This window comes from Roseateles agri, from assembly GCF_034043675.1.
GTDB lineage: Bacteria > Pseudomonadota > Gammaproteobacteria > Burkholderiales > Burkholderiaceae_C > KK5.
The window spans coordinates 393349-507228 of record NZ_JAXCLA010000002.1; the positions used below are offsets into that span (position 1 = coordinate 393349).

Genomic DNA, 113880 nt, shown 5'->3' on the forward strand with positions numbered 1-113880 from the left:
TCATCGCGCCGAAGGCACGGCCAGCCAGCGCGCCTGCGCTGTGCTCGGCGCCCTTGCGCTCGTCCCAGGGCTTCAGCGGCACGAACACCAGTGCGGCGTTCTGGCCCTGGCCCGAGAAGCTGAAGCCGATCACGCCGATGGTGTCCGCCACTTCCGGCTGCTTGTGCATGAAGTCCTCGACCGCCTTGACCGCCGCTTCCGTGCGGTTCGTCGTGGCGCCCGGGGGCAGCTGCACGTTGACGATCAGGTAGCCCTGGTCTTCGTTCGGCAGGAAGGAGCCCGGCATGCGCAGGTAGAGCCAGCCGACGGCCGCGACGATCGCCAGGTAGGCGATCAGCATCGAGCCCGAGCGCTTCAGCAGCTTGGCGACCCAGCCCTCGTAGCCCTTGGCGGTGCGCGAGAAGCCGCGGTTGAACCAGCCGAAGAAGCCGCGCTTCTCATGGTGGTGACCCGCCTCGACTGGCTTCAGCAAGGTGGCGCACAGCGCCGGCGTCAGCGACAGCGCCATGAAGCCCGAGATCAGCATCGCCGAGACGATGGAGACGGTGAACTGGCGGTAGATGTTGCCGACCGAGCCGGAGAAGAAAGCCATCGGCAGGAACACCGCGGTCAGCACCACGATGATGCCGATGATGGCGCTGGAGATCTGGCCCATCGCCTTGCGCGTCGCCGCGCGTGGCTCCAGGCCCTCCTCGCTCATGATCCGCTCGACGTTCTCGACGACGACGATCGCATCGTCCACCAGCATGCCGATCACGAGCACCATGCCGAACAGGGTCAGCACGTTGATCGAGTAGCCCAGCGCCAGCATGATGCCGAAGGTACCCAGCAGCGCCACCGGCACGACCAGGGTCGGGATCAGCGTGAAGCGCCAGTCCTGCAGGAACAGGTACATCACCAGGAACACGAGCACCACGGCCTCGACCAGCGTCTCGACGACCTGCGAGATCGAGATCTTGACGAACTTGGACGAGTCGTACGGCACGTTGTAGATCACGCCGGCCGGGAAGTACTGCTTCAGTTCCTCCATGCGGGCCTTGACGGCATTGGCCGTCGCCAGCGCATTGCCGGTGGGCGAGAGCTGAACGCCGATGCCGGTGGACGGCTGGCCGTTCAGGCGCGAGTAGGAGCCATAGCCCTGGCCGCCCAGCTCGATGCGGGCGACGTCCTTCAGCTTGACGGTGGAGCCGTCGGCATTGGCGCGCAGCACGATGTTGCCGAACTGCTCGACCGTGGTCAGCTGGCCGGTGACGACGACCGTGGCCGTCGTCGTCTGGCTGCTCGGGTTCGGCAGGTCGCCGATCGAGCCGGCGGGCACCAGCGCGTTCTGGCGGCTGATCGCGGCGTTGACCTCGGCGGTGCTCAGCTTGTAGCCGACCAGCTTGGCCGGGTCGATCCAGATGCGCATCGCGCGCTCGGTACCGAACAGCTGAGCCTGGCCGACGCCGTCCAGGCGCTGGATTTCCGGGAGGATGTAGCGGGAGGCGTAGTCGCCCAGCGCGATCGGGTCCAGCTTGCCGTCCTTGCTGGACAGCGTGACGAACAGCAGGAAGTTCGAGCGCGACTTGTCGACCTTCACGCCCTGCTGCGTCACCGCCGCCGGCAGGCGCGGCGTGGCGCGCGACAGGCGGTTCTGGATGTCGACCTGGGCCAGGTCGATGTTGGTGCCGGGCTCGAAGGTCGTCGTGATCGACGCCGTGCCGTTGGCTTGGCTCACCGATTCGATGTAGGCCAGGCCGGGCGAGCCGTTGAGCTCCTGCTCGATCACGGCGATGACGGACTCGTCCATCGTCTTGGCCGAGGCGCCGGGGTAGACGGCGCTGATCACCAGCGTCGGCGGCGCGACGCTGGGGTACTGCGCCACCGGCAGCAGCTTGATGGCCACCGCGCCGAAGACCAGCGCGAACAGCGCGATCACCCAGGCGAAGATGGGCCGGTCAATGAAGAAACGTGCCATTGCGGGGAACTCCTGGGATTACTGGCCCGAGGCGGCGGAAGCCGGTGCCGCGGCCGACGCGGCTGCGGCCGGCGTCCAGGGCACGGGCTTCACCGGCGCGCCGGGCACAAACATCTTCTGGAAGCCGTCGGCGATCACCTGTTCGCCCGGCTTCAGACCGTCCAGCACGACCCACTGGTTGCCCCAGGCCGAGCCGATCTTGACCGGGCGCGGGGTGGGCTTGTTGTCGGCACCGACAACCAGCACCGTGTCACCGTTGCTGCCGCGCGTGACGGCTTGCTGCGGCAGCAGGATGCCGGCCGGCACTTCGGCCTGGCTCAGGCGCACGCGCACGTACTGGCCGGGCAGCAGCCCTTCGCCCGGGTTCGGCACCTCGGCGCGCAAGGTCACCTGGCCGGACGTCGGGTCGACGCTCAGGTCGGTGAACAGCAGCTTGCCGGGCTTGGCGTACTCGGTGCCGTCTTCCAGCACGATGCGCACCTGGGCGGCATTGGCACCGGCGGACTTCAGCCCGCCGCCGGCCAGCGAACGGCGCAGTTGCTGCACTTCATTGGCGGACTGGGTGAAGTTCACGTAGACCGTCGAGGTCTGCTGGATCAGCGCCAGCTGCGTCGCGTCCGCGGCGCCGACCAGTGCGCCTTCGGTCACCAGCGCGCGGCCGATGCGGCCGGAGATCGGCGCGGTGACGTGCGCATAGTCCAGGCTCAGCTTGGCTTGCGTGATCGCAGCCTTGGCGGCAGCCACGTCGGCCTCGCCCTGCTTGGCAGCGGCGACGCTCACCAGGTATTCCTGCTGGCTGATTGCCTTGGCCTCGACCAGCGGCTTGTTGCGCTCGGCCTGGGCTGCGGCCTGGTTCAGGTTGGCCTGCGCCTTGGCCAGCGAGGCCTGGGCGCTGTCGAGCTGGGCCTGGTAGGGCGCCGGGTCGATCTGGAACAACGGCTGGCCGGCCTTGACCTCGGAACCTTCGGTAAACAGGCGCTTCAGCACGATGCCGTTGACGCGCGCACGGACCTGCGCGATGCGCAGCGCCTCGACGCGGCCGGGCAGCTCGGTCTGCAGGGCCACCGGCTGCAACGCCGTGGTGACGACGCCGACCGCCGGGGGTGGCATGCCGCCGCCAGCGGGCGCGGCGTGGCCGGCGTCTTCCTTCTTGCCGCAGGCGGCGAGCAGGGAGGCGATGGCGATGGCCAGCGGAATCAGATAGAGGGCCCGGCTGCCCGCGGTGAGGGCTGGCGGATTGTTTTGGGCTGAAGAGCAGATCACGATTGAAACCTCTCGGACCGAAGGGATTCGTTGGAAGCGAAGACGGGTCGCACAAACAAGTTCGGCACCATACGCGATGGCGCCGAATTTCGTGGCGATACCCTGTTACCAGGGATGTCCCGCAGTATATACATACATTCACGCATGTATGTAAGTGCGCTAAAATTTCGTCCACGATGGTCAGGAAGACGAAGCAAGAGGCGCTGGAGACGCGCGAAAAGATCCTGGATGCAGCCGAAGCGCTGTTCCAGCGTCGCGGCGTATCGCGCACGTCCTTGCAGGACATCGCCACCGAAGCCGAGCTGACCCGGGGGGCCATCTACTGGCACTTCAAGGACAAGGCCGAGATGTTCAACGCGATGATGGAGCGGGCCAAGATGCCGCTGGAGCAGGCGCGCGACGCGGTGCGCCTGGTCCGCCCGGACGCCCCGCTGGAACAACTGCGCTGGAGCCTGCTGAACGCCTTCCACTCGACGATGCACAACGCGCGCACGCGCCGCGTCTTCGAGATCGCGATGCACCGCGTCGAGTACGTGGACGAGTTGCTCGCCGTGCGCGACCGCCATCTCGCCTCGCGCAATGCCTGGCTGGACAGCAATGAGCAGACCTTCCGCGAGGCCATGGCCGCCGGCCAGTTGCCGAAGACGCTGCATGCCCGCGTCGCCGCGGTAACGCTGGTCGCATTGACCGACGGCCTGATCCAGAACTGGATCCTCAACCCCGATGGCTTCGACCTGCTCGAAGTCGGCCGCGAGGCGATCGACAGCTTCCTGAACGGCCTCGTCGCCACCGGCAAGCCGCTGCTGCCACCGCTAAAGCCGGAGGAGCTGGCCGCACTGGGCAGCGCGCCGCTGTGTTCGCTGGACAAGCCGGCCAATATCGATTGACGCGACTGACGCGGCTGACCCGGCTGCGGCCGTGACATAGTCAGGGGCTCAAGTTGCCCGGGCCGCCCAAGAGGCTGGTCGCGGGCGCATCACCATCGACATCTCCGCACAAGGATTTCGCATGCCGATCGCGCGCGTCGCAACTCCCCTGCTCTTCAGCCTGCTGGCCGCTACAGCCGCCCACGCCGGCGGCTACCAGAAGCCGCAACAGAACATCCTCGAGGTGCTGCACGCGCCCGCGCCTCCGCAGGTCTTCACCAGCCCGACCCGCGAAACGCTGCTGCTGGTGAGCTGGCAGGAATTCCCGCCGATGTCGCGCGTGGCCGCGCCCATCCTGAAGCTGGCCGGTACCCGCATCGAGACCGCCAACCACAGCAAGCACGACACGCCCGGCGGTTACGGCGTCACGCCCTGCGCGCAATCGTTCGAGCTGGCCGCCGTGGCCGGCGGCGCCCGGCGCACGCTCGCCTTGCCCGCGGGCGCCTGCGCCGGCCGGCCCTTCTGGTCGGCGGACGGCAAGGCCTTCGCCTTCACGAATACCGCCAAGGACGCCGTCGAGCTGTGGATCGGCGATGCCGCCACCGGTCGCCTGCGCCAGGTGCCGGGCCTGCGCCTGAACCCGATGTTCAACGGCGAGCTGCAATGGATGCCCGGCCAGCGCAAGCTGCTGGTCAAGCTCGTGCCCGACAAGCTGGGCGCGCCACCGGCCGCACCCTTGGTGCCGGCAGGCCCCAGCACCCAGGAAACGGGCACCGGCAGCGGCGAGAGCAGCACCTACGAGACGCGCGACACGCTGAAGGACGCGCATGACGAGGACCTGTTCGACTACTACGCCGCCTCGCAGCTCGCGCTGGTCGACACCGGCACGCTGGCCGTCACCCGCATCGGCAAGCCCGGTGCGATCGACGCGGTTGACCCCTCACCGGACGGCAACCACCTGCTGGTGACGACGCTGCACAAGCCGTATTCGTACGTGACGACCTACGAGCGCTTCCCGCGCGAGGTCGAAGTCTGGGACATCGGCAGGCGCGGCACGCCTGGCGTCACCACCATCGCCTCGGTCCCGCTGGCCGACCGCGTGCCGGTCGCCGGCGTGCGCACCGGCCCGCGCGCCTTCGACTGGCGCGCCACCGAGCCGGCCACCTTGATCTGGGCCGAGGCCCTGGACCAGGGCGACTGGAAGGTGCAGGTGCCCAACCGCGACAAGGTCATGCTGCAGAAGGCGCCCTTCACCGCGCCGCCGCAGGAAATCGCCCGGACGGTGCAACGCTTCGTCGGCCTGCGCTGGACCGAGCGCCGCGACATCGCGCTGCTGCAGGAGTACGACGAGAACCGCCACTGGGTCCGCATCTCGCAGATCGACGTCGACCAGCCGCAGAACGGCCAGCGCGTGCTGTGGGACCTCTCCAGCGACGAGAAGTACGCGGATCCGGGCAACCCCGTCTACCGCCAGCAGCCCAACGGCGAGTTCCTCGTCCGCATGCAGGGCGATTCGATCTACCTGGCCGGTAACGGCGCCTCGCCCGACGGCGACCGCCCCTTCCTCGACCGCCACGACCTCGTCACCCGCAAGACCGAGCGCCTGTTCCGCAGCGATCGCGACGCCCTGGAGCGCTTCGTCGCGTTCACGGGCAAGGACGACACGCAGTTCCTGACCTGGCACCAGTCGCCCAGCAGCCCGCCGAACGCCTGGCTGCGCACGCTCGGTAGTCCCACAGCAGGCGCGGCCGCCGGCGAAGCCGCCTTCGCATCCACCCATGCCGCCGTCACTCAGTTGCCCGATCCGACGCCCGCCGTGCGCGCGATCAAGAAGCGCCTGGTCAGCTACAAGCGCGCGGACGGCGTGGACCTCTCGTTCACCCTCTACACGCCGCCCGGCTACGTGGAAGGCACCCGCGTGCCGACGATCCTGTACGCCTACCCGCTCGACTACGCCGACGCCTCCAAGGCCGGCCAGGTCACCGGCTCGCAGGCCACCTTCACGCGGCTGCGCCAGTACCAGCTGCTGCTGCTGGCGGGCTACGCGATCATCGACCGCGCCTCCTTCCCGATCATCGGCGACCCGAAGAAGGCCTACGACACCTACACCGAGCAGCTGGTGGCCGATGCCAAGGCGGCGGTGGACGAAGCCGTGCGCCTGGGCGTGGCGGACCCGGATCGCATCGGCGTCACCGGCCACAGCCACGGCGCGCTGATGACGGCCAATCTGCTGGCCCACTCCGACCTGTTCCGCGCCGGCGTGGCCACCAGCGGCTCCTACAACAAGACGCTGACGCCCTTCGGCTTCCAGAGCGAGCGCCGCTCGGTCTGGGCCGCGCCGGACGTGTACCGCCAGGTCTCGACCTTCTTCTTCGCCGACCAGCTGAAGAAGCCGATCCTGATCATGCACGGCGAGGACGACGCCAACCCGGGCACGACGCCGCTGCAGGCCGTCAAGTTCTACGAGGCGATCCGCGGCAACGGCGGCACGGCCCGCCTGGTGATGCTGCCCCACGAGCCGCACTGGTATTCGGCGATGGAGTCGCAGGAGCAGCAGATCTACGAAATGGTCCGCTGGTTCGACAAATACGTGAAGAATGCTACGCCCGAAAAGCGCTGATCGCCCTGGAAGGCTAAGCCGTTCGCTTTACGGGTTAGCCCCAGGTCGGGGACAATAGCGGGTTGCCCGCCAAAAAAGCCACCGCCGTGTCCGCCACCACCCTCGCCCCCGCCAAGCCCAAGGCCCTGACCGCTTACCGCCCGTTCTGGGCCAAGCGCTTCGGCCCCGCGCCCTTCCTGCCAATGAGCCGCAAGGAGATGGACGAGCTCGGCTGGGACTCGTGCGACATCATCATCGTCAGCGGCGACGCTTACGTGGACCACCCGAGCTTCGGCATGGCCGTGATCGGGCGCACGCTGGAGGCGCAGGGCTTTCGCGTCGGCATCATCGCGCAGCCCGACTGGCAGAGCGCCGATGCATTCAAGGCGCTGGGCAAGCCGAACCTGTTCTTCGGCGTGGCGGCCGGCAACATGGATTCGATGATCAACCGCTACACGGCCGACCGGAAGATCCGCCGCGACGACGCCTACACGCCCGGCGGCGAAGGCGGCGCCCGGCCCGACCGCGCCACGCTGGTCTACACGCAACGCTGCAAGGAAGCCTGGAGCGAGGTGCCGGTGATCATCGGCGGCATCGAGGCCAGCCTGCGCCGCATCGCTCACTACGACTACTGGCAGGACAAGGTCCGCCGCTCGATCCTCGTCGACGCTAAGGCAGACCTGCTGGTCTACGGCAACGCCGAGCGCGCCATCGTCGAGATTGCCCACCGCCTGGCCCGCCGCGAGCCGGTGACGCAGCTGACCGACGTGCGCGGCACCGCATTCATGAAGCGCGACGAGCACGACATGAGCGCCTGGTTCCAGCTCGATTCCACCTCGGTGGACACGCCCGGCCGCATCGACGAGCTGATCAGCCCGTACCAGGAAATCAAGCAGGAGACCTGCGACAGCTCCCCCGTGGCCACCGCTGCTGCCGACGGCAGCAAGCCCATCACGATCCATCGCACCGGCAAGATCGCCCTGCCCCCGCGCGAGCAGACCGTGCTGCGCCTGCCCGCCTACGAGCAGGTGAAGAGCGACCCCGTGCTCTACGCCCACGCCAACCGCGTGCTGCACCTGGAGACCAACCCGGGCAACGCCCGCGCGCTGGTGCAGGCCCACGGCGATCGCGACCTCTGGATCAACCCGCCGCCGCTGCCGCTCTCCACGCCGGAGATGGACCACGTCTTCGACCTGCCCTACGCGCGCAGCCCGCATCCGAAGTACGCGGACGAGAACGGCAGCCATGACGGCGCCACAAAGATCCCCGCCTGGGAGATGATCCGCTTCAGCGTCAACATCATGCGCGGCTGCTTCGGCGGCTGCACCTTCTGCTCGATCACCGAGCACGAGGGCCGCATCATCCAGAGCCGCAGCGAGGACTCGGTGATCCGCGAGATCGAGGAGATGCGCGACAAGGTCAAGGGCTTCACCGGCATCGTGTCCGACCTCGGCGGCCCCACGGCGAACATGTACCGCATCGGCTGCAAGAGCCCCGAGATCGAGGCGGCCTGCCGCAAGCCCAGCTGCGTCTACCCGGGCATCTGCCAGAACCTGAATACCGACCACGGCCCGCTGATCAAGATGTACCGCCGCGCGCGGGCCTTGAAGGGCGTCAAGAAGATCCTGATCGGCTCCGGCCTGCGCTACGACCTGGCCGTGAAGTCGCCCGAGTACGTGAAGGAGCTGGTGACGCACCACGTCGGCGGCTACCTGAAGATCGCGCCCGAGCACACCGAGGAAGGGCCGCTGTCGAAGATGATGAAGCCCGGCATCGGCACCTACGACAAGTTCAAGCAGATGTTCGAGAAGGCCAGCGAGGAAGCCGGCAAGAAGCAGTACCTGATCCCGTACTTCATCGCCGCGCACCCGGGCACCAGCGACGAGGACATGATGAACCTCGCCGTCTGGCTGAAGAGCAACGGCTTCCGCGCCGACCAGGTGCAGACCTTCTACCCGAGCCCGATGGCCACGGCCACGGCGATGTACCACTCGAACAAGAACCCGCTGAAGAAGGTCACGCGCGAAAGCGAGCCCGTGGACATCGTCCGCGGCGAGCGCCGCCGCCGGCTGCACAAGGCCTTCCTGCGCTACCACGATGCCAACAACTGGCCGGTGCTGCGCGAGGCGCTGAAGGCGATGGGGCGCGACGACCTGATCGGCAACGGCAAGCACCACCTGATCCCCACCTACCAGCCGGTCACCGACGGCAGCTACGAGAGCGCCCGCCGCAAGAACTCGACCGGCGCCGCCGCACCGAAGGCCTCAGTCGCCAAGGGCCGCATCCTGACCCAGCACACCGGACTGCCACCGCGCAACACCGGCAGCCGGCCGGTCAAGCCGAAGAAATAAGGCAATTCACTGCTGCACAATCGCTCGTCGAACCGATAACAGGAGACAGCGATGGCAGCAGATGCGAACGCAGGCGGTCCCGGCTACCGGGTCCTCGTCGCCCAGGGCGGCGGCCCGACCGCGGTCATCAACCAGTCGCTCGTCGGCCTCGTGCTCGAAGCGCGCCGCCATGCCGGCGTCACCCATGTCTACGGCGCACGCCACGGCGTGCGCGGCATCGTGGCCGAAGACCTGCTGGACCTCACGCAGGAGACCACGGCCAATCTCGAACGCGTGGCCGCCACCCCCGCCGCCGCGCTGGGCTCCACCCGCGACAAGCCCGACGCCGCCTACTGCGGCCGCATCTTCGAAGTGCTGAAGGCCCACGGCATCACGCACTTCTTCTACATCGGCGGCAACGATTCGTCGGACACCGTACGCATCGTCGCCGAGCATGCCGCCAGCGCGAACTACGCGCTGCGCTGCATCCACGTCCCGAAGACCATCGACAACGACCTGGTCGAGAACGACCACACACCCGGCTTCCCCTCCGCGGCGCGCTTCGTCGCCCAGGCCTTTGCCGGCGCCAACCTCGACAACGCGGCCCTGCCGGGCGTCTACCTCGGCGTCGTGATGGGCCGCCACGCCGGCTTCCTGACCGCCGCTGCCGCGATGGCGCAGACCCATCCCGACGACGGCCCGCACCTGATCTACCTGCCCGAGCGCGTGTTCGACACCGAGAGCTTCCTCGCCGACGTCAAGCGCGTGCATGCCGCCCACGGCCGCTGCGTGATCGCCGTGTCCGAGGGCATCCACGACGCCTCCGGCGAAGCCATCGTCACGCGGCTCTCGCAGGGCGCGGTGGAACGTGATGCGCACGGCAACGTCCAGCTCTCCGGCACCGGTGCGCTGGCCGACCTGCTGTGCGAGGAGATCAAGAACAAGCTGGGCATCAAGCGCGTGCGCGGCGACACCTTCGGCTACCTGCAGCGCAGCTTCGCCGGCTGCGTGTCCGAGGTGGACCAGCGCGAGGCGCGCGAGGTCGGCGAGCGGGCCGTGCAGTTCGCACTCGCGGCCGGTGGCCGCGACGGCTCGGTGGCCATCAAGCGCGTCGGCGAGTACGCGGTCGATTACCAGCTCCTGCCGCTGCAGACCGTCGCCGGCAAGACCCGCGTGATGGAAGACGAATTCATCGATGCGGCGGGCACCGGCGTCACCGACGCATTCCGCCGCTATCTGCGGCCGCTGCTGGGCACCGGCCTGCCCGAGCCGGCACGGTTGCGTGCCGGCCCGGTGCCCAAGCGACTGAACAAGGACTGACCCACAGCAGCGGCAACAGCGGCGCTTGCGCTGCTCCAAACTCGTCAACTACACTTGTCGTACTACATCTGTAGAGACAAAACCATGAGTGATGAAGAGGACGGCAATGTCTCGCTGAGCGAGCTGCAGCTGGCGCTGATGCGGCAGCTGTGGATGCGCGGCGACGGTGGCGAAGCCAGCACGGCCGAAGTGGCGGAAGGCTTGCGCAACGAGCGTGGCCTGGCCCATACCACGGTGGCCACGCTGCTGACGCGGCTGGAGAAGCGCGGCCTCGTCGCCTCGCGGCGCGAAGGCCGCGGCCTTGTCTATCGAGCCCTGGTCAGCGAGGCGCAGGTGCAGCGCTCGATGGTGTCCGGCCTGCTGTCGAACCTGTTCGAAGGCAAGGCCTCGGCGCTGCTGACCCATCTGCTGGCGCAGAACGAGATCGGCGACAGCGACCTGGCGCAGATGCGTGCGCTGCTGAGCAAGCGCAAGGGAGGGGGCGGCCATGCTGATTGATTCGCTCAGTTCCCTGCTGCTCAACTACCTGCTGCACAGCAGCGTGCTGCTCGGCTTGGCCCTCGCAGCGGAACGCACGGGCCTGCTGCGGCGGCTGGCGCCCGCGCTGCAGGAGACAGTCTGGCGCTGGGCGCTGTTCGGCGGCCTGCTGACGGCCGCGCTGCAGCCGCTGCTCGGTGCCGTGCCGGCGAAGCCGGCGAGCGCGCCTATCGTCGTCTCTGCCCCCAGCAATGCACAACCCGCCACCGATGATGCGGACAAGGCGCTCCCTCTTCTGCCCGCACCCCAGGCGCAGGTCGCGGCCGAATCGCCTGTGCGCACGCTCAAGCCCTGGCAGTTGCAAGCCACCGGCGCGCTGACGGCGCTCTGGCTGCTCGGCGCGGGGTCAGGTCTTGCCTTGCTGCTGCTGCGCTGGCTGTGGCTCGCCCGCCTGGTTCGCCGCATGCCGCTGAGCGGTGACGGCGATCTCGCCCGCTTCGCCGCCGACACCGCGGGCGGGATCGGCATCCGGCCACCCACGCTGCGCAGCAGCGCCCGCTGGACCAGCCCCTTGCTCGCCCCCGGGCGCAACATCTGCCTGCCCCTGTGGCTGGACGCGCTGAGTCTGCCGCAACGCGAGGCGGTACTGGCTCACGAACTGGCCCATCTGCTGCGCCGCGATCCGGCTTGGCGCCTGGCCGGCCAGGCCCTCGCCAGCATCGCCTGGCTGCAGCCGCTGAACCATCTGGCGCTGCGCCGGCTCGACACGCTGGCCGAACTCGCCTGCGACGACTGGGCCGCCCGCCTCAGCGGCGACGGCCGTGCCCTGGCCGAGAGCCTGTACTTCTGCGCCCAGCAGCATCAGCAGAACGGCCACTCGGCCCCGACCCTCGCCACCGCCATGAGCGGCCGCCAATCACCGCTGCTGCAAAGAATGCGCAGCCTGCTTGAAAAGGACACGACTGCAATGACACCCGACAGCCCCGTCCGCACCCGCTCCACCCGCTGGCTCATCGCCGGAGGCGTTCTGCTGGCCGCGCTCATCCTGCCCGCCATCGTCGTGCGGAATGTGCAGGCCGAAGGCGCCTCGATGTTGTCCAAGCTCGGCCGCCATCTCCCCTCGCTTGGCAGCAGTTCGGTCACCCGCATCGAGACCGATGAGGCGGGCGGTCGCCTGAAGATCCAGCTCGACGGCACGGTCCAGTTCACCGCGGCCGGCGACGACATCTTGAGCCTCAACGGCAGCCTGGACATCGAGGACCAGCGCGGTGGCAAGACCCGGCACCTGGCGATCCGTTCCGACGGCAAGAGTGCCCTGCAGCGGGTCTTCCAGCGCGACGGCAAGACCCTGTCGACCCTGGAAGCTGACGACCGCCGCTGGCAGGCCGAGGTGATGGCCGCGCTGATCGACGCGATGGACACGCCCGAACAGCGCGTCGAGCGCCTGATCCAGCGCGGCGGCGTCGAGGCGGTGCTGCGCTACGTCGAAGCCCCGGTGCACGGCGACTACCCGCGCCGCAGCACGCTGGAGGCCCTGCTGGCACGCGGCCCGCTGCAGCCCGTGACCGTGGACCGCGTGTTAGCGATGACGCGGACGCTGGGCGATGATTTCGATACTCGCAGCGCCTTGCAGGCACTGGCCAGTAGCCAGACGCTGAGCGAGGCGCAGCAGCTGGCCTACCTGCAGGCCGCCGGAGCCATCGACAGCGCCTTTGACCGCCGCGAGGCCTTGCTCGCCTTGTCGTCCCGGCTCGAAGGCAGCAGCGCCGTGCTGCAAGCCTGGGTGACCGCCGTGAGCACGATCCATTCCGACTTCGACGCGCGCACCGCGCTGGAAGGCCTGCTGGAGAAGACGACGCTGACGCCGGCCCACCTCGACGCGGCACTGCAGGCCGCAGACAGCATCGGCAGCGACTTCGACCGCCGCACCGCCCTGCAGGCCATCGCGCCGCGACTCGATGCCAGCCATCCCGCGCAATACCAGGCCTATGCCGAATCGGCCGCTCGGGTCGGCGGTGCGTTCGACCGTCGCGAGGCCCTGGTCACCCTGCTGGACCAGAAGGGCCTGGACAAGAACGCCTACCTGGCGGTGCTGAAGGCCATCGAGGGGATCGGCAGCAGCTTCGATCTGGCCGAGGTGCTGCAAGCCACCGCCGAGCACATGCCCGCCGACGCCGCCCTGATTGCGCGCTATCGCCAGCTCGCACGCGGCCTGAGCGATGTCGATCGCGGCCGCGCCGAGCGCGCACTGGACCGGCTGGCGCCGGCCGCCTGAGGCCTATCAGCCAGCTCGCTTCGCCAGCAGCGCCCGCGCCACGCGCGCCACCGGCGGCCGGCCCAGCGCCTGCGAGATGAAGGCGCTGGCGTCGACCAGCTTGTCGATGTCGATGCCGGTCTCGATGCCCAGGCCGTTCAGCATGAACAGCACGTCCTCGGTCGCGACATTGCCGGTGGCACCCTTGGCGTAGGGGCAGCCGCCGAGGCCGCTGACGCTGGCGTCGAAGGTGTGGATGCCCATCTCCAGGCAGGCGTAGATATTGGTCAGCGCCTGGCCGTAGGTGTCGTGGAAATGGCCGCTCACTTCGACCTGCGGGTAGTGCTTCAGCGCGCGCTCCATCACGGCCTGCACCCGCTTGGGTGTGCCGACGCCGATGGTGTCGGCGATGCCCATGTGGTCGACGCCGATGCTCTTCATCAGCAGCACGACGCGCTCGACCTCGTCCGGCGTCACCTCGCCCTGGTAGGGGCAGCCCAGCGAGCAGGACAGCGCTCCGCGCACCTTGATGCCGGCCTCGTGCGCGGCGGCCACGACCGGCGCGAAGCGCTCGATGCTTTCGGCGATCGAGCAGTTGATGTTTTTCTGGCTGAAGGCCTCGCTGGCAGCCGCGAACACGACGATCTCGTCCGGCTTCGTCGGCAGTGCAGCCTCCAGGCCCTTCATGTTCGGCGTCAGCACTGAGTAGCGAACGCCCGGCTTGCGCTCGATCGCCGCCATCACCGCCGTGTTGTCGGCCATCTGCGGCACCCACTTCGGGCTGACGAAGCTGGTGACCTCGATCTCCTTCAGACCGGCCACCTGCAGCATCGCCACCAGCGTGGCCTTGTGCTCGGTGGAGACTGGCTGCTTCTCGTTCTGCAGCCCGTCGCGCGGGCCGACATCGACGAGGGTGACGTGGGTGGGCAAGTGACTCATGGCTCAGGCCTCCAGCCGCAGCAGTTCCGCGCCATCGCCGACCTGGTCGCCGACCGCGAACAGCAGTTCGGCCACCACACCGTCGCGCGGCGCGCTGATCGTGTGCTCCATCTTCATCGCCTCCATCACGGCGAGCGGCTGGCCCTTGGCAACCTTGTCGCCGGGCTGGGCCAGGAAGGAGACCATCTTGCCGGGCATCGGAGCGGTCAGACGGCCGGCTTCGGCGGCGCCTTCGCCGGCGTGGGCGATCGGGTCGATCTCGGTCAGCACGGCCGAGCCCTGCGGCGCGAAGACGGCCATCTTCTCGCCCTGGGCGTAGACCTTGACGACGACTCGCTGCTGAGCGAGGCCACTGCCCAGCAGCAACTCGTGACTCTCGGTGCCGGTGGAGTTCACCGCGAACTCCATCGCCTCGCCGGCCACGGTCAGCTGCATGCCGCCCTGATGGCGGCGCGACAGCAGCACGGCATGGCGCTCGTCACCCAGCGTCAGGTCGAAACGCCGCGAGGCCGCGCCGAACAGGCGCCAGCCGTCGCGCTTGCTCCAGGGGTCGTCGGTCTGCTGCAGCGCCTCGACGGCCAAGGTGTGCGCGACGACCGCCGCGGCGCCGATCGCCAGCGGCAGGCCCGGCGCGCCGAACAGCGCCTCGCGCTCGCGCTCGATCAGGCCGGTGTCCAGGTCGGCACCACTGAATGACTTCGTCGCGGCGCAGCGGCGCAGGAAGGCCACGTTGGTCTGCAGGCCGACGATGTGCGTGTCGCGCAATGCCGCGTCCAGCCTCGCCAGCGCTTGAGCGCGGTCCTCGCCCCAGACGATCAGCTTGGCGACCATCGAGTCGTAGTACGGCGAGATCGCATCGCCCTCGCCGACGCCTGCGTCCAGCCGGACATCGCCGCGCTGGAAGCTGACGTGCTGCGGCCAGCGCGCCACGTGAAGCTCGCCGGTGGCCGGCAGGAAACCAGCCTCGGGGTTCTCGGCGCAGATGCGGGCTTCAATCGCGTGTCCGTGCATGCGCAGTTCCGATTGCTTCAGCGGCAAGGGCTGGCCGGCGGCCACGCGCAACTGCCACTCGACCAGGTCCTGCCCGGTGATCGCTTCGGTCACCGGATGCTCGACCTGCAGCCGTGTGTTCATCTCCATGAAGTAGAAACGGCCGTCCTGCTCGGCGATGAACTCCACCGTGCCGGCGCCCACGTAGCCCACCGCCTTGGCGGCAGCCACGGCCGCGTTGCCCATCTCGGCGCGGCGCTCGGCCGTCATGCCCGGTGCGGGTGCTTCTTCCAGCACCTTCTGGTGGCGGCGCTGGACCGAGCAGTCGCGCTCGAACAGGTAGATGCAATCGCCCTGCGTGTCGCCGAAGACCTGGATCTCGATGTGGCGCGGCTTCTGCACGTAACGCTCGATCAGCACGGCATCGTCGCCGAAGCTGTTGATCGCCTCGCGCTTGCAGGAGGCCAGCGCGGCATCGAACTCGCCGGCGCTCATCACCGCGCGCATGCCCTTGCCGCCACCGCCGGCGCTGGCCTTGATCAGCACCGGGTAGCCGATGCGCTCGGCCTCGCGCTTCAGCAGTGCCGGATCCTGGTCGGTGCCGTGATAGCCGGGCACCAGCGGCACACCGGCCTTTTCCATCAGGCGCTTCGACTCGGCCTTCAGGCCCATGTCCTTGATCGCCGACGGCGGCGGGCCGATGAACACCAGCCCCGCATCCGCGCAGGCCTGGGCGAAGTCCTCGTTCTCGCTCAAGAAGCCGTAGCCGGGGTGCACCGCCTCCGCGCCGGTCGCCTCGGCGGCCTCGAGGATGCGCTGCCACTGCAGGTAGGAGTCGCGGGGCGCCGGGCCGCCGATCAGCACGGCCTCGTCGCAGGCCTGCACGTGCCTGGCCTTCGCATCCGCCTCGGAGTAGACGGCCACGGTCTTGATACCCATGCGGCGGGCGGTGGCCGCCACGCGGCAGGCAATCTCGCCGCGGTTGGCGATCAGGATCTTCTTGAACATCGTCTGTCTCACTTTCTGGCTTCTGCTGTCAGTCCGAGGCGCTCCAAAGCTTCTGGCTTCAGGCGCAACAATTGGCGAGCCGGGATCGCCGGCAGGTCTTTGGGGCAGGCCATCTCGGTGCCCTGCCCTTGGCGGTAGTCGATCTTCAGTGGGCGGCCGGCAGCGCAGTCGGCGCTGGCAGCGTCCCAGGCGGCGAGCGGGTCGGCGATCAAGCCGTGTCCGCCCACGGCGGTCACTTCGCCGCCGCGGCGCAGCGTGCTGCACCGGATGCCGCCACTGTCCAGCTTGAAGAAACCGAAGTCATCGGCGTAGTTGGTGCGGAAGCCGACCTTGCCATCGCAATCGGCCCGCATCACGGCGCTCAGCAGCAGCGCGCCGACGCGGGCACGGGTCCCGGTGTCACTGTCCTTCAGCGATCGCGGCTCGGCCAGACCCAGCGCCTGTGCCTCAAAGCCGCTGGCGAAGGGCTGGCCGGCATCCAGCAGCAGACGGTGCATCGGACCGGTAGCAGCGCCGTCGGCCCAGACGGCGAAGCCGGGGATGTCCAGCGTCGCGTCCTTCGGGTGAAGGGTCGCCAGCAGCGCCAGCGGGCTGCGCAGGTCTTCGACCTTGCGGCGCGCCTGCTGCTGGGCCTGGGCCATCAGCATCAGCGCGAAGCCGCAGGCGTAGGGATCCTCGTTCTTCGAGTAGCCCGGCGGTAATGCGGCAGCCGGTGCATCGCCGCGCGTCAGCAGGCAGCGATTGAGGCGGCTCTCGATCTGCTCGCGCAGCGCCTCGTCGTCCCACAGGCCCTGCTGGCGCATCAGCAGCAGCGTGGCCCAGTCCGCATGGCCTTCATGCAGCCAGGGGCGGCCGCTGTCGCTGCGGCGCAGGCCCATGTTCCACCAGTGCACGGCCTCGTGCGTGACGAAAAATTGCAGGCCGCGCCCGTCCTGATCGGGGTTCCGGTCCGCCGGCAACATGCGCAGCCGCATCATGCGGCCCTCGCTGGCATCGCCGTGGAAGCTGTTCAGGTCGGCCACGCTGGTGACCACGCCGACCGGGCCGGCCGGCCCCTGGCCATAGGCAGCCCCGAGCAATTGCATGTCGCGCAGCAGCGTGCTGCGGATCAGCTCGACGCGGGCATCGTCCAGGGCCGGGTCGCGCACGATCGCACCGCCCGGAAACTCGACCAAGGGCGCGCGGCCGAGGTAGACGTACTGCTGCGCGCCGAGGCTCCGCCAGGAGCTTTCCTCGTTGCCGCCCTCATGGGCACTGGCCGTCACCACGGCCTCGGGGATCACCTGCTCGGCCGCCGTCCGCTGTACCCGGCCATCCTGCAGCACATAGCCCGACTTCGGCGCCAGCCAGCGCCAGCGCAGTGCATGGTCCGGCAGCGCCACTGCATAGAAGCCGCTGTACGCGATCACGCCGCTGTCCGCGATCGGCTGCGCCGCCTGGTAGACGGCGTTGAGCGTCAGCAGCCTGGGCTCGACGCGCAGGCGCGCGGTCTTGCACCCGGCGCGCAGGTGGATCGCGTCGTCATCGACGGTGGCGCAGTCGTCGAGCGATCGCACCTGCTCGCGCCAGAAGCCGCGCGCCGCAGTGCTCCTGTTCCAGCGCGGCAGCTCGCTCACCCCCTCGGGCGGCGTGTAGCTCACCCGCAGCGTGCCGTCGTCCTGCAGGGCCGTCTCGATCAGCAGCTCGCCGGCCTGGGCCTGCGCGCCAGCCAGCATCAGCACGAAGACGAGAACAGCCAGCCGGCGCATCAGAGTTTCAGGCGATCAGTGGCTGCTGCAGCTTCCGCCGCAGCCGGCCTCGACGTGATGCGAGGTCGCCAGTTCCGCTTCCGTCGAGCAGCGCATGCCCAGGCGCTCCAGCAGCGCGCGGTCCTTGGCGGCCTGCGGGTTGCTGGTGGTCAGCAGCTTGTCGCCGTAGAACATGGAGTTCGCGCCGGCCATGAAGCACAGGGCCTGCATGGCTTCGGGCATCTCCTCGCGGCCTGCGGACAGACGCACCATCGCGCGCGGCATGCAGATGCGGGCCACGGCGATCGTGCGGATGAACTCGAACGGGTCCAGTTCCTTGGTGCCGGCCAGCGGCGTGCCTTCGACCTGCACGAGGTTGTTGATGGGCACCGACTCCGGGTACGGGTCGAGGTTGGCCAGTTGCACGATCAGGCCGGCGCGCTGGCGGCGGGTCTCGCCCATGCCGACGATGCCGCCGGAGCAAACCTTCAGGCCCTGCGCGCGCACGCGCTCCAGCGTGTCCAGGCGGTCCTGGTAGGTGCGGGTGGTGATGATCTGGCCGTAGAACTCGGGCGCGGTGTCGAGGTTGTGGTTGTAGTAGTCCAGGCCCGCGTCCTTCAGCTGCTCGGCCTGGCCTTCGCCCAGCATGCCGGCGGTCAGGCAGGTCTCCAGGCCCAGCGCCTTGACGCCGGAGATCATCTCGCCGATCTGCTCCAGGTGACGCTCCTTCGGGCTGCGCCAGGCGGCGCCCATGCAGAAGCGAGTGGCGCCGTTGGCCTTGGCGGCGCGGGCGGCTTCCATCACCTCGTCGAGCGGCAGCAGCTTCTCGGCCTTCAGGCCGGTATCGAAATGGGCCGATTGCGGGCAGTACTTGCAGTCTTCCTCGCAGCCACCGGTCTTGATGGACAGCAGGGTCGAGAGCTGCACCGCGTTCGCGTCGAAGTGCTCGCGATGCACGGTCTGAGCGCGGAACAGCAGGTCGTTGAAGGGCAGCTCGAACAGCGCGGCCACTTCGTCGACGGTCAGCGGCTTGGCCTGGCGGCGGTCGGCGTCGGTGGTGGGCTGCAGGGTCTGGATCTGGTTGATCGGGGGGGTCGAGATGGTCATGGTGTCAGAGCGCCTCCAGCGCCAGCGAGGAATTCAGGTGAGCGGCAACGGCCGCCGCGGATGGGTCGGGCAGGCGGGGCACATGGCCCCAGCAGGGAGTGGCGAGGCCGGCCTGCAGTGCGTCGAGATTGTCCGTTACGTGGGGCATCGAGGGGTCCACGGCGTTCGCGACCCAGCCCGCCAGGCGCAGGCCGCGGGCACGCACGGCCTCGGCCGTCAGCAGCGCATGGTTGATGCAGCCCAGGCGCAGGCCGACGACGAGGACGACCGGCAGCTGCAGATCGGCGGCCAGATCGGCCGTGTCCCAGCCGTCGATCAAGGGAACGCGGAAGCCGCCGACGCCCTCGACGACGGCGAGTTCCGCCTTGGCAGCGGTCCGGCGAATCGCCGCCAGCAGCGCATCGCGCTCGATCGCCACGCCGTCCAGCCGGGCCGCGACGTGCGGCGCGCAGGGCTCGCGCAGCAGCAGCGGGCAGATCTCCTCGCGGGTCAGGCCCAGCGTCTGCGCAGCGAACAGCCGCTCGACGTCGTCGTTATGGCCCTCGGCATCGCAACCGGCGGCCAGCGACTTGACCGGCGCCACGCGCAGGCCGCGCTGCGCGAGCGCATGGGTGAGGCCGGCCGTGATCGTCGTCTTGCCGATCTCGGTATCGGTGCCGGTGATGAAAAAGCCCTTCATGCCGCAGACATCTCCGCGGCCACGGTCGACAGCGCGCGCACCAGGCGCTCGATGTCGCCCATCGTGTGCGTGGCGCACAGCGTGATGCGCAGACGGGCCTCGCCCATCGGCACCGTCGGCGGGCGGATGCCCGGCACGCGCAGGCCCTCGCGCTCCAGGCGCGCGGCGAGCTTCATCACGGCGGCGTTGTCGCCGATGATCAGCGGCTGGATCGGCGTGTCGGACGCGGCCAGTTTCCAGCCCAGGCGCGGATAGCGGGCCAGCAGTGCGTTGATGCTGCGGCGCAGCTCGAACTGCAGCAGCACCAGCGCATTGCGGCGCTGCTGGCCCAGCTCGGACTCGATCAGGTCCAGCGCGGTGATCAGCGCGTGCGCGATGGCCGGCGGCGAGGCCGTCGTGAAGATGTAGGGGCGCGCCGCCTGCAGCAGGTACTCGGTCACCGTCTCGTGCGCGACGACGAAGGCGCCCGACAGGCCGGCCGCCTTGCCCAGCGTGCCGACGAGGATGATGCGCTCGCTCTTCAGGTCGAAATGCTCCAGCGAGCCGCGGCCCTTGGCACCGAGCACACCGAAGCCGTGCGCGTCGTCCACGATCATCCAGGCATCGAACTCCTCGGCCAGCTTCAGGATCTGCGGCAGTGGCGCGAGGTCGCCGTCCATGCTGAAGACGGCGTCGGTGACGATCAGCTTGACCTTGGCGCGGCTGGCGGCCAGCGCGGCGCGCAGCGCCTCCAGGTCGGCATGCGGATAGCGCGTGACCTGGGCGCGGGCCAGGCGTGCGCCGTCGATCAGCGAGGCGTGGTTCAGCGAGGCCGAGAAGATCTCCGCCTCCGCATCGCCCAGCGCGGTGACGACAGCCAGGTTCGCCATGTAGCCGGTGCAGAAGCCCAGCGCGCGGGCGTTAGGAATATGCGGCGCATACCAGTCGGCCAGCGTCTCCTCCAGCCGCTGGTGGGCGACCGAATGGCCGCTGATCAGGTGCGAGGCGCCGGAGCCGCCGCCATAGGCGCGCGCGCCCTCGGCCAGCGCGTCGGCAAGGCGCGGGTGGGCCGCCAGGCCCAGGTAGTCGTTGGAGCAGAACATCAGCAGTTCGCGGGCGACGCCGTCGGCGCCGCGCACGGTCTGGCGCGGCGCGGTGACGGTCTCGGCCGGGCGCAGGAAGCGCGTCAGGTCCTGCGCGGCGATCGCATCGAGCTTCGTTTGGAGGTGGTCAAGCAAGGACATCGTTCAGGGTCTTCATGACCGCATGGGAGAGAAAGGCCGCCGTGGCCGCATCGATCAGGTAGGGCGGCATCAGATAGACGGTGGCACCGATCGGTCGGATCAGCACTTCGCGCTCGCGCGCGGCGAGATGGAATCGTTCGGAAAAGCGTTCGCCGGGGTTCTTGACGTCGAAGGCCAGGATCATGCCGCGCTGGCGCAGATGCGCGACGCGCGGATCCTCGGCCAGCGGCGCGAAGGCCTGGGCCAGCAGGGCGGATTGTCCCCGGTTCGCCGCCAGCACGTCGTCGCGCTCGAATTTGTCGAGCACAGCGACGGCCGCCGCGCAGGCCAGCGCATTGCCGGTGTACGAGTGCGAATGCAGGAAGCCGCGCGTCACGTCCTCACTCCAGAAGCACTGGTAGATCTCGTCGGTCGTCAGCACCAGCGACAGCGGCATCGTGCCGCCGCTGATGCCCTTGGACAGCGTGACGAAGTCGGGCCAGCCTGCTTCGGCTTGTTCGAACGCGAAGAAGGTGCCCGTGCGTCCGCAGCCAACCGCGATCTCGTCGCAGATCAGGTGGACATCGAACTCGCGCGTCAGCTCGCGCAGCGCCTTCAGGTACGAGGGCGAGTGCATCACCATGCCGGCCGCGCCCTGCACCAGCGGCTCGACGATCACGGCAGCGATCTGCGCGTGGCGCTGCTCCAGCAGCGTGCGCATCGCGGCCAGCGCCTGCGCCTCGTTGCCCAGCCGGTCGTCGGGCGATTCGACGATGTGGGCACGCATCAGCAGCGGGTCGTAGGCATCGCGGAAGATCTGCACATCGGTGACGGCCAGCGCGCCGATGGTCTCGCCGTGGTAGCCGTTCTTCAGGCAGACGAACTCGCGCTTCGCCTCGAAGCCACGGTTGCGCCACGAGTGGAAGCTCTGCTTCAGCGCGATCTCGACGGCGCTGGCGCCATCGCTGGCGAAGAACACATGGCCCAGCGCGCCGCCAGTCAGCGCGCGCAGCTTCTCGGCCAGCAGCACCGCCGGCTCGTGCGTGCAGCCGGCCAGCATCACGTGCGGCAGGGTATCGAGCTGGCGCTTGATCGCACCGGTGATGCCGGCGTCCGAATGGCCGAACAGGTTGACCCACCAGGAACTGTTGGCGTCGAAGTAGCGGCGTCCGTTGACGTCATGCAGCCAGGGACCTTCGCCTCGCGCAATCGCCAGCGGCGGCGTCGCTTCGGCGCGCGCCATCTGGGTGCAGGGATGCCAGACCGCATCGAGGCTGCGGCGGGAGAGTGGGTTCATACAGCGGGGGCGGTGCCGCGCAGCTTGCCGAACAGGCCACGCAGCAACTTGAAGGTAAGACGGATCAGCAGCGCGGCGACCAGCACCATCAGCGCCAGCAGCAGTGCGAAGGCGAACGGATGGTTCCAGGCCAGCCACAGGAATGCGGGCACGAACAAGTCACCGGACAGTGACAAGGCAATGTTGGAGAAAGGCTCGGGCGAGGTATTGACGGCCGCCCGCGTGCCAGCCTTGGCCGCATGAGCGGTGGCAGCCAGGGTGCCGCCCAGCAGCGCGGCGATCACCGACCAGGCGGCGCTGTCCACGCCGTGCCCGTTCAGCACGCCGAAGGCCAGCGCGGCGCCGGCGGGGATGCGGATCACCGTGTGGATCGCATCCCACAGCGAATCGACGGCCGGGATCTTGTCGGCCAGGAACTCGATGAAGGCCAGCACCGCGGCCGCCGTCAGCACGCCGCCGTGCGTCAGCACCTGCAGGCCCTCGGGCAGCGGCAGCCAGCCCAGGCGCCCGGCCACGCCGACGATCAGCACCGTGGCATAGAGCCGCATGCCGCTGGCCCAGCCGAGCGCGGCGGCCAGCGCCAGCAGATGCGGCAGGCCGATCTCGTTCAGATCCACGGCAGCGGGCTCTTGTTGAGGAAGCTCTGCACGCCGGCGCGACCCTCGTCGCTGGCGCGGATATCGGCGATGCGGCGGGCGGTGTCGTCGCGCAGGGCCGGCGTGATCGGCTGGTGAGCGACGTCCTGCACCAGCTTCTTGCAGGCGCGCACGGCGGCCGGGCCGTTGGCGGCGATCGCGCCGGCCAGCGCGTCGACCTTGGCATCCAGCGCTTCGACCGAATCGGCCAGCTCGTGGACCAGGCCCAGGCGATGCGCCTCGGCGGCAGAGAAGCGCTCGGCCGTCACGAAGTAGCGGCGCGAAGCCTGCTCGCCCAGCGCGCGGATCACATAGGGGCTGATGGTGGCCGGCAGCAGGCCCAGCTTGGCCTCCGACAGGCAGAAGCCCGCCGACTCCACCGCCACGACGATGTCGCACACCGACACCAGGCCCACGCCGCCGGCATAGACGTCGCCCTGCACCCTGGCGATCACCGGCACCGGGCAGTTGTAGATCGCCCACAGCATCTCCGCGAGCTTGCCGGCGTCGGCCTTGTTCTCGTCCCACGAGTAGCCGGCCATGGACTTCATCCAGTTCAGGTCGGCACCGGCACAGAAGGCCTTGCCCTCGGCGGCCAGCACGATGGCGCGCAGCGACGGGTCCCGGCCAAGCGTGTCGAAAGTCGACGCAAGTTCGGCGATGACTTCTTCATTGAAGGCATTGCGCAGTTGCGGGCGATTCAGCGTGACACGGGCGACGTGGCCGGTGCGGACGAGGGACAGCGATTCAGTCATGGCAGCAGGGTCTCCGGATTGTCGCAGCGAGCTTGCGGGACGGACGCAGCGGGCGAATTGAGGGGCTTGAGCATCAGCACGCTGCGATATGTCTTGCCGCGCCACTGCACCTCGCCCACATGGTCATAGCCGCGGCGCGCATAGCGGCGTTGCAGATGCTCGGCGGGCTGGGCCGTATCGAGCGCCACATGCGTGTAGCCCCGCGAGAGCGCCCAGGCTTCCGCCGTGTCCATCAGGCGCTCCGCCAGCCGCTGGCCGCGCTCATCCGGATGCACGCCCAGTTGCGCCAGCAGCGCGTGGTCGGACTGAGAGAAGCAGCCGGGCACGGGATCACCGAGATAGCCGGCATCCGGCTGCTTGGGCGGGCTGATGGTGACGGTGCCAACCAGGCGATCCTGCCGCACGGCGACGAAGACCTGGCCCGTGACGACACGCTGGCGCGTGACCTCGACGCTCTGGTCGACGGCCGTGAAGTTCCAGCCCTGGGCAGCGAGGGAGGCATAGGCCGCATGCAGCAACGCCGTCAGTTGCTCCAGCGAGTCCGAGGGCTCGAGCGGACGGATCGTCACCGTCATGGCTGCTTCCAGACGACGGCGTGGTCGACCGCGTAGAGCCGGCACGGCGCATCGGCCTCGGCTTTGCGCTCGCAGAAGGCCAGCGCCCGCGACGGCGCGTCGTCGCCGCTCGCATAGCCCCAATGGCTGCCGTCGGTCGCGAAGGCCCGAGGCTCCTTCGCGGCCAGGAACTTGCGATAGCCGCTCAGCAGGCTGCTCTGCGGCAGCGCGGTCTCGTCGTCGACGGCCACGCCATCCCGTGCGGCCGGCACGGCGACGACGCCCGGTGTGGTGAAACCCAGGGGCTTCAGAAACTCGTCGACCAGAGGCTGCCAGATGTCGTTACCCTGGCCGAACAGCTGATGGCCGTCGCTGCCGAAGGCCGGCATCAGCCGCGTCTCCACCAGGCCGCCGGCGTCGCGATAGGTCTCGGACCATTGCTTCTGGTAGCGCGGCGAAAAATAGCGGTCGTTCTCCGTGAAGACCCACAAGGTCGGCACCGCGTGGCCACCCTGCGCCGCGCGGCGGCCGAAGTCCGCGAAGCTCCGCCTCAGTTGGGCCGTGCCGCAGGGCTCGCCTGCATGCTGGTCCGGGTCGCCGCCATGGCCGCCGGCGAAATCGATCGCGGCGACCACGCCGTCGATGTGAACGGCCGTGGCCGCGATGGTCGCGAAGCCGCCGACCGACTGGCCCACCAGGACGACGCGGTGCGCATCGATGTCTTCGCTGGCCGTGATCGCCTTCACCACCGCGGCGATCTGCTCGGCGGCGACCTTGGCGGGCACGTCGTAGCGTGGCGAATCGCAGCGCAGGCTCGATTCCGGATCGCCAACGGCTGCAAGCTCTCCGTAGCCGATGCGCAGCGGCACTGCCACCGCGAAGCCCTTGCGGACAAAGAAGCGCGCGGCGGACTCGAAACGCGGCCGCTTGTAGTCGGCCCGTCCCTTCACCGAGCGACCATGGCTGATGACGACCAGGGGGAACGGCCCCGGGCCCGGCGGGCGGTAGGTCGTTACCAGCAGATCCGCGCTCAGCTTGTTGCCGAAGGCGTCAAAAACAGCCGCGGGGACGCGGAGCACTGACTCGCGGATATCGGTAGCCAAGCGTTCGGGCGCGGCCCCCTGATCGACAGGAGTGGATGCCGCGCAGCCAGCGAGCGCGCCGAGCACGCTCACCGCAATGACTATTGCATCAATGAAACGACGGGCTCGCGAACTCATCGACTGATGCTCCACGATCACATCCGGAACACGCCGAACTTCGTCTCCGGGATCTCCGCATTCAGCGCCGCCGACAAGCCCAGCGCCAGCACGCGCCGCGTATCGGCCGGGTCGATCACGCCGTCGTCCCACAGCCGGGCCGATGCGTAGTACGGGTGGCCCTGGTCTTCGTACTGCTGCAGGATCGGCGCCTTGAAGGCGGCTTCTTCCGCCGCCGACCACTGGCCGCCCTTGGACTCGATGCCGTCGCGCTTGACGGTGGCGAGCACGCTGGCGGCCTGTTCGCCACCCATCACGCTGATGCGCGCGTTGGGCCACATCCAGAGGAAGCGCGGCGAGTAGGCGCGGCCGCACATGCCGTAGTTCCCGGCGCCGAAGCTGCCGCCGATGATGACGGTGAACTTGGGCACCTGGGCGCAGGCCACCGCCGTCACCATCTTGGCGCCGGCGCGGGCGATGCCTTCGTTCTCGTACTTGCGGCCCACCATGAAGCCGGTGATGTTCTGCAGGAACACCAGCGGGATCTTGCGCTGGCAGCAGAGCTCGATGAAGTGCGCACCCTTGTTGGCGCTCTCGGCGAACAGGATGCCGTTGTTGGCGACGATGCCCACCGGCATGCCCTCGATGTGGGCGAAGCCGCAGACCAGGGTGTTGCCGTAGCGGGCCTTGAACTCGTCGAACTCGGAGCCGTCGACCAGGCGGGCGATCACCTCGCGCACGTCGAAAGGCTTGCGGGTGTCGGTCGGGATCACGCCGTGCAGCTCGGCCGCGTCGAACAGCGGGGCCTTGGGCGGCTGGGTCAGCAACTGGCCCTGCTTCTTCCAGTTCAGCCGGCTGATCGACTGGCGGGCGATGGCCAGCGCATGGGTGTCGTCATTGGCGAGGTGGTCTGCCACGCCGGAGAGACGCGTGTGCACGTCGCCGCCGCCGAGGTCTTCGGCCGTCACCACCTCGCCGGTGGCCGCCTTCACCAGCGGCGGGCCGCCCAGGAAGATCGTGCCCTGGTTCTTGACGATGATGGTCTCGTCGCTCATCGCCGGCACGTAGGCACCGCCGGCCGTGCAGGAGCCCATCACCACGGCGATCTGCGGCACGCCCTGGGCGCTGAGGTTGGCCTGGTTGTAGAAGATGCGGCCGAAGTGGTCGCGGTCGGGGAAGACCTCGTCCTGGTTCGGCAGGTTGGCACCACCGGAGTCCACCAGGTAGATGCAGGGCAGGCGGTTCTGCTGCGCGATCTCCTGCGCGCGCAGGTGCTTCTTGACGGTTACGGGATAGTAGGTGCCGCCCTTCACCGTGGCGTCGTTGCAGACGACCATGCAGTCCACGCCGCCGACGCGGCCGATGCCGGCGATCACGCCACCGCCCGGCGCGGCGTTGTCGTACATATCAAGGCCCGCCAGCGGCGCCAGCTCCAGGAAGGGCGTGCCCGGGTCCAGCAGCATCTCCACCCGGTCGCGCGGCAACAGCTTGCCTCTAGCCACGTGCTTGGCGCGGGCCGCCTCACCGCCGCCCTGGGCGATCTTCTCGAGCTTGGCGTTCAGGTCGTCCAGCAGGCCGCGCATCGCCTCGGCATTCGCCTTGAAGTCCGCCGAGCGGGCGTTGAGCTTGGTGGTCAGGACGGCCATCTGTGTCTCCGGTGTGGGGCTTCGTGAGTTCGGCTCAAATATTCTTCAGAGCGGCGCGAATCATATGCGATGAATTCTGGAAAAAGATAGTCTTGAGCTTTACTCAATTACCGCGCAGAATGCGGCCCGTGACACGCACCGCCACCGCACCCGTCTCTGCCGTTCCCCAGCGCCGCGCGCCCGCCAGCGCCAAGGCCGAGCAGCGCGTGCGCGATATCCTGCGGGTCGGCCGCGAGGTCTTCGCCGAGCATGGCTACGAGCGCGCCACCACGACCGAGATCGCCCAGCGGCTCTCGATCTCCGAGGCGACGATATTCACCTACTTCCGCGGCAAGCGGGAGCTGTGCATGCGCGTCATCGGCGACTGGTACGACGAGACGATCGGCGCCATCGAGGCCGGCATGCCGCTCGACGCCTCGGCGCGCGAGCAGCTCGAATACTTCGTCCGCACCCACCTGAGCGTGTTCCTGGTGCAGGGCACCGGCATCTGCGCGCTGGTGCTCAGCGAGGGCCGTGCGCGCAGCGGCTCCGGCCCCGATCTCGGCGACACGCTGATCGAGCTGCAGCGCCGCTACACCGCGCCGCTGATGGACCTGCTCGCCCGGGGCCAGGCCAGCGGCGAGATCCGGCGCGACGTGCCGCTGCGCCTGCTGCGCTCGCTGGTGCTGGGGCCGATGGAGCACATGCTGTGGGAGCTGGTCGGCAGCGCTCAGCGCAGCATCGACATCGAGGTGAGCGCCGGCGCGCTGGTCGCGCTGCTGTGGCCGGCCATACAGGCGCCGGACCAGGAACTGCTCGCGCTGCGGCAGTTGCGCGGCGAGTTGCAGGCCGCCCTCAGCCGCGCCTGAACATCTTCTTCACCAAGGCCGCCGCGCCTGCAAGCACCACGCCGCTGAGCGCCAGCCCTGCCAGGTGCTCGCGCACGAAGGGAACGTTGCCGAAGAAATAGCCCGCCGCCACCAGGCCCGCCGACCACAAGGCCGCGCCAGCCAGCGTCGCCAGCGCGAAGCGGCGACTGTCCATGCCGGCGATGCCGGCCGCCAGCGGCGCGAAGGTTCGCAACACGGCCACATAGGGCGTCACGAGCAGGCCCAGACCGCCCCAGCCCTCGAAGAAACGCTGCGCCCGCACCAGCGCCGGGCCGTTCAGCCAGCGATAGTTGCGCCGCTGCGCCTGCCGGCCGAGCAGCACGCCGCAGCCATAGGCCATCGCGCTGCCCAGCAACGCCGCGGCGAAGAACAGCAGCGCCAACAGCCACGGATCCAGCGCCCCCTGCGCGCTGAGCGCGCCGCAGAGGAACAGCAGCGGATCGCCGGGCAGGAAGAACAGCGGCGCAATGCCGATCTCCGCCGTCACCAGCACGAACAGCAGCAAGTAAACGGCTGGGCCATAACTGGTCATCCACGCTGACAGGATCTGGGCGAGATTCATCGGCGCAGGTGCGCGAGCCGGTGCACCAGCGCGTGTTCGCAGAGCTTGAAAAGCAGGTAGGCCGCGATCGCCAGCAGCGCCGTGGCGAGCAGTTCCAGCAACTGCCGGAAGCCGCCGTCCATCAATCCCATCCAGCCGTTCGCCCACAGGAAGCCGGCGTTGGCGGAGACGAACTTCACCAGGTCCAGCGACAGCACGCCGAACAGCAGGAAGGCCAGCGTCATCAGCAGGAAGCAGGCCGGCCGGTGCGCAAGCAGCCAGCGGTAGAGGCGCGTGTGGTCGTCGTGAGGCATCGGTTTCGCTCCTACGGAACTGTCTCGATTTTGCTCAGGGTCCGCCCGAAGCAGAAGAAAGGGACGTTCCGCTAATATCGATCGGATACCTGCCCTCGAGGCAGGCCAGGGGAAAGCATGACGGCTGCTTGCAACACCCGGCAGCGCCGCCGGGCTTCCGCGACGATTGCGCTGGCCATGGCGATGGGCGCTGCGATGCTGAGCATGCCCGCGCCGTCGGCCCTTGCCAAGCCACGCGCCCCGGCCGCTGCGGCCGACGCCGATCCCGCCTGGTCCTACCACGTCCAGCCGGGCGACAACCTGTTCGATCTCGCCGCCGCCTACCTGAAGGAGCGCACCAGCTGGCGCGAGCTGCAGAAGCTCAACCGCGTCGCAGACCCTCTGCGCCTGCCGCCGGGCAGCACGCTGAAGATGCCGGTGCGGCTGCTGCGGCGCGAGGCCAGCGTCGCGCAGGCGGTGTTCGTGCAGGGCGAGGTCAGCCTGCGGCACGCGGGCGGCAGCACCCCGGCCCCGCTGCGCACCGGCGACGAGCTGCGCTCCGGCGATGCGCTCGTCACTGGCGAGCAGGCCACGCTGACCCTGCGCTTCGTCGATGGCTCGCGGCTGCTGGTGGCGCCGCGCAGCGAGGTGACGGTGGAGGAGCTGCTGGTCTATGGCCGCAGCGCCGTGCCCGCGATGCGGCTGCAGTTGCAGAAGGGCAGTGCGGACAGCAAGGTCCAGCCCTCGCGCGAGCGGCCGGCCGACTACCAGCTGAAGACGCCGAGCCTGCTGCTGGGCGTGCGCGGCACCGAGTTCCGCGTCCAGGTCAGCGACGACGGCCGCAGCGCCCGCGCCGAGGTGCTGGAAGGCACCGTCGCCGGCACGCCCGCCGGCGCAGCGGCCGCCACGCCGATGCCCGCCGGCTACGGCTTGGCCGCCACGCTGGGCCAGGCGCCGTCGCCGCTGACGAAGCTGCTGCCCGCGCCCGCGCTGGCCGGCGTGCCGCAGAAGCTCGAACGCATCCCGATGACGATCACCTGGCCGGCGCTGGACGGTGCCGGCGCCTACCGCGCGCAGGTGTTCGACGGCCAGGGCAACCTGCTGCTGGACGGGCGCTTCGAGTCGCCGCGCGCTCAGTGGGCGGACCTGCCCGATGGGAACTACAAGCTGCGCCTGCGCGGCATCGACGCCCTGGGCCTCGAAGGCCTGGCCGCCGAGCAGGACGTGCGGCTGAAGGCCCGCCCCGAACCGCCGTTTGCAAGCTCGCCCGCGCCCGATGCGCGGGTCTACGGCGACAGCGCGCCGCTGGCCTGGACGCGCCCGGTCAATGCGCAATCGTTCCGCCTGCAGGTCGGCACCGATGCCGGCTTCCAGGCCCCGCCGGTGCTGGAGCGCAGCGGCCTCTCCAGTACGGAACTGGGCGCATCGCTGCCACCCGGCCAGTACTTCTGGCGCGTGGCCAGCACGGCCGCCGGCCCGGACGACGGTCCCTGGGGCGACCCCCAACACTTCGAGCTGCGCCCGGTCCCGCCGACGCCACCGCTGCAGCCACCGGCCATCGATGGCGACCAACTGCGCTTCGCCTGGGCCGCCGCCCCCGGCGCCGCCCGCTACGAACTGCAGTGGGCGGCCGATGCCGAGTTCAAGACCCTGCTCGCCGAGCCCAGGACCGAGCAGCCCGCGCTGGTGCTGCCGCGCCCGGGTCACGGCGTCTACTACCTGCGCGTGCGCAGCGTCGACGAACTCGGCTACGCCGGCCCCTACGGCACGGCGCAGCGGGTCGAGCTGCCGCGCCCGCTCTGGCCCTGGCTGCTGCCCCTGCTGCTGGTGCCCCTGGCGTTCTAGCGATGAAGCTGCTGTGGCGCCTGGCCAGCCTGCCCCTGCTGGCCCTGCCGCTGGCCCTGCTGCTGAGCCTGACGCCCAGCTACGAGCGCGCCTCGCTGCTGCTGGACGATGCGCTACTGAGCCTGGCCGCCCGGCCGGTGCACTACGACGAGGTGCTGGCGGCCGACATCGACGACGCCTCGCTGCGCAACCTGCAGCCGCAGCTCGGCGACTGGCCCTACCGCCGCGACGTCTACAGCCTGCTGCTGAACTACCTGCGCGATGCGGGTGCCCGCGTGGTCGTGTTCGACATCGTGTTCTCCGGCCCGCGCGACGGCGATGCCGCCCTGGCCGCCGCACTGAACCAGCGCAGCGACGTCGTGCTCGCCGCCGCCGGCCTGCCGCAGCCGATCGAGGTCGACAACGAGGCGCGGGCCCTGCTGCAGCGCCTGTCCCGCCCCGTCACCACCGGCATGCGGGCCACCGCCTGGTCCGACATCACCTTGCCGCATCCGCAGCTCTTCGACGCGATGGCCGCGCCCGATGCGATCGGCATGGTCTCGACACCGCTGGACGAGGACGGCCGGCTGCGCCACCTGCCGCTGCTGCACGAGGTGCACGGCCGCGTGCTGCCGGCGCTGCCGCTGGCCGCACTCGCCCGCGCCGGCCACATCGGCTGGCAGCTGCACGGCGACCAGCTCTCGATCGGCGCGCAGCGCTGGACGCTCGATGCGCACGGCCGCGTGCGCGCCACGCTGCCGGCCAATGCCGACGCGGTGCCGCTGCTCGACTGGGGCCGGCTGATGCGCGCCGCGCTGGGCGAGAGCGACGACCCCGAGCTGCGCGAGCGCATCCGCGGCCGAGCCCTGTTCATCGGCAGCAGCGCCTTCTTCGCCGACCCGGTGATGACGGCCGTCGGCCAGCGCTCCGGCACGCAGCTGCTGGCCGGCACCTACGCGGCAATGAGCCGCGGCCAGCTGGTGGCCGACGCGCCCTGGCCGGCCGTCGCCGGCCTCTGGCTGCTGGCCCTGCTGCCGGCGGCATGGACGGCCCGCAGTGCGCGCCCGCAGCTGGCGCGGCACGTGGTGCCGGTGGCGCTGGCGCTGCTGACCGTGCTGGCCATCGCCGTCGTGCTGCTGCAGCAGCGGCAATTGCTGCTGCCGGTGATCGGCCCGCTGTGGATGCTGGCCTTCGGCCTCGCGCTGACGGCCGCCGCCGAGCTGCGCTGGGAGCACCTGACGCACCAGCGCCTCAGCTACGAGCGTGCCGTGGCCGACGCCGCCAACCGCTCGAAGAGCGAATTCCTCGCCCACGTCAGCCACGAGATCCGCACGCCGATGAACGCGCTGCTGGGCATGGCCGACCTGCTCGGCCGCACCCGGCTGGACGCGCAGCAGCGCCACTACGTCGAGGTCTTCCACAGCGCCGGCCAGGCGCTCTTCTCGCTGATCAACGACCTGCTGGACCTGTCCAAGATCGAGGCCGGCCGGGCCGAGCTGCAGCCCGACGCCTTCAACCCCGAGGCGCTGTTCCTGCAGCAGCTGAACCTGCTGCGCCCGCGCGCCGAGGCCAAGGGCCTGAGCCTGTCGCTGCAGATGGAGCCGGACGCGAGGCAGTGGGCGCACGGCGACCCGCAGCGCCTGGCGCAAGTGCTGGTGAACCTGGCCGGCAATGCGATCAAGTTCACCCGCGAGGGCGGCGTCACCGTGCGCGCGCAGCGCAAGGGCGAGCTGCTGGCCTTCAGCGTCCAGGACACCGGCATCGGCGTCGAGCCGTCCAAGCACGACATGATCTTCCGCCCCTACACGCAGGCCGACGGCAGCATCGAGCGCGTCTACGGCGGCACGGGTCTGGGCCTGTCGATCTGCCGCACCCTGGTGGCGCTGATGGGCGGCCGCATCTGGCTGGAGAGCCTGCCCGGCCAGGGCGCGACCTTCTTCGTCGAGCTGCCGATGCCGGCCATCGCGGCGCCGCCGCCCTCGGCACAGCCGCCTGTCGCTGCCCTGGCGGGCCCGACGCGCCTCGTGCCGCTGAACATCCTGCTGTGCGAGGACACGGAGCTGAACGTGCTGGTCTTCGAGGCCATGCTGCTGCCGCTGGGCCACCGGGTCGACCATGCGGAGAACGGCCTCATCGGCCTGCACAAGTTCCGTTCGGGCCGCTACGACCTGGTGCTGATGGACGTGCAGATGCCCGGCATGGACGGCCTCGCCGCCACGCGCGAGCTGCGCCGCATCGAGCGCGAGGACGAGCGCGTGCGCACGCCGGTGATCGCGCTCACCGCCAACGCCTTCGATGCCGACGCCCAGCGCAGCCTGGACGCCGGCTGCGACGCCCACCTGACCAAGCCGATCAGCCAGGCCGAGCTGCTGGAGGCGCTGGGGCGCTACGGTCGCCCCGATCATGGCCAGGGACAGGTCTTGCCTGATCCTCCAGAGGCCGATGCGCGCCCTGCAGAGTTCCGGCATTAGGTGTAGGCTCCCGCGCTTCTCATCCCCCCACCCACATCGACAACCGGGAGTCATCCGATGATCAACCTCACCGTGAACGGAAAACCGGTCTCGCTGGACGCCGAGCCGGACGAGCCCCTGCTCTGGGCGCTGCGCGAAGACCTGCAACTCACCGGCACCAAATTCGGCTGCGGCATGGCGCTGTGCGGCGCCTGCACCGTGCACCTGGACGGCCAGCCCGTGCGCTCCTGCCAGACGCCGCTGTCCGCTGCCGCCGGCAAGAAGGTGACGACGATCGAAGGCGTCGGCGCCAGCAAGACCGGCAAGGCCGTACAAGCCGCCTGGCTCAAGATCGACGTACCCCAATGCGGCTACTGTCAGAGCGGGCAGATCATGAGCGCCTGCGCCCTGCTCAACGGCAAGAAATCACCCAGCGACGCCGACATCGAGGCCGCCATGAGCGGCAACATCTGCCGCTGTGGCACCTACAACCAGATCAAGGCCGCCATCCACGGCGCCGCCGCGACGCTGGCCAAGGGAGCATGAGCATGGACATGCCCGTTCAAACCAACAAGTCCCGCCGCGGCTTCCTGAAGACCCAGGCCGCCCTGGTCGTCGGCTTCAGCCTGCCGCTGGTCGCCCGCCGCGCCGAGGCTGCGATCGACCCGGTCGACTCCAACACCTTCGCGCCGAACGCCTGGGTGCGCATCACGCCGGACAACCACGTCACGGTCGTCTGCGGCTCCGCCGAGATGGGCCAGGGCGTGCTGACGGCCATCCCGATGCTGCTGGCCGAGGAACTCGACGCCGACTGGAAGCTCGTCAGCGTCCAGCAGTCGCCGGTCGACACCGCCTACAACAACCCCGCCTTCGGCATGCAGGCCACCGGCGGCAGCTCGACGATCCGCGGCCACTGGACGCCGCTGCGCACCGCCGGCGCGCAGGCGCGCGAGATGCTGCTGGCCGCCGCGGCGGCGCAGCTCAATGTCGACGCCAGCACGCTGCGCACCGAGAAGAGCCATGTGATCGGCCCCGGCGGCAAGAAGATCCCCTACGGCGCGCTGGTCGAGGCCGCTTCCAAGCAGCCGGTGCCCGAGAAGCCCGCGCTGAAGTCGCCCAAGGACTTCAAGATCATGGGCAAGCCGACCAACCGGCTCGACACGCCCGCCAAGATCAACGGCACGGCCAAGTTCGGCATCGACGCGCATGTGGACGGCATGCTCGTCGCGGTGATGGCCCGCGCGCCCTTCCCCGACGCCAAGCCCAAGTCCATGGATGAAGCCAAGGCCAAGGCAGTCAAGGGCGTGCAGAAGATCATCACGATCCCCAGCGGCGTGGCCGTGCTGGCCGACGGCTACTGGGCCGCCCGCAAGGGCCGCGACGCGCTGGCCGTGCAGTGGGACATGGGCCCGCACGCCGACTTCGACAGCGCCAAGGTGACGAGCCAGCTCGAAGAGGCGGCCTCCTCCGCCAACGCGGTGGCCGTGGACAAGGGCAACCCGAAGGACGCTGCTGCCACTGCCGCGCAGACGATCTCGGCCCGCTACGAGGTGCCCTACCTGGCACACGCCTGCATGGAGCCGCTGAACTGCACCGCCTGGGTCAAGGGCGACGAGGTGACCTTGTGGGTCGGCACGCAGAGCCAGGGCCCCGCGCAAGGCATCCTGGCCCACGTTGCAGAGGCGACGCCGGCCAAGGTCAAGATCAACACGCTGCTGCTGGGCGGCGGTTTCGGCCGCCGCTTCGCGCCTGACTTCACGATCGACGCGACCCTGCTGTCCAAGGCCAGCGGCAGCCCGGTGAAGCTGATCTACGCCCGCGAGGACGACATGGCCGCCGGCTACTACCGCCCGGCCTCGGTCGTACGCTTCGAGGGTGCGGTGGACGACAAGGGCGCGGCGACGATGCTGCGCGCGGGCGTCGGCTCGCCTTCGATCATGGCGGCCTCCGGCTTCCTGAAGATCCCGGAGAACGGCGTCGATTCGATGGCCGTCGAGGGCCTGGCGGACCATCCCTATGCGATCCCGAACCAGCGCATCGCCTACGGCCGCGCGGAGCCCGGCCCGCAGGTCTGGTTCTGGCGCTCGGTCGGCCATTCGCAGAACGCCTTCTTCATCGAGAGCTTCATCGACGAGATGGCCGCCGCGGCCAAGGCGGATCCGCTGCAGTTCCGCCTCGCGCTGCTGAGCGAGGCACCGCGCCACAAGGCCGTGCTGGAGCTGGCCGCCGCCCGCGCCGGCTACGGCAAGCCGCTGCCCAAGGGCCATGTGCACGGCATCGCGGTGGCGGAGAGCTTCGGCAGCTACGTGGCCGAGATCGCCGAGGTCTCGGTGGCGGCGGACGGCACGCCCAAGGTGCACAAGGTCACGGCGGTGGTCGACTGCGGCATGACGGTGAACCCGCAGACGATCGCGCGCCAGATCGAAGGCGCGATCTGCTACGGCCTCTCCGCCGCGCTGTACGGACGCATCAGCTACAAGGACGGCCACGTCGAGCAGAGCAACTTCCACGACTACCCGGTGGCGCGGATGACCGACATGCCCAAGGTCGACGTCCACATCATGCCGAGCACCGAGAACCCCGGCGGCATCGGCGAACCGGGCACGCCGCCACTGGCGCCAGCGGTGACCAATGCGATCTTCAAGGCGACCGGCGTTCGCGTCCGCAGCCTGCCGATCGATACCGAGGCGCTGAAGAAGAAGGCCTGACCAGCGGGCGCGCGGCTTGCCTCCAGGAGCGATCGATTCCGATCCTCCTGGAGTGCTGTCCATGCTCGCCCATCCTTTCGACACGATCCTGGCGATCTCGCGGCGCGAGCTGCTGATCGCCGGCAGCGCCTGCGCCGCGGCCGCCACGGCCGATGCGCAGGCCGCACCGGCGCCACGGCCTGTGGACGCCCCGCCGCCGCCCGCCTCGACGATCACGCTGCAGGTCAACGGCCAGCCGCATCGGCTGACCTTGGACAACCGCACCAGCCTGCTGGACGCGCTGCGCGAGCACCTGCACCTCACCGGCACCAAGAAGGGCTGCGACCACGGCCAGTGTGGCGCCTGCACGGTGCTGCTGGATGGCCGCCGCGTCAATTCATGCCTGACCCTGGCCGTGATGCACGACGGCGCTCAGCTGACCACGATCGAGGGCCTCGGCACGCCCACCGAGCTGCATCCGCTGCAGGCCGCCTTCGTCGCGCATGACGGCTACCAGTGCGGCTACTGCACGCCGGGCCAGATCTGCTCGGCCGTGGGCATGCTCGACGAACTGCGGCAAGGCGTCCCGAGCCACGTCAGCACCGATCTGCTGGCCCGCCCGCTCTTGACGAACGAGGAGCTGCGCGAGCGCATGAGCGGCAACATCTGTCGCTGCGGCGCCTACTCGAACATCGCCGAGGCGATCAGTGAAATGGCCAGTGCCGAGGCCGGATCATGAAAGCCTTCACCTTCGAGAAGGCCGCCTCGCCCGAGGCCGCCGCACGTGCCGCCGCCGCCCAGCCGGGCGCCCGCTTCATCGCCGGCGGCACCAACCTGCTGGACCTGATGAAGCTGCAGATCGAGACGCCGCAGCATCTGATCGACGTCAACGGCCTGAGCTTCGACCGCATCGATCCCACGGACGAAGGCGGCCTGCGCATCGGCGCGCTGGTGCGCAACACCGACCTCGCGGCCGACGCACGCGTGCGCCGCGACTACCCGGTGCTGTCGCGCGCGCTGCTGGCCGGCGCCTCGGGCCAGTTGCGTAATCGCGCGACGACCGCCGGCAACCTGCTGCAGCGCACCCGCTGCCCCTACTTCTACGACACCAACCAGGCCTGCAACAAGCGTCAGCCCGGCAGCGGCTGCGCGGCGCGAGACGGCGGCGTCACGCGCCAGCTGGGCGTTCTCGGCACCAGCAGCGCGTGCATCGCCACGCACCCGAGCGACATGGCGGTGGCAATGCGCGTGCTGGACGCCAGCATCGAGACCTTGCAGCCCGGCGGGCAGGTGCGCCGCATCCCGATCGCCGAGCTGCATCGACTGCCGGGTGACACCCCGCAGCGCGAGACGGTGCTGGAGCGCGGCGAGCTGATCACCGCCGTCACGCTGCCCGCGCCGATCGGCGGCGTGCAGCTCTACCGCAAGGTGCGCGACCGCAGCTCCTACGCCTTCGCGCTGGTCTCGGTGGCGGCCATCGTGCAGAAGGACGGCTCGGGCCGCGTCGCGCTGGGCGGCGTGGCGCCGAAGCCCTGGCGCGTCGAGGCGGCGGAAGCGGAACTGCCGAACGGCGCGGCGGCCACGGCGGCGAAGCTGCTGGCCGGCGCCACGCCGACGCATGACAACGAATTCAAGCTGACCCTGGCCCAGCGCACGCTGGCCGCGGTGTTGGCGCAAGCCAGGGCCGCCTCATGAAGTTCGACACCCCTGCCACCACGAACCCGATCGACCAGCTGAAGGTCGTCGGCCAACCGACGCCGCGCATCGACGGCCCGCTGAAGACCACCGGCACCGCGCCCTACGCCTACGAACGCCACGACATCGAGGCGCGGCCGGCCTACGGCTACGTCGTCGGTGCAGCAATCGCGAAGGGCCGCATCGCCGCGCTGGACCCGCGCGCGGCGCGTGCCGCGCCGGGCGTGATCGCCATCGTCACCGCGCGCAATGCCGGCAAGCTCGGCAAGGGTTCGAAGAACGCGGCCAAGCTGCTGGCCGGGCCGCAGGTCGACCACTACCACCAGGCGGTGGCGCTGGTCGTGGCCGAGAGCTTCGAGCAGGCGCGCGAGGCCGCGGCGCTGCTGAAGATCGAGTACGCAACCGAGCCCGGAGCCTACAGCCTCGCCGACGCGAAGGACAGCGCCGAGCCACCGAAGCCAGGCGGTGGAGGCGGAGGCGGCGCACCGAGCACGGCCGTGGGCGATTTCCAGGCCGCGTTCGCGCAGGCGCCGCTGCAGCTCGACGTCAGCTACACGACGCCCGACCAGTCGCACGCGATGATGGAGCCGCACGCGACGCTGGCCGCCTGGCATGGCGACAAGCTGACGGTCTGGACCTCGAACCAGATGATCGACTGGGGCCGCGGCGACCTGGCCAAGACCCTGGGCATCCCGCGCGAGAAGGTGCGGCTCGTTTCGCCCTTCATCGGCGGCGGCTTCGGCGGCAAGCTGTTCCTGCGCGCCGACGTGCTGCTGGCCGCGCTGGGTGCGAAGGCCGCGGGCCGGCCGGTGAAGGTGGCCCTGCAGCGCCCGCTGATCATCAACAACACGACCCACCGGCCCGCAACGATCCAGCGCATCCGCATCGGCACCGGGCACGACGGCCGGATCAGCGCGATCGCGCACGAGAGCTGGTCCGGCAATCTGGAAGGCGGCTCGCCCGAGACGGCCGTGATGCAGACGCGCCTGCTCTACGCCGGCGCCAACCGCATGACCGCGATGAAGCTCGCCAGGCTGGACCTGCCCGAGGGCAACGCGATGCGCGCGCCGGGCGAGGCGCCGGGGCTGATGGCGCTGGAGATCGCGATCGACGAGGCGGCCGAGCTGGCGGGCCTGGACCCGGTCGAGTTCCGCATCCGCAACGACACGCAGGTCGACCCGGAGAAGCCGCAGCGCCCCTTCTCGCAGCGCCGCCTCGTCGACTGCCTGCGCCAGGGCGCCGAGCGCTTCGGCTGGCAGCAGCGCGGCAAGCCGGGCGAGCGTCGAGAGGGAGGCCTGCTGATCGGCCTGGGCGTGGCGGCGGCCCTGCGCAACAACCTGCTGATGAAATCCGGCGCGCGGGTGCGCGTGGACGGCAAGGGCATGGTGACGGTGGAGACCGACATGACCGACATCGGCACCGGCAGCTACACGATCATCGCGATGACCGCCGCCGAGATGCTGGGCGTGCCGCTGAAGCGGGTGCACGTGCGGCTCGGCGATTCGGCCTTCCCGGTCTCCTGCGGCTCGGGCGGCCAGTTCGGCGGCAACAACTCGACGGCGGGCGTCTACGCCGCCTGCATGAAGCTGCGGGAGGCGCTGGAGAAGAAGCACGGCGCCGGCTGGCAGCAGATGCCGCTGGCGGAAGCGGTGGGCCCGGAGGGCATGCAGGCGGAGGACCGAATCGAGTACGGCGATCTGGACAAGAAGTACCAGCAGTCGACCTTCGGCGCGCACTTCGTCGAGGTGGCCGTCGATGCCGCGACCGGCGAGACGCGCGTGCGCCGGATGCTGGCCGTGTGTGCGGCGGGCCGCATCCTCAACCCGGTGTCGGCGCGCAGCCAGGTGATCGGCGCGATGACGATGGGCGTCGGCGCGGCGCTGATGGAGGAGCTGGCGGTGGACAAGAAGCGCGGCTTCTTCGTCAACCACGACCTGGCCGGCTACGAGGTGCCGGTGCATGCCGACATTCCGCACCAGGAGGTGATCTTCCTCGACGAGACCGATCCGATCTCCTCGCCGATGAAGGCCAAGGGCGTCGGCGAGCTGGGCATCTGCGGCGTGGCCGCGGCGGTGGCGAACGCGGTCTACAACGCCACCGGCGTGCGCGTGCGCGACTATCCGCTGACCCTGGACAAGCTGCTGAAAGGCCTGCCGCCACTCGCTTGAAAGACACGCGTGACATGATCGGGGCATGAGCACATTCGAACGCATTCCCGGCAAGCCCGGCGACGTCGGCGGCCTGCCGATCAACCGCGCAATGCCGACGGCCCGACGCCGCCTGATCGGCGCCTGGTGCTTCCTCGACCACGCCGGCCCGGCGGACCTGAAGCCGGGCCACGGCATGCGCGTCGGCCCGCATCCGCACACGGGCCTGCAGACCTTCAGCTGGATGATCGAGGGCGAGGTGCTGCACCGCGACAGCCTGGGCTCCGAGCAGGTGCTGCGCCAGGGCCAGGTGAACCTGATGACCGCCGGCCGCGCCATCGCGCATTCTGAGGAATCGCTGTCGGACCGGCTGCACCTGGCGCAGCTGTGGATCGCGCTGCCGGACAGCCAGCGCTTCTGCGAGCCGGCCTTCGAGCACTTTCCGGTGCTGCCGCACATCGCGTCCGGCGGCTTCGACATCACGCTTTTGACCGGCCGCTTCGGCGGTGCCCAGTCGCCGGTGCCGCAGTACACGCCGCTGCTGGGCCTGGACATCGCCTGCAAGGGTAAAGCCGCCGCGACAGTGCCGCTGGACACCGGCTTCGAGCACGGGCTGATGGTGTTGGAGGGCGCGCTAACGCTGAGCCTGGACGGCGCCGAAGAACGGATCGAGCCCGGCAGCCTGATCTACCTGCCGCCGGGCGCGGCATCGCTGGAGCTGCGCAGCGAGACCGCGGCGCGGCTGCTGCTGCTGGGCGGCGAGCCGATGCAGGAACAGCCGCTGCTGTTCTGGAACTTCATCGGCCGCAACAGCGAGGAGATCCAGCGATTCGCCCGCGACTGGAACGATGGCACCGGCACCTTCGCCGGCGTCGAGGTGCACGGCTTCGATGGCCCCCGCCTGGCTGCGCCGGATGCCTCGCACCTGCACCTGAAGGCGGCCACGTAGTCCAGCGCCTACAACGGCGCTTCGATTCGCCCGACAGCGGGACTGCCGCGGGGCCGCTGGCTCGCGCGGGGCAGGCCTGCGAGAGTGAACGCATCCCATACATCCTTTGCGGGGTATCGCCATGCTTCACTACACCATCGTTTTCCTGGTCATCGCGCTGATCGCGGCGCTGTTCGGCTTCGGCGGCATCGCGGCCGGCGCGGTCGGTATCGCCAAGCTGCTGTTCTTCGTGTTCATCGCGATGGCAGTGGCGAGCTTCATCGTCGGCCTGGTGCGTCGGTAATGTTGGCCGAAGCTACAGCCCCGGCGGCTCCGGCCCCGGCCGTCGAACCGCCGCTGAGCCCTGCCCTGCAGGGCTATCTGCGCAACTGCGTGCGCGATCGCCTGCGCAGCGAGGGCCGCGACACGCTGCCCTGGTTCCGCATCCATCTGTACCTGCGCCTGGGTGACGCGGCCAGCGCCGCCGCGCTCGATCGCGACCTGCGCGAGCAGGGCCCGACACAGGGCCTGATCGCGCTGTTCGGCGACCTCGAGCCGGGGCTAACGATCGAGACCGCCATGGCGCGACAACTGGACCTGATGTCGCTGGACACCCGTCGCTACGCGGTGATGACCCTGCACGGCGACGCCGACTGCCTGCACCGCGTGATGCCCTGCCCCACGCTGGTGTTCTGCCCAGCCAACTGAGCAACGACAGACAGCAAAAAGCCGACCCATGGGGGTCGGCTTTCTTATGGAACTTGCGACTCAGCGGCCAGCCAACATCGTCTCGAACCGCGGCTGCTGGACATCGTTTTGCATCGGCGCCACCGAAGCGAGGCACTGATCGCGCTCGACGCGCGTCAACAACATCGCACAGCCGTGACGTTCGCGAGCCATCTGCTCGCCAGCGAGACGCCGGTTCTGGATCGCGAGCACATTGTCCGAGAGGACCTGGTAGAGCATCACGAGCATCACCGCCGCCAGAACAAGCCCCGCGACGGCGAGGCGTTGCTGCAGCTTCGCGGAGTTCATGCCACGGCGTCCTGACCATCGGCCTCGGTCAGGAAGGGGAACGCCCCTTCATAGCCGAGATCGAAATCCGCGCCGTCGGCGCCAGCAGGCGCCATGGCAAGACCAAAGTTGGCGGGGACCGCCGGAGTGGTCTGGAATGGGGCGGGCTGTTGCTGCATGAATCCCTCCGTCTTGTTCTAGCGGGCGGCTGGCTTACTTCTTCTTGCCAACTTCATTGCCGATCACGCCGCCGACGGCTGCGCCGCCCACGGTGCCGATCGTGCTGCCACCGGTAACAGCCGCGCCGACAACGCCGCCGGCGACAGTGCCGACCAGGGCGCTGTTCTCACGATGGCTCAGGCCGGCGCAGGCGCTCAGCGAAACGGCCAGGACGCCGCCCAGCACGGTGGCGGCAAGACGTTGGATGGAAGAATTGGACTTCATGGTGTTACCTCGCGTGATGTGGGGGCCGGAGCCCTCGGGGGCCACATGCGTGGCTGCGTGGAACCCAGTGTGGGTCCGTCACGCAGCGCGAGGAATCGGCACCGGCCGCGCGGTGCCGTCAGAAGCGTCCGACAGCCGGGGCCGGCCGGCTTCAGGCCAGAACGCCGGCCTGGAAGTCGCGCACCGCCTGGATCAGCTCGGCCTGCGTGTTCATCACGAAGGGGCCATGCTGCGCGATCGGCTCCTGCAGCGGCCGGCCCGCGATCAGCAGCAGACGCGTCGGCTCGTCGCCGGCTGTGAGCCGGATGCCGTCGCTGCCGGGCGTGTTGGCGAAGATCGCCATCCGCTGCGCGGGCACCAGGCAGCCGGTCTCGAACTTCAGCGCGCCGCGGTACACGTAGACGAAGGCGTTGTGCGTGTCCGGCAGCGGCTGCTCGAAGACGGCATTCGCTTCCAGGTGCACGTCGAGGTACAGCGGTTCGGTGTCGTCGCGCTGCACCGCGCCCGTCACACCATGGCTCGCACCGGCGATCACGCGCACGGTCGCACCTTCGTGCTCGAACTGCGGAATCTCGGCGCTCGGGATGTCGCGGTACCAGGGGTCGCGCATCTTGTCCTTGGCCGGCAGGTTCAGCCACAGCTGGAAGCCTTCCATCCGGCCTTCCTGCTGCTCGGGCAGTTCGCTGTGGATCACGCCGCGGCCGGCGGTCATCCACTGCACGCCGCCGCCGCTGATCATGCCCTCGTGGCCGGCCGAGTCGCGATGGCGCATGCGGCCCTCCAGCATGTAGCTGATGGTCTCGAAGCCGCGGTGCGGATGGTCGGGGAAGCCGGCGATGTAGTCGTCGGCCTTGTCCGAGCCGAAGGCATCGAGCATCAGGTAAGGATCCAGCCGGCGCTGCAGGTTCTGGGTCAGCACGCGGGTCAGCTTGACTCCGGCGCCATCGCTGGTCGCCTGGCCGGCGACCAGACGTTCCACGGCGCGCGCTTGGCGAAGCGTAGTTGTCATGGTCGTTTCTCCTCTGCTTTCGTTTCGATGGACCGTCGACCGATCAGGCCGCGACGGCTCCGATCAGTTCGGCGATCTGTGCGCGCGCACCAGCGACACCGGCCGCTTCGGCTTCAGGACCCATGGCCAGGCCTTCGGCGTAGATGAACTCGATGTTCGTCATGCCGAGGAAACCGAGCACCGTGCGCAGGTAGGGCGTGATGCCGTCGGTGGCCTGGTTGCGGTGCACACCGCCGGTGGCGACGACGACGTAGACCTTCTTGCCGGTCACGAGGCCGACGGGGCCGGTGGCGCCGTAGCTGAAGGTGGTGCCGGCACGGGCCACGGCGTCGATCCAGTTCTTCAGCTGGGTCGGCACGCCGAAGTTGATCATCGGCGTGGCGATCACGATGGCGTCGTGGGCGAACAGCTCGGCGATCAGCGCGTCATTGGCGGCGACGCGCTCGGCCTGCTCGGCGCTACGCTTGTCGGCCGGTGTGAACAGCGCGCCCAGCGCGGCTTCGTCCATGGCCGGGTGCGGGTCCAGGCCCAGGTCGCGGACGGTCAGCGCGCCCTTGGCGTCGGCGGTCTTCTTCAGGCCTTCGACCAGTTCGGTCGCCAGGCGGCTCGAATAGGAACCTTGTCCGTCTTGGACGCGGCGGGCACTGGAATTCAGTTGCAGGATGTTCATGGCTTCAGCTCCGGTTTGGGTTGCCGGTCTTCGTTCGTCGACCGTTGGAACGAACTTTAGGAGCAACAATCCTCCGGCAGAAGCCGTCGGATTGGATAAGATCGTTCCACCACTGGAACAAACTGATGTCTCTCGACGCCGACGATCTCCTGCTCTATGCCCGCGTGGTCGACGCCGGCAGCCTCAGCCGCGCCGCGGAGCGCCTGCATCTGCCCAAGTCCACCGTCTCGCGCCGGCTCGCGGCGCTGGAAGCCCGGCTCGGCGAGAAGCTGCTGCAGCGCAGCACGCGCCGGCTGACCCTGACCGAATTCGGCGCCGGCGTGCTGGATCACGCGCGCGCGCTGACGGCGGAAGTGGACGCGGCCCTGGCCCTGGCCCTGTCGCGCCAGCAGCGGCCCAGCGGGCGGCTGCGCGTAACAATGCCGGCGGATTTCGCCCATCAGGCGCTGGGCCCGATGCTGAGCCGCTTCACGCTCGACTACCCGGAGGTGCAGCTGGAGCTGGACCTGTCGCCGCGGCGCGTGGACATCATCGGCGAGGGCTTCGACCTGGCCGTGCGCATGGGCGAACTGCAGCAGGACAGCCAGCTCGCCGCGCGGCGCATGGCCTTGATGACCACCGGCCTCTATGCCTCGCCCGCCTATCTTCAGCAGTACGGCGAGCCGCAGCTGCCGCAGGCGCTGGAATCGATGCGCGGGCTGATGATCCTGAGCCGCTCGGGCGACCCGATGCCCTGGAGCCTCAGCCGTGGCGAGGGCGAGGCCGCCGAGCACTGGACCGGCGTTGCGGCGCAGCGGGTGCTCGTCAACGCGCCGGACATGCTGCTGCGCTTCGCCTGTGCCGGCGTCGGCATCACGGCGGTGGGCGACCACTTCGCCTGGCAGCACGTGCAGGCGGGCGAACTGGTGCGCGTACTGCCCGATTGGCAACTGGCGCCTGCCGCCTGCTGGGCGGTGTTCCCGGAGCGCAAGCTGATGCCGCTGCGCACGCGGGTGTTCCTCGATGCGATGGCCGACGCGCTGAAGCCCTGCTCCGCGCAGGTGCCCGCGCCTGTGCCGCCCGAGGCCTGAAGCTAGCTAGACCTTCGCGGTCGAAGCCTCGGCCAGCAGCGCCGCGCAGCGCTCCTCGTGCTGGCCGATCTCGGCCAGGGTCACCTCGATGTCCTGCAACTGCTGCTCCAGCTGGCGGCGGTGCTGGCTGAGCACGTCGAGAAAGGCCTTCAGCTGCGGCGCCGCGTCGGACTCGGCGTCGTACATGTCGATCAGCTGCTTGACGTCCTGGAGGCTCAGGCCGAGGCGCTTGCCGCGCAAGGTCAGCTTGAGGCGGGCACGGTCGCGGTGGGTGTAGACGCGGTTGCGGCCGGCGCGGCCCGGTTCCAGCAGGCCCATGTCCTCGTAGAAGCGGATCGCGCGGGGCGTGATGTCGAACTCCGCAGCCAGCTCGGTGATGGTGTACAGCCGGCTGTTGCCGTCGGCGGCCGCTGCAGGTGCGGCGGGCGCGCTGGATTCTGTTGTCATGGCTAAACTGGCGCTGCTGAAGTGACGTTAACGTAAACGTAAGTCTAAATCATGGCCAATCTGCGCGAATCCGAACTGAACTACCCGCTGGGCGACATGCTGCCCGAACCGGGCGGCACGCTGACCATCGCCCCCGGCGTCAAATGGGTGCGGATGGGCCTGCCTTTCGCGCTGGACCACATCAACCTCTGGTTGCTGCGCGACGAGATCGAGGGGCGCCAAGGCTGGACGATCGTCGACACCGGCGTCTGCAACGATGCCACGAAGGCCAACTGGGAGCGCGTGTTCGCGGAGCACCTCGACGGCCTGCCGGTGCTGCGGCTGATCGTCACCCACTTCCATCCCGACCACATGGGCCTGGCGGCCTGGCTGACCGACAAGTGGCAGTGCCGCCTGTGGATGAGCGCGACGGACTTCAACCTCGCCCGCATCGCCAGCCAGAGCACGCAGGGCATGGGCGGTGAATCCGCGGCCGCCTTCTTCGCCAGCCATGGCCTGCTGGACGAAGAATCGCTCGCCAAGATCCGCGGCCGCGCCAACTACTACCCGAGCATGGTGCCCGCCGTGCCCGCGAGCTACCGCCGCATCATGGATGGCACCGCGCTGACGATTGGGGGCAAGACCTGGCACTGCATCGCCGGCTACGGCCATGCGCCGGAGCACATGAGCCTGCATTGCCCCGAGGCCGGGCTGCTGATCTCGGGCGACATGGTGCTGCCGCGGATCTCCACCAATGTGTCGGTCGTCGACGTCGAGCCCGAATCGGATCCGCTGGGTCTCTACCTGGCGTCGATCGCGCGGATGCTGGCACTGCCGCCCGAGACGCTGGTGCTGCCCGCACACGGCAAGCCCTTCCGCGGCCTGCATGCGCGCGTGGACCAGTTGCAGGAGCATCACGCCGAGCGCCTGGCCGAGGTGACGGCGGCCTGCGCCGCCCGGCCGCAGCACGCGGCGGAACTGCTGGACCTGCTGTTCAAGCGCAAGCTGGACCTGCACCAGACGACCTTCGCGATGGGCGAGTCGATCGCGCACCTGAACACGCTCTGGCTGGCGGGCAGCCTGGCGCGGCAACGTGGGGAAGATGGGGTGTGGCGCTACAGCGCTGCATAGCACCGTGGGCGCCGCGGCCTGAATATCGCCGCCGGTACCGAACCCGGGTTGCGGGCTCGGTACCGGCGGGACTCCGCTTTCGCTTTTGCGCCTTGTTCTCGCACTTGGGAGACCAGCCTTGTCGGCGGCTGGGGCTCCTCCCTGAAGCCCCGCTCCGTGCTCGTGATGACAGCTTGTAAAGAGAAGTTTGCCCGCGCGAAACACGTCGAACAAGCCCCTCTAAGGTAGGAGCCGAAACGCGCACATTCAGATCACGAAGCCGTGATGGATTCCTCGCGCAGCAGGCTGCGCGCCTGCTCGAAATCGGGCATCACCGAGCGCACCAGATCCCAGAAGCGCGGGCTGTGGTTCATCTCGCGCAGATGGGCCAGCTCGTGGGCGACCACGTAGTCGATGATCGCCGGCGTGTAGTGGATCAGGCGCCAGTGCAGGCGGATCGAGCCATCGGCGCTGGCGCTGCCCCAGCGGGTCTGCGCCGAGCTCAAGCGCAGCTGCTTCATCGTCACGCCGAGTTCTTCCGCGTAGTGCTGGCAGCGGGGTTCGAAATAGGCTTTGGCGCAGCGCTTCAACCACGCCTGGACGATGTCGCGGATCTGCTCCGCGCTGGCGTCGTACGGCAGGCCGATGCGCAGCACCCGGCCGGCTTCGTCCAGCTCGACACCGTCCTGCTGCGGGGTCAGCGCGAGCCGCAACGGCTGCCCGAGGTAGGGCATGCTCGCGCCGTCGCGCCACTCGATGCGGTTGGCCTGCAGGCGCTGGGCGCGCTCGCGCTGCTCGACCAGCTTGCGCAGGATCCAGTCGGACTTCTGCACCAGCGCGCGCTCGATATCGGCCTGGGGCAGCCAGCGCGGCGCGCTGACCGACAGGCCGTCCGCACCGACGATGAAGCCGATGCTGCGGCGCCGTGCGCGCTTCAACTCGTACTGCACGCGGTGCTCGCCGAGGCGGGTTTCGCGCAGCGCACGCGGGTTGACCAGCGCGTCAGGCGGAGGCGGAACGGCCGGCTCCGCATCGAACAGGCTCAGTTGCTTGTCCTGCAGCAGATTGGCCAGGCGTTTCAGCATGTTCGCGTCAGGCCTTCGCCGCGTAGGCTTCGGGATCGAGCCGCTGCATTTCCGCTTCGATCCAGGCCTGGACCTCGCGCATCATCTCCAGCGGCTCGCGGCCCTCGGGGCTGATCGGCCGGCCGATCGAGATGTCCACGACGCCCGGGCGCAGTAGGAAGCTCTTGCGCGGCCAGCAGCGCGCCGAGGTGGTCGCGATCGGCACGACCGGCACGCCGGTCTCGATCGACAGCCGCGTGCCGCCGCTCTTGTAGTCGCCGACCTTGCCGCGCGGGATGCGCGTGCCTTCGGGGAACATGATGACCCACACGCCCTTGCCCGCCAGCCGCCGGCCCTTGGCCGCGACCTTGGACCAGGCCTCGCTGCGCTTGCTGCGGTCGATGTGGATCATGTCCAGCCGCGCCATCGCCCAGCCGAAGAAGGGGATGTAGAGCAGCTCTCGCTTGAACACATAGGCCAGCGGATGGCTCATCAGCGCCGGGTAGGCGAAGGTCTCCCAGGTGCTCTGGTGCTTGGACAGCAGGATCACCGCGCCGCTGGCCTGCTGCGGCAGATGCTCCTGGCCCTGCACGCGCCAGCGCACACCGCAGATGACGCGCGCGCCCCAGATCGCCAGCTTCAGCCAGAAGGCGCAGCTCCAGTAGACCGGGTCGCCCCGCACGAAGATCGATTGGATCAGCACCCAGATCGCGACCGGAACGACGGTCAGCAGCAGCCAGAGGACGAACAGCGCGGAGCGCAGTGCGGCAAGAACGATCAAGAAAGGTCTCCAGGACTCGTGTCGGGTGTCAGCTTCTCGCCGCGGGCGTCGGCCTTGGCGCGGCGGTCCTGCTGGACCAGGTGTTCGGCGAAGGCCGTGATGTTGGTGTGCACCTGCGTGCCGGGCACCTGGGCCAGCATCGCGGCAAGCTGGGTCTCGTCCAGCGTGCCTTCCTTTTCGCTGAGGATCAGGTGCGGCACGCAGCCGGCGTTGCGCGCGGTCATGATGTCGCGCAGCGACACGCCGACCATGTGGACCGTGGACAGCTCCACGCCGAAGCGCTCGCCGATCTGCTCGATCAGGCCCGGCAGCGGCTTGCGGCAGTTGCAGCCCTCCTCCGGCGTGTGCGGGCAGAAGAACACGGCGTCCAGACGCCCGCCCTTCTCCGCCAGCAGCTGGGCGAGTCGCATGTGCACCGCGTTCAGCGAGGCCATGTCCAGCAGGCCGCGGCCGATGCCGGGCTGGTTCGTCGCCATCACCGTATGCCAGCCGGCGTGGTTCAGGCGGGCCACAGCCTCCAGCGCGCCGGGCAGCGGCTCCAGTTCCTCCACCGATTTGACGTGGTCGTCGCGGTAGTGGTTGAGCGTTCCGTCGCGGCCGAGGATGACGAGCTTCATGCCGTGGCTGTGGTCGGCGCGCATGGCTTCAGCTGGCCAGTCGCGACAGGTCGGCGACGCGGTTCATCGCCTGGTGCAAGGTCTTCAGCAGGCCCAGCCGATTGGCGCGCAGCGCCGCGTCGTCGGCATTGACCATCACGCCGTCGAAGAAGGCATCGACCGGCGCCTTCAGTGCGGCCAGTTCGCGCAATGAAGCGGCGTACTGGCCCTGCTCGAAGGCCGCATCGGCCTTCGGCGCCACGGTCTTCAGCGCAGCGGCGAGATCACGCTCGGCGGCCTCCTGCAGCAGCGCGTCGTCGACACGGGCCTCGACCGGCGTCTCGACCTTCTTCAGGATGTTGCCGATGCGTTTGTTCGCCGCGGCCAGGGCGGGGGCCTCAGGCAGGCTTGCGAACTCGCGCACCGCATCCAGCCTCGACAGCACATCAGACAGTCGCTGCGGCGTCAGGGCCAGCACCGCATCGACCTCCTGGGCCGTGTAGCCCTGCTCGCGCAGCGCGCCAGCGAGGCGATCGAGGATGAACTGGGTGAGCGCAGTGCTCGGATCCTGAATGAGCGGGCCGAACGCCGGCAGCGCCGACTGCAGCAGCGCGGCGAGTTCAAGCCGACGGGTCAGCGCTGTCTCGGTCAGCATGCGAACGACGCCGAGTGCGTGGCGGCGAAGTGCAAAGGGATCGCGATCGCCCGTGGGCAGTTGGCCGATGCCGAACAGGCCCACAAGCGTCTCCAGCTTGTCGGCCAGCGCCACCACCACGCCGACATCGTTGCGCGGCAGCTCGTCGCCGGCGAAGCGCGGCTTGTAGTGATCCTCGATGGCCTCGGCAACCGAACCGTCCAGGCCGTCATGGCGCGCGTAGTAACCGCCCATGATGCCCTGCAGCTCGGGGAACTCGCCGACCATGTCGGTCAAGAGATCCGCCTTGGCGAAGCGGGCGGCCTGGTCGACCAGGCCCGCATCGGTGCCCAGCATGCCGGCAATCGCCTTGGCAATCGCTCGCACGCGTTCGACGCGCTCACCCTGCGTGCCCAGCTTGCCGTGGTAGACGACCTTGGCAAGGCCCGGCACCCGCTCGGCCAGCGTCTTCTTGCGATCCTGGTCGAAGAAGAACTTCGCGTCGGCCAGGCGCGGGCGCACGACGCGCTCATTGCCGCCGGTGACGGCGCTGGCGTCGTCGGGCCGGATGTTGGAGACGACGAGGAATTGGTTGGTCAGCTTCCCCGCGGCATCCAGCAGCGGGAAGTACTTCTGGTTTGCCTTCATCGTCAGGATCAGGCATTCCTGCGGCACGGCGAGGAATTCGGATTCGAAGCGGCACAGCAGCACGTTCGGGCGCTCGACCAGGCCGGTGACCTCGTCCAGCAGCGCGTCGTCGTCGATCGGCTTCAGGCCGCCGGCACGCTCGTTCAGCTGGCGCACGATCTCGGCGCGGCGCTCGGCGAACGAGGCGATCACGGCGCCCTGCTCGCGCAGTTGCGCGGCGTAGCTGTCGGCGCTCTCGATCACGATCTTCGGCGCGGCAGACTCGAAGCGGTGGCCACGCGTCTCGCGGCCGGCACCCAGGCCGAAGGCCTTCACGCCGACGACTTCACTGCCATGCAGTGCGACGAGACCATGCGCGGGGCGGACGAACTTCACGTCGGTCCAGCCATCGCTGAGCTGGTAGGTCATGACCTTCGGGATCGGCAGCTTGGCCAGCGTCTCGTCCAGCGCCTTCTGCAGGCCTTCGGCCAAGGTGGCACCCGGCACAACGGAATCCCAGAACAGCGCTTCGGCCTTGCCATCCGGCTGGCGCTTGAGCTGCGGCACGACCGAGGCGTCAGCGCCGACAGCCGCGAGCTTCTTCAGCAGGGCCGGCGTCGGCTGGCCATCGGCCGTCAGCGCGACGGCCACCGGCATCAGCTTCTGCTGCACCGCGCGGTCGGCGGCCTTGGCCGCCACGCCGGCCACGTGGACGGCCAGGCGACGCGGCGAAGCGAACGAGACGATGCCGGCATCGGCTGGTGCCAGGCCCTGTGCCTTCAGGCCATCGCCGAGCAGGGAAGCGAAGGCCTCGCCGAGCTTCTTCAGCGCCTTCGGGGGCAGTTCCTCGACGAACAGTTCAACAAGCAGATTGGCCGACATCACGCAGCTGCCTTCTTCTTTTCGATTTGAGCGATCACCTCGTCGGCCCAGGCCTTCGGCGCCATCGGGAAGCCAAGCCGTGCGCGGCTGTCCACATAGCTCTGCGCGACGGTGCGGGCCAGGTTGCGGATGCGCCCGATGTAGGCGGCACGTTCGGTCACGCTGATCGCACCGCGCGCGTCCAGCAGATTGAAGGTGTGGCCGGCCTTCAGCAGCTGCTCATAGGCGGGCAGCGCCAGCTTCTCGGTCATCAGCTCCTGGCTCTTGCGCTCATACGCGGCGAAGGCGCTGAGCAGGAAGTCGACGTCGCTGTGCTCGAAGTTGTAGGTCGACTGCTCGACCTCGTTCTGGTGGAACACGTCGCCGTAGCTCAGGCCTTCGGTGTAGACGAGGTCGTACACCGACTCCTTACCCTGCAGGTACATGGCCAGGCGTTCCAGGCCGTAGGTGATCTCGCCGGTGATCGGCTTGCAGTCGATGCCACCGACCTGCTGGAAGTAAGTGAACTGCGTCACCTCCATGCCGTTGAGCCAGACCTCCCAGCCCAAGCCCCAGCAGCCGAGCGTCGGGTTCTCCCAATCGTCCTCGACGAAGCGGACGTCGTTCTTCTTCAGGTCGAAGCCCAGGGCCTCCAGCGAGCCGAGGTACAGCTCCAGGATGTTGGCCGGCGCGGGCTTCAGCACGACCTGGAACTGGTAGTAGTGCTGCAGGCGGTTCGGGTTCTCGCCGTAGCGGCCGTCCTTCGGGCGGCGGCTCGGCTGCACATAGGCGGCCTTCCAGGGCTCGGGGCCCAGCGCGCGCAGGAAGGTGGCGGTGTGGCTGGTGCCGGCACCGACTTCCATATCGTAGGGCTGGAGAAGCGCGCAACCCTGCTTGGACCAGTAGTCCTGCAAGGTCAGAATGATTTGCTGGAAGCTCAGCATGAAGTGGCGTAGTCGAGGGAGGGTTACTCTGAGTAACTTCAGATTCTACGGGCGCGCCTGCGCCAGCCTGCAAGGCCGAGCACGGCGATGGCCAGCGCCCACAAGGGCCACAGCCCGCAGGCCGCCAGCCAGCGCGCATAGGGCGTGCTGCCAGTGCGTCCTTCGACCTCGGCTTCGAGAATGCCGCTGGTCATGGGGTCAAGTCTTGCCGTCACCCGGCCCTGGTAGTCCAGCACGGCCGTGGCGCCGGTGTTCGTCGAACGGATGAAGGGCCGCTGGAACTCCAGCGCGCGCATCTGCGAGAACTGCAGATGCTGGTCCTGCACCATCCAGCGGCCGAACCAGGCGAGGTTGCTGGTGTTGACGAGCACGGTAGCGGCATCGGGGCTGACCATGCTGGAGACGAAGTCCTCGCCGAACAGGTCTTCATAGCAGATCAGCGGCCGCAGCAATTGGCCGGCCAGCGGCAGCGCCTGCTGAGTCCTGCCGCGCGCCTGGTCCTCCATCGGGATGCCCATCGCGTCGACGAACCAGTGCAGGCCCCAGGGCACGAACTCGCCGAAAGGCAGCAGGTGGCGCTTGCCGTAGTCGTAGGGCGCGGCCGTACCGAAGGCCAGCATCGAGTTGACGTAACCGTCCCGTTCATTGCCGAGGAAGGTACCCAGCAGCAGTGGCCGCTGCGCGGCAGCCCGCTTCAGGCGCTCGAGGTAAGGCGGGTCCAGGAACTCCAGCGGCAGCGGCACGACCGATTCGGGCGTGACGACCAGTTGCCCGCGCGCCGATTCGATCTGGCGCGCCAGCTTTTCCAGGTTCGCGTCGATCAGCGAGCGGTCGAACTTCTCGTCCTGCGGTACGTTCGGCTGCAGCAGCGACACGCGCAGGCGGCCGGTGCTCACGGTGAACTCGTGCGGCAGCAGTGCGCCGACCGCCAGCACGGCGATCACGCCCGCCAGCGGCTTCCAGTCGCGCTGCATCGCCAACGCCGCCAGGCCGGCGGCAGCGGCGGCACCCAGCGCGGCCAGCCCGTAGACGCCGATCCACGGCGCCCAGGCGGCCAGCGGCCCGACGCTGTGCGCGTAGCCGCTCGCCAGCCACGGAAAGCCGCTGAGCCAGCTCGCCCGCGCCAGTTCGGCCAGCAGCCAGCTCGCGGTGAAGACGATGGCCTTCCAGCGCGCGCCCAGCCAGGCCGCCAGCGCGAGCGCCGCGGCGTAGTACAGGCTCAGGAACGCCGCCAGCAGCAGCACCGCCAGCGCGGACAGCACCGACGGAATGCCCCCGAAGTCGTGCATGCTGATGTACAGCCACCACAGGCCCGAAGCCATCCAGCCGATGCCGAAGGCCGCGCCCAGCGCCGCCGCGCGGCGCGGCGCGGCGTTCCAGGCCAGCGCGAACAATCCGGCCAGGGCCAGGATCTGCAGCCACCACAGGAAGGTCGGCGCGAAGGCGGCCGTATGCAGCACACCGGCGGCCAGGGCGGCCGCTAACGCCCATCTCAAGCGCATTAGCTCAGGACGCCTCGGGTTCCGCGCGGGTCACCTTGAACCAGCGCACCGCGCCGCCGCGCGTCAGCATCACCGAGAAGCGCAGGCCGGCGATCTCGACCACCTCGCCGCGCCGCGGCACACGGCCGTGCTCCTGGGCGACCAGGCCGCCGATGGTGTCGAATTCCTCCTCGGGAAAAGCGACGCCGAAGGCCTGGTTGACCTCCGAGATATCCGCATCGCCGGCGACGCGCTGGCTGCCGTCGGCCAGCGTGTAGATGCCGCTGTCGCTGTTGCCCTTCTCGTCGAACTCGTCCTCGATCTCGCCGACGATCTCTTCCAGCACGTCCTCGATCGTGATCAGTCCGGCAGTGTTGCCGAACTCGTCGATGACGACCGCCAGATGGCTGCGGTTGGAGCGGAAGTCGCGCAGCAGCTCGTTCAGGCCCTTGCTCTCCGGCACGAAGATGGTCGGCCGCAGCAGCGCGCGCAGGTTCAGCTCCGGCGCCCGCTGGATCTTGAGCAGGTCTTTCGCCAGCAGGATGCCGATGATGTTGGCCTTCTGGCCCTCGAAGACGGGGAAGCGCGAATGGCCGGTGTCGATCACCTGGGCCAGCAATTCTTCGTACGGCGCCTCGATGTCCAGCAGATCCATGCGCGGTGCCGCCACCATCACGTCGCCGGCGCTCAGTTCGGCCATGCGCAGCACGCCTTCGAGCATCTGCAGCGATTCGGGTTCGATCAGCTCGCGTTCCTCGGCCTCGGCGAGGGTCTGGATCAGCTCGCGCTTGGAATCCGGGCCGGGATGGATGAATTCCCACATGCGGGCGACGAGACTGCGTGCCTGCGCGGTAGGCGGTTTCAGGCCCCCACGTACCGGGGGCCGACTAGACTGAGGTTCAGACACTGAGCTGCGTGCCGTAGTTGCAATGGGTTCGAGAATAACCGATTGACATGACGGCTCCTCTTGCACCAAAGTCATCCGTCCCCACCTGGGACGCCAGAGTACTTACCCAGGCTGCGCGCGCAGCTTCTTCTCCATCATGTCCTCCACTGCTTCTCCTGGCCTGATCCCGGCCACCATCCTCACCGGCTTCCTTGGCTCCGGCAAGACCACCCTGCTCAAGCGCGTGCTGCACGAGGCGCACGGCCAGAAGATCGCCATCATCGAGAACGAGTTCGGCGAGGAAGACATTGACACCTCCATCCTCGTCACCGAGACGAAGGAACAGATCATCCAGATGAACAACGGCTGCGTCTGCTGCTCGATCCGCGAGGATCTGCGCACGACGCTGTCCGACCTGGCGACCAAGCGCCGCAAGGGCGAGCTGGACTTCGAGCGCATCGTCATCGAGACCACCGGCCTGGCCGACCCGGGCCCGGTCGCGCAAACCTTCTTCATGGACGACGAGATCGCCGAGAGCTTCCTGCTCGACTCGATCATCACCCTGGTGGATGCCAAGCACGCCGACGAGCAGCTGAACACCCGCCAGGAAGCGCGCCGCCAGATCGGCTTCGCCGACCAGATCTTCATCAGCAAGGCCGACCTGGTCGACGCTGGCGCCGTGGCCGAGCTGACGCACCGGATCAAGCATATGAACCCCCGCGCGCCGGTGCAGACCGCCCACTTCGGCGAGGTGGCGCTGGACAAGATCTTCGACCTGCGCGGCTTCAACCTCAACGCCAAGCTGGAGATCGACCCGGATTTCCTCACGGCCGACGATCACGACCACCACCATGATCATGATCACGACCATGAGCACGGCGAGCACTGCGACCATCCGCACCACCATGCCCATGACGACGACGTGAAGTCCTTCGTCTTCAAATCCGACCGGCCCTTCAACCCGGCCAAGCTGGAAGACTTCCTCGGCGCCATCGTCCAGGTCTACGGGCCGAAGATGCTGCGTTACAAAGGCGTGCTGAACATGAAGGGCACCGACAAGAAGGTGATCTTCCAGGGCGTGCACCAGTTGATGGGCTCCGACCTCGGGCCGAAATGGATGCCGGGCGAGGCGAAGACGAGCAAAATGGTTTTCATCGGCATCGACCTGCCGCAGGAGATCTTTGCCCAGGGTCTGGAAGGCTGTCTGGCATAGGTTTTGCCAAGGGTTTTGCCAAGGTTCGGGAACCCGTTCGAGCCGGGGATTTTCTGGCTGCGCAAGGTGGCTACAATCCGCGGCGCCCAAAAGGGCGCGAATCCAGGTGGACCCGATCAGCAAGCAATCTAGAGCAGAGACAAACAACTGCCTAGCGAGGAGCGAAACGTGAGCAAGACACCGGCCCCCAAGACCACCTCCACGGCGGCAGCACCGAAGCCGCTGAAGGCGTCCAAGCCCAAGGCCGAGGCGGTGGGGTCATCCGCTGCCGTCGCGACGCTTGAGGAACACCCCGCAACCCAGGGTGGCAGCAGCCGCTTCGCCGACCGCTTCGCGCCGCCGAAGCCTCCCACCCGCCAAATGAATAGTGACGTGATCGAAAGCCCCCGCACCGCAGCCAAATCAGACCCCAAGCTGGCCAATGCCTGGAAGACCAAGTCCGGCACCGATCTGAGCGACGCCGAAGTCATGGCGATGCCCGACTCGGAGTACATGAACGCCAAGCAGATCGAGTTCTTCCGCCGCAAGCTGACGGAACTCAAGGAAGGCGTGCTCTCCAATGCCGGCGAAACCACCGAGCACCTGCGCGAGGACACCTCCATCGTCCCCGATCCGGCCGACCGCGCCACGATCGAGGAAGAGCACGCACTGGAACTGCGCACCCGCGACCGCGAGCGCAAGCTGCTGAAGAAGATCATGCAATCGCTGGCCCGCCTCGACAGCGGCGACTACGGCTACTGCGACGAAACCGGCGAGCCGATCGGCCTGGGCCGGCTGATCGCCCGCCCGACCGCCAACCTGTCGCTGGAAGCCCAGCAACGCCGTGAGCTGAAGCAGAAGATGTTCGGGGACTGATCGAGTCCGCCGCGCGTCCCTTCCCTGCACCGACGAACGCATCATCACCACCCAACCCAGCGCATGAGCGATCCGAAAGACGGTGAGAGTTTCTTTCGCAAGGTCGCCCGCTTCGTCACGAATCCGACGACCGACTGGGCCGAGATCAACTCCCGCCAGGACGACCCGGAGAGCGACCTCAAGAAGGCCGAGGTTCGCGCCATGGTCGAGCGCAAGCGGCGCAACGATTTCGTGCGCAAGCGCGAGCTCGACATGCTGCGCCGCATCCGGCGCGAGGGGCTGACGCCGGAACAACTGGCAGCACTGGGCTCCTCGTCCTCGCGGCTCGACGAGGTCGAGCGCACGAACAGCGAGCTGAACTCGAATTCGAAGATCGATCCCCGCGTCAAGGACAAGATCGACGCGATCGAGCAGCAGATGGTCGGCGAACGCAACTTCCCGAGCACGCAGGTGCAGGGCCAGCACCCGCCCGGCTTCTTCGAGACCAGCACGCGGCCGATCCACTTCGCTGCGACGACAGTCGAGCCCACGTTGCCGTCCCAAGGACAGGCCTCCGCGCCGCCGCCCCCATTTGCGCCGCAGGTGTCCGCACGCGAGCCGGCGCCGGCCTTCGCCCCGCCGACGCCCGCTGCGCTGTCCCCCGCCTACGCGCCGTTCGCCAACACGCCGGTCGGCAGCGCGCCGCCGGGTCGCTCCGATGCGCGCGTCAGCCAGTTCTCGTCGCGCGAGGAGATGAACCGCCTCGAGGCCATGCCGCCGCCGGCCGCGGTGACGATGGGCGCTGGCATGTCGCCGCTGTCCGATGCCAAGAGCGCCAGCCTGCTACCGCCCTCGCTGACCGAGGACCTGCCGCCGCTGGAGATGACCTTCTCCCCGCTGCCGCCGGCGCCAACGCCTGCCGCTGCGTCGGCGGCCGGTTCATCGCCCGACCTGTCGCTAAGCTTCAGCGTGGCCGAGAAGCACATCGCCTCGGACCTGAACGAGCTGGTGCACGATCCCGAGCTGGACGAGGCGGTCATCGCCTTCGCCAACGCCGACTACGAGACCAGCGAACGCATCCTGACCGAGCTGACGCACAAGGGCGGGCAACGCCATACGCACGGCGAGACCTGGCTGGTGCTGTTCGACCACCACCGCGCCACCGGCGCGCAGGCCAAGTTCGAAGCGCTGGCGCTGGAGTACGCGCAGCAGTTCGGCCTGTCGGCCCCGCAATGGTTCTCGATGCCCAAGCTGGTGGCCGAGGCGGCCAAAAGCGTGCGCGCACCGATGGGCCGTTCCGGCAGCGTCGGCTGGACGGCGCCCGAGTTCCTGCAGGCCGAATCGGTCCGGCAGTTGCAGGCCCGCTGCGAGAACCTGCCGATGCCCTGGGTGCTGGACTGGGCGCCGCTGCGCCAGCTCGACATCGAGGCCTGTGACGCGCTTCGCCAGCTGTTCCGCCAGTGGGCCGAGCAGCAGATCGACATGCGCTGGCTGGCTGGCGACCGCTTCCTGCAGTTGCTGAAGGACCAGTCGCCGGTGGCCGTGCGCGACGTCGACCCGGCGCTGTGGATGCTGCGGCTCGAAACGCTGCGCCTCGTCAACCGGCCCGACCAGTTCGACGAGACCGCCATCGACTACTGCGTGACCTACGAGGTCTCGCCGCCGTCCTGGGAGCGCTCGAAGTGCCGCGTGCGCGTCAGCGGCCAGGGCCTGTCGACCAGCAGTTCGCCGCCGACCAGCACCCTGCCCGCTGGTGAGGCACCGACCACCAGCTTCATGGAGTCGCAGATCAGCGAGCAGACGCAGATCCCGACCACGATCCAGCTGGAACTGAGCGGCCAGCTGAGCGGCGACATCTCCGAAACGCTGCGCTTGATGACCACCGAGATCGGCGCCGCGCCGATCGTCGACGTGGCCTGCACGAAGCTGATCCGGCTGGACTTCATGGCCGCCGGCGACCTGCTGAACTGGGTGCTCGCCCGCCGCGGCGAGAACCGCTCGGTGGTCTTCACCGAGGCCCACCGCCTCGTCGCGCTCTTCTTCGGCGCCATGGGTATCAACGAACACGCGCGCGTAAAGATCCGCCAGGTCTGAAGCCGCTCCGGCGCTCCGTTGTTGAATACCGGGGCGCCGCCCCCATCCAGGAAGTCTATGGACCAACAACAATCACCCGTCTATCACGGCACGACCATCGTCAGCGTGCGCCGTGGCAATCAGGTCGCCATCGGCGGCGATGGCCAGGTCACGCTGGGCACCATCGTCGTCAAGGCCAGCGCGCGCAAGGTGCGCAAGCTCTATCACGACAAGGTGCTGGCCGGCTTTGCCGGTGCCACGGCCGACGCGTTCACCTTGTTCGAGCGCTTCGAGGCCAAGCTGGAGAAGCACCAGGGCCACTTGGTGCGCGCGGCCGTCGAGCTGACGCGCGACTGGCGCACCGACCGCGTGCTGCGCCGGCTGGAGGCGATGCTGGCCGTCGCCGACAAGACCGCCTCGCTGATCATCACCGGCAACGGCGACGTGCTGGAGCCCGAACAGGGCATCGTCGCGATCGGTTCCGGCGGCGCCTATGCGCAGGCCGCCGCCAAGGCGCTGCTGAACCACAGCGAGCTGAGCGCGCAGGACATCGTCAAGCAGTCGCTGGTGATCGCCGGCGAGATCTGCATCTACACGAACCTGAACCACACGATCGAGGTTCTGGAATGAGCTCGATGACGCCCCAAGAAATTGTTTCCGAACTGGACCGCCACATCGTCGGCCAGAACAAGGCCAAGCGCGCCGTCGCGATCGCGATGCGCAACCGCTGGCGCCGCCAGCGCGTCGACGAGAAGCTGCGCGGCGAGATCACGCCGAAGAACATCCTGATGATCGGCCCCACTGGTGTAGGCAAGACCGAGATCGCGCGCCGCCTGGCCAAGCTGGCCGGCGCGCCTTTCGTCAAGGTCGAGGCGACCAAGTTCACCGAGGTCGGCTACGTCGGCAAGGACGTGGACTCGATCGTGCGCGACCTGGTCGAGGTGGCGATCAAGCAGGAGCGCGAGGTGCAGATGCGCGTGCAGCGCACCCGCGCCGAGGACGCCGCCGAGGAGCGCGTGCTCGACATCCTCGTGCCCGGCAGCGACGCCGAAAACCCGACCCGCCAGGCCATGCGCAAGCGCCTGCGCGAAGGCGCGATGGACGACAAGGACATCGAGGTCGAACTGCTCGAAGCCAAGCCGACGATGGAGATCCTCGGCCCCCAGGGCATGGAGGAGATGGCCGAGCAGCTCAAGGGCATGTTCGCCAACCTCGGCGGCAACAAGCGCAAGGCGCGCAAGCTGAAGATCGGCGAGGCGATGAAGCTGCTGGTCGAGGAAGAGTCCGCCAAGCTGCTGAACGAGGACGATATCAAGACCGCCGCGCTGGCCGCTGCGCAGGAGATGGGCATCGTCTTCATCGACGAGATCGACAAGGTCGCCAGCCGCGCCGAGCACGGCGGTGCCGACGTGTCCCGCCAGGGCGTGCAGCGCGACCTGCTGCCGCTGGTCGAGGGCACGACGGTCAACACCAAGTACGGCATGGTGAAGACGGACCACATCCTCTTCATCGCCTCCGGCGCCTTCCACCTCTCCAAGCCCAGCGACCTGATCCCCGAGCTGCAGGGCCGCTTCCCGATCCGCGTCGAGCTGGATTCGCTGTCGGTCGAGGACTTCGAGGCCATCCTGTCGAGCACGCACGCCAGCCTCGTCAAGCAATACCAGGCGCTGTTGGCGACCGAAGGCGTGGCGCTGACCTTGCAGCCCGACGGCATCCGCCGCCTGGCGCAAATCGCCTTCGAGGTCAACGAGCGCACCGAGAACATCGGCGCGCGGCGCCTGTCCACCGTGATGGAACGCCTGCTCGACCAGATCAGCTTCGATGCGCCCAACCTCGGGGGTCAGGCCGTGAGCCTCGGCGCGGAAGAAGTCGACGCCAAGCTCGGCGAGCTGGCCAAGAACGAAGACCTCTCGCGCTTCATCCTCTGAAGCGAAGCGCCGCCGCCGGCTTGGCGCTTGGCTAGAGCGCCAGCCGGTGCGACTGCAGCGCCAGCAGCCCGTCGAACAGCAGCGGCTCGATCAGTTCGTGCGCCACGGCGTCGAGCGCGGGTGAGACCTTCCAGCCCGCGCCACCGGTCATCAGCGTCAGCGGCTCATGGCCCGCGCGCTGCGTCAGGTGGCGGTGCATGCGCTCGATGGCGCCGGTGATCGCGTAGTTGCCGCCGCTGGTCAGTGCGTCCGAGGTGTTGGTCGGGAACTCCCGCACCTCGCCGGTCGGCACGCGCAGGCCAGCCGTGCCGCCTTCCAGCGCGCGCAGCATGATGCCGTGGCCTGGGAGGATCAGGCCGCCGAGGAAGTGGCCGGCGGCGTCGATGGCGTCCACCGTCACCGCCGTACCCACCATCACCACCAGGCAGGCTCGCTCGACGCCGCGCTGCAGCACGTGCCAGCGCGCGCCGATGTGGGCGACGAAGCGGTCGGTGCCGAGGCGGGCCGGGTGGTCGTAGCCGTTGGTCACCCCGCCGGCAGCGGCACTGGAGACGACCCAGCGCGGCGTGATGTCCCACAGCTCCAGTTGCTCCTCGACACGGCGGCGTACCGCGTCGCCGGCCACATTGCAGCCGAGCACGCTGTGCGGCACCGGCAGGCCCTTCCAGTCGCCCTCAGCCAGTTGCTCGATGTTCTCGAGGAACACGGCACCATGCGCGAGCGTCGCTGCACCCGGCTGGGGCGAGGCATAAAGCGCCCACTTGAGGCGGGTGTTGCCGATGTCGATGGCCAGGAAGCTCATGGAAGGGAGAAGTGTTGAAGATGACAACTTTGGCAGCCTAACAGCATCCCGCGGTGTCATCAGCGCTTCAAATTGGGGCGCTAGGCGCCGATACTTCCTCTGAGAGACACACGGACCCGGAAGCTCAGCGCGCGCAGTCTATCGGGTCAGAGACGCGACAACCCCAGACAAGAAAGCAAACGATGAAATCAATGTCCATCGCGGCCAAGCTCTGGCTGCCCGTCCTGGTTCTGGCGATCGTTGTCGTGCTGATGACCGCGGCCTCGTCGATACGCACGCGCGGCCTGCTGGAGCAGGCGCAGACCCAGCAGCAGGAGCAGCAGCGCAAATTCGAACTCTCCCTGCGCTGGCGCGGCCTGACCGAGACCAACGCCGCCCGCGCGGCCGCGGGCATCCTCAGCGCCGATCCCGCCGTGGCGCAGGCCCTGAAGCCCGAGATCGACGCGACGACGGCCAAGATCTCCGAGATGCAGAAGGAGATCGACGCAATCGCGGTCAGCGAGGCCGAGAAGACCGCGTTGGCCAAGATCGCTGCGAAGCGCACGGACTACATCGCCATCCGCGGCGAGGTCACCAAGCTCAAGGCTGGCGGCGATGCCGCCGGCGCCAACGCCGCGTTGAAGGAACGGATGCTGCCGGCCGTCGCCAGCTATCTGGACGCCCAGCAGGATTTCGCCAACCTGCAGAAGGACCGCTCGGACGCGCTGCGCCAGGAAGCCGGCGACGCGCGCATGCGCAGTGTCTGGATGTCCGGCGGCATCATGATCGTGATCGTGATCGGTCTGGCCGTCGGCACCTTGCTGCTGGTGCGCGAGATCAGCCGCCCGCTGGCCGAGCTGGCCAGCCAGGCCGAGCGCATCGGTGGCGGCGACCTCAGCGGCCCGATCGACACCGCGCGCAAGGACGAGATCGGCGGCGTGCAGCGCGCGCTGGCCGCAATGCAGGACTCATTGAACCGCGTCGTCGGCGAGGTGCGCCACAGCGCGGACAGCATCCAGACCGCCAGCTCCGAGATCGCCACCGGCAACCAGGACCTGAGCCAGCGCACCGAACAGACCGCCTCCAACCTGCAGCAGACCGCCAGCTCGATGACGCAGCTCACCGGCGCCGTGCGCCAGAGCGCCGACAGCGCCGCCACGGCTAATCAGCTGGCAGCCAACGCAGCGCAGGTCGCGCAGCGCGGCGGCGAGGTCGTCGGCCAAGTGGTCTCGACGATGGACGAGATCAACGCCAGCTCAAAGAAGATCAACGACATCATCGGTGTGATCGATGGCATCGCCTTCCAGACCAACATCCTCGCGCTGAACGCCGCGGTGGAGGCCGCGCGCGCCGGCGAGCAGGGCCGCGGCTTCGCCGTCGTGGCCGGCGAGGTGCGCAGCCTCGCACAACGCAGCGCCGAGGCGGCGCGCGAGATCAAGGCGCTGATCGGCAGCAGCGTCGACAAGGTCGAGACCGGCGCTCGGCTGGTTCAGGACGCGGGCAGCACGATGACGGAGATCGTCGCCAGCGTCGGCCGGGTCGGCGACATCATCGGCGAGATCCGCGCCAGTACCGTCGAGCAGAGCGACGGCATCAGTTCCGTCAACGGCGCTGTCGGCCAGCTGGACCAGATGACGCAGCAGAACGCGGCGCTGGTCGAGCAGAGCGCGGCCGCCGCCGAGTCGCTGCGCGAGCAGGCGCGCAAGCTGGCCGGGCTGGTCAGCGGCTTCAAGCTGCAGGATGGCGGCACGCGCGTCGCCGTGGCACTGGCGCCGGCGCCGATGCCCGCGCGTGCGGCCTCGCCCGCACCGGCTGCGGTCAAGAGCGCGAGCAAGCCGCTCGCCACTGCAGTCGCCAAGAAGGCAGCCGCGAAACCTGCCGTCAGCGCGCCCCGCCCCACCAAGCCCGCGGCAGCCCCCGTCGCGCCAGCGCCGGCGCCGTCCGACGGCGATTGGGAAACCTTCTGATCAGAGCTTGCCCAGCCCCTGCAGCGCCGCGTGCTGCAGCAGCATGATCGTCTTGCCGTCCTGGATGCGGCCATCGGCCACCATGGCCAGCGCCTCGTCCAGCAGCAGCTCCAGCACTTCGATGTCCTCGCCCTCGCCGGCTTCACCGCCGCCCTGGGTGACACGATCGGCGCTCTCGTAGGCGGCGACGAAGAAGTGCAGCTTCTCGGTCACCGAGCCGGGGCTCATATAGGCCTCGAAGACCTTGCGCGGCTGCCGGATCCGGTAGCCCGTTTCCTCGGCGGCCTCGCGGCGGATGCAGGTCTCGGGCTCGTCGCCGTCCAGCAGCCCCGCGCAGGCTTCGATCAGCATGCCGTCCGCGCAGCCATTCACATAGGCCGGCATACGGAACTGCCGCGTCAGCACCACCGTGCCCGCCGCCGCGTTGAACAGCAATAGCACCGCGCCGTTGCCGCGGTCGTAGGTCTCGCGATGCTGGCGCTGCCAGCTGCCGTCGCTGCGACGCCAGTCGAAGGCGATCGTCTTCAGCGTGTACCAGTTGTCGGAGAGCAGGCGTTCCTCGATGACGCGCACTCGGTCGTTTTTCATACAAGCACTTTCATGTATAAACGTGCAATTTCGTGCAATCACTGTAGACCATGCTGACCGTTCAACGCAAGCAGTTGCTGATGTCCCGCCTGGCCGCCGAGGGCCGACTCGTCGCCAAGGACCTGGCCGCCGAGCTGGAGACCTCCGAGGACACGATCCGCCGCGACCTGCGCGAGCTCGCTGCCGCCGGCAAGCTGCAGCGCGTGCACGGCGGCGCCCTGCCCGCCTCGGCCGCGCTGGCCGACCTGCGCGGGCGCGAGAGCGTCTCGGTGGACGACAAGGTCGCGCTGGGCCGCCACGGCGCCGCGCTGATCGAGGACGGCATGGTCGTCATCCTCGACGGCGGCACCACCGCGATCCAGCTCGCCCGCCAGCTGCGCCCCGGCCTGCGCGCGACCATCGTCACGCACAGCCCCAACGTCGCCATCGAGGCGGCCGTCCATCCCCAGCTGGAGATCCTGGTGCTCGGCGGCCGGCTGTTCCGGCACTCGATGGTCAACGTCGGCGCCGCAGTGATCGACGCGGCCTCGCGGCTGCGCGCCGATCTCTACTTCATGGGCGTCACTGGCGTGCACCCGGAAGCGGGCCTGACGACCGGCGATGCCGAGGAGGCCGCCGTCAAGAACGCGCTGCACAAGCGCACGGCGGAAACGGTGGTGCTCGCCTCGGCCGAAAAACTGCTGGCCGCCTCGCCCTTCCTGGTCGCGCCGCTGGGCGAAATCGCCCGCCTCGTCGTGCCGGCTGCCACCCCTGCCAAGACCTTGCGTGCGCTGAAGGTCGCTGCCGTCAGCGTCGAGCGCTGCGAAAGGACATGACGATGACGACGCACTCTGCGATCCGCCAGCCCCAGGTCTGCGTGTTGGGCAGCGCCGAGCCCGGCTCCGCCGCCTACGAGCTGGCCGGCGCCGCCGGCGAACTGATGGCGAAGCTCGGCATCACCCTGGTCAGCGGCTGCGGCAGTCCCGCCACCCGCGTGGCGGCGGAGCGCGCGGTCGCGGCCGGTGGCCGGGTGCTGTCCATCATCCCCTCCGACCAGATGCCACCACCCGACTGGCCCGCCACCATCGTCGTCCCCTGCGGCATGGGCGATGCGCGCAACCTGCTGATGGCGCTGGCCGGCGACGCCTGCCTGGTCATCGGCGGGCGCGCGGGCACGATCTCGGAGGTCTGCCTGGCTTGGTTGCACCGCCGGCCGCTGCTGCCGCTGGTGGGTTGCGGCGGTTGGTCCGACAGGCTGCTGGACAACCCACCGGATGAGCGTCGCAACTCGCCGATCCTGCCTTGGGGCAGCGTTGGGGAGTTGGAGTGGCGGTTGCGGGAATTGACTCTGGTCTGAGCTCTCTGCGGCGGTCTTTTGCTACGGTGCCGGGTCTCGCCCCGGCGGGCGACTCACTTTCTTGGGCGCCCAAGAAAGTAAGCAAAGAAACCGCCCCTGCTGCGCCGCCCTCCGCTTCGCTGCGGGTCCCCTGCGATGCTCGAAGCCCGGGGCCGCGCCAAACTCGCTGCGCTACGCTCCGCTCAGACAAGCGGCGCGAAGCATGTCTACGAAGCGCGCTTCGCGCGCGCCCCGGACTTCTGTGCTTCTCGGCGGCGCAGAAGGGGAACCCCCAACAGCCGAATACCCGACGACTCGCCGCGCTTCGTGCATTTGGCTGTTCGGGCCCCTTGTGCAGCCGCCGAGAAGCGCAGCGGCTTGGGACCGTGAGCGAAGCGAACCTCGTGATCTGACTTCGCGCCGTCTGTCTGAGCGTAGCGCAGCGAGTTTGGCGCGGAGCCCAAGTCGCGAGCATCGCAGGGCACCCGACCCCAGGGAGGGCGGCGGAAGCAGGGTCGCCTTTCTTTGCTTACTTTCTTTGGCGAAGCAAAGAAAGTGAGTCGCCCGCCGGGGCGAGTCCCGGCACCGTGGCGAACGACAACACCACGCCAGAACTACCCGTCACCCCAGCTCCAACGCGCTCGTCAGATCCCCCAGCAAGACCTGCCCCCGCGCCCGCATCGCATCGTCCCTCCGCTTCACCCCAGGCAGCGGCTCCAGGCCATGAACGCGGGTGATCAGACGAATGATGGCGTTGGTGTCCATGTCGGTGTGGTCGACGACACCCTTCTTCGCATGCGGGGAGATGACGATGGCCGGGATGCGCGAGCCGGGGCCCCAGCGGTCGCCCTCGGGCGGCGCGACGTGGTCCCACCAGCCGCCGTTCTCGTCCACCGTGACGATGACTACCATGTCGGACCACTGCGGGCTTTTCTCCAGCCGCTCGATCACGTGGGCGATGTGGGCGTCGCCGCTGGCCACGTCCGCATAGCCGGCGTGCATGTTCAGGTTGCCCTGCGGCTTGTAGAAGCTGACGGCGGGCAGCTTGCCGGCGTCGATGGCGGCGAGGAAATGATTGGTCCTCGGGTCGTCGCCGAGGCCTGCGTCGCGCAGGTGCTCGGCGCGGGCCGCGGTACCGGGCGCGTAGTTGCGGTAGTAGTTGAAGGGCTGGTGGTGCTCCTGGAAGTTCGGCACCTCGCCGTCGCCCTGCTGGCCTTCGTGTGCCAGTGCCGCGGCCCAGGCGCCGCTCCACCAGGCCCAGGAGATGCCCTTGGCGGAGAGGCGGTCGCCGATCGTCGCGTCCTCCTGCGGCGGCAGCACGCCGGGGTTGCGCGGATCGGCCAGCGCGGGGTCGCCGCCGGGCGCGGGCTTCACGTAGCTCGGCTGGTAGGGCGGCGCCATCGTGTTGACGGCGTAGCCATCCGGCGTCAGCGTGCCGTCGCGCTCGAAGCGCGGCGGGCCGTCGAGCGCCGAGGCCGGCGACTCCTTGCGCAGCTTCAGCCGCGTGCCTTTCGGGTCATCGCCCTCGACCTCGCAGATCAAGCGTTTGACCGGACCGTCCTTCGCGTCCTTGACGAAGGGCGGCTGAGCCGAGATCAGGAAGATGTGGTTCATCCACGAGCCGCCGAAGGCGGACATGAAGAAGCGGTCGCACAGCACGTAGCGCTTGGCCACCTCGGCCAGCTTCAGCGAGCCGCTGCCGGGGCCGTAGTGGCCCATCACCAGCGCGCCGGAATCGCCCCAGGCGACGAACTGGTCGTTGCGCCCGCCGTTGATCTGCATCTGGTTCTGGTAGAAGCGGTGCGTCAGGTCGCGCGTGATGACGCCCAGCGGCAGCGGCTTGCCGGCCGCATCGGCCAGTCTGAACGGCGCGTTCGGCAGACCGGCGATCTGCGACTCGTCGATCGCATAGGGCGTGCCGTCCACCGTCTGCTTGTGCGGCACCAGGCCTCCCCAGATCTTCGGCAGCTGCGGCAGCGGCGCGCCGTCGCGGTCGCGCTGGGCGGCGCGTGCGCGGGTGATGTCGGCCAGCGGCTGGGCCTGGCCGGGAAACTGCGCGAACAGGTTGTTGAAGCTGCGGTTCTCGCCGTAGATCACCACGATGGTCTTCACGCGCTGGCGCAGCGCGCGGTCCTCCGCGGCCGCTGCGGCGGCCACGGCAGCGGCATCCACGCCCAGCAGGCCCGCGCCCGCCGCGGCCAGCGTGCCGACGAGCACACGGCGGCGCTCCGGGTCGAATGGCTGCTGCAGGTCCTGGTCGTCGCTCGTCTTCATGATGGTCTTGTTCCCTTCCGCCGCTGGGGCGGGCTCATCATAAGGACAGCGCTGGATGAGATTCAGCGCGGCCGCACCGACAGGCGCAGCGAGTCCTCGGGGTAGTAGCGCTGGAACTCCCTCCAGGCGGCGCCGGACTTGGCGAGCTGCACCAGCCCCGCCTCCAGCACCTGTCGATCGGCCACACCCAGCTTGGAGCGGTTGGACAGGTAGACGCCACTCTCGCCCCAGCCGAGTTCCTCCACCGTCGACACCTGCACGCGCGGCAGCCAGTCCTTCAGCCGCGCATCGCCGCGCAGCGCACCGGTGACGATGGTGGGCGCGACGATGGCCAGATCCGCCAGGCCGGCGTCGAGCATGCGCACCAGCGAGATCGGGTCGGTCGCCTGCTGCAGCCGCCCCTGCGCGGCCATCGCGGCCAGCAGCGACTGGTAGGCCTCGCCATAGTCGTAGCCCCGCACGACGGCCAGGCGCAGCTCGTGGTGCTGCTGCAGATCGGCCAGGCTCTGCAGCTCAGGCAGCGGCGGGCGCGCGGCACCGCGGTCCAGGCTCACCAGCGCCGCGCGGCTCTGGAACAGCGGCACGAAGACACCGTACTGGTCGCGCCGCGGCGAGCGCCGCGCCGGCAGCAGGATGTCAGCCAGGCCGCTCTCGAACATCAGCTCCTGGCGCGCACGGGGAACGACGGTGAAATGCAGGTCGCAGCCCTCGCCGCTGGCAACATGGCGCATCAGCTCCGGGTAGATGCCGCCCACCTGGCCGTTCGCGGCCACGGTCACGCCCAGGCCGATCGGTGCCACCGGCACCTGCAGCACGCGAGAACAGCCGGCCTGCGCCGCCAGCACGCTTGCCAGCAGCCCCAGCGCCGCCACCGCTGCGATCGCCCGTCGGCGGCCGCTCATCGCCCGAACCTTCCTCGTGCCCGCTGCGGGACCATAGTGCGCTTGAATAAGTCGTTATGTCCTCCATTGTCGCGGACATCGCTGCAGCGCCTCGTTTCAGTTGTTCCACCTCGCCTCGCGGGCCGGGTCTTGCGCGGCCTCGATCGCGGCGCGCCACGCCGGCGCGAGCGCCACCACCTCGCCGATCACCAGCAGTGCCGGCGCCTTCACCTGCTCCCGCGCGATCGTGTCGGGCAAGGTCGCCAGCGTGCACAGGAACTCGCGCTGCTGCGCGGTGTGCGCAGCGCAGACCACCGCGGCCGGCGTATCCGCCTGCATGCCGGCGGCGAGCAGCGCAGCGGCGATATCGGCCGCCTGGGTCACGCCCATGTAGACGACCAGGGTCAGCCCGCTGCGCGCCAGCGCCGCCCAGTCGGGCGAGCGGCCGCCCTCGCCGTTGTGGCCGGTGACCAGCGCGACACCGGGCGTGCAGCGCCGGTCGGTGACCGGAATGCCCAAGCCGGCCGGCCCGGCCAGGCCCGAGGTGAGGCCGCTGACGATCTCGACCTCGATGCCCGCGGCACGCAGCGCATCGGCCTCCTCGCCGCCACGGCCGAAGACGAACGGGTCGCCGCCCTTCAGACGCACGACGCGCGCGCCCTTGCGTGCCTCGCGGATCATCAGCTCGTGGATGAAGCGCTGGTCGGTGGAAGGCTTGAAACCGCGCTTGCCGACCTGCAAAACGCGCGCATCCGCCCGCGCCAAGGTCAGCACGCGCGGGTCGACCAGCGCATCGCACAGCAGCACGTCGGCCGCCTCGATCCGCTTCAGCGCGCGCACCGTCATCAGCTCCGGATCGCCGGGGCCGGCGCCGACGAGGCTGACGGGATGGAGCATCTTCTGGCTGTCGTTCATGTCGTGGCCTCCTCGGGCTGGACCTGCGAAACGAGCCGGCGCAAGGCCGGCAGGCACGAACCGCACTGCGTGCCGCAACGCAGCCCCGCCTGCAGCGCAGCAAGGCGCTCGGTGGCGGAGCCCGCACAGCGGCCGAGCTGCTCGCGGATGCGGGCTTCCGAGACGTCGAAGCAGTTGCAGACCTGCGGGCTGCGCGGCGGCGCGGCGGCCGTTGCATCCGCGGCTTCCGGCGCCAGCAGGCGGCGGCCGAACGGCGCTACCGGGCGGGCCTCACGCCATAGCGGCAGCAGCCACTCCGCCGTGCCGGCCTCGCCGACCAGCAGCAGCGCGCTCAACGTCGCCTCCGCACCTTCGCCGTCCAGTCGCAGCAGCCGGCTGCGGCCGCGGCGTGCGTCGGCATAACGCAGCAGGCCGACGCCGTGCAGGCCCAGTGCCGCAGCCAGCCGTTGGAGCGTGGTCGCGGCCGGCGGCTCCGCGCAGGCCGCCTCGAAGCTCCAGCCCTCGCGGCCGTCCGGTCCAGCGACCGGTACGCAGTGCGCATAGTCGAAGGCCGTCAGCAGCTCGCGCAGCAGCGCACGGTCCGCCGACCAGGCGGCACCGCTGACTCGCCAGGGCAGCGCCAGCTTCTCCAGCGACACGGCCGTGAATTTCAGCTCCGGCTGCTTGGCATCGGGGCAGAAGCCGGGCTGGGTCAGGGCGTTGATCCCGCCGGCCCCGCCGACGAACTCGCCCCCCCAGTGCATCGGCACGCTCGCCTGCATGGACGCAATGGCCGCGTCGCCGCGCAGGCGCAGCACGAGCGCGCCGCGGGCGGAGGTGATACGCACGTAGTCGCCTTCGGCGAGGCCACGGCGCGCCATGTCCTGCGGGTTCAGCGACAGCGCGGGCGTGCCCTCGTGGCCGAACAGGCGCGGCACGACGCCGCTGCGGCTCATGCCATGCCACTGGTCGCGCAGCCGGGTGGTGGTCAGGCTCCACGGGCGGCGGGCATCGGCCGTGTCCAGCGGCGGCTTGAAGGGCTTGGCGACGAAGCGCGCACGGCCATCGGCCGTGGCGAAGCGGTGGTCCGCGTAGAGCCGCTCCGTCCCCTGTCCATCGACGAAAGGCCACTGCTGCGGGCCGCGCTCGTCCAGCAGCGCGTAGCTGAGGCCGGTGATGTCGAGATCGCGGCCGCGCGTGGCCTCGCGGTGTTCGAGCCAGAGCTGCTCGGGTGTATCGGCGCCGAGCGGCATGCCCATCGCGCGAGCAATGTCCGCGGCGATGCGCCAGTCGGCCCGCGCCTCGCCCGGCGGCGGCACGGCGGTGCGCACGCGGCTGATGCGGCGCTCGCTGTTGGTCACCGTGCCCTCCTTCTCGCCCCAGGTGGCGGCCGGCAGCAGGTAGTGAGCGAAGGCCGCGGTGGCCGTGCCGGCGAAAGCCTCCTGCACGATGACCAGCTCGCAGCGCTCCAGCGCCCGGCGCACCAGTGCCTGTTCCGGCAGCGATTGCGCCGGGTTCGTGCAGACGATCCACAGCGCCTTCACCTCGCCGCGCTCGGCCGCCTGGAACAGCTCGATCGCCGTCTTGCCGGGTGTTTCGGGCAGCGCACTGTCATCGGCCATGCCCCACAGCCGCGCGATCTCGGACCGGTGCGCGGCATCGGCTGGATCGCGATGGCCCGGCAGCAGGCTGGCCATGCCGCCGGCCTCGCGGCCTCCCATCGCATTGGGCTGGCCGGTCAGCGAGAACGGGCCGGCACCCGGCCGGCCGATCTGCGCCGCGGCCAGATGCAGGTTGATCAGCGCGGTGTTCTTGGCCGTGCCACTGCTGCTCTGGTTCATGCCCATGCAGTACAGCGACAGCGTAGCCGGCGAAGTGGCGAAGCACTGCGCGGCTTGCAGGATCTGTTCCTCGCTGACGCCGCAGATCCGCGCCGCCTCGCGAGGCGGCATGTCGCGCACCAACTGTTTCAGCGTGGCGAAGCCCTCGGTGTGGGTAGCGATGAAGGCGGTGTCGACCCAGCCTTCCCAGATCATCGCGTGCAGCATGCCGTGCAGCAGCGCGACGTCGGTGCCGGGCTGGATCTGGAGATGCAGGTCGGCGAACTCGGCGCTCTCGGTGCGGCGGGGGTCGACGACGATGATCTTCATCTCGGGCCGCCGCGCTTTCGCGTCTTCGAGACGGCGGAACAGGATCGGGTGAGCCCAGGCCGGGTTGGCACCGATGATGAACACGCAGTCCGCCCGCTCGATGTCCTCGTAGCTGCAGGGCGGCGCGTCGGCACCCAGGCTCTGCTTGTAGCCGACGACGGCGGAGCTCATGCACAGGCGCGAGTTGCTGTCGATGTTGTTGGTGCCGATGACGGCGCGGGCCAGCTTGTTGAAGGCGTGGTAGTCCTCGGTTAGCAGCTGGCCGGAGATGTAGAAGCCGATGGAGTCGGGGCCGTGGGCGTTCTTGATCGCTTGCAGCTTGGCGGCGATTTCGGTGTTGGCTTCGTGCCAGCTGATGGGCAGGCCTTGGCGGGCGGGGCGCAGCAGGCGTCGCGTCTGCATCACAACGGGCGTGGCCGTCAGATGCAGGGTCGATCCCTTGGTGCACAGTCTGCCGAAGTTGGCGGGATGGTCGGGGTCGCCGCGGACGCCGGTGATTTGTGTAGCGTCGTGTTCGATGATGACGCCGCAGCCAACGCCGCAGTAGGGGCAGGTGGAGCGGGTTTCCATGTTCATGGTGTCTGGCCTACGTCCACGGTGCCGGGACTCGCCCCGGCACCGTCCCAAAAGACAAGCCCCCACATATCAGCACGCCCTAGTGCAAGGCCCCGCCTGCACAGGCAGCAAGCCGATCCCCACCGTATCCAGCTCATACTGATTCAACAGCACGCAGCCCTCCTCCACCCGAACACTGAACTTCCCCGTACACCCCTCATCCGGCGCCACCGCCTCCCCGCTGTCCAAACGAATCGTCCAGTTGTGCAGCGGGCAAGCCACGCTATCGCCGAAGACGATGCCCTGGCTCAGCGGACCGCCCTTGTGCGGGCAGCGATCGAGCAGCGCGTAGATGCGGTCGTCGGCCGTGCGGAAGATGGCGACTTGAGGCCCCAGCGGGCGTTGCACGCGGCGTGCGCCCAGCTGGGGGATCTCTTCGAGGCGGCAAACCGTTTTCCATTCGCTCATTTTTCGTCTCCTCACACCGCTTCGAATTGCCGGAGATCGACACGCGCTTTGTCGAACTCGAACCACGGATCCGGCTCCCCATCCAGCGCATGCTGCAACTCCGCCCAGAGCCCACGACGCAGCTCCGCGTCATCGAGGATCTTCTTCTTGACGTAATCGAGCCCGACGCGTGAGACGTAGTGCACCGTCCGCTCCAGGTACCAGCCCTCCTTGCGATAGAGCTGCATGAAGGCGCCCGTGTACTCCAGCACCTCCTCGGCCGTCTTCAGCTTGCAGAAGAAGTGCGCGACCTCGGTCTTGATGCCGCCGTTGCCGGCGATGTACATCTCCCAGCCGCTGTCCACGCCGATGATGCCGACGTCCTTGATGCCGGCCTCCGCGCAGTTGCGCGGGCAGCCGCTGACGGCGAACTTGACCTTGTGCGGCGCGTACATGCGCCACATCGCGCGCTCCAGGTCCTTGCCCATCTGCGTGGAGTCCTGCGTGCCCATGCGGCACCACTCGGAGCCGACGCAGGTCTTCACCGTGCGCAGCGCCTTGGCGTAGGCGTGGCCGCTGGGCATGCCGATGTCCTTCCACACCGCGGGCAGGTCTTCCTTCTTCACGCCCAGCAGGTCGATGCGCTGGCCGCCGGTGACCTTGACCGTCGGGATCTTGTACTTGTCCACCGCGTCGGCGATGCGGCGCAGTTCGTCGGCCGTGGTCTCGCCGCCCCACATGCGCGGGATCACGCTGTAGGTGCCGTCCTTCTGGATGTTGGCGTGGGACCGTTCGTTGATGTAGCGGCTCTGCGGATCGTCCTGCGCCTCCTTGGGCCAGGACGAGATCAGGTAGTAGTTCAGCGCCGGGCGGCAGGTGGCGCAGCCATTAGGCGTCTTCCAGTTGAGGAACTTGTGGACGTCGGCCATGCGCGTCAGGTGCTCGGCGAAGATCGCGTCGCGCACCTCCTGATGGCTGTGGTCGGTGCAGCCGCAGATGGCCTTCTTCTTCGGCGTGGCCGAGTAGTCGCCGCCAGCGGTGAACATGATCAGCTGCTCCACGAGGCCCGTGCAGGAGCCGCAGGAGGCGCTGGCCTTCGTGTGCTTGCGCACCTCTTCCAGGGTGAACAGGCCCTTGTCCTTGATCGCCTTGCAGATGGCGCCCTTGCTGACGCCGTTGCAGCCGCAGACCTCGTCCGTGTCGGCCATCGCGGCGGCCTTGTTGTGGCCCTGGTGGCCGACGTCGCCGATGTTCGATTCGCCGAACATCAGCTTGTCGCGGATGTCCGAGATCTTGCGGCCCTCGCGCAGCAGCTTGAAGTACCAGGAGCCGTCCACGGTGTCGCCGTAGAGGCAGGCGCCGACGAGCTGGTCGTCCTTGATGACGAGCTTCTTGTAGACGCCGGCGAAGGGGTCGCTCATCACGATCTCCTCGGTGCCTTCGCCGCCCATGAAATCACCGGCGCTGAACAGGTCGATGCCGGTCACCTTCAGCTTGGTGCTGGTCTGCGAGCCCTGGTAGCGGCCGATGCCGAACTGCGCCAGGTGCGTGGCGCAGACCTTGCCCTGCTCGAACAGCGGGGCGACGAGACCGTAGGCGATGCCGCGGTGCGCCGCGCATTCGCCCACCGCGTAGATGCGCGGATCGGTGGCCGTCTGCAAGGTGTCGCTGACGACGATGCCGCGGTTGCAGAGCAGGCCCGAGCGTTCGGCCAGCGCCGTGTTCGGGCGGATGCCGGCGGCCATCACGACGAGGTCGGCGGGAATCTCCTGACCGTCCTTGAAGCGCACGGCCATCACCCGTCCGTCCTTGTCGGGGATCAGCGAATCGGTCTGCGCGCCCATCAGGAAGCGCAGGCCACGTGCCTCCAGCGACTTGCGCAGCAGGTCGCCGGCCTGGTCGTCCAGTTGCCGCTCCATCAGCCAAGGGGCGATGTGGACCACGCTCACCTGCATGCCGCGCAACATCAGGCCATTGGCCGCCTCCAGGCCCAGCAGGCCGCCGCCGATGACGACGGCGTGGCGGTATTTAGTAGCAGCATCGATCATCGCCTCGGTGTCGGCAATGTCGCGGTAGGCGATCACGCCGTCCAGGTCCTTGCCGGGCACCGGCAGGATGAAGGGCGAGGAGCCGGTCGCGATCAGCAGGCGGTCGTAGGCGGCTTCGGTGCCATCGGCGCAACTCACCAGGCGGTTACGACGATCGATCTTGTCCACCGTCTTGCCGAGGTGCAGGGTGATGCCGTGCTCCTCGTACCAGGACAGCGGGTTCAGCACGATCTCTTCGAGCGTCTGCTCGCCGGCCAGCACCGGACTCAGCAGGATGCGGTTGTAGTTCGGATGGGGCTCGGCGCCGAACACGGTGATGTCGTAGAGGTCCGGCGCGATCTTCAGCAATTCCTCGAGTGTGCGAACGCCGGCCATGCCGTTGCCGATGAGTACGAGCTTGGGTCTCTTCATTTCGGGATACTCCGATTCCTATGAACATGGACATCGCGACGGGACAGGCCAGCGCGCAGGGGCCGCGCCAGCGCAACGAAGACTTCGCCGCCGTGCAGCGGCCGGCGGCCGGCGAGGAAAAGCTGGGCTGGATCGCCGCGCTGGCCGATGGCGTCAGCGGCGACGCGCCGATCGCCGGCGGCGGCCGCATGGCCGCGCAGACCACGGTGCTGGCCCTGATGCGCGACTGGCACGGCATCCCGGCCGACTGGGACACGCCCGCCGCGCTGGAGCGGCTGATCGGCGCGCAGAACCTGTGGCTGGCCGCGCACAACCGCCGTAACGCCCAGGCTGCACTGACCACGCTGAGCGCCGTGGTGCTGCGGGGTCAGGGCTTCACCTTGGCCCAGGTCGGCGACAGCCGCATCTGGCTGGTGCGCGACAACGCGATCCTGCAGCTCACGCAGGACCACGCGCTGCCGCAGCGCGACTTCGCGCGGCTGACCCGTGCGGTCGGCCTGGAAGACGCCCTGCACGTCGACTTCCTGCAGGGCGAGCTGCGCGTGGGCGACCGGCTGCTGCTGACCAGCGACGGCGTGCACGGCGTGCTCGACGCCCGCCAGCTGCGCGACCTGGCGACCGGCGACGACCCGCAGGCCGCCGCCGAGGCGCTGGTGGCCTCGGCGCTGGCCGCCGGCACGCACGACAACGCCAGCGCCCTGCTGCTGCACGTGCGCGGCCTGGCCGAGGCCGGCTTCGACGACGTGCGCGCCGCCGCCGAACGCCTGCCCACGCCCGGCGAGCTGATCATCGGCAGCCTGTTCGACGGCATGACCTTGACCGCCAAGGTAGCCGACAACGGCATCCACCGGCTGCTGCAGGCGCGCCAGCCGGACGGCCGCCTGGTCGCGCTGAAGATGCTGTGCACCGTGCGCGGCACCGACCCGGCCGAGCGCGCGATGCTGGCCCACGAGGGCTGGCTGGGCCAGCGGCTGGCAGGCGTCGAGGGCTTCGTCGCCGTGCACCCGGTCGACCCGGACGCCAGCCACTTCTACCTCAGCTTCGACTGGCAGGCCGGCCGCACGATGGAGCAGATGCTCGGCACGCGGCCGCCCCTGCCCGAGGTCATCGAGGCCGCACGCCAGCTCGCCACCGCGCTGGGCCGGCTGCACCGGCTCGGCGTGATCCACCGCGACATCAAGCCCGGCAACCTGCACCGCGGCGAGGACGGCCAGTGGCGCATCCTCGATCTGGGCGTGGCCCTGTCCGGCCGCGAGCCGGCGGCGCAGCGCGAACTGCATGCCGGCACGCCCAGCTACATCAACCCCGAGCAGTGGGACGAGCCACCGCGGCCCGCCGACGCCGGCAGCGATCTGTTCGCGCTGGGCGTGAGCCTCTACCAGTGGCTCACCGGTCACCTGCCCTACGGCGAAATCGAGCCCTGGCAGCGCGCCCGCTACCGGCGCGACCCGCGCGCACCCTCGCGGCTGGACGCCCGCGTGCCGCTGTGGCTGGACCGGCTGCTGCTGAAGGCGGTGGCGCTCGACCCGAAGCTGCGCTTCGAGACGGCGGAGGAGCTGCTGCTGGCGATCGAGCGCGGTGCGGCGCGGCCACTGAGCCCGCAGGCTGCCACGCCGCTGGCGCAGCGCGATCCGCTGGCGCTGTGGCAGATCGGCCTCGCGATGAGCGTGCTGCTCAACGCGCTGCTGATCGTGTGGCTCTTGTTCCTGCCGCGTTGACATGATCGTTCAGGCCTTGGCCGCGCTGAAGTCGATCGACGATTCGGGCTCCGCCTCCGCGACGACAGGCCGGGCCCGGCCGCCGCGCTCCGCCCAGGTGCGCGTCCAGCGGATCTGCACGATGCGCAGCATCGCCAGCATCGCCACCGCCAGCAGCGCGAAGGCCAGGAAGCCGCCGAGGTAGCTGCCGCCGTACTGCTTGGACAGGCCCATCGCGTTCGGGATGAAGCCGCCGCCCAAAGCGCCGATCTCGCCGATCATCGAACCGGCCACAGCCGTGGTCAGCGGCCAGCGCAGCGGCACGAGCTGGAACAGCGCACCGTTGCCGGCGCCGAGCGCCGCGAAGCACAGCATGAACAGCAGGGTCGTCAGCACCAGCGAACCGCCGGCCAGGCCGCACAGCACCAACGAGCCGATCACCAGCGCCAGCACGCCGGTCAGGGTCGTCACGCCGCCGACGCGGTCGGACACGTAGCCGCCCAGCGCCCGTGTCGCCGAGCCCATCAGCGCGGCCAGCATCGTCAGCTGCCCGGCCTGCACCTTGGTGACGTGGAACTGGTCGTGGAAGTAGGTCGGCAAGAAGCTGGAGAGGCCGACGAAGCCGCCGAAGGTGACGATGTAGATCAGGCTGAAGGCCCAGCCATCCTTCTCCCACAGGCAGGAGAGGTGGCCGCGCAGGGTCTGGTGCTCGCGGTCCGGCGGCTCCTTGGCGCAGACGAGCATCACGATCATCGGCAGCACCATCGTGGCCGCGGCGATGCCGTAAACCGCCTGCCAGCCGTAGGCCACGGCCAGCGGCGGCGCGAACAGCACGGCCAGCACCGTGCCCGAGTTGCCGGCGCCGGCGATGCCCATGGCCAGGCCCTTGTAGCGCGGCGGGTACCAGCCCGAGCCCAGGCTCAGCGCCACGCCGAAGCTGGCGCCGGCAATGCCCAGCAGCACGCCCATCGCCAGCACGCGGTCGTAGCTGTCGACGAAGAAGAAGCCGTACAGCAGGGCGACGACGATCAGGCTCATCTCCACCATCGCCGCGCTCTTGCGGCCGATGTACTGCGACAGCAGGCCCAGCGGGAAGCGCATCAGCGCGCCCGACAGGATGGGCAGCGAGATCATGAAGCCCTTGCTCGCAGCGTCGAGCGAGTAGCTCTCGCTGATGAACGGCGCCATCGCGCCGTTGAGCACCCACACCGCGAAGGTGAAGTCGAAGTACAGGAAGGCGGCCAGCAGGGTGGGCCAGTGGCCGGCCTTCAGGAATGGCGACGATCGCGAACTCATGACGCTCATGGCGACTCCGGATTCGGAAGTACAAAAAGAAAAAGGCCCCGTCGAGCATCAAGCTCGGCGTGGCCTCACGAAAAATTTGGCAGTCAAAGTCGGAGCGCGTCGTTGCGCCCCGGCCTGCAACTTGCAAGCTGCGTGCCAGTGATGCGAGATGTACCGCCTTCCTCTATGACAGAACCGCTTCGGGCCGTGTGGCTGGGCCCGGGCGAGCACACCGTGCCGGTGCACCTGCGCACTGCGATGGAACACGGAGCGGTGCTGATCGTGCAGGCGGGCGACGACGCTGAGCTGACGCGTTACTTCGACGCCATCGCCGCGTTGGCACTGCGCCCACCGCTGCTGGTCGTCAGCGCCTCGCCGGCGCTGCAGGCGCGCGGCGCCGAACTGGGCGTGGCTCACTGGCTGCCCGCGCCGCCGGGCGACTGGGACGCCGCGCTGGCCTGGACGCGGCTGCAGCACGAGCGCAGCACCGGCCTGCAGCGCAAGCTGGACGATCGGCGCTGGACCGAGCGCGCCAAGGGCTGCCTGATGGCCGCGCAGTCGCTGGACGAGGCGCAGGCGCACAAGCTGCTGCGCGACACCGCGATGCATGCGCGGCTGCAGCTGACGCAGGTGGCCCAGTCGGTGGTGCATGCGGCGCAGCTGGCCGAGGCGGTGAACCGCGCCGGCCAGCAGCGGATGCTGTCGCAGCGCCTGGTGAAGCTGATGGCGCAGCGTGCGGCGGGCATCGAGCCGCGACGCGCGAAGGTGCTGCAGGACGAATCGGCGGCGCGGCTCGAAGCGAATCTGATGCGCCTGCACGAACTGCTGGCCGAGGAACTGCCGGGCGCGGCGCTGCCGCCGCTGCGCGAGGCCTGGACGCGGCTGGCACCCTGCCTGACCGGCAAGCCCGATGCGGCCAAGCTGGCCGAGGCCTCGGCCGCCGCGACGCTGTTGCTCGCCGCTGCCGAGGCGCTGACGCAGACGCTGGTCGAATCCGGCGCCCGGCCACCGCTACGGCTGCTCAACATCTGCGGCAGGCAGCGGCTGCTGAGCCAGCGCATCGCGATGCGGGCGCTGCTGGCCGGCGGGCGGTCGGCACAGGACGAGGCGGACTTCGCCGCCGCGCTGGACGAACTCGAAGCCGCCCCGCTGTCCGACACCGCGACGCGCGCGCTGCTGGCCGAGGTCCGCGCCGAATGGCTGCACCTGCTGCACGCGTTGCGCCACGGCGGCAGCAACGCGTCGGCCGCCGCGCTGGCCCGCTCCAGCGAGCTGCTGCTGACGCAGCTGGACGCGCTGACCTTGCGCTACCAGCAGAGCCTGCAGACGCTGCTGTCCTGATCCGGGCCAGCGGCTACGATGCGCCTCCGTTTCCGGATGCGCATCGAAGAATGATTCTCGACATCGGCCCCCTGCGCCACAACGCCGCCTTCCGGCGACTCTTCGCCAGCCAGTTCATCTCCGGCCTGGGCACCATGGTCAGCTACGTGGCCGTGCCCTGGCAGCTCTACGAGCTGACCCACTCCAACGCGCAGGTCGGCCTGCTGGGCCTGGTGCAGCTGCTGCCGGTGCTCGCCTGCGGCCTGCTGGGCGGCGCCGTGGCGGACCGGGTGGACCGCAAGCGGCTGCTGATGGTCTCGGAGGCGCTGATGGCCCTATGCCTGCTGGGCCTGCTGCTGAACACCCTGTCCGGCAGCCCCAGCATCGGCGCGATCTACGCGCTGGTGGCCGTGCTGCAGGGCGCCAGCGGCTTCCACCGGCCGGCGCTGGAGGCGCTGACGCAGAAGCTCGCGCGGCCGGAGGAGTTCGCCGCCGTCGCCGCGCTGTCCTCGGTGCGCGGCACGGTGGGCATGGTGGCCGGCCCGGCCCTGGCGGGCCTGCTGCTGGCGCGCTGGGGCGCCGTCGGCGCCTACGTGTTCGACTTCTGCACCTTCCTCGCCGCGCTGTTCTTCATCGCCCGCATCCCGCGCGAGGCGATCGGCACGCCGCAGACCTCGGGCGAGCGCCCGCATCTGCTGGCCGACCTGGCCGCGGGCCTGCGCTTCGCCTGGGCCCGGCCGGAGCTGATGGGCACCTACATCGTCGACATCGTCGCGATGGCGTTCGCCTTCCCCGTAGCGCTGTTCCCGGCCATGGCGGCGGCCCAGGGCCGCACCGAGGCGGTGGGCTGGCTGCTGTCGGCGATGGCGGTGGGCGCGCTGGTGATCGGCCTCTTCAGCGGCTGGACCGGCAGGGTGACGCGCTACGGCCGGGCCGTCGTCATCGCCGCCACCGTGTGGGCGCTGGGCATTGTCGCGCTGGGCTTCGCGCCGAGCCTGGCCACCGGGCTCGTCTGCCTGGCCATCGCCGGGGCGGCGGACATGGTCAGCGGGGTGTTCCGCGGCACGATCTGGAACCAGACGGTGCCGAACGCGCTGCGCGGGAGGCTGGCCGGCATCGAGATGATCAGCTACCTGACCGGGCCGCTGGTCGGCAACGCGCGGGCCGGCTTCATGGCCGACGCCTGGGGCGTCTCCGCCTCGATCTGGGCCGGCGGCCTGATCTGCCTGGCCAGCCTGATCGTGACCGGCCTGGCGCTGCCGCGTTTCTGGGCTTATCGCAGCCAGCTCGGCTCAACTTAACGTTTACGTAAACGTCAACCAACATCTAGAATCGGCGCTCCTCTGGAGACATACCGATGACCGACCTGGCCGCCGCCCACAAGGCGCTTTCCGAGTACCGCCCGACCCACAAGGTCCGCTTCGTCACCGCCGCCAGCCTGTTCGACGGGCACGACGCGGCCATCAACATCATGCGGCGCATCCTGCAGAGCATGGGCGCCGAGGTGATCCACCTGGGCCACAACCGCTCGGTGGACGAAGTCGTCACGGCGGCACTGCAGGAAGACGCGCAGGGCATCGCCATCAGCTCCTACCAGGGCGGCCACGTCGAGTACTTCAAGTACATGGTCGAGCTGCTGAAGGCCCGCGGCGGCGAGCGCATCCAGGTCTTCGGCGGCGGCGGCGGCGTGATCGTGCCGGCCGAGATCCGCGACCTGGCCGAGCACGGCGTGCGCATCTTCAGCCCCGAGGACGGCCAGCGCATGGGCCTGGCCGGCATGATCGGCGAGATGGTGATGAAGGCCGACCAGGACTTCAGCGTCCACGCGCCCGCCTCGCTCGACGCCATCCAGGGTCACACCGAAGCCGCCTGGCGCGCGCTGGCCCAGCTGCTCACGGCGCTGGAGAACGGCAAGGCCGACGCGGCCGTGGTCGCCGCGCTGCACGAACAATCCAAGGCCATCAACACGCCCGTCTTGGGCATCACCGGCACCGGCGGCGCCGGCAAGTCCAGCCTCACGGACGAGCTGATCCGCCGCATCCGGCTGGACCAGGGCGACGCGCTGCGCGTGGCCGTCATTTCGATCGACCCCTCGCGCCGCAAGAGCGGCGGCGCGCTGCTGGGCGACCGCATCCGGATGAACGCGATCAGCCCCTGGCAGAACGGCTCGCGCGTGTTCATGCGTTCGCTGGCCACGCGCGATTTCGGCTCCGAGATCAGCAAGGCGCTGCCCGACGTGATCGCCGCCGCCAAGCTCGCCGGCTTCGACCTCGTCATCGTCGAGACCTCGGGCATCGGCCAGGGCGACGCGGCGATCGTGCCGCTGGTGGACGTGCCGATGTACGTGATGACGCCCGAGTTCGGCGCCGCCAGCCAGCTCGAGAAGATCGACATGCTGGACTTCGCCGAGTTCGTGGCGATCAACAAGTTCGACCGCAAGGGCTCGCTCGACGCGCTGCGCGATGTGGCCAAGCAGGTCCAGCGCAACAAGGAAGCCTGGACGAAGAAGCCGGACCAGATGCCGGTCTTCGGCACCATGGCCAGCCGCTTCAACGACGACGGCGTGACGGCCCTGTATCAGGCGCTGAAGCCGCGCTTGGCCGAGTTGGGCCTGACGCTGGTGGACGGCAAGCTGCCCCAGGTCGACACCCGCCACAGCACGCACCAGACGCCGATCGTGCCGGCCGCACGCGTGCGCTACCTGGCCGAGATCTCCGACACCGTGCGCGGCTACAAGAAGCGCGCCCGCCAGCAGGCCAAGCTGGCCCGCGAAATCCAGCAGCTGAGCGAATCGGCACGCATGCTGGCCGAGGCCAACCCCGACAAGAGCAATGCCCGCGCCGCCCTGCTCGACCTGGCCGCCTCGCGCACCGCCTCGCTGGAGAAGGAGCCCGCGCAGCTGCTGGCCCAGTGGCCCGACATGCAGAAGGCCTACGCCGGCGACGAGTACGTGGTGAAGATCCGCGACAAGGAGATCCGCACCTCGCTCGTCTCCACGAGCCTCTCCGGCAGCAAGATCCGCAAGGTCGTGCTGCCCACCTACGAGTGCCACGGCGAGCTGCTGAAGTGGCTGCTGCTGGACAACGTGCCCGGCAGCTTCCCCTACACCGCCGGCGTGTTCGCCTTCAAGCGCGAGGGCGAGGACCCGACCCGCATGTTCGCCGGCGAGGGCGATGCCTTCCGCACCAACCGCCGCTTCAAACTGGTCAGCGAAGGCATGCCCGCCAAGCGCCTCAGCACCGCCTTCGACTCGGTCACGCTGTACGGCAACGACCCCGACCTGCGGCCGGACATCTACGGCAAGGTCGGCAACTCCGGCGTCAGCATCGCCACGCTGGACGACATGAAGGTGCTGTACGACGGCTTCGACCTGTGCAACCCGGCAACCAGCGTCTCGATGACGATCAACGGCCCGGCGCCGACGATCCTGGCAATGTTCATGAACACCGCGATCGACCAGAACCTGCTGAAGTTCGAGACCGACAACGGCCGCAAGCCCACGGCTACCGAGGCCGCGAAAATCCGCGAATGGGTGCTCGCCAACGTGCGCGGCACCGTGCAGGCCGACATCCTGAAGGAAGACCAGGGCCAGAACACCTGCATCTTCTCGACCGAGTTCTCGCTGAAGGTGATGGGCGACATCGCCGAGTACTTCGTGCACCACAACGTGCGCAACTTCTACTCGGTGTCGATCAGCGGTTATCACATCGCCGAGGCCGGCGCGAACCCGATCTCGCAGCTGGCGCTGACACTGAGCAACGGCTTCACCTTCGTGGAGGCGTATCTCGCGCGCGGCATGCACATCGACGACTTCGCGCCCAACCTGAGCTTCTTCTTCAGCAATGGCATGGACCCGGAGTACACGGTGCTGGGCCGCGTCGCCCGCCGCATCTGGGCCGTGGCGATGCGCGACAAGTACGGCGCCAACGAGCGCAGCCAGAAGCTCAAGTACCACATCCAGACTTCGGGCCGCTCGCTGCATGCCCAGGAAATCGCCTTCAACGACATCCGCACCACCTTGCAGGCGCTGATCGCGATCTACGACAACTGCAACTCGCTGCACACCAACGCCTACGACGAGGCGATCACCACGCCCACCGAGGAGAGCGTGCGCCGCGCGATGGCGATCCAGCTGATCATCAACCGCGAGTGGGGCCTGGCGAAGAACGAGAACCCGAACCAGGGCGCCTTCATCATCGAAGAGCTGACCGAGCTGGTCGAAGAGATGGTGCTCTCGGAGTTCGAGAAGATCGCCGAACGCGGCGGCGTGCTCGGCGCGATGGAGACCGGCTATCAGCGCAGCCGCATCCAGGAAGAGTCGATGCACTACGAGATGCTGAAGCACACCGGCGAGTACCCGGTGATCGGCGTCAACACCTTCCGCAACCCGCACGGCGATCCGGTGCCCGAGCACATCGAGCTGGCCCGCTCGACTGACGAAGAGAAGCAGTCGCAGCTGACCCGCCTCGGCGACTTCCATGCGCGCAATGCGGGCGCCAGCGGCGCAATGCTGCAGCGGCTGCAGCAGGCGGTCATCGACAACAAGAACGTGTTCGAGGTGCTGATGGACGCCGTGCGCGTCTGCTCGCTGGGCCAGATCACGTCGGCGTTGTTCGAAGTGGGTGGGCAGTACCGCCGGAGTATGTAAGCCGCGCCGCTCAGCGGTAGAACCACACCCCGAGGAAGATCTTCAGCTTCGTCCAGCCGGACAAGCGCTCGTCGGACACCGCATCGAGGAAGTCCGACAAGCGCTTGGACTTGGCGATTGTGTAGAGCGTCAGCCAGATCGTCAGCACGATCGTCACCGTGAAGATCGCGACGCGTCGCCACATTGGCGCGTCGGCCTCGGCCAGCAGGTTCATGCCGAGGAAGCCGGTGGTGATCGTGCCGATCAGGCCGAAGATCGTCACCACCGTCAGCCGCACGACGGTGTTGGCCTGGCGGCGCAGGCTGTCGGCCTCCAGGTAGCCGGCCAGGTCGCCGATGCGCTGCTTGACCTCGGCGTACAGCACCTCCAGCTCCAGGTGCTGCACGCACATGGCATAGAGCGAACGGGCCTGGGCCTGCTCGGAAATCGAGTGGAACCAGTAGCGGTGCGTGAAGCGCAGGAAGCCTTCGAAGCCGGCGCGGATCGCGCGCTTGAAGCGCTTGACGCTCTCCGGGTCGCCGATGTCCAGCCGGCGCAGCGCTTCCACCAGGCGGTCCGAATAGGCCAGCAGCGCGGCCTTCTGGAAATGCGCGATCAGGAAGATCATGAAGTGCTGGTGGCGGAACTGCGCCAGCACGCCGCGGTCGCGGCAGCGGAAGAACTCGGCGTCCGCCCGGCCCACGACGACCAGCGTCTTGCCCGAGCACAGATAACGCGTCTGCGGCGCGCTGCCGCCGTCGTGCCAGAACTGGTCCCAGCAGTGGCGCGCCTCGAAGTCCGCCATGCTGCCCTCGCTCAACGGCAGGCCCTGCTCGCCCGGCGCCGCGGCCAGGCCGAGGCGGATGAAGTCGGCACGGGCCAGCGCGCGCGGCTCGTCCAGCGCCAGGTAGGCCATCAGCGGCATCCGGTAGGACTCGACCTGCCGGTAGCGCAAGACCGGCTCCGGCCCAGCGGCCTCGACCTCCTCGTGCTCGCTCAGCAGCGGATGCAGCAGGAAGGCCCAGTGCGCGGCGATGCGCGGCGCACGATGCCGGTGCACGTGCTGGATGAAGACCTCGCGCTCGGCGCCGTCCGACGCAGCCAGCACCCGGCCGTCCCGGTCCAGCCATTCGGCGTGGCGCAGCACATGCAGCGGGTGGCCCTCGGCGTCCCAGCCGCCCGGATAGGCGCGGCCGAAGCGGTACAGCAGTTCCTGCGCCTCGTCGAAGGCCAGTTCGTCGGCGGACAGCTCGACGTTCAGGATCGCCAGATCCACGTCGTCGAAGAAATACAGATCGACGTGGACGACCTCCAGCTCGCGCGACTCAGCACCCTCGTGCGTCTGCACGCGCAGGCGCTTCACGTCGTCGCGGCGCAGCACCTTCATGCAGGAATCGCTGTGGCCCGCGCCGTACAGGAAGCGCTGCACATAGGGCTTGAAGGTGACGAACTCCTGGTAGTGCCGCTCGTGGAACTCGCCGGCGCCGCCGGTGTACTCGTCCTCCTGCATGCGCCAGGGGCCGCCGGCGGCGAGCACGCGTTCCCAGGGCCGGCGCGGCACCAGCTCCGCGCCGGCCGGTGGCAGCAGCCGCAAGGGCCAGAGCAGGACCTGATGCAGCCGATGCACGGCGGGCGCGCTGGGATTCATGCCGGAGTCTCCGTTCGCTTTTTCGGGCCAGTGTACGCAGGCGGGCCCGGTGCCGTGTCCCTTGGCTTAACCCTTGCTGAATCCATGTTGCGCTGCAGTAAAACAATGCCCCCGCATCTCCCTTTTCGTGACAGCTTGATGTAAAAAAGCTCCATCCGAGATTGGAGTCATTCCATGTCAAGTCTTGCTACCAGCCACCAGGAAGACCTCACCCGCCTCCCTGCCCAAGCCATGCTGATCGACGTGCGCTCGTACGCCGAGTACATGAGCGGCCACATCAGCGATGCGCAAAGCCTCCCGCTGTCGCACCTGGAGAAAGACGTCGTGCACAAGCTGCCCGATCGCCAGGCCGCCGTGATCCTCTACTGCTCGTCCGGTTCCCGCTCGGAACAGGCACTGGGCATCATGCTGCACATGGGCTACAGCAATGTGCACAACGGCGGCCCCGCCACGCCGCTGGCCCGCCACCTCGGGCGCCCGATCAAGCCCGGACTCTGACGACGCTGCGCTGCCAGCGCTGATGCCTAGGTGACTGCGGCCCGGCCGCAGCACCCGTAGCCTGTGTTCCACGCCAACACAGGAGACGCGCGATGAGCAGCAGCACGCAGGTCGGCACACAGACCGCCCCCCACGATCTTTTCTCGCTGCAGGGCCGCGTTGCCCTGGTCACCGGCGGCTCGCGCGGCATCGGCCGCATGATCGCCACGGGCCTGCTGCAGGCGGGCGCCAAGCGCGTCTACATCTCGGCGCGCAAGGCCGAGGCCTGCGATGCCACCGCGGCCGCCCTGCGCGACGAAGGCTTCGACTGCATCTCGCTGCCGGCCGACGTTTCCAGCGTCGAAGGCGCACGTGGCCTGGCCGCCCGCATCGCCGAGCGCGAGCCGGCGCTGGACATCCTCGTCAACAACGCCGGCGCCGCCTGGGGCGCACCGTTCGCCGAGTTCCCGGAAGGCGGATGGGACAAGGTCGTCGACCTGAACCTGAAGTCGCCCTTCTTCCTGACGCAGGCGCTGCATGAGCTGCTGGCCAAGGCTGCCGAGCTGCGCCCGGCCAAGGTGATCAACATCGCCTCGATCGACGGCATCTCGGTCAACCCGCTGGAGACCTACTCCTACGCCGCCAGCAAGGCCGGCCTGATCCACATGACCAAGCGGATGGCGCTGCGCCTGATCGAGAACAACATCGTCGTCAACGCGATCGCGCCGGGCGCCTTCGCTTCCGAGATGAACAAGGTGGCACGCGACCACGGCGACGAGGTGGCTGCCCGCGTGCCGGCTGGCCGTGTGGGCGTTGACGAAGACATGGCCGGCGCCGCGATCTACCTGGCCTCGCGTGCCGGCGACTATGTCGTCGGCACGACTTTGGTGGTCGACGGCGGCGTCACGATCTCGCGCGGCTGATCGATCAGTTCCAGCGGCCGAGGGCACCGCCGGCGCTGTAACGGCCGGCGCCCAGCATCATCACGGACAGGGCGCCGAACAGGAACATCGCTTGCAGTTCCAGCGCCCAGCCGCCCTGGTCGTTCAGCAGCAGCAGTTGCGGGATGTGGGCCAGCGCCACGGCGACGACCATATTGCAGGCCACCAGCAGCGCTGCGAAGCGTGTCCAGATGCCCACGATCATCATCACCGGCGCGACGACCTCGCCCACGTAGACGAAGTAGGCCAGCTCCGGCGGCAGGCCCTGCTGCGCCAGCATGCCCATCACGGGCCCGACACCGGTCTTCAGCTTGGCGATGCCGTGCAGCAGCACCAGCGCGCCGATCAGCACGCGCAGCAGCAGCTTGCCGCCGCTCGCCATCTCGGTGATGTACTGGAATTCGCGCCGGCGGATCACCGCGTTCTGTTGCGGTTCCGCGCGCAGGGTGGTGGTGTTCATGGTGAGTCCTTTCTGGGTGGACGAGGCTCCTGACGCGATGTTGAAGCGAGCCGCCCGCGCCGGGCGTAGGACGCCACCGCACGGCGTTGTCGGCAGCGCCGATGGGCACTACATTCGGGCGCCATGAGCACGCCCGATTCACGCGTTGACGCGTACATCGCCAAATCCGCCGAGTTCGCCCGGCCGATCCTCGAACACCTGCGCGCGCAGATCCACGCAGCCTGCCCGGAGGCCGAGGAGACGATCAAGTGGAGCATGCCCTGCTTCACCGTGGACGGCCGCATCCTTGCCAACATGGCCGCCTTCAAGGCGCATTGCGCCTTCGGCTTCTGGAACCGCGAAGCTGGCAAGGACGGCGGCGGTGACAAGGGCGGCGAGGCGATGGGCCAGTACGGCCGCATCACATCGCTGAAGGACCTGCCGCCGAAGAAGGAACTGCAGGCGCAGATCCGCCAGGCAGCGGAGCTGGCGAAGAGCGGCGTCACCCGCGTGCGCGAGGCCAAGGCGCCGAAGCCGCCGGCGGTGGCACCGGAAGACCTGCTCACCGCGCTGTCCGCCAATCCTGCGGCGCAGGCGACGTTCGACGCCTTCCCGCCCGGCAAGCAGCGCGACTACATCGAATGGATCACTGAAGCCAAGCAGGCCGCCACGCGCGAGAAACGCCTCGCCCAGGCCGTCGAATGGATGGCCGAGGGCAAGTCGCGGAACTGGAAGTACGAGAAGTGTTGAGCCGGCGTCAGCCGATGCGCGCGATCGCCGTGCCGGCCGGCACATAACTGCCCGCTTCGACGGACCGCTCGATCCGCCCGGCGCGCTGCGCCAGCACCTGCGATTCCATCTTCATCGCCTCCATCACAGCGACCAGTTGGCCCTCGGCAACCTCGGCGCCCTCCTCCACCTTCCAGGCCAGCAGGGTACCGGCCATCGGCGCGGCGAGCACCGCCGGATCGGTGGCGGCTTCTTCCCGCGGAGCCGGTGCAGCGGCCCCGGCCGAGAGCCCACGCAGCAACTGCGCCGGCAGGCCCAGCATCACGCGCCGTCCGTCGATCTCGACCGGCAGGCGCAGCAGCGGATCGGCGGCCACCGGCTCGGGCCGCACGGCGGCGGCCAGCGTGTTGGCGAACTCGGTCTCGATCCAGCGGGTGTGGACCTTGAACACCGGGCCGGCGAAATCCTCGTGCATCACCACCTCACGGTGGAAGGGCAGCACGGACGGCAGGCCCTCGATGCGGAACTCGGCCAAGGCGCGGCGCGCGCGCAGCAGCGCCTGCTCGCGCGTGGCACCGGTGACGATCAGCTTGGCCATCAGCGAATCGAACGCGCCCGGCACGACCGAGCCGGAGGCCACGCCGCTGTCCACCCGCACGCCCGGTCCGCTGGGCGGATCGAAGCGATCGACCGGACCCGGCGCCGGCAGGAAGCCGCGGCCCACGTCCTCGGCATTGATGCGGAACTCGAACGCATGGCCGCGCGGCGCGGGCGTGTCGGTGATCGACAGCGGCAGTCCGTCGGCGACGCGCAGCTGCTCCACCACCAGATCCAGCCCGGCCGTCTCCTCGGTGACCGGATGCTCCACCTGCAGCCGCGTGTTGACCTCCAGGAAGGACAGCGCGCCGCCCGCGCTCAGCAGGAACTCGACCGTGCCCGCGCCCACGTAGCCGGCCGCCGCGCAGACCTCGCGCGCCGAGGTGTGGATGCGCTCGCGTTGCACCTCGGTCAGGAAGGGCGCGGGCGCCTCCTCGACGAGCTTCTGGTTGCGCCGCTGCAGCGAGCAGTCGCGCGTGCCCAGCACGACGACGTGGCCGTGCGTGTCGGCGATCACCTGCGCCTCCACGTGGCGCGGCTTGTCCAGGAACTGCTCGACGAAGCACTCGCCGCGGCCGAAGGCGGCCGTGGCCTCGCGCACCGCGGACTCGAACATCTCCTCCACCTCGTCCAGCGCCCAGGCCACCTTGAGCCCGCGACCACCGCCACCGAAGGCCGCCTTGATCGCGATCGGCAGGCCGTGCTGCTGCGCGAAGGCCAGGGCCTCGCCCGCATTGGCCAGCGGCCCCGGCGAGCCGGCCACCAGCGGCGCGCCGACCTGCTGCGCCAGCCGCCGCGCGCTGACCTTGTCGCCGAGCTGCTCGATCGCCTCCGGCGGCGGGCCGATCCAGGTGAGGCCGGCGCCAATCACCGCGCGGGCGAAGCCGGCGTTCTCCGACAGAAAGCCATAGCCCGGGTGCACGGCATCGGCACCGCTGCGTTGCGCCGCGTCGAGCAGCTTGTCGATGCTGAGGTAGCTGTCGGCCGGCCGCTGGCCGCCGAGCGCCACGGCCTCGTCGGCCATGCGAACGTGCAGCGCGTCGGCATCGGGGTCGGCATAGACGGCGACCGACTGCACGCCGTAGTCGGCGCAGGCGCGCACGATGCGCACGGCGATCTCGCCGCGGTTCGCAATCAAAACCTTCTTCATGATGACGTTCGCTCGATGATGTTGAAGCGGATGCGCGCGCCGACCGGGATCTGGCCCGCCAGGTCCAGGTGGTGGCGCGCGATGCAGGCGATGACCGGGTAGCCGCCGGTCAGCGGATGGTCGGCCAGGAACAGCACCGGCTGGCCGCTGGCCGGCACCTGGATGGCGCCCAGCGGCGTACCTTCGCTGGGCAGCTCGGTATCGACGGCACGGGCCAGCGGCCGCTCGCCCTGCACGCGCAGGCCGACGCGGTTGGACTGCGGCGTGACGGCCCAGGACTGCGAGGCCAGCAGCGCGATGGCGTCGGCGGTGAACCAGTCGTCGCGCGGGCCGAGGTGGATGTCGAGCGTGACCATGTCGCCGGCCTGCGGACAGGCGGGCGCGGCCTCGATGGCCTCGCCGACGAGGCCAAGGTGCAGCGTGTTCAAAGGCAGCCGATCGCCCGCGGCCAGCGGCGCGGGGCCGACGCCGGCCAAGGTGTCGAAGGACAGGCTGCCCAGCACCGGCGCGCAGGCACCCAAGCCGCCGCGCACGGCCACGTAGCTGCGTACGCCGGCCTCCGGCTCGCCGAGCAGCAGCCGGTCGCCGTCGGACAGCGCCAGCGGCGCGTGGCGCGGCACCGCCCAGCGCCGGCCGTCGGCGGCGATCAAGGTCAGCGGGCCAAGAGCCCCGGTGACGGCCAGCACCGTGTCGCCATGGCTGAGCAGTTCGAGCCCGCCCAATGCGGCCTCGATGCAGGCGACGCCGGCCGTGTTGCCGACCAGCCGGTTCGCGGCGCGTAAGGAGCCGCGATCCATCGCGCCCGAGGCGGCCACGCCCTGCCCCGCACGGCCCGGCCGGCCGAGATCCTGCAGCAGCGACTGCGGGCCGGGACGGACGATTTCGATTGCGGGCCGCGTCGCTTCAACCGGCTGCGATACGGGCGGGGTCAGGTCTTGCTCAACAACCGGCCGCGGCCCCGCATCCACGAAACGCACCCGCTGCCCCGGCTGCAAGAGCGCCGGCGGATCGCGCCCCAGGTCCCACATCGGCACGAAGGTTTGCCCCAGCAGTTGCCAGCCACCCGGGCTGGCCTTCGGATAGACGCCGCTGAAGCCGCCGGCCACGGCCACGGCGCCCGGCGGAATGCGAGTGCGCGGCGTCGTGCGGCGCGGCAGCGTGCGCAGCAGCTCGTCGCCGCCGCTGAGGTAGGCGAAGCCCGGCGCGAAGCCGGTGAAGGCGACGAACCAGTCGCTGCCGGTGTGGCGGGCCACGACCTCGGCGGGGGTGATGCCCAGCAGCGCGGCGACCTCGGTCAGGTCCTCGCCGTCGTAGTGGGTCGGGATCTGGACGAGTTCGCCGCCGGCCGCCGTGCCCGCGTCGAAGCGCAGGCCGCGCAGCACTTCGGCCAGCGCGATGCGGGTGGTGCGCAGCGGGTCGAACTCCAACAGCAGCGTGCGCGCGCCGGGCACGATCTCGCGCAGGCCTTCGACCGGCGCGGCGCGCAGCGCGGCGAGCAGGCCCAGCGTCTGCGGCAGGTCGTCCAGTTCGACCAGCAGCGCCTCGGCGCCGGCGGGCAGGATCCTCATGCTCATGCGGCGAAAGACTCGATGCTCGCGCCCTCGGCTAGCAGCCGCTCGCGCAGGCGCTGCGCCATCGCGACGGCGCCGGGGCTGTCGCCATGGACGCAGATCGATTCGGCCGAGATACGCACCGTGCTGCCGTCGTTGGCCGTCACCGTGCCTTCGCGTGCGAGCTGCAGCATGCGTGCGGCCACCGCGTCGGGGTCGTGCAGCACCGCGCCGGGCTCGGCGCGCGGCACGAGGCTGCCGTCGGCGCGGTAGCCACGGTCCGCAAAGGCTTCCTCCACCACGCGCAGCCCGGCCTCGCGCGCCCAGCCGACCAGCTTGGAGCCGGCCAGCACCACCAGCGGCAGCGACGCATCGAGCGCCTGTAGCGCGGCGATCACGTCGCGCGCCTGCGCCTCGTCGCGGGCGATGCGGTTGTAGAGCGCGCCATGCGGCTTCACGTAGCGCACACGCGTGCCGGCCGCGGCGGCCAGGCCCTGCAGCGCGCCGATCTGGTAGATCACCGCGGCGCGCAGGTCGCGGCTGGCGATCTCCATGTCGCGCCGGCCGAAGCCCGCCAGGTCCGGGTAGGACACATGCGCGCCGACGGCCACGCCGCGCTCCGCTGCGGCCCGCAAGGTGGCGAGGATGCCGGCCGGGTCGCCAGCGTGGAAGCCGCAGGCCACGTTGGCGCTGCTGACCAGGGCCAGCATCGCGGCGTCGTCGCCCATGGTCCAGGCGCCGTAGCTTTCGCCGAGGTCGCTGTTGAGGTCGATCTTCATGTCAGTGAAACATCAGGACGTTGATGAGGACGACGTTGACGGCGAGCAGCGTCAGCGCCGTGGGGATCTGCGCGCGGATCACCGCGTTCTTGTCCGGCAGCTCCAGCAGCGCCGCAGGCACGATGTTGAAGTTCGCCGCCATCGGCGTCATCAGCGTGCCGCAGTAGCCCGAGAGCATGCCGATCGCGGCCATCACCGCCGGGTCGCCGTGGTACACGCCCACCAGGATCGGCACGCCCACGCCGCCCGTCATCACCGGGAAGGCCGCGAAGCCGTTGCCCATGATGATCGTGAACAGCGCCATGCCGACGACGTAGACCGTGGCCGCGAGGAAGCGGATGTCCATGTTGATCGAGTGCGTCGTCACATAGGCCACGGCTTTGCCCACGCCGGCATCGGAGAACACCAGGCCCAGCATGCCCAGCATCTGCGGCAGCACCAGCGCCCAGCCCAGCGCATCGATCAGCCGGCGCGACTCGCGCAGGCCCTGCATCGGCGTCTCGCGCGTCAGCCAGCAGCCCAGGCCCAGCGCGACGATGCAGGCCAGGCCCAGGCTCACCAGCGTCGCGTTCTTGACCTCGATCAGCGGCACGCCGCCGATGAAGAGGGACTTGGCGGACAAGGTGCCGATCATCGTCAGCACCGGAATCGCCAGCGCCGGCACGAAGAGCTTGTGGCCCAGGCGCTTGGCGCTGGCCAGCATCCGATCGGCCGACGGCATCGCATGCTTGCCTGCGCCGACGCCGCCGAAGCCGGCGATCAGCGCCATCGCGATCACGCCGGCGCCGACCCATTCCGGCGGCAACCACTGGCCGGCCAGGAAGACGACGGCGTAGAGGCTCCAGAAGAAGGCGGTGCTGAAACGGCGCGGGTGATCGCGGTCCGCCAGGGTCATCAGTGCGGTGGCGGCCAGCACGGCGCCGGCGAGGTAGAAGAGCCAGTCGAGGGTGATGGTCATGGCTCAGGCCTCCTTGTGGACAGGCTTGACGGCGACCGGATCACCTTGCAGCTCACGCTGCAGTTCCCGGTCCAGCCGCCGCAGCCGCCACGCATGGATCACGAAGGCGGAGACCGCCGTCGGGATGCCCCACAGCGCCACGTGGATCGGCTCCACGTCGATGCCGGCCTCGTGCAGGAAGGTCGTCATCAGCACGATCGCGCCGAAGGCCACGAAGATGTCCTCTCCGAAGAACAGGCCCACGTTGTCGGTGGCCGCGGCGAAGGCGCGCAGCTTCAGCCGCACCCGCTCCGGCAGGCTGCCGTAGCGGGCCTCGGCGGCGCCTTCGGTCATCGGCGCCAGCAGCGGCCGCACCATCTGCGGATGGCCGCCCAGGCTGGTCAGGCCCACAGCGGCCGTGAGCTGCCGCGCCGCCAGGTAGACGATCAGCAGCCGGCCCACCGTGGCCGAGCGGATCTGCGCGATCCACTGCTGCGCGTGCTGGCGCAGGCCGTGGCGCTCCAGCAGGCCGATCACGGCCAGCGGCAGCAGCAGGATCAGCGGCAGGTTGCGCGTCTTGACGAAGCCGATGCCGATCGTCGCCAGCACCTTCTGCAGCGGGAAGCCCGCCGCCAGCGCCGTGGCCAGGGCCGTAGCGGCCACCACCAGCATCGGGTTGAAGCGCAGCACGAAGCCCGCAATGATCACCGCCACCCCGATCAGGGGCCACAAGGAAGGGTCGGTCGCCATGAGTCTGTCGCTCCGTTGATTGATGAACGATGAATTACGATTGTTGAACAATCGTGCGCATCATGCTCCATCAAATCGATATGCGCCCCGGTGCAAACCCGCATTCGCCTTCAACAATCGCGTAGACAATGGCCGACCGACGCGAGGCCCCGATTGAGTCCTTCTTCCTCCTCTTCCCCCGCCACAGCTGCCGCCCAGCCCCTCAGCGAACGCATCGCCGAGCAGCTGCGCGAACGCGTCACCGCCGGTGAGTTCCAGCCGGGCGAGCGCTTGTCGGAGCAGGCGCTGGCCGAATCGCTGGGCATCTCGCGCAACACGCTGCGCGAGGTGTTCCGCACCTTGACCAAGGACGGCCTGCTGCGCCACGAGCCCAACCGCGGCGTGTTCGTCGCCGCGCCCAGCATCGCGGCCATCATCGACATCTACCGCGTGCGCCGCCTGATCGAATGCCAGGCGCTGGCCCAGGCCTATCCGCGCCACCCGGCCAAGAAGCGCATGCGCGCCGCGGTGGAAGACGCGCTGCAGGCGCGCGCCGCGGGCGCGACGCCGGACTGGCAGCGTGTCGGCACCGCCAACATGGCCTTCCACATGGCCGTGGTCGAACTGGCCGACAGCGAACGGCTCAACCAGATGTTCCACCAGGTGCTCGCCGAACTGCGCCTGGCCTTCGGCCTGCTGCACGACGCCGAGTTCCTGCACGCGCCCTATGTGGACATGAACCTCGCGATCCTGGAACTGGCCGAGGCTGGCGAGTTCGCGAAGGCATCGGCGGCGATGAACGACTACCTCGTCCACTCGGAGCGGATCGTGCTGGCGGTGTACGCGAGGCAGCAGGAGCGGGGCTAGTGCGAGCCCCCGCGCGTTGGAGGTTGACCTGATCCATCGCAACGCGCACCATCCGTCGAGCTTGGACGTTATGTCCTCCACCGTGCGGCATCCATCCCAGTCCCTGTGAGCGCGTCTCCGTCCCGCTTCGCCGCCCTGGCACTCGTTCCGCTGTCCTACGCGGCCCTGCACGCGGCCGCCATTCTGCTGGCCGCGCCGGGCAGCGCCGGGGCCCTGTCGCTGGGCTTCAACATCTGCGCACCCGCGCTGGCCATGCTGGCGGCCTGGCGGCAGTGCCTGCGCACCAGTTGGCGGCCGGCGGACGGCTGGAGCCTGGTCGGCCTGGCCTTCCTGCTGTGGTGCCTGGGCATGGCCGCACCCCTGGCGCAGGAGCGCATCGCCTCCGCATCGGCTTTCGTCCGCTACGCCGACATCCTGCTGTTCGTGCTCTACGCGGTGCCCCTGACCTGGATCGCCGCCAGTCCTTTTCGTCACCGCAACAGCCGGGCCGTGCAACTCGTGGACGGCGCCTTGGCCCTGGCCCTCGGCGTCCTGTTTTTCAAACTGACCGTGGCCCTCGCCACGCACGACGGCTCGGCCCAGATTTCAGCCGCCTACCTGGCCTGGCTGTTCGACGTCGAGAACCTGTACCTGCTCGCCTGCATCCGCCTGCGCCACTGGGCCGCCGCAACGCGCGCCGAGCGGGAGCTGTTCGCTTCCCTGCTGGTGTTCGCGTCGATCTACTTCGTGGTGGCCGCGTTCAACAACCATGTGGCCACACTCGCGCTGAACGCCGAGCCGGGATCGCTGCTCGAAATCCTCGTGCCCCTTCCCTTCCTGGCTTTCGTTGCCTACACGCTGCCGACACCGCTGGGGAAGAAGCGCACGGAGCATCGCGCCCTGGTGCTGCGGACCCGCTACGTGCGCAGCGCCAGCCCGCTGATCATGTGCGTGGCCGTGCTCGGCACCGGGCTCGCCCTGGCGCACTCCGACTACGCCTTCGGCGTCTGCGGCGTGCTGGTGGCCGTGGCCGGCTATGCGCTGCGCAACGTGCTGCGCGAGGTGCGCCACGTCGAGCTGCGCGCCATGCTGCGCAGCAAGCAGTCCGAGCTGGAAGCCCTGACCCTGGTCGACGGCCTGACCGGCGTGGCGAACCGCCGCGCGCTCGACCTGGCCCTGGAACGCGACTGCCGAACCGCGATCCGCAACGGCCAGACGCTGGGCGTGCTGCTGATCGACATCGACTTCTTCAAGCTCCTCAACGACACGAGCGGCCACCAGGCCGGCGACGAAAGCCTGCGCCGCGTGGCGCAGACGCTGAGCGAGTGCCTCAAGCGATCCGAAGACCTGCTGGCCCGCTACGGCGGCGAAGAGTTCGTCGTCCTGCTCCCCGGCATCGACCGCCTCGGCTGCGCGACGATGGCGGAGAACCTGCGCGCCGCGATCGAGCAGGCGGAGCTAGGCAATGCTGGCGCGCCGTCGAAGCGGCTATCGATCAGCGTCGGTGTGGCCTGCGATCGGCCGTCTGTACTGACGGATCGTCTGGTGCTGCTGCGGGATGCAGATGAGGCGCTGTATCAGGCGAAGCGGGGTGGGCGGAATCGGGTGGCATTGGCGTGGGAGGGTGTCATCAAAGAGTGCTAGCTGGCTGAGTCGCAGTCACGGCTTAGCGGTCGGGCTGATCGACTGGTCCAGGCTGGACGCGGGCGCACAGCACGTAGCACTTGCGTAACCGCTCACGTTACATCTGCGGACCTTCGATCCGATGGCCTTAGCTCCGAGAAGTTGGCCTTGTGCCTGACCTGTCGTTAAATGGGACAGGTCCTCCAGCTATTGAGAAGCCGCAGTTGTCGATAGTCAGTATTCGACGGCAGCCATTGGCGCCTTCGACAATTACCCGCCATCGCGCACGGTGGCGCGCCTGCTTATATAGCCATCACCTCATCACCCAGTCGGTGAGCGCCTTCGTGGGGCACATCTCCAGACGAAGGTGCCTGATGTTGCCGCTAGAGAAATATGACGGCTCTAAGGGCACCGTGGCGTACCAGTTGTGAAAAACATCCAAGCGCAGGTGACCTTCTTCCAAGAAAAGAATTCCTATCGCGCTCAGGCTGGTATTGTCATTGTCGGTCAGCTTCTTTCGTCCGCCGTGCCGGCGCTTTAAGACGGTAGCTCCGCCACCCGGGGCAGGCTCGGGAGATATCAGGGCTGTCTCAATTCCGTACATGGCCGCGCGAACAGAATCGCTATCAAGTAGCTCAGGCCAGAATTGAACTGGATCATGCAAGACCAAGAGCGATGGCAGCTCTGTTTTGGACAATGCCTTCAATTGCGCATTCGCATCTGCAATCTTCTTGCGAATCTTTTCCCCAGGAGTTCCCCAGTGATATGTGAGTGAGCCATCAAAGATCCCGGGGTCACACCGTATTACGCTCCATTCCTCCTTGGTCGGTTGAAGCTCTTTAACTTCAACAATCAACTTTGTATTCTTAAGCGCAAGGGTGTAGTCGGGGCGTCGCTCTGAAGATTCAAGCACCCTCGAGAAGGCAAAACCCTCCCGTTGGCAAATTTTCTCAAATAGAGATTCCGATACGGTTTCTTTTTTCGGCTTCATTCAGTCAGTTCGCCTCTATATCCAAGGCCGCACTAGCCATGAAGTATTTCGCGACCAACCCGTGCGGCGAGTGCAATCGCTTTGGGATCAGGATTGGAGACCATGAAAAACAGAGCAAAGAGCGGTGGGCCCTTATGGCCGCGCAGTAGCAGCGGCTGACTCACGTACGGAAAGGCCTCCCCAAGTCGTCGTTGCGTGAACTGAAGGATTGCCTCATAACCCTTGTCGCGAGTGACGGTGGGATCATCGCCAAAAAGGTCGGGTTGCTCATTCACATATAACGCGCGCTTCCATTCATCTGTTCCGAGAAAGCGGGTCAAGGCCGAGGCCTTGCCGCTGTCAACTGCGCGTCGGTTCACTGCTGCCTGGCGAAAGAGGCCGCTCAAGCTGACAAGGAAGAAGACGTCCAGCGCCTTCGTGGACGCGATGATCTCCAGCATCTGCCATGAGCATTGCAAGCCGTAGGGATCGAGAAAAAGCACTCCGCGCGTCGAACGCCAGTCGTATCGATTCAATAGCGAGGGAAGGATGTCTGCCGCGCCGCTCATGCTCAGTGTTGCTCGAGGGCCGTTGGCATGGTCGCGAAGCAACTCTCCCAACTCGTCCGCGTGCGCCTTCTTCTTCTCGATGAAGTGGTACGCACCAAATGCTGGCGAACAGTCGAGCGCGATCTTGGCCGAGCCATCAATGACACGGCTGCCGCTAGCCCCTTGGATGTGGCATCTGCCCGTGCCCGCAAACGAATCGACGTACACCAGTTGGAACGGTTGCGCCTTCAGCGCCTGTGTGTAGAAGCCCAAATACTTTTTGAGCCGTTCGAGCTTTTCCTCGGTCCAGGCGCCGCCAAACCGATTCCGCGTCGATGCTGTTGCTTTGCCTTGGGTCATCTCTTCTCCCTGTTTTCCAATCGTGCCATAGCCGGCGCCAATCCATTTCCATGGCGGGCGGCCATTCCCTTCAAAAGTATACAAACGTATACTTATTGGATGACCCGGCCAAACAAGGACGCCAGCCATCTGAAAGTTCTCAGGGAACACTTGGTTCAAGAGAAGGTATTGCCTTCGTATGCCAAGCTCGGCGCACTTCTCGGCTTGCGCGGGAAGGCCGGCGCCTACAAGGTCATCCAGCGCCTTGTCTCTGCCGGCTATCTGGAGCACACCTCGGGTGGGCGGCTCGCGCCCACCGACAGTTTCTTCGCGCTGCCTATGCTGGACGACACCCTTCATGCAGGCTTGGTGGAAAGCACGTCTTGGTCAGGCGGCGTGGCCGCTCAAGCACTTGACCGTCTACTAGTTGAGCAGCCGGCCTCGACGGTACTCGTGCCCGTTCGGGGGGATTCGATGATTGAAGCCGGTGTATTGGATGGTGACACAGCGGTTGTCGAGCGAACAGAGAATGCTGAGGCCGGCGATTTTGTCGCTGCGCTGGTCGATGGACAGTACACGGTGAAGGAGCTGCGGTTCGAGCACCGCCGACCCGTGCTGGTGCCGCACAACAAACAGTACGAAACCATTCGCCCGCAGCAGGAATTGCAGATCTTGGGCGTAGTCAGAGGCATTGTTCGCCGATACGAGCAAGGACGAAGATCAGCCAGGAAACGGGGAGAAAATCTATGACCACCATCAGCCGCATTGAATGGACGGAGCAGACTTGGAACCCCACGGTCGGTTGTACCAAGATATCACCTGGCTGCAAGCATTGCTATGCAGAGGCTATGGCTCGGCGCCTCAAGGCCATGGGAGCTGCTGGCTATGAGAATGGGTTTGCGTTGACGGTGTTGCCTGAGCGGTTGAACGATCCCATCAAGCGGAAGAAGTCCACCGTGTATTTCGTGAACTCAATGTCAGACCTGTTCCACGAAAAGGTTCCGGACGAGTACATCGAGCGGGTCTTCGATGTCATTACTCAGACGCCTCAGCATACCTATCAAATTCTCACGAAGAGAGCGGCGCGAATGGCGCGGTTCTTCAGGACCCGAAATGTGCCGCGCAATGCGTGGATGGGAGTTTCCGTCGAGGACAAGAAGTACGGCGTGCCCCGCATCGACTACCTTCGCAAAGTACCAGCCTCCATTCGGTTCTTGTCCGTGGAGCCCCTTCTTGAGGATGTGGGTGCGCTCGATCTGAAAGACATCCATTGGGTCATCGTGGGTGGCGAGTCGGGCCCGAAGGCACGGCCGATGCAGAAGGCATGGGCCTTGGCCGTACAGCAGCAATGCGAAGCGCAGGACGTGGCGTTCTTCTTCAAGCAGTGGGGTGGATGGGGGGCTGACGGCAAAAAGCGCGCCAAGGGCGCGAACGGCCGAGTCCTAGATGGACGCACCTGGGACGAAATGCCTGACGGGGTATCGGCACGACTTTGACCGCTGTGCGTCTGCCGCGACAACGGGTTGCGCTAACAGCCTGGCATAGGGCACATTCGGTGTCATCCAAGCCACATGCGGCACGAATAGACCGCAGTGCCAGATGCCCGTAACGCACTACGAATGGTCCTGGGGAGGATCGCTACCTGAGATATTGCGCCACAGCGAGGTAAAACACTCGCTCCTGCGCGACTACCTCGTAGACTATTTCCTCACCCTTGTCACCAGTCCTGCCCAGGAGAAGATCCAGCTCACGATAGTTGATGGCTTCTGCGGCGGGGGTTGGTACGTCAGCAAGTCCGGCAGAGAAGTTCCGGGGTCGCCTATCGTGATCCTTCAGGCCGTCGATGAGGCCAAAGCGCGCGTGATGCAAGAACAGCAGCGGCGCAAAAACATACTCTTTGACGTCAAGCTCATCTGCATCGACAAGGATGCCTCAGCAGTGGAACACCTGCGGCAGGTCTTAGAGCAGCAAGGATATGGGGAGAAGCTCCGCTCCGGCGAGATTGAGACCCTTGTCGGCGAGTTTGATCAGAACGCAGAGGCCGTTATCGCCGAAGTGCGCCGACGGTCGCCAAGATCAGGGCGAGCCTTGTTTGTTCTGGATCAGTATGGCTACAACCAAGTCCCACTTCCTACGCTCAAGCAGATCTTTGCAGCGCTCAAGCAGCCGGAAGTGATCCTCACCTTCAACGTCGATGCTCTGCTGAACTACCTTAGCGAGGGAAACCTTCGCAGCTTCGAGCGGCAGACTGGGCTCGACGGTGCGGTGTCATCGACGGACATGGACAAGCGGTATCGAGGGCCTGGTTGGCGAGTACGAGTCCAAGCCAATCTTTATCAGCGGCTGACGACGGGTTCTGGAGCACGCTTCTTCACGCCATTCTTCGTTCGCCCGGATCGCGGGCACGGAGACTTTTGGCTGTTGCATTTGTCCCAGCACTGGAAGGCCCGGGACGTGATGGCCCATGCGCATTGGAAGCATCACAACCATTTCGTCCACTACGGTGCCTCGGGCTTCGACATGTTCAGCACTGGGTATGCGGCAAAGATTGATGACGAGGAGAGGCCTCAGGCTGCGTTTGAGTTCGACGACATTGCGAGCAAATCAAGTCTGGCCTCCATGATGGAGCAGATTCCACAGGTGCTTGCTCAGCGACGCGAAGGTGTTCGATTCCGTGACTTCTTTGTTGAGCGCGTGAATACGACGCCTGCGACACAAGCGATGGTTGAACAGGCTGTATTGAGCCTGGTGCGTGAACGCGAAATCGAGGTCTTGGGTGACAACGGCAGTCTCCGGCATGTCAAGAAGGCCTTGCAAGACGACCATGTCTTACGACTTCGAGATCAGCGATCCCTCTTGCTCTTTGGCAGTTGACGAGCGGACGGCGCACTGGCCGAGTATTGATACCAGACTATCTAGGGAGTGAGAATGAGCACATACTCAGTAAAAGCCTGCACAGCAAATTTGATCTTGGTCGCGCCACCCATTTCAAATACCGACGCGGCTCAGTTCACCAAAGACGATGAGGCCGCCATTGCAACCTTAAGGCAAAGTCACTTCTACATGATTTGCGGAAGACCGAAAGCGTCTTTCGGCACTATCGCAGCGCTTGAAGATGGGAGCATTAATGTCAACATTAGCCTTGCCTCAGGCCTGCAATCCGCTGGCTGTCTTCATATCCAACATATGGATTTCATTCATGAAGCGCCCGATGAATTCCAACTGAGGATCAAGGCAAATAGTGAGGTTCTGAGAATTTTCGTTGGGTCAACCCTAGTTTTTGTTACGACGCCTGATGATCTTCTAATGCGACGTGGAAGGAGGCAGCGATTTATCGAAGGGTTTGATAACCATCATGAACTCTTCACCTTTGACTTGCTGTATGTAGGAATTGCCAAGAAGAATCAAGACAGCTATAGCCGACTCATTGAAAGAGGGCATAAAGCTCGGATGGATATTCTGGCGGCAGAGCCTCAGAGATCCGCTGGAGCAAGGGTCAGCGACGAGACCTATCTCCTGCTCTTCGCTATAGATCCAATTTTGGTTAAGACTTTCGGGGGCGATGCCGATTTTGATGATGATGATATGGACATGTCCGTGGACTATCATCGAATCATCGCGGACGCCGAGAAGGCGGTAATAAATATATTCAAGCCAGCCTACAACGTTGAGCAATATAAGAACTATCCGCATGGGGTGGACGGTCTCTTCAACCAAGGCTTTACGGGCTACACATATGCGATAGCAGAAGGGATATCACTCAATACTGGCTATGGCACGATCAAGGGAAGTAGGGACATGGAGGACTTATTGCTTTCCAATGACGCAGACTTCATTTCGGTCGCCGGGGAAGTTGTGACACTCCACATTTCGGGAAAGGACTTCAATATCCCGATAGATGTGCCCTCGGAAGACAGTGGCGCGTCCGAATAAGTCGGTTGGCATAGGACAGGCTCGCAAAAAAGAGCGTTGACCGAAGGAGATTCGATGAACTGCGTGAGTTTCTATATTCCTGATGCCGGCAGCAGCTAACTAGCCAAGCATTGATAACACACACTTGTCGATACCAAAGCATCGGCCTAGGAGGGGCGCTTCAACAGGTGTAAGCGTTACGAGCGTCCGTTCTCTGGCCCGTAGCCGACATCTGCATCCGTCGCGTCGAAGGACCGCCGTCGCTGCGAAGCGGCCGGTGGGCCTACGAGTTCAATATGGCCCAAATCGAACGCTCGAATCACCATCCGCTACTCTCTAGTTGAAAAGTGATGCGAGCGATGAGAACAACAACGAAGGCCAACTTGATCGCAATCGCGATGAGCTTCTCAGCAGTCAGTTCGAGCGAGCCCGAGCCCAGTCTGTGTCAGAGCTTGGCAAGCGAAGCGGAACAAGTCCCCGCGGGTGAATGGGCGGCCGCGGCATACGACCCGATGAACACGCTTGTGAACGCGCGCGTCTCGCACAGCGCCGCGCGCAAGCTCTCGCCGATCGAGGAACGGCTGGTCAAGGATCCGACCCTGCACGAAGAGTTCTCAGTCGGCCCCGAGGAGACACTCGACGTCGAGCGTCTGGACGGAACCGATGTCTACCGTGTTGACTCCTTCCAGGGCACGGCGAACTGCCAGTACTCGGTCTTCATCGAAGCGCCGCCGGGAAAGCCATCACATCATTTGTCCGCACCATTCGATGCGGATACCTGCACCACGCAATACGGCCGCTTCGGCCATGCCTTCGGGCAGCCCGTCTTCATGGTCGGCGGCGTGTTTGAGATGACGGGGCTTGCGCGCAGCTACAAGATCTCGGCGTGGCAGGGACATGACAAGGCCTGGGGGCCGGCCTGCGAATTGAAGCTGGAGTTCAAGCAGACGCTGAAGCTCTCGGGCAGCCACTGCTCACCGGACGCCGCGCTCTGCAAGGCCGCCGCTCGCGTGGCGCCGGCCATTGCCGACGCCTACGGTCATCGAGGTCCAGCGCTTGACCCGCTCGCCTTCGCGCAGGGTCACAAGCCGCCGGCAGCCCTGGCGAAGCTGCTCGGCGACCAGTGGAACTCGGGAATGGAGCTACCCACTTTCGGCGCGAAGACGGCCGGCACGGTCAATCCTTTCTTCACCAGCTTCTCGAATTCCCAAGGCCCGGCGGGCCTTGCACTGTGGCTCGATGGCCGCTGGTGGCTCGGCGTCGTCGGCATCGCAGGCATCGGCTGGCGCGAGTCGACAACCTCGCTGCTGGCGGTCTATGCCGTGACGGACGACGGCCCGGTTCCGGCGGCAAGTTTCCAGGTGGAGAAGCTGCCCGCCGGCCCTGCGCAGGCCGAGTGGCGATAGGCGCGCTCTCCCGTTCTCGGCCCGGTCAGGCACGCCGATTGCCAGTCGCGGGGCCGGACGCTCCCCCGACGAAATGCAGTAAAAACGCGCCCATGACAAGTACGCCGCCCGAGCCCCTGTTGGCCGAATTGCGCAGTTCCACGCGCCCTCTGCATGACGACATCGAGCGGCTGCTGGCCTTGGAGGCTCCGATGGAACTGGGCCGTTACCAGGCCATCATCGGCGGCTTTCACAGCTTCCTGAGCCGCTGGGAGCAGGACCTGCTGGCGGCGCTGCCGCCGTCGCTGCAGGGCTGGTTCCAGGAACGCGGCCGGGCGCGCTTCGCGGCGGACGATCTCGGCTACCTGGCCTCGCTGGGCCTGCCGGCGGCTCGCCCTGCCTCGGCGGCGCAGCCGGACTTGCAGGACGCAGGCCTGGCCTCGGTCTTTGGGTCCATGTACGTGATCGAGGGCTCGGCCCTGGGGGGTCAGGTCATCACGCCGAAGCTGCAGCGCGACATGGGTCTGGAGCCGGGCCGCGGCGCCAGCTATTTCCACGGCTACGGCGGCCGTACCAGCGCGATGTGGCGCGAGTTCCGCCAGAAGGCCGTTGCCGAGGTCGGCGGCGAGCCGGCGGCGTTGCGCGCCGCGAGCGAGGCGGCGCAGGCCACTTTCGGTGCACTGATCGCCACCTTCCGCCCGCTGCTGGCATGAGCGACCCGCGCGCCCTGGCCGATTGCGCGAGCGAACCGATCCGCGTGCCCGGGGCGATACAGCCGCATGGATGGCTGCTGACAATCTCCGCGGCCAGCGGTGAGCCGGTGGCCTGGAGCGACAACTGGGCAGGCCTGGCCGACACCAAGGCGCTGCCGGCGGCGCTGGCTGCATTCGCCGCCAGCCTGAAGACGGGCGCCCAGGCCCTGGTCGATGGCGAAGGTGCGAGTTCGCTCGGCCTGCGCGCCTTCGGCGGCCACACGCTGCACATCACGGCCCATCGGGCGGGCAATACGATCCACATCGAGGCCGAGGCGCAGGGCGCCGATGCCGAGCCCGGCGCGCAGGCGCCGATCTACCGCCTGGCCCGCCACATGGTGCCGCAGATGCAGCGCACGGCCTCGGTCGGCGAGGTCTGCGGCGCGGTGGCGCAGGAGATGAAGCGGCTGACCGGCTTCGGCCGCTGCCTGATCTACCGCTTCGACGCGGACGGCCACGGCGAGGTACTGGCCGAATCGCTGGACGCCGGCTACCAGAGCTACCTCGGCCACCACTTCCCGGCGGCCGACATTCCCGCTCAGGCGCGCGCGCTGTACAGGCTCAACCACCTGCGCCTGATTCCCGATGCCAACTACGCGCCGGTGCCGGTGCGCTTCGCCGACGGCACGAGCGCGGCGCTCACGCTCGACCTGTCCCAGGTGCAGTTGCGCAGCGTCTCGCCGATCCACCTCGAATACATGCGCAACATGGGCACGCTGGCCTCGATGTCGGTGTCGATCATCGTGCGCGGCGAGCTGTGGGGCCTGGTGTCCTGCCACAACCATGAGCCGGCTGGCCTGGCCTACCAGACCCGCATGGCCTGCGAGCACCTGGGGCAGTTGCTGTCGCTGCAGATCGAGGCCAAGGAGGAGAACGAGCAGGTCAGCGAGCAGCTGCGGCTGCGCCAGCTGACGCTGGCCATGGTGGCCCACCTGGCCGACAGCGACGCGACACTGCAGCGCCTGGTCGACGAGCCGGGCCCACTGCTGCGCATGGGCCTGGCCAGCGGCGCGGCGGTGATCCTGAACGACCGCTGCTGGACCGTCGGCGACACGCCCGACGAGGCGGCGCTGCTGCGCCTGGGCGAATGGCTGGCGCCGCGCATCGATGAAACGCTGAACACCGACCGCCTGCCCGAAGACGCGCCCGAACTGGGCATCGACCCCGCCGTGGCCGCCGGCCTGCTGGCCATCTCGATCTCCAAGCTGCATCGCCACTACCTCGTCTGGTTCCGGCCGGAGATCGTGCAGACGATCACCTGGGCCGGCGATCCGCGCAAGGTCGAGGGGCCGGGCGACGGCAGGCTGCATCCGCGGCGCAGCTTCGCCGGCTGGGTGGAGCATGTGCGCGGGCGCTCGGCGCCCTGGAGCGTGGCGACCGTGCATGCCGCGCTGGAACTGCGCCATGCGCTGATCGGCGTGGTGCTGCGGCGCGCGGAGGAGATGGCCGAGGTCGCCGCCGAACTGGGCCGGGTCAACAAGGAGCTGGAGGCCTTCTCGTACACCGTGTCGCACGACCTGCGCGCACCGATGCGCCACATCGCCGGCTTCGTGGAACTGGTGCTGGAGACCGAGGGCGCCAGCCTCACCGACCGGGCGCGCCGCTACCTGAACCACGTCAAGGAAGCATCCGCGCACGCCGGGCTGCTGGTCGACGCGCTGCTCGATTTCTCCCGCATGGGCCGCTCGGCGCTGAAGTGCGCGGAGCTCGACATGGAGCCGCTGATCGCCGCGCTCGTCGCCGAGCAGGACGGCGCGCGTCGCGACGGCCGCATCGAGTGGACGATCGGCCACCCGCTGCCCCGGCTGTTCGCCGATCCGGTGCTGATCCAGGTCGCCCTGCGCAACCTGATCGGCAATGCCGTCAAGTACAGCCGCACGCGGCCCGTGGCGCGCATCGGCATCGAGCCGATCGAGGACCCGCGCGGCGTGGGCCTGGCCATCAGCGACAACGGCGTAGGCTTCCAGATGAAGTACGCCAACAAGCTGTTCGGCGTGTTCCAGCGCCTGCATCGCAGCGAGGCCTTCGAGGGCACGGGCATCGGCCTGGCCAGCGTGCGCCGCATCGTGGAGCGCCACGGCGGTGTCGTGGAGGCCTTCGGCGAACTCGACAAGGGCGCAAAATTCAGCTTCCTGCTGCCGCGGCGCGACAGCAGCGATGCCGTCCTTCCCCCGCAACCTGCCACCTGACGCCATGCTCAAGCCCATCCTGCTCGTCGAAGACGATGCACGCGACCTCGAACTGACCCTGGTCGCGCTGGAACGAAGCCAGCTTGCCAACGAAGTGATCATCGTGCGAGACGGCGCCGAAGCCCTGGACTACCTCAACCGCGAAGGCATCCACGCCGGGCGCAGCGAAGGCAATCCCTGCGTGGTGCTGCTGGACCTGAAGCTGCCCAAGGTGAACGGCCTGGAGGTGCTGCGCGCGGTGCGCAACACCGAGAAGCTCAAGAGCCTGCCCGTCGTGATGCTGACCTCCTCGCAGGCCGAATCGGACGTGGTGCAGAGCTACGAGCTGGGCGTCAACGCCTACGTCGTGAAGCCGGTGGAGTTCAAGCAGTTCGTCGCCGCCATCGCCGACCTCGGCATCTTCTGGGCCGTGCTCAACGAGCCGCCGCCGGGCTCGCTGCGCACGCACCGCCGCTATGAGTGAGGCGATGGCCGCCCCGGCACTCCGGCCCTCGCCGCTGGACATGCTGCTGCTCGAGGACTCGGCTCTCGACGCCGAGCTGCTGCGCGCGCACCTGGCGATCAGCTTCCCGCAGGCGCAACTCACCTGGGTGACCGACGCCGCCGGCTTCAGCAGCGAACTGGCGGCACGCCGCTTCGACCTGATCCTGTCGGACTTCCAGCTCCCCGACTACAACGGCGGCGAGGCGCTGGACCATGCGCGCCGGGTGGCGCCGCAGACGCCGTTCATCTTCCTCTCCGGCGTGATCGGCGAGGAGAACGCGGTGGAGCTGCTCAAGCGCGGCGCCACCGACTACATCATGAAGGGCCGGCTGGCCCGGCTGCCGCTGGTGATCGAGCGGGCGCTGCGCGAGGTGGACCAGCGCGCCGCCGAACTGCGGGCGCAGGAAGCGCTGCGCCAGGCCAAGGATGAGGCCGAGCGCACCAACGCGCTGAAGGACCAGTTCCTCGCCATCGTGTCGCACGAACTGCGCTCGCCGCTGAGCGCCATCCAGGGCTGGGCCGAGCTGCTGGCGCTGCGCGCCAACGGCGACGGGTTGATGGAGAAGGCGTCTGCCGTCATCAAGCGCAATGCGCTGCTGCAGACGCGGATGATCGACGACCTGCTCGACATGACCGCGGTGGTGGCCGGCAAGCTGGCGCTGCAATGCGAGACGCTGGACCTGTCGGCGCTGGCCGAGGCGGAGATCGCCACCCATCAGCAGGAAGCGCAGGCACGCGACATCCGGCTCGGCGGCGAATACACGGCCGCCGCCTGGGTCAGCGGCGACGGCCAGCGCCTGGCCCAGGTGATCGGCAAGCTGGTCGGCAACGCGCTGAAATTCAGCAACGCGCAAGGGCAGATCCTGGTGCGCATCCAGCAGGACGGCGGCGAGGTGGCCCTCGTCGTCGAGGACTTCGGCCGCGGCATCTCCGCGGACTTCCTGCCTCACGTGTTCGACCGGCTGCGCCAGGAAGACAGCTCGCGCACGCGCAGCGCCGGCGGCCTGGGCCTGGGCCTGGCCATCGCCGACGCCGTGGTCCGCCTGCACGGCGGGCGCATCAGCGCCAGCAGCGAGGGCGTGGACCGCGGCGCCCGCTTCGAGGTGAGGCTGCCGGCCGTGGCTGCACCGGCGGTGCAGCCGAACGGGCATCGCGCGCCGGACGACGAGGGCATCGCCGACCTGAGTGGCCTGCACGTGCTGCTGGTCGATGACGAGCGGGACGCCCGCGACGTCGGCCGCGCCACGCTGGAGTCGCTGGGTGCAGCTGTGACCGTGGCGGCCAGCACGCAGGAGGCCTTGGCCGAGCTGTCGAAGCAGGACTTCGATGTGCTGGTCTCGGACCTGGGCATGCCCGGCCAGGACGGCCTCAGCCTGGTCCGTGCCCTGCGCGCCGGCGGCCACCAGCCCGGCTTGCCGGCCGTCGCGCTGACCGCCTTCGCCATGCTGCCGGACCGCCGCGCCGCGCTGGACGCGGGCTTTGACGGCCACGTCACCAAGCCGATCGATCGCAAGGCCCTCGGCGACGCCGTGCGGGCCGCATTGCGCACCGCGACCCCGAAATGAGCGCCGACGACAGGAGCAGGACGACCATGTCCGAAAAACAAGAACAACAACAGGTCACGCTCGACAACTGCGCGCGCGAGCCGATCCACATCCCGGGCTCGATCCAGCCGCACGGCGCGCTGCTCGCCTTCGACCGGCTCGGCCGGCTCGTCTGCATGAGCGCCAATGCGGCGGAGATGCTGGGGCTGCCGCTCGCCCTTGGCCGTGTGCTGCGGCCGGAGGAGATCAGCCGCGAGCCCGAGGCCCAGCGCATCATCGGCCAGGCCGTGGCGGGGCTCGGCAGCGGCGAAGCGATGCCGGAGGCCTGCGAACTGAGCCTGAACGGCCAGCGCTTCGATCTGGTCGTGCATGCGAGCCAGTCGCTGTGCCTGTGCGAGTTCGAGCAGCGCGGCATCGAGGCGGACCGCCTGAGCAGCTTCGCGCTGCTGGCCTACCGCTCGATGGACAAGCTCAAGCGGCAGACCTCGATCGACCGGCTGCTGGAGGTGGCGGTGGCCGAGGTGCGGGCGATGAGCGGCTTCGACCGCGTCATGGCCTACCGCTTCCGCCACGACGACAGCGGCGACGTGGTCGCCGAGGCGCTGCACGAGGACCTGGAGCCCTACCTCGGCCGGCGCTATCCGGCCAGCGACATCCCGGCGCAGGCTCGGCGCCTGTATGTGCTCAACACGCTCCGGGCGATCGCCAACGTCGCTTACCGGCCGGTGCCCCTGCTGGCCGACGTGGGCCAGACCGAACCGGTGGACCTCAGCCACAGCGTGCTGCGCAGCGTGTCGCCGATCCACATCGAGTACCTGTCGAACATGGGCGTCGGCGCGTCGATGAGCGTCTCCATCGTCGTCGGCGGCCGGCTCTGGGGCATGCTCGCCTGCCACCACATGAAGCCCTTGCTGGTGCCCTATTCGATCCGCATGGCGATGGACGTGATGGCCCAGCTGATCGCCGCCTCGGTGCAGTCGATCACGGCGCGCGAGCAGGAGGCGGCGATGGGCCGCGCGGCGCTGCTGCGCACCGACATCGCGGCCCAGATCGCCCAGGGCCACGAAGCCGCCGACGTGCTCATCCGCGAGGCGGCGGCCCTGAGCGCCAGCCTGGAGGCGGACGCGCTGTTCGTCGGCATCGACGGGCGCGTGCGCTGCTACGGGAGCATCGACGAACGCTGGGCCGCGGCGCTCGTCGCCCAGTTGCAGGCGGGGCCGGATTCACTGGTACACCTGAACCGCGTGGAGGACCTGCCCGCCACCCGTGGCGAGCGCCACTGCGGCGCGCTGGGCCTGCGCTTCGACGAGCCGCGCGCCGGCTGGCTGGTGCTGCTGCGGCGCGAGCAGATCGAGACCATCCGCTGGGGCGGCAAGCCCGAGAAGGAGATCGCACACGGCCCGCTGGGCCCGCGCCTGACGCCGCGCGGCTCGTTCGCCGAATGGAAGGAAACGGTGCGCGGCACCGCGATCCCCTGGGCCGCGCACCAACTGGAAAGCGCATCGCTGCTGCTCGACGCGGTGAGCCGCGCGCACGCCGGCCGCGTGCTGGAGGTGGACCGCCTGCGCTCGCAGCTCTGGGCCGTGCTTGGGCACGATCTGCGCGACCCGCTGAATACGCTCAGCGTGGCCTCCTACGCGCTGGACCAGCAGAAGTCGCCGACCCGGCTCAACGCGATCATCCGCAACTCGACCAACCGGATGGCGCGCCTGCTGCGCGACCTGCAGGACATCACGCGCATCCAGAACGGCCTGGGCCTCGCGATGGACACCGAGGAGACCGACCTGGCCGCGCTGCTGACCCAGTTGCTCAACGAACAGCGCCTGACCTACCCGGACGTGCGGCTGGAAGCCACCATTCCGCCCGCCCTGCCCGCCCGGCTCGATCCGATGCGCTTCCTGCAGGTCGCCACCAACCTGCTGAGCAACGCGCGCCACCACGGCCAGGGGCTCGTCACGATCGAATTGACCGGCACGGACGAACACGCCCGGCTGCGCGTCGGCAATCCGGCCGAGCCCATCGCGGAAGAACTGGTGGCCGGGCTCTTCGATCCGTTCAAGCGCCGCTCGATGGAGAATTCGCGCAACCCGGGCAGCATGGGCCTGGGCCTCTACATCGTCCACCAGATCGCCAAGGCGCAGGGCGGCTCCATCACCTACGATGCCCGCGACGGCATGGTCCTCTTCGAATTGCAGGTTCCCCTGATCCAGGTCTCGACCCCCGATGAACATGATGGAAACTGACGACGCAAGAATCGTCGTCGTCGACGACGTGGCCGATACGGCCGAGGTGCTGGCGATGATCCTGGAGTCCGCCGGCTACGAGGTGCGCACCGCGCTGAATGGCGAGGCGGCGCTGGACCTGGTGGCGGACTTCCAGCCGCTGTGCGTGCTGATGGACATCAACATGCCCGGCCTCGGCGGCCACGAACTCTGCCAGGCGCTGCGGGACCGCTACGGCGACGATCTCGTGCTGATTGCGGTGACCGGCGCCGGCCACGTCGACGACCGCGTCGGCGCCAGCTTCGCCCGCTTCGATCACTACCTGCGCAAGCCGGTGGACATCAAGCTGCTGAGGCAGTTGCTCCCGCCGCTGCAGTGATCAGCGGCCGCTCGCGGCCTTCCGGACCTTCTTCTCTTCGTAGGACATGGCGTCGGCCAGCTCGATGAGCTGATCGAAGGTCTTGTCGCCGTTCGTGGAGGCATAGCCGATCGACGCACCCACCTTCACCGGGGTCGAGTCCAGCAGGATCGGCTCGCCGATCGCCTGGCGCAGGCGGGTGCGGATTTCTTCCAGCCGCCCGGTGTCGTCCAGGCCCGGGAAGAGCACGACGAACTCGTCGCCGCCGGTGCGCACGGCCAGGTCGCCGTTGCGGCACAGCTGCCTCAGTCGCTTCGCCACCGCCTTGAGCACCTGGTCGCCCGCGGCATGCCCGTAGCGATCATTGATGGGCTTGAAATCGTCCAGATCGAAGACCAGCACGCCGAAGGGCTGGGCCCGGAGCTTCTGGACGCGCTTCTGCAGCGCGCGGCGATTGGCCAGGCCCGTCAGCGCATCGGAGTTCGCCGACTTCGCGAGATCGGTCATGTCCTCGTCGCCGGCGCGGACCAGCCTGCGCGAGTAGACGACCGTTCCGAAGATGAAGGACAGGAAGACGGCGCCGAGTCCCGTCGACCAGCCTTTCAGGGAAGCGAGTTCGCGGTCGGCGTTCGTCTGCCGCGCCTTCAGCAGCGCCCGCTCTTCCAGCTGCATCTCATCCATGAACTGGCGCAGGCGTCGGGCGCCATCCACCGTGATCCGCTCACCGAGCAGGCGCTGCAGCGCCGGGCCACCTTCGCGCTCGCCCGTGGCCGCCGAAGAGACGTACCAGGCGGCGACGGCGCGCACCTCGACGCTGACCTCGGCAGCCCGCGCGGCCTGGGCGCGGTTGTCCTGCACCAGGGTCTCCAGCCGCTGGGCCGCCTGGACGGCTTCGTCGGCCGCGGTGCGGGTGCGATCAAGCAGATCCGGCTTCGGCACCAGCGCATAGTCCCGCAGCGCAATGCCACCCCTCAGCATGGTGACACGCACCTGGTCGAGTTCCGCCAGCACGGCGTGCGTGTGCTCGACCCAGTCGTCGGCCGCCTCGTAGGAGCGCGCGTTCGCGACCAGGATGCTGCCGAGCGAAACGACGAGCACGAGAGCCACCGTCTGCGTGACACGCAGGACTCTCGCAATACGACGGAGGACGGGGTGGTTCGGTCGAGCCAAGATCGCGAACATCTTGAAAAAACCTGCGAATCGTAGCGTCAGACCAGCGCCTCGATCTGCAGCTTTTGCGCCGCCACGCGCACGGCTTCGTCAAGCGCGCGCTGGACGCGGGCATCGAGATGCGGCAGGACCGCCAGCGCCGGTGCAGCGATGCGGCCGGCGGCGGCGTCGAGGCCGGCCAGCGACGCATCGAGCGCCTTCGACGCCTCCGCCATCGCCGCCGCGAAGCCCGGCACCCCCTGCTCGCTCGCATGCAGGGTCAGGCTCAACCGCAGGTTCGACAGGTGCGACATCAGTCCATAGGCCGCCGACAGCCACAGCGTCAATTGCGGCACCGGCACGCGCACATCCTCCGGCTCCGACAGGCTGCGCGTACGAATCGCGCTGACCGCGCGCAACGCGTCGTACGCTCGCTGGCGCGCGAAGCGGGGCGCGCTGGGTCCATCGGCTTCGCGCAGCGCCGTGGCCTCCGCCGCGTAGGCGCGCAGCGCCACCGTGGCCTGCTGCAGCACGGCCGGCAGGTTCCTGCGTTCCCAGATCGGCAGCACGTAGGTGGCGGCCCAGCCGAGCAGCGCACCGGCGATGGTGTCGCCGAAGCGCTCCAAGGTGCTGAAGCCGCCGTCCGGCACGGCCAGGTGCGCCTGCAGCACGGCCATCACCGCGGCGGCGCCGGCGGTCACCGCATAGCGCACCGGGAAGAACGCATGCGCGATGCCGGAGGCGATGAGGAAGCTGCCCGAGAGGAACAGCGCCGAGGGCGACACCGCCGTCAGCGCCAGCACCGCCACGCAGCCGGCCAAGGTGCCGAGCACGCGCGCATTGCGGCGCAGCAAGGTCTGCGCGAGGCTGCCCTGCATCACGGCGACGATGGTCAGCACGATCCACTGCGGGTGCAGCGTCCACGCGAGAGCCTGGGCGACGGCATAGCCCAGCGCGGCCGTCACCGCCGTACGCGCCGCGTGGCGGAACACCGGTGTGCCGGGATGCAGGTTGGCCGCCACCGAGGACCACAGCCATTCGTCGGGCGAGATGTAGCGGCGCAGGTCGGCGCGCTTGCATGTCAGATGCACCGCCTCGGCCGGATCGAGCAGGCGCTCGATCGCCCGCAGCAGCTCCAGCTGGCTGCGCAGCAGCGCGTTGCAGCGCTCGGCGCCGGTGCTTTGCGCGAGTTCGTCCAGCGGCTTCTGCAGCGCGGCCTCGGCCGCCGGGTCGGGCCGGAAGGCCGAGCCGGTGTGCAGTGCCATGGCCGCCGCGCGCAGCGCCGCGGCGATGCCGTCCAGCACATCGGCACTCAGCTCGGCCTCGCGTTCGGTCGTGAGCTGGGCCGGCGCTTCCTTGCTGGCCATGGCTAGGTCGCGCAGGTCCGTCAGGTGCAGGAGCAGCGCGGTCTCGCGGCGGGCGCTGGGGCCGCGGTCGTTGGCGAAGACGAGGTCGCGCGCGACCTGGAAGCGGTCGGCCAGGGCGGTCTCCTCATCGAGCACGCCCGACTGCCAGATCAGCTCGCTCGGCCGGCGCAACTGCGCCGCGATCGCGGCGACCAGCCGGGCCTCGCCCTCGGCCGTCGCCGCCAGCGAAAAGTTGCGCCAGGTCGGCTGCAGCAGCCAGGCGGTGACAACGGCCCAGAGCCAGTAGCCCGCCGAGCCGACGAGCCCCCAGGCAACATGGTCCCAGCGCAGCGGCTCCGAGGCGGGCAGCGACATCGCGAACACCAGCGACAGCGCGGCGGCGAAGGCGCCGGTGCCCGCCTTGGGCCCCCAGGACAGCATCAGCATCGCGGCGAAGACGATCAGCGCCGCCGCGGGAATCTGCAGCGCGTCGAAGGGTCGCGCGGCGAGGAACAGCACGCTCGCCAAGGTGCTCGCGACGCTGGCGACGAACACCCGGCGGGCAACCCGCGCGGTGGTCGTCACCACGTCGGCGAGGCTGGCGCAGACGGCGGTGGCGATCGCCGTCTGCGCTGCCGCCGCACCCGCGACGAAGCCGATCGAGAGCTGCACCAGCGCCAGCCCCAAGGTGACGGTGATGCCGTTGACGATCCAGGCTGGCATGCGGCGCAGAACGATGGTCGGTGTCATGTCGGCCCTCTTCCTGTTGTGCCGCGGATGGTAGAGGCTCTCAGGCCCGCAGCAACTCCACCTGCCGGCTCGTCAGCAGCGGCACGATGCGCGCTGCCACCAGCTCCCGGTAGTGCAGCGACTGGCGGTGCGCCTCGATCGCCGCCTCGTCGCGGTAGCGCTCCACCAGCAGCAGCGAACCCGGCTCGTCGATGCTGCGGAACACCTCGTAGCCGAGGCAGCCGGGCTCCGCCAGCGACTGCTGGCGCACGGTGGCCGCCAGCTTCAGCACCTCGGCCACGGTGGCCTCGGGCATCTGCCAGCGGGCCAGCACCGTGATGGCGCTGGCGGCGCTCATTGGCGGACC

At 68.6% G+C, this 113880-nt stretch carries 98 protein-coding genes (2 of these 98 cut by a window edge); 47 read left to right on the forward strand and 51 right to left on the reverse strand.

The genetic code is table 11. The features are described from left to right. Together SNE35_RS06000 and SNE35_RS06005 are read right to left on the reverse strand one after the other, a co-directional pair. Nucleotides 1-1957 carry the 5' portion of an efflux RND transporter permease subunit gene (locus SNE35_RS06000; RefSeq protein ID WP_320421954.1) on the reverse strand. Its footprint begins 1211 nt before the window's first position, so 1957 of the gene's 3168 nt are visible here — the first part of the coding sequence; it begins with the start codon at nt 1955-1957; its stop codon lies beyond the left edge, outside the window. Nucleotides 1958-1975: 18 nt separating this feature from the next. Further along, on the reverse strand, nt 1976-3217 hold the full coding sequence (locus SNE35_RS06005) for an efflux RND transporter periplasmic adaptor subunit (protein WP_488803602.1): 1242 nt from the start codon (nt 3215-3217) through the stop codon (nt 1976-1978). 179 nt (nt 3218-3396) lie between these two features. Between SNE35_RS06005 and SNE35_RS06010 the strand changes: the two genes are divergently transcribed. The 6 genes from SNE35_RS06010 to SNE35_RS06035 all read left to right on the forward strand — a co-directional run bounded on the left by SNE35_RS06010 (nt 3397) and on the right by SNE35_RS06035 (nt 13087). Further along, a complete protein-coding gene (locus SNE35_RS06010) occupies nt 3397-4107 on the forward strand; it encodes a TetR family transcriptional regulator (RefSeq protein ID WP_320421955.1) in 711 nt (236 codons plus the stop codon). Between the two features lie 121 nt (nt 4108-4228). Beyond that, on the forward strand, nt 4229-6706 hold the full coding sequence (locus tag SNE35_RS06015; protein ID WP_320421956.1) for a S9 family peptidase: 2478 nt from the start codon (nt 4229-4231) through the stop codon (nt 6704-6706). An 86-nt stretch (nt 6707-6792) separates the two neighbouring features. Further along, nucleotides 6793-9036, forward strand: coding sequence for a YgiQ family radical SAM protein (locus SNE35_RS06020; RefSeq protein WP_320421957.1), 2244 nt, complete (start codon nt 6793-6795; stop codon nt 9034-9036). Nucleotides 9037-9087: 51 nt separating this feature from the next. Continuing rightward, nucleotides 9088-10335, forward strand: a complete 1248-nt coding sequence (locus SNE35_RS06025; protein ID WP_320421958.1) for a 6-phosphofructokinase — start codon at nt 9088-9090, stop codon at nt 10333-10335. 84 nt (nt 10336-10419) lie between these two features. Then, nucleotides 10420-10833 carry a BlaI/MecI/CopY family transcriptional regulator gene (locus SNE35_RS06030; protein WP_320421959.1) on the forward strand — a complete coding sequence of 138 codons (414 nt, stop codon included), beginning with the start codon at nt 10420-10422 and terminating at the stop codon, nt 10831-10833. After that, a complete protein-coding gene (locus tag SNE35_RS06035) occupies nt 10823-13087 on the forward strand; it encodes a M56 family metallopeptidase (protein WP_320421960.1) in 2265 nt (754 codons plus the stop codon). Before SNE35_RS06030 ends, SNE35_RS06035 begins: the two co-directional genes overlap by 11 nt. A 6-nt stretch (nt 13088-13093) precedes the next feature. On the opposite strand, the gene SNE35_RS06040 is transcribed toward SNE35_RS06035, so the two are convergent. Genes SNE35_RS06040 through SNE35_RS06095 form a run of 12 tightly spaced genes read right to left on the reverse strand, consistent with a single transcriptional unit; the run spans nt 13094 to nt 26804 of the window. Beyond that, a complete protein-coding gene (locus tag SNE35_RS06040) occupies nt 13094-14005 on the reverse strand; it encodes a hydroxymethylglutaryl-CoA lyase (RefSeq protein ID WP_320421961.1) in 912 nt (303 codons plus the stop codon). Between the two features lie 3 nt (nt 14006-14008). Further along, nucleotides 14009-16003, reverse strand: coding sequence for an acetyl/propionyl/methylcrotonyl-CoA carboxylase subunit alpha (locus SNE35_RS06045; RefSeq protein WP_320421962.1), 1995 nt, complete (start codon nt 16001-16003; stop codon nt 14009-14011). Between the two features lie 8 nt (nt 16004-16011). Next, nucleotides 16012-17751, reverse strand: a complete 1740-nt coding sequence (locus SNE35_RS06050) for a hypothetical protein (RefSeq protein ID WP_320421963.1) — start codon at nt 17749-17751, stop codon at nt 16012-16014. A 15-nt stretch (nt 17752-17766) separates the two neighbouring features. Next, complete coding sequence (gene bioB, locus SNE35_RS06055; protein ID WP_320421964.1) at nt 17767-18837, reverse strand: biotin synthase BioB; 1071 nt, start codon at nt 18835-18837, stop codon at nt 17767-17769. A gap of 4 nt (nt 18838-18841) precedes the next feature. Then, nucleotides 18842-19516 carry a dethiobiotin synthase gene (gene bioD, locus SNE35_RS06060; protein ID WP_320421965.1) on the reverse strand — a complete coding sequence of 225 codons (675 nt, stop codon included), beginning with the start codon at nt 19514-19516 and terminating at the stop codon, nt 18842-18844. Beyond that, nucleotides 19513-20739 carry an 8-amino-7-oxononanoate synthase gene (bioF, locus tag SNE35_RS06065; RefSeq protein ID WP_320421966.1) on the reverse strand — a complete coding sequence of 409 codons (1227 nt, stop codon included), beginning with the start codon at nt 20737-20739 and terminating at the stop codon, nt 19513-19515. Before bioF ends, bioD begins: the two co-directional genes overlap by 4 nt. Beyond that, nucleotides 20726-22015, reverse strand: coding sequence for an adenosylmethionine--8-amino-7-oxononanoate transaminase (locus SNE35_RS06070; protein WP_320421967.1), 1290 nt, complete (start codon nt 22013-22015; stop codon nt 20726-20728). Before SNE35_RS06070 ends, bioF begins: the two co-directional genes overlap by 14 nt. Continuing rightward, entirely contained in the window at nt 22012-22632 is a 621-nt protein-coding gene (locus SNE35_RS06075) for a DUF4126 domain-containing protein (RefSeq protein ID WP_320421968.1), read from the reverse strand. The genes SNE35_RS06070 and SNE35_RS06075 overlap by 4 nt, the downstream gene beginning before the upstream one ends. Continuing rightward, nucleotides 22623-23405, reverse strand: a complete 783-nt coding sequence (locus tag SNE35_RS06080; RefSeq protein ID WP_320421969.1) for an enoyl-CoA hydratase/isomerase family protein — start codon at nt 23403-23405, stop codon at nt 22623-22625. The genes SNE35_RS06075 and SNE35_RS06080 overlap by 10 nt, the downstream gene beginning before the upstream one ends. Further along, on the reverse strand, nt 23402-23980 hold the full coding sequence (locus tag SNE35_RS06085) for a GNAT family N-acetyltransferase (protein WP_320421970.1): 579 nt from the start codon (nt 23978-23980) through the stop codon (nt 23402-23404). Before SNE35_RS06085 ends, SNE35_RS06080 begins: the two co-directional genes overlap by 4 nt. Continuing rightward, nucleotides 23977-25194 (reverse strand): dienelactone hydrolase family protein, encoded by a 1218-nt coding sequence (locus tag SNE35_RS06090; RefSeq protein ID WP_320421971.1) that lies wholly within the window; start codon nt 25192-25194, stop codon nt 23977-23979. The genes SNE35_RS06085 and SNE35_RS06090 overlap by 4 nt, the downstream gene beginning before the upstream one ends. Before the next feature lie 2 nt (nt 25195-25196). Next, the gene (locus SNE35_RS06095) at nt 25197-26804 is read right to left on the reverse strand and encodes a carboxyl transferase domain-containing protein (RefSeq protein ID WP_320421972.1); all 1608 of its coding nucleotides are present in this window, start codon (nt 26802-26804) and stop codon (nt 25197-25199) included. A 119-nt stretch (nt 26805-26923) separates the two neighbouring features. Between SNE35_RS06095 and SNE35_RS06100 the strand changes: the two genes are divergently transcribed. After that, a complete protein-coding gene (locus tag SNE35_RS06100) occupies nt 26924-27652 on the forward strand; it encodes a TetR/AcrR family transcriptional regulator (RefSeq protein ID WP_431312713.1) in 729 nt (242 codons plus the stop codon). Here SNE35_RS06100 and SNE35_RS06105 read toward each other — a convergent pair. Next, entirely contained in the window at nt 27639-28235 is a 597-nt protein-coding gene (locus SNE35_RS06105) for a DedA family protein (protein ID WP_320421974.1), read from the reverse strand. The genes SNE35_RS06100 and SNE35_RS06105 overlap by 14 nt on opposite strands. Beyond that, entirely contained in the window at nt 28232-28528 is a 297-nt protein-coding gene (locus SNE35_RS06110; protein WP_320421975.1) for a hypothetical protein, read from the reverse strand. Before SNE35_RS06110 ends, SNE35_RS06105 begins: the two co-directional genes overlap by 4 nt. Nucleotides 28529-28645: 117 nt before the next feature. On the opposite strand from SNE35_RS06110, the gene SNE35_RS06115 reads away from it, so the two are divergent. The 10 genes from SNE35_RS06115 to SNE35_RS06160 all read left to right on the forward strand — a co-directional run bounded on the left by SNE35_RS06115 (nt 28646) and on the right by SNE35_RS06160 (nt 40946). Further along, nucleotides 28646-30352 carry a FecR family protein gene (locus SNE35_RS06115; protein WP_320421976.1) on the forward strand — a complete coding sequence of 569 codons (1707 nt, stop codon included), beginning with the start codon at nt 28646-28648 and terminating at the stop codon, nt 30350-30352. A 2-nt stretch (nt 30353-30354) separates the two neighbouring features. After that, nucleotides 30355-32802 carry a hybrid sensor histidine kinase/response regulator gene (locus tag SNE35_RS06120; protein ID WP_320421977.1) on the forward strand — a complete coding sequence of 816 codons (2448 nt, stop codon included), beginning with the start codon at nt 30355-30357 and terminating at the stop codon, nt 32800-32802. A gap of 57 nt (nt 32803-32859) precedes the next feature. Continuing rightward, nucleotides 32860-33327 carry a (2Fe-2S)-binding protein gene (locus tag SNE35_RS06125; RefSeq protein WP_320421978.1) on the forward strand — a complete coding sequence of 156 codons (468 nt, stop codon included), beginning with the start codon at nt 32860-32862 and terminating at the stop codon, nt 33325-33327. A gap of 2 nt (nt 33328-33329) precedes the next feature. Then, nucleotides 33330-35489 carry a xanthine dehydrogenase family protein molybdopterin-binding subunit gene (locus SNE35_RS06130; RefSeq protein ID WP_320421979.1) on the forward strand — a complete coding sequence of 720 codons (2160 nt, stop codon included), beginning with the start codon at nt 33330-33332 and terminating at the stop codon, nt 35487-35489. A gap of 61 nt (nt 35490-35550) precedes the next feature. Further along, on the forward strand, nt 35551-36207 hold the full coding sequence (gene paoA / locus SNE35_RS06135; protein ID WP_320421980.1) for an aldehyde dehydrogenase iron-sulfur subunit PaoA: 657 nt from the start codon (nt 35551-35553) through the stop codon (nt 36205-36207). Then, a complete protein-coding gene (locus SNE35_RS06140; protein ID WP_320421981.1) occupies nt 36204-37163 on the forward strand; it encodes an FAD binding domain-containing protein in 960 nt (319 codons plus the stop codon). The genes paoA and SNE35_RS06140 overlap by 4 nt, the downstream gene beginning before the upstream one ends. Further along, nucleotides 37160-39331, forward strand: coding sequence for an aldehyde oxidoreductase molybdenum-binding subunit PaoC (gene paoC / locus SNE35_RS06145; protein WP_320421982.1), 2172 nt, complete (start codon nt 37160-37162; stop codon nt 39329-39331). The genes SNE35_RS06140 and paoC overlap by 4 nt, the downstream gene beginning before the upstream one ends. Before the next feature lie 25 nt (nt 39332-39356). Beyond that, nucleotides 39357-40259 (forward strand): pirin family protein, encoded by a 903-nt coding sequence (locus SNE35_RS06150; RefSeq protein WP_320421983.1) that lies wholly within the window; start codon nt 39357-39359, stop codon nt 40257-40259. Between the two features lie 121 nt (nt 40260-40380). Further along, nucleotides 40381-40542, forward strand: a complete 162-nt coding sequence (locus SNE35_RS06155; protein ID WP_320421984.1) for a DUF1328 domain-containing protein — start codon at nt 40381-40383, stop codon at nt 40540-40542. Beyond that, on the forward strand, nt 40542-40946 hold the full coding sequence (locus tag SNE35_RS06160) for a hypothetical protein (protein WP_320421985.1): 405 nt from the start codon (nt 40542-40544) through the stop codon (nt 40944-40946). The genes SNE35_RS06155 and SNE35_RS06160 overlap by 1 nt, the downstream gene beginning before the upstream one ends. 60 nt (nt 40947-41006) lie before the next feature. On the opposite strand, the gene SNE35_RS06165 is transcribed toward SNE35_RS06160, so the two are convergent. The 5 genes from SNE35_RS06165 to SNE35_RS06185 form a co-directional block, all read right to left on the reverse strand. Continuing rightward, nucleotides 41007-41273 carry a hypothetical protein gene (locus tag SNE35_RS06165; RefSeq protein WP_320421986.1) on the reverse strand — a complete coding sequence of 89 codons (267 nt, stop codon included), beginning with the start codon at nt 41271-41273 and terminating at the stop codon, nt 41007-41009. Further along, complete coding sequence (locus SNE35_RS06170; RefSeq protein ID WP_320421987.1) at nt 41270-41431, reverse strand: hypothetical protein; 162 nt, start codon at nt 41429-41431, stop codon at nt 41270-41272. The genes SNE35_RS06165 and SNE35_RS06170 overlap by 4 nt, the downstream gene beginning before the upstream one ends. A gap of 34 nt (nt 41432-41465) precedes the next feature. After that, a complete protein-coding gene (locus SNE35_RS06175) occupies nt 41466-41696 on the reverse strand; it encodes a glycine zipper 2TM domain-containing protein (RefSeq protein WP_320421988.1) in 231 nt (76 codons plus the stop codon). Nucleotides 41697-41847: 151 nt separating this feature from the next. After that, on the reverse strand, nt 41848-42705 hold the full coding sequence (locus SNE35_RS06180) for a pirin family protein (RefSeq protein WP_320421989.1): 858 nt from the start codon (nt 42703-42705) through the stop codon (nt 41848-41850). Between the two features lie 43 nt (nt 42706-42748). Then, nucleotides 42749-43375 (reverse strand): FMN-dependent NADH-azoreductase, encoded by a 627-nt coding sequence (locus tag SNE35_RS06185; protein WP_320421990.1) that lies wholly within the window; start codon nt 43373-43375, stop codon nt 42749-42751. 125 nt (nt 43376-43500) lie between these two features. On the opposite strand from SNE35_RS06185, the gene SNE35_RS06190 reads away from it, so the two are divergent. Then, nucleotides 43501-44445 carry a LysR family transcriptional regulator gene (locus tag SNE35_RS06190; protein WP_320421991.1) on the forward strand — a complete coding sequence of 315 codons (945 nt, stop codon included), beginning with the start codon at nt 43501-43503 and terminating at the stop codon, nt 44443-44445. 6 nt (nt 44446-44451) lie between these two features. Here the strand turns inward: SNE35_RS06190 and SNE35_RS06195 are convergent, their stop codons facing one another. Then, a complete protein-coding gene (locus SNE35_RS06195) occupies nt 44452-44892 on the reverse strand; it encodes a MerR family transcriptional regulator (protein ID WP_320421992.1) in 441 nt (146 codons plus the stop codon). 51 nt (nt 44893-44943) lie between these two features. On the opposite strand from SNE35_RS06195, the gene SNE35_RS06200 reads away from it, so the two are divergent. Further along, nucleotides 44944-46002 (forward strand): MBL fold metallo-hydrolase, encoded by a 1059-nt coding sequence (locus SNE35_RS06200; protein ID WP_320421993.1) that lies wholly within the window; start codon nt 44944-44946, stop codon nt 46000-46002. A 251-nt stretch (nt 46003-46253) separates the two neighbouring features. Here the strand turns inward: SNE35_RS06200 and SNE35_RS06205 are convergent, their stop codons facing one another. The 7 genes from SNE35_RS06205 to SNE35_RS06235 are packed head-to-tail and all read right to left on the reverse strand — an operon-like array spanning nt 46254 to nt 53876. Next, nucleotides 46254-47066 (reverse strand): M48 family metallopeptidase, encoded by an 813-nt coding sequence (locus SNE35_RS06205; RefSeq protein ID WP_320421994.1) that lies wholly within the window; start codon nt 47064-47066, stop codon nt 46254-46256. A gap of 7 nt (nt 47067-47073) precedes the next feature. Beyond that, nucleotides 47074-47826, reverse strand: a complete 753-nt coding sequence (locus SNE35_RS06210) for a lysophospholipid acyltransferase family protein (RefSeq protein WP_320421995.1) — start codon at nt 47824-47826, stop codon at nt 47074-47076. Continuing rightward, nucleotides 47823-48467: a D-glycero-beta-D-manno-heptose 1,7-bisphosphate 7-phosphatase gene (gene gmhB, locus SNE35_RS06215; protein WP_320421996.1), complete on the reverse strand. Its 645-nt coding sequence runs from the start codon at nt 48465-48467 to the stop codon at nt 47823-47825. Before gmhB ends, SNE35_RS06210 begins: the two co-directional genes overlap by 4 nt. A 4-nt stretch (nt 48468-48471) precedes the next feature. Next, on the reverse strand, nt 48472-50568 hold the full coding sequence (gene glyS / locus SNE35_RS06220) for a glycine--tRNA ligase subunit beta (protein WP_320421997.1): 2097 nt from the start codon (nt 50566-50568) through the stop codon (nt 48472-48474). After that, nucleotides 50565-51488: a glycine--tRNA ligase subunit alpha gene (gene glyQ, locus SNE35_RS06225; RefSeq protein WP_320421998.1), complete on the reverse strand. Its 924-nt coding sequence runs from the start codon at nt 51486-51488 to the stop codon at nt 50565-50567. The genes glyS and glyQ overlap by 4 nt, the downstream gene beginning before the upstream one ends. Nucleotides 51489-51526: 38 nt before the next feature. After that, nucleotides 51527-52990, reverse strand: coding sequence for an apolipoprotein N-acyltransferase (lnt, locus tag SNE35_RS06230; RefSeq protein ID WP_320421999.1), 1464 nt, complete (start codon nt 52988-52990; stop codon nt 51527-51529). A 4-nt stretch (nt 52991-52994) separates the two neighbouring features. After that, on the reverse strand, nt 52995-53876 hold the full coding sequence (locus tag SNE35_RS06235) for a CorC family transporter (RefSeq protein ID WP_431312714.1): 882 nt from the start codon (nt 53874-53876) through the stop codon (nt 52995-52997). Nucleotides 53877-54012: 136 nt separating this feature from the next. Here SNE35_RS06235 and SNE35_RS06240 point away from each other — a divergent pair, with 136 nt between their 5' ends. The 5 genes from SNE35_RS06240 to hslU all read left to right on the forward strand — a co-directional run bounded on the left by SNE35_RS06240 (nt 54013) and on the right by hslU (nt 59903). Next, on the forward strand, nt 54013-55068 hold the full coding sequence (locus SNE35_RS06240; protein WP_320422000.1) for a CobW family GTP-binding protein: 1056 nt from the start codon (nt 54013-54015) through the stop codon (nt 55066-55068). 168 nt (nt 55069-55236) lie between these two features. Then, complete coding sequence (gene dksA, locus SNE35_RS06245) at nt 55237-55923, forward strand: RNA polymerase-binding protein DksA (RefSeq protein ID WP_320422001.1); 687 nt, start codon at nt 55237-55239, stop codon at nt 55921-55923. Nucleotides 55924-55986: 63 nt separating this feature from the next. Continuing rightward, on the forward strand, nt 55987-57996 hold the full coding sequence (locus SNE35_RS06250; protein WP_320422002.1) for a hypothetical protein: 2010 nt from the start codon (nt 55987-55989) through the stop codon (nt 57994-57996). Between the two features lie 57 nt (nt 57997-58053). After that, nucleotides 58054-58605 (forward strand): ATP-dependent protease subunit HslV, encoded by a 552-nt coding sequence (gene hslV / locus SNE35_RS06255; RefSeq protein ID WP_320422003.1) that lies wholly within the window; start codon nt 58054-58056, stop codon nt 58603-58605. After that, nucleotides 58602-59903, forward strand: coding sequence for an ATP-dependent protease ATPase subunit HslU (gene hslU / locus SNE35_RS06260; RefSeq protein WP_320422004.1), 1302 nt, complete (start codon nt 58602-58604; stop codon nt 59901-59903). The genes hslV and hslU overlap by 4 nt, the downstream gene beginning before the upstream one ends. 31 nt (nt 59904-59934) lie before the next feature. Here hslU and SNE35_RS06265 read toward each other — a convergent pair whose 3' ends face one another. Next, nucleotides 59935-60705, reverse strand: a complete 771-nt coding sequence (locus SNE35_RS06265) for a type III pantothenate kinase (RefSeq protein ID WP_320422005.1) — start codon at nt 60703-60705, stop codon at nt 59935-59937. Nucleotides 60706-60887: 182 nt separating this feature from the next. Between SNE35_RS06265 and SNE35_RS06270 the strand changes: the two genes are divergently transcribed. Further along, entirely contained in the window at nt 60888-62651 is a 1764-nt protein-coding gene (locus tag SNE35_RS06270; protein WP_320422006.1) for a methyl-accepting chemotaxis protein, read from the forward strand. Here SNE35_RS06270 and nudK read toward each other — a convergent pair whose 3' ends face one another. Beyond that, a complete protein-coding gene (gene nudK, locus SNE35_RS06275; RefSeq protein WP_320422007.1) occupies nt 62652-63239 on the reverse strand; it encodes a GDP-mannose pyrophosphatase NudK in 588 nt (195 codons plus the stop codon). It abuts the gene before it with no gap. A gap of 50 nt (nt 63240-63289) precedes the next feature. Between nudK and SNE35_RS06280 the strand changes: the two genes are divergently transcribed. Both SNE35_RS06280 and SNE35_RS06285 read left to right on the forward strand, forming a co-directional pair. Continuing rightward, complete coding sequence (locus SNE35_RS06280) at nt 63290-64054, forward strand: DeoR/GlpR family DNA-binding transcription regulator (protein ID WP_320422008.1); 765 nt, start codon at nt 63290-63292, stop codon at nt 64052-64054. A gap of 2 nt (nt 64055-64056) precedes the next feature. Further along, nucleotides 64057-64575, forward strand: coding sequence for an SLOG cluster 4 domain-containing protein (locus SNE35_RS06285; protein WP_320422009.1), 519 nt, complete (start codon nt 64057-64059; stop codon nt 64573-64575). Nucleotides 64576-65175: 600 nt separating this feature from the next. On the opposite strand, the gene acpA is transcribed toward SNE35_RS06285, so the two are convergent. From acpA to nirB, 6 genes are all read right to left on the reverse strand, one after another. Then, nucleotides 65176-66828 (reverse strand): acid phosphatase, encoded by a 1653-nt coding sequence (gene acpA / locus SNE35_RS06290; RefSeq protein ID WP_320422010.1) that lies wholly within the window; start codon nt 66826-66828, stop codon nt 65176-65178. A 62-nt stretch (nt 66829-66890) separates the two neighbouring features. After that, complete coding sequence (locus tag SNE35_RS06295; RefSeq protein WP_320422011.1) at nt 66891-67730, reverse strand: substrate-binding periplasmic protein; 840 nt, start codon at nt 67728-67730, stop codon at nt 66891-66893. A 96-nt stretch (nt 67731-67826) separates the two neighbouring features. Then, nucleotides 67827-68624: a uroporphyrinogen-III C-methyltransferase gene (gene cobA, locus SNE35_RS06300; protein WP_320422012.1), complete on the reverse strand. Its 798-nt coding sequence runs from the start codon at nt 68622-68624 to the stop codon at nt 67827-67829. Next, the gene (locus SNE35_RS06305) at nt 68621-71329 is read right to left on the reverse strand and encodes a nitrate reductase (protein WP_320422013.1); all 2709 of its coding nucleotides are present in this window, start codon (nt 71327-71329) and stop codon (nt 68621-68623) included. The genes cobA and SNE35_RS06305 overlap by 4 nt, the downstream gene beginning before the upstream one ends. A 69-nt stretch (nt 71330-71398) precedes the next feature. Further along, on the reverse strand, nt 71399-71776 hold the full coding sequence (nirD, locus tag SNE35_RS06310; protein WP_320422014.1) for a nitrite reductase small subunit NirD: 378 nt from the start codon (nt 71774-71776) through the stop codon (nt 71399-71401). Between the two features lie 11 nt (nt 71777-71787). Beyond that, the gene (gene nirB, locus SNE35_RS06315; protein ID WP_320422015.1) at nt 71788-74214 is read right to left on the reverse strand and encodes a nitrite reductase large subunit NirB; all 2427 of its coding nucleotides are present in this window, start codon (nt 74212-74214) and stop codon (nt 71788-71790) included. Nucleotides 74215-74234: 20 nt separating this feature from the next. On the opposite strand from nirB, the gene SNE35_RS06320 reads away from it, so the two are divergent. Beyond that, a complete protein-coding gene (locus tag SNE35_RS06320) occupies nt 74235-75932 on the forward strand; it encodes a bifunctional protein-serine/threonine kinase/phosphatase (protein WP_320422016.1) in 1698 nt (565 codons plus the stop codon). A 9-nt stretch (nt 75933-75941) separates the two neighbouring features. Here the strand turns inward: SNE35_RS06320 and SNE35_RS06325 are convergent, their stop codons facing one another. Next, entirely contained in the window at nt 75942-77216 is a 1275-nt protein-coding gene (locus SNE35_RS06325) for an MFS transporter (RefSeq protein ID WP_431312715.1), read from the reverse strand. A gap of 165 nt (nt 77217-77381) precedes the next feature. Between SNE35_RS06325 and SNE35_RS06330 the strand changes: the two genes are divergently transcribed. Genes SNE35_RS06330 through icmF form a run of 3 tightly spaced genes read left to right on the forward strand, consistent with a single transcriptional unit; the run spans nt 77382 to nt 83163 of the window. Next, the gene (locus tag SNE35_RS06330; protein ID WP_320422017.1) at nt 77382-78536 is read left to right on the forward strand and encodes an ANTAR domain-containing protein; all 1155 of its coding nucleotides are present in this window, start codon (nt 77382-77384) and stop codon (nt 78534-78536) included. A 50-nt stretch (nt 78537-78586) separates the two neighbouring features. Next, a complete protein-coding gene (locus SNE35_RS06335) occupies nt 78587-79816 on the forward strand; it encodes an MFS transporter (protein ID WP_320422018.1) in 1230 nt (409 codons plus the stop codon). A 56-nt stretch (nt 79817-79872) separates the two neighbouring features. Continuing rightward, the gene (icmF, locus tag SNE35_RS06340) at nt 79873-83163 is read left to right on the forward strand and encodes a fused isobutyryl-CoA mutase/GTPase IcmF (RefSeq protein WP_320422019.1); all 3291 of its coding nucleotides are present in this window, start codon (nt 79873-79875) and stop codon (nt 83161-83163) included. 10 nt (nt 83164-83173) lie between these two features. Here icmF and SNE35_RS06345 read toward each other — a convergent pair whose 3' ends face one another. Next, complete coding sequence (locus SNE35_RS06345; protein ID WP_320422020.1) at nt 83174-84790, reverse strand: hypothetical protein; 1617 nt, start codon at nt 84788-84790, stop codon at nt 83174-83176. A gap of 174 nt (nt 84791-84964) precedes the next feature. Between SNE35_RS06345 and SNE35_RS06350 the strand changes: the two genes are divergently transcribed. Continuing rightward, nucleotides 84965-85288, forward strand: a complete 324-nt coding sequence (locus SNE35_RS06350; RefSeq protein WP_320422021.1) for a rhodanese-like domain-containing protein — start codon at nt 84965-84967, stop codon at nt 85286-85288. Between the two features lie 92 nt (nt 85289-85380). Continuing rightward, nucleotides 85381-86190 carry an SDR family oxidoreductase gene (locus SNE35_RS06355; protein ID WP_320422022.1) on the forward strand — a complete coding sequence of 270 codons (810 nt, stop codon included), beginning with the start codon at nt 85381-85383 and terminating at the stop codon, nt 86188-86190. A gap of 4 nt (nt 86191-86194) precedes the next feature. On the opposite strand, the gene SNE35_RS06360 is transcribed toward SNE35_RS06355, so the two are convergent. Next, on the reverse strand, nt 86195-86599 hold the full coding sequence (locus SNE35_RS06360; protein WP_431312720.1) for a DoxX family protein: 405 nt from the start codon (nt 86597-86599) through the stop codon (nt 86195-86197). A 192-nt stretch (nt 86600-86791) separates the two neighbouring features. Here SNE35_RS06360 and SNE35_RS06365 point away from each other — a divergent pair, with 192 nt between their 5' ends. Further along, complete coding sequence (locus SNE35_RS06365) at nt 86792-87397, forward strand: YdeI/OmpD-associated family protein (RefSeq protein WP_320422023.1); 606 nt, start codon at nt 86792-86794, stop codon at nt 87395-87397. A gap of 7 nt (nt 87398-87404) precedes the next feature. Here the strand turns inward: SNE35_RS06365 and SNE35_RS06370 are convergent, their stop codons facing one another. Genes SNE35_RS06370 through SNE35_RS06390 form a run of 5 tightly spaced genes read right to left on the reverse strand, consistent with a single transcriptional unit; the run spans nt 87405 to nt 93139 of the window. Further along, nucleotides 87405-89123 (reverse strand): acetyl/propionyl/methylcrotonyl-CoA carboxylase subunit alpha, encoded by a 1719-nt coding sequence (locus SNE35_RS06370; protein WP_320422024.1) that lies wholly within the window; start codon nt 89121-89123, stop codon nt 87405-87407. Beyond that, complete coding sequence (locus SNE35_RS06375; RefSeq protein ID WP_320422370.1) at nt 89120-90691, reverse strand: 5-oxoprolinase subunit B/C family protein; 1572 nt, start codon at nt 90689-90691, stop codon at nt 89120-89122. Before SNE35_RS06375 ends, SNE35_RS06370 begins: the two co-directional genes overlap by 4 nt. Before the next feature lie 2 nt (nt 90692-90693). After that, a complete protein-coding gene (locus SNE35_RS06380; RefSeq protein ID WP_320422025.1) occupies nt 90694-91452 on the reverse strand; it encodes a LamB/YcsF family protein in 759 nt (252 codons plus the stop codon). Nucleotide 91453: 1 nt separating this feature from the next. Then, entirely contained in the window at nt 91454-92410 is a 957-nt protein-coding gene (locus SNE35_RS06385) for a DUF979 domain-containing protein (protein WP_320422026.1), read from the reverse strand. 3 nt (nt 92411-92413) lie between these two features. Further along, nucleotides 92414-93139, reverse strand: coding sequence for a DUF969 domain-containing protein (locus SNE35_RS06390; RefSeq protein WP_320422027.1), 726 nt, complete (start codon nt 93137-93139; stop codon nt 92414-92416). Nucleotides 93140-93292: 153 nt separating this feature from the next. Here SNE35_RS06390 and SNE35_RS06395 point away from each other — a divergent pair, with 153 nt between their 5' ends. Continuing rightward, nucleotides 93293-93985, forward strand: coding sequence for a GntR family transcriptional regulator (locus tag SNE35_RS06395; RefSeq protein ID WP_320422028.1), 693 nt, complete (start codon nt 93293-93295; stop codon nt 93983-93985). 105 nt (nt 93986-94090) lie between these two features. Beyond that, entirely contained in the window at nt 94091-95608 is a 1518-nt protein-coding gene (locus SNE35_RS06400) for a GGDEF domain-containing protein (protein WP_320422029.1), read from the forward strand. 292 nt (nt 95609-95900) lie between these two features. Here the strand turns inward: SNE35_RS06400 and SNE35_RS06405 are convergent, their stop codons facing one another. Together SNE35_RS06405 and tcmP are read right to left on the reverse strand one after the other, a co-directional pair. Continuing rightward, on the reverse strand, nt 95901-96578 hold the full coding sequence (locus SNE35_RS06405; protein ID WP_320422030.1) for a hypothetical protein: 678 nt from the start codon (nt 96576-96578) through the stop codon (nt 95901-95903). Nucleotides 96579-96610: 32 nt separating this feature from the next. Then, a complete protein-coding gene (gene tcmP / locus SNE35_RS06410; protein ID WP_320422031.1) occupies nt 96611-97549 on the reverse strand; it encodes a three-Cys-motif partner protein TcmP in 939 nt (312 codons plus the stop codon). Nucleotides 97550-97564: 15 nt separating this feature from the next. Between tcmP and SNE35_RS06415 the strand changes: the two genes are divergently transcribed. From SNE35_RS06415 to SNE35_RS06465, 11 genes are all read left to right on the forward strand, one after another. After that, nucleotides 97565-98194, forward strand: a complete 630-nt coding sequence (locus SNE35_RS06415; protein WP_320422032.1) for a LexA family protein — start codon at nt 97565-97567, stop codon at nt 98192-98194. Further along, nucleotides 98191-98940 carry a phage Gp37/Gp68 family protein gene (locus SNE35_RS06420; RefSeq protein WP_320422033.1) on the forward strand — a complete coding sequence of 250 codons (750 nt, stop codon included), beginning with the start codon at nt 98191-98193 and terminating at the stop codon, nt 98938-98940. The genes SNE35_RS06415 and SNE35_RS06420 overlap by 4 nt, the downstream gene beginning before the upstream one ends. Nucleotides 98941-99043: 103 nt before the next feature. Further along, on the forward strand, nt 99044-100318 hold the full coding sequence (locus SNE35_RS06425; RefSeq protein WP_320422034.1) for a three-Cys-motif partner protein TcmP: 1275 nt from the start codon (nt 99044-99046) through the stop codon (nt 100316-100318). Nucleotides 100319-100372: 54 nt separating this feature from the next. Then, a complete protein-coding gene (locus SNE35_RS06430; protein WP_320422035.1) occupies nt 100373-101377 on the forward strand; it encodes a hypothetical protein in 1005 nt (334 codons plus the stop codon). A 362-nt stretch (nt 101378-101739) separates the two neighbouring features. Next, the gene (locus SNE35_RS06435) at nt 101740-102762 is read left to right on the forward strand and encodes a hypothetical protein (RefSeq protein ID WP_320422036.1); all 1023 of its coding nucleotides are present in this window, start codon (nt 101740-101742) and stop codon (nt 102760-102762) included. Between the two features lie 92 nt (nt 102763-102854). Then, a complete protein-coding gene (locus tag SNE35_RS06440; protein ID WP_320422037.1) occupies nt 102855-103454 on the forward strand; it encodes a biliverdin-producing heme oxygenase in 600 nt (199 codons plus the stop codon). After that, nucleotides 103451-105682, forward strand: coding sequence for an ATP-binding protein (locus SNE35_RS06445; protein WP_320422038.1), 2232 nt, complete (start codon nt 103451-103453; stop codon nt 105680-105682). The genes SNE35_RS06440 and SNE35_RS06445 overlap by 4 nt, the downstream gene beginning before the upstream one ends. Nucleotides 105683-105686: 4 nt before the next feature. Further along, nucleotides 105687-106145: a response regulator gene (locus SNE35_RS06450; protein ID WP_320422039.1), complete on the forward strand. Its 459-nt coding sequence runs from the start codon at nt 105687-105689 to the stop codon at nt 106143-106145. Then, nucleotides 106138-107730 (forward strand): hybrid sensor histidine kinase/response regulator, encoded by a 1593-nt coding sequence (locus SNE35_RS06455; protein WP_320422040.1) that lies wholly within the window; start codon nt 106138-106140, stop codon nt 107728-107730. Before SNE35_RS06450 ends, SNE35_RS06455 begins: the two co-directional genes overlap by 8 nt. Before the next feature lie 26 nt (nt 107731-107756). Then, entirely contained in the window at nt 107757-109952 is a 2196-nt protein-coding gene (locus SNE35_RS06460) for a GAF domain-containing protein (RefSeq protein ID WP_320422041.1), read from the forward strand. Then, complete coding sequence (locus tag SNE35_RS06465) at nt 109942-110310, forward strand: response regulator (RefSeq protein ID WP_320422042.1); 369 nt, start codon at nt 109942-109944, stop codon at nt 110308-110310. Before SNE35_RS06460 ends, SNE35_RS06465 begins: the two co-directional genes overlap by 11 nt. On the opposite strand, the gene SNE35_RS06470 is transcribed toward SNE35_RS06465, so the two are convergent. From SNE35_RS06470 to SNE35_RS06485, 4 genes are all read right to left on the reverse strand, one after another. Continuing rightward, complete coding sequence (locus SNE35_RS06470) at nt 110311-111387, reverse strand: diguanylate cyclase domain-containing protein (protein ID WP_320422043.1); 1077 nt, start codon at nt 111385-111387, stop codon at nt 110311-110313. It abuts the gene before it with no gap. Nucleotides 111388-111497: 110 nt separating this feature from the next. After that, nucleotides 111498-113534, reverse strand: coding sequence for an FUSC family protein (locus SNE35_RS06475; protein ID WP_320422044.1), 2037 nt, complete (start codon nt 113532-113534; stop codon nt 111498-111500). 40 nt (nt 113535-113574) lie between these two features. Beyond that, nucleotides 113575-113871, reverse strand: coding sequence for a putative quinol monooxygenase (locus SNE35_RS06480; protein WP_320422045.1), 297 nt, complete (start codon nt 113869-113871; stop codon nt 113575-113577). Continuing rightward, nucleotides 113868-113880, reverse strand: the final stretch of a protein-coding gene (locus SNE35_RS06485) for a type 1 glutamine amidotransferase domain-containing protein (protein WP_320422046.1). It continues 668 nt past the right edge of the window; only the last 13 of its 681 coding nucleotides appear in the window; its start codon lies beyond the right edge, outside the window — the gene reads right to left on this strand; it ends in the stop codon at nt 113868-113870. Before SNE35_RS06485 ends, SNE35_RS06480 begins: the two co-directional genes overlap by 4 nt.

What these genes read in the sequence shown, in the direction of transcription:
- SNE35_RS06345 (WP_320422020.1), bottom strand. Translation starts at nt 84,790, where the DNA reads ATGAATCCCAGCGCGCCCGCCGTGCATCGGCTGCATCAGGTCCTGCTC.
- acpA (WP_320422010.1), bottom strand. Translation starts at nt 66,828, where the DNA reads ATGAAGACGAGCGACGACCAGGACCTGCAGCAGCCATTCGACCCGGAG.
- SNE35_RS06015 (WP_320421956.1), top strand. Translation starts at nt 4,229, where the DNA reads ATGCCGATCGCGCGCGTCGCAACTCCCCTGCTCTTCAGCCTGCTGGCC.
- SNE35_RS06195 (WP_320421992.1), bottom strand. Translation starts at nt 44,892, where the DNA reads ATGACAACAGAATCCAGCGCGCCCGCCGCACCTGCAGCGGCCGCCGAC.
- nudK (WP_320422007.1), bottom strand. Translation starts at nt 63,239, where the DNA reads ATGAAAAACGACCGAGTGCGCGTCATCGAGGAACGCCTGCTCTCCGAC.
- SNE35_RS06045 (WP_320421962.1), bottom strand. Translation starts at nt 16,003, where the DNA reads ATGTTCAAGAAGATCCTGATCGCCAACCGCGGCGAGATTGCCTGCCGC.
- SNE35_RS06175 (WP_320421988.1), bottom strand. Translation starts at nt 41,696, where the DNA reads ATGAAGTCCAATTCTTCCATCCAACGTCTTGCCGCCACCGTGCTGGGC.
- SNE35_RS06480 (WP_320422045.1), bottom strand. Translation starts at nt 113,871, where the DNA reads ATGAGCGCCGCCAGCGCCATCACGGTGCTGGCCCGCTGGCAGATGCCC.
- SNE35_RS06385 (WP_320422026.1), bottom strand. Translation starts at nt 92,410, where the DNA reads ATGACCATCACCCTCGACTGGCTCTTCTACCTCGCCGGCGCCGTGCTG.
- SNE35_RS06420 (WP_320422033.1), top strand. Translation starts at nt 98,191, where the DNA reads ATGACCACCATCAGCCGCATTGAATGGACGGAGCAGACTTGGAACCCC.
- SNE35_RS06250 (WP_320422002.1), top strand. Translation starts at nt 55,987, where the DNA reads ATGAGCGATCCGAAAGACGGTGAGAGTTTCTTTCGCAAGGTCGCCCGC.
- hslU (WP_320422004.1), top strand. Translation starts at nt 58,602, where the DNA reads ATGAGCTCGATGACGCCCCAAGAAATTGTTTCCGAACTGGACCGCCAC.
- SNE35_RS06375 (WP_320422370.1), bottom strand. Translation starts at nt 90,691, where the DNA reads ATGAGGATCCTGCCCGCCGGCGCCGAGGCGCTGCTGGTCGAACTGGAC.
- SNE35_RS06465 (WP_320422042.1), top strand. Translation starts at nt 109,942, where the DNA reads ATGGAAACTGACGACGCAAGAATCGTCGTCGTCGACGACGTGGCCGAT.
- SNE35_RS06110 (WP_320421975.1), bottom strand. Translation starts at nt 28,528, where the DNA reads ATGCCTCACGACGACCACACGCGCCTCTACCGCTGGCTGCTTGCGCAC.
- SNE35_RS06415 (WP_320422032.1), top strand. Translation starts at nt 97,565, where the DNA reads ATGACCCGGCCAAACAAGGACGCCAGCCATCTGAAAGTTCTCAGGGAA.
- SNE35_RS06355 (WP_320422022.1), top strand. Translation starts at nt 85,381, where the DNA reads ATGAGCAGCAGCACGCAGGTCGGCACACAGACCGCCCCCCACGATCTT.
- SNE35_RS06370 (WP_320422024.1), bottom strand. Translation starts at nt 89,123, where the DNA reads ATGAAGAAGGTTTTGATTGCGAACCGCGGCGAGATCGCCGTGCGCATC.
- SNE35_RS06265 (WP_320422005.1), bottom strand. Translation starts at nt 60,705, where the DNA reads ATGAGCTTCCTGGCCATCGACATCGGCAACACCCGCCTCAAGTGGGCG.
- SNE35_RS06050 (WP_320421963.1), bottom strand. Translation starts at nt 17,751, where the DNA reads ATGCGCCGGCTGGCTGTTCTCGTCTTCGTGCTGATGCTGGCTGGCGCG.
- icmF (WP_320422019.1), top strand. Translation starts at nt 79,873, where the DNA reads ATGACCGACCTGGCCGCCGCCCACAAGGCGCTTTCCGAGTACCGCCCG.
- SNE35_RS06150 (WP_320421983.1), top strand. Translation starts at nt 39,357, where the DNA reads ATGAGCACATTCGAACGCATTCCCGGCAAGCCCGGCGACGTCGGCGGC.
- SNE35_RS06010 (WP_320421955.1), top strand. Translation starts at nt 3,397, where the DNA reads ATGGTCAGGAAGACGAAGCAAGAGGCGCTGGAGACGCGCGAAAAGATC.
- SNE35_RS06040 (WP_320421961.1), bottom strand. Translation starts at nt 14,005, where the DNA reads ATGAGTCACTTGCCCACCCACGTCACCCTCGTCGATGTCGGCCCGCGC.
- nirB (WP_320422015.1), bottom strand. Translation starts at nt 74,214, where the DNA reads ATGAAGAGACCCAAGCTCGTACTCATCGGCAACGGCATGGCCGGCGTT.
- paoC (WP_320421982.1), top strand. Translation starts at nt 37,160, where the DNA reads ATGAAGTTCGACACCCCTGCCACCACGAACCCGATCGACCAGCTGAAG.
- SNE35_RS06430 (WP_320422035.1), top strand. Translation starts at nt 100,373, where the DNA reads ATGAGCACATACTCAGTAAAAGCCTGCACAGCAAATTTGATCTTGGTC.
- nirD (WP_320422014.1), bottom strand. Translation starts at nt 71,776, where the DNA reads ATGAGCGAATGGAAAACGGTTTGCCGCCTCGAAGAGATCCCCCAGCTG.
- cobA (WP_320422012.1), bottom strand. Translation starts at nt 68,624, where the DNA reads ATGAACGACAGCCAGAAGATGCTCCATCCCGTCAGCCTCGTCGGCGCC.
- SNE35_RS06095 (WP_320421972.1), bottom strand. Translation starts at nt 26,804, where the DNA reads ATGGCCGTCCTGACCACCAAGCTCAACGCCCGCTCGGCGGACTTCAAG.
- SNE35_RS06305 (WP_320422013.1), bottom strand. Translation starts at nt 71,329, where the DNA reads ATGAACATGGAAACCCGCTCCACCTGCCCCTACTGCGGCGTTGGCTGC.
- SNE35_RS06390 (WP_320422027.1), bottom strand. Translation starts at nt 93,139, where the DNA reads ATGGCGACCGACCCTTCCTTGTGGCCCCTGATCGGGGTGGCGGTGATC.
- SNE35_RS06330 (WP_320422017.1), top strand. Translation starts at nt 77,382, where the DNA reads ATGACAGAACCGCTTCGGGCCGTGTGGCTGGGCCCGGGCGAGCACACC.
- SNE35_RS06025 (WP_320421958.1), top strand. Translation starts at nt 9,088, where the DNA reads ATGGCAGCAGATGCGAACGCAGGCGGTCCCGGCTACCGGGTCCTCGTC.
- SNE35_RS06165 (WP_320421986.1), bottom strand. Translation starts at nt 41,273, where the DNA reads ATGAACTCCGCGAAGCTGCAGCAACGCCTCGCCGTCGCGGGGCTTGTT.
- SNE35_RS06440 (WP_320422037.1), top strand. Translation starts at nt 102,855, where the DNA reads ATGACAAGTACGCCGCCCGAGCCCCTGTTGGCCGAATTGCGCAGTTCC.
- SNE35_RS06320 (WP_320422016.1), top strand. Translation starts at nt 74,235, where the DNA reads ATGAACATGGACATCGCGACGGGACAGGCCAGCGCGCAGGGGCCGCGC.
- SNE35_RS06455 (WP_320422040.1), top strand. Translation starts at nt 106,138, where the DNA reads ATGAGTGAGGCGATGGCCGCCCCGGCACTCCGGCCCTCGCCGCTGGAC.
- SNE35_RS06280 (WP_320422008.1), top strand. Translation starts at nt 63,290, where the DNA reads ATGCTGACCGTTCAACGCAAGCAGTTGCTGATGTCCCGCCTGGCCGCC.
- SNE35_RS06115 (WP_320421976.1), top strand. Translation starts at nt 28,646, where the DNA reads ATGACGGCTGCTTGCAACACCCGGCAGCGCCGCCGGGCTTCCGCGACG.
- SNE35_RS06185 (WP_320421990.1), bottom strand. Translation starts at nt 43,375, where the DNA reads ATGAACATCCTGCAACTGAATTCCAGTGCCCGCCGCGTCCAAGACGGA.
- SNE35_RS06270 (WP_320422006.1), top strand. Translation starts at nt 60,888, where the DNA reads ATGAAATCAATGTCCATCGCGGCCAAGCTCTGGCTGCCCGTCCTGGTT.
- SNE35_RS06035 (WP_320421960.1), top strand. Translation starts at nt 10,823, where the DNA reads ATGCTGATTGATTCGCTCAGTTCCCTGCTGCTCAACTACCTGCTGCAC.
- SNE35_RS06085 (WP_320421970.1), bottom strand. Translation starts at nt 23,980, where the DNA reads ATGACGGTGACGATCCGTCCGCTCGAGCCCTCGGACTCGCTGGAGCAA.
- SNE35_RS06160 (WP_320421985.1), top strand. Translation starts at nt 40,542, where the DNA reads ATGTTGGCCGAAGCTACAGCCCCGGCGGCTCCGGCCCCGGCCGTCGAA.
- SNE35_RS06450 (WP_320422039.1), top strand. Translation starts at nt 105,687, where the DNA reads ATGCTCAAGCCCATCCTGCTCGTCGAAGACGATGCACGCGACCTCGAA.
- SNE35_RS06365 (WP_320422023.1), top strand. Translation starts at nt 86,792, where the DNA reads ATGAGCACGCCCGATTCACGCGTTGACGCGTACATCGCCAAATCCGCC.
- SNE35_RS06190 (WP_320421991.1), top strand. Translation starts at nt 43,501, where the DNA reads ATGTCTCTCGACGCCGACGATCTCCTGCTCTATGCCCGCGTGGTCGAC.
- gmhB (WP_320421996.1), bottom strand. Translation starts at nt 48,467, where the DNA reads ATGCGCGCCGACCACAGCCACGGCATGAAGCTCGTCATCCTCGGCCGC.
- SNE35_RS06350 (WP_320422021.1), top strand. Translation starts at nt 84,965, where the DNA reads ATGTCAAGTCTTGCTACCAGCCACCAGGAAGACCTCACCCGCCTCCCT.
- paoA (WP_320421980.1), top strand. Translation starts at nt 35,551, where the DNA reads ATGCTCGCCCATCCTTTCGACACGATCCTGGCGATCTCGCGGCGCGAG.
- SNE35_RS06240 (WP_320422000.1), top strand. Translation starts at nt 54,013, where the DNA reads ATGTCCTCCACTGCTTCTCCTGGCCTGATCCCGGCCACCATCCTCACC.
- SNE35_RS06130 (WP_320421979.1), top strand. Translation starts at nt 33,330, where the DNA reads ATGGACATGCCCGTTCAAACCAACAAGTCCCGCCGCGGCTTCCTGAAG.
- SNE35_RS06125 (WP_320421978.1), top strand. Translation starts at nt 32,860, where the DNA reads ATGATCAACCTCACCGTGAACGGAAAACCGGTCTCGCTGGACGCCGAG.
- lnt (WP_320421999.1), bottom strand. Translation starts at nt 52,990, where the DNA reads ATGCGCTTGAGATGGGCGTTAGCGGCCGCCCTGGCCGCCGGTGTGCTG.
- SNE35_RS06170 (WP_320421987.1), bottom strand. Translation starts at nt 41,431, where the DNA reads ATGCAGCAACAGCCCGCCCCATTCCAGACCACTCCGGCGGTCCCCGCC.
- SNE35_RS06200 (WP_320421993.1), top strand. Translation starts at nt 44,944, where the DNA reads ATGGCCAATCTGCGCGAATCCGAACTGAACTACCCGCTGGGCGACATG.
- SNE35_RS06030 (WP_320421959.1), top strand. Translation starts at nt 10,420, where the DNA reads ATGAGTGATGAAGAGGACGGCAATGTCTCGCTGAGCGAGCTGCAGCTG.
- SNE35_RS06120 (WP_320421977.1), top strand. Translation starts at nt 30,355, where the DNA reads ATGAAGCTGCTGTGGCGCCTGGCCAGCCTGCCCCTGCTGGCCCTGCCG.
- bioF (WP_320421966.1), bottom strand. Translation starts at nt 20,739, where the DNA reads ATGTCCTTGCTTGACCACCTCCAAACGAAGCTCGATGCGATCGCCGCG.
- SNE35_RS06070 (WP_320421967.1), bottom strand. Translation starts at nt 22,015, where the DNA reads ATGAACCCACTCTCCCGCCGCAGCCTCGATGCGGTCTGGCATCCCTGC.
- SNE35_RS06205 (WP_320421994.1), bottom strand. Translation starts at nt 47,066, where the DNA reads ATGCTGAAACGCCTGGCCAATCTGCTGCAGGACAAGCAACTGAGCCTG.
- SNE35_RS06425 (WP_320422034.1), top strand. Translation starts at nt 99,044, where the DNA reads ATGCCCGTAACGCACTACGAATGGTCCTGGGGAGGATCGCTACCTGAG.
- SNE35_RS06155 (WP_320421984.1), top strand. Translation starts at nt 40,381, where the DNA reads ATGCTTCACTACACCATCGTTTTCCTGGTCATCGCGCTGATCGCGGCG.
- SNE35_RS06100 (WP_431312713.1), top strand. Translation starts at nt 26,924, where the DNA reads ATGCGGCCCGTGACACGCACCGCCACCGCACCCGTCTCTGCCGTTCCC.
- bioD (WP_320421965.1), bottom strand. Translation starts at nt 19,516, where the DNA reads ATGAAGGGCTTTTTCATCACCGGCACCGATACCGAGATCGGCAAGACG.
- SNE35_RS06105 (WP_320421974.1), bottom strand. Translation starts at nt 28,235, where the DNA reads ATGAATCTCGCCCAGATCCTGTCAGCGTGGATGACCAGTTATGGCCCA.
- SNE35_RS06080 (WP_320421969.1), bottom strand. Translation starts at nt 23,405, where the DNA reads ATGACTGAATCGCTGTCCCTCGTCCGCACCGGCCACGTCGCCCGTGTC.
- SNE35_RS06295 (WP_320422011.1), bottom strand. Translation starts at nt 67,730, where the DNA reads ATGAGCGGCCGCCGACGGGCGATCGCAGCGGTGGCGGCGCTGGGGCTG.
- SNE35_RS06285 (WP_320422009.1), top strand. Translation starts at nt 64,057, where the DNA reads ATGACGACGCACTCTGCGATCCGCCAGCCCCAGGTCTGCGTGTTGGGC.
- SNE35_RS06140 (WP_320421981.1), top strand. Translation starts at nt 36,204, where the DNA reads ATGAAAGCCTTCACCTTCGAGAAGGCCGCCTCGCCCGAGGCCGCCGCA.
- SNE35_RS06335 (WP_320422018.1), top strand. Translation starts at nt 78,587, where the DNA reads ATGATTCTCGACATCGGCCCCCTGCGCCACAACGCCGCCTTCCGGCGA.
- SNE35_RS06445 (WP_320422038.1), top strand. Translation starts at nt 103,451, where the DNA reads ATGAGCGACCCGCGCGCCCTGGCCGATTGCGCGAGCGAACCGATCCGC.
- SNE35_RS06180 (WP_320421989.1), bottom strand. Translation starts at nt 42,705, where the DNA reads ATGACAACTACGCTTCGCCAAGCGCGCGCCGTGGAACGTCTGGTCGCC.
- SNE35_RS06475 (WP_320422044.1), bottom strand. Translation starts at nt 113,534, where the DNA reads ATGACACCGACCATCGTTCTGCGCCGCATGCCAGCCTGGATCGTCAAC.
- glyQ (WP_320421998.1), bottom strand. Translation starts at nt 51,488, where the DNA reads ATGCTGAGCTTCCAGCAAATCATTCTGACCTTGCAGGACTACTGGTCC.
- SNE35_RS06380 (WP_320422025.1), bottom strand. Translation starts at nt 91,452, where the DNA reads ATGAAGATCGACCTCAACAGCGACCTCGGCGAAAGCTACGGCGCCTGG.
- SNE35_RS06325 (WP_431312715.1), bottom strand. Translation starts at nt 77,216, where the DNA reads ATGAGCGTCATGAGTTCGCGATCGTCGCCATTCCTGAAGGCCGGCCAC.
- hslV (WP_320422003.1), top strand. Translation starts at nt 58,054, where the DNA reads ATGGACCAACAACAATCACCCGTCTATCACGGCACGACCATCGTCAGC.
- SNE35_RS06405 (WP_320422030.1), bottom strand. Translation starts at nt 96,578, where the DNA reads ATGAAGCCGAAAAAAGAAACCGTATCGGAATCTCTATTTGAGAAAATT.
- SNE35_RS06460 (WP_320422041.1), top strand. Translation starts at nt 107,757, where the DNA reads ATGTCCGAAAAACAAGAACAACAACAGGTCACGCTCGACAACTGCGCG.
- bioB (WP_320421964.1), bottom strand. Translation starts at nt 18,837, where the DNA reads ATGACCATCTCGACCCCCCCGATCAACCAGATCCAGACCCTGCAGCCC.